Raw genomic sequence first — 111189 nt, 5'->3', positions numbered from 1 at the left:
TCCGTGACCCCGGCGAGCTCCTCCCAGGTCATCGGCGTGGAGACGGGTGCGCCCGGCTGCGGCCGCAGGGAGTACGCCGAGGCGATCGTCCGGTCCCGGCAGTTCTGGTTGAAGTCGACGAAGATCCGCTCGCCGCGCTCCTCCTTCCACCACGCCGTCGTGACGCCGGGGTCGCGCCGCTCGAGCTCTCTGCCGAAGCCGATCGCGGCGTGCCGGACGTCACCGAAGTCCCAGCGCGGCTCGATGCGCACGTAGATGTGGACACCGCGGTTGCCCGACGTCTTGGGGAACCCGACGAGCCCGAGCTCCTCGAGCAGCTCGCGGGCGAGCCCCGCGACACGGACCGCGTCGGCGAAACCGGTGCCGGGCTGCGGGTCGAGGTCGATGCGCAGCTCGTCGGGACGATCGACGTCGGTGCGGCGTACCGGCCAGGGGTGGAAGGTCAGGGTGCCCATGTGCGCGCACCACACCGGCACCGCGATCTCGGTCGGGCAGATCTCGTCGGCGGTGCGTCCCGACGGGAACGTGACCTCCACCGACTCCAGGTAGTCGGGCGCACCCTTGGGCACCCGCTTCTGGTAGAACGCATCCGCCTTCTCACCGGGCCGGCCGGTGGCCAGCTTGATCCCGGGCAGCACGCCGGCCGGCCAGCGCTCGAGCGCGGTCGGGCGGTCACCGAGCGCACGCATCAGTCCGTCGCCGACGGCGGCGAAGTACTCGGCCACCATCAGCTTGGTGACCTCCGGCGTGCGGTCCGTGGCCGGGTAGATCACCCGGTCCGGGCTCGACACGCGAACGGCCCGGTCACCGGCGACGACCTCGGCAGCAGCTGGCTTGGCCATGCCGACCAACCTAGGACACAGCGGTGCGCCCGCACGTCATTGTTTTGTCATCAACGTCACTGGGGTCCGCCGCACGTGCCGACTACGGTTGCCGGCATGGGATACACCGTGGAGAAGTCGGACGCCGAGTGGCGCGAGCAGCTCAGCCGCGAGGAGTACGCCGTGCTCCGCAAGGCCGGCACCGAGCGCGCGTTCACCGGGGAGTACACCGACACCAAGACCACCGGGGTCTACCGGTGCCGGGCGTGCAACGCCGAGCTGTTCCGCTCCGACACGAAGTTCGACTCCCACTGCGGCTGGCCGTCGTTCTTCGCACCGCTCGCCGAGGACCGCGTGGAGTACATCGAGGACCGCTCGTTCGGCAGCGTCCGGACCGAGGTCCGGTGCGCCAACTGCGGCTCGCACCTGGGCCACGTGTTCGAGGGCGAGGGGTACGGCACGCCGACCGACCAGCGCTACTGCATCAACTCGGTCAGCCTGACGCTGGAGCCCGACCAGGGCTGAGGCCTGGTTGACCTGCGTTACGGTCAGCCATGCGCCGGACCCTGCTCGCGGCCGTGGCGCTCCTCCTGCTCCTCGGTGGCTGCGGGAAGAGCGAGGCGCCGCGGAGCCCGAAGCCGAAGACCGAGGTCGCGAGAGTGGCCGTCGGCACCAGCCCGGTCGGGATCGCCGCGACGGCGTCCGGCGACCTCTGGGTGGTGGTCGCCGACGGCGACCTGCTCGTCCGGCTCCGGCCCGGGGACAGCAAGCCGACCGCGCAGGTGCCGGTTCCGGGTACGCCGCTGCGGGTGACCGCCGCTGAGGGCGGTGCCGCGCTCTGGGTCACGGCCTTCCGGGCGGGTGCCGTCGTGCGTGTCGACACCGGCACGATGAAGGTGACCGACCGGATCGCCGTCGGCGCCGGCGCCGAAGGGGTGGCCGAGGCGTTCGGCAGCATCTGGGTGGTCGCCCAGGACGACGGCCTGCTCGTCCAGGTCGACCCGGCGACCCGCAAGGTGGTCCACCAGGTCGACGTCGCTCCCGGCGTACGCCTCGTCGTGCCCGGACCGGACGCCCTGTGGCTCGACGACCACGTGGCCGGCGCCGTCGTCCGGGTCGACCCGAAGACCTTCGCGGTGGTGCGCAGCGACCACGTCTGCGACGGTCCCGAGGACGTCGTCGCGGGCTCCGACACGATCTGGGCGACCTGCAGCGTCAGCCAGGAGCTGGTGGCACTCAGTGCGACGGACCTGCAGGTGACCAAGCGGATCCCGCTCCGCGGCACGCCCGATGCGATCACGGCTGCGCCGGACGGATCGCTCCTCGTCGTGCTCCAGGACGGTCCGACGCTGGTCCGGTTGGACGGGTCGTCCGGCAAGGAGCTCTCCCGCACGCGACTCGCCGGCTACAAGCAGCTCTACGACCGGAGCAACCTCGACCTCGTCGTGACCGGGAAGGACGCCTGGATCACGTCGTTCGTGGGCGGCAGCGTCTTCCGCACGCCCTGGCAGACCTGATCAGGGCAGCGCGTGGATCAGGTCGGTCGCGGTCACCCTGCGGCCGGTGTAGAACGGGGTCTCCTCGCGCACGTGCATCCGGGTCTCGGACCCGCGGAGGTGGCGCATGAGGTCGACGATCCGGTGCAGCTCGTCGGCCTCGAAGGCGAGCATCCACTCGTAGTCGCCGAGCGCGAACGAGGACACCGTGTTGGCCCGGACGTCGGGGTACTCGCGGGCCATCTTGCCGTGCTCGGCGAGGAGGCGACGTCGCTCGGACTCGTCGAGCAGGTACCACTCGTAGGAGCGCACGAACGGGTAGACGCAGACGTAGCTGCGGGTCTCCTCCTCGGCGAGGAACGCCGGGACGTGGCTCTTGTTGAACTCCGCCGGCCGGTGCAGGGCCATCTGCGACCAGACCGGCTCGAGCCGGCGACCGAAGGCCGTGTGCCGGAACCGGTGGTAGGCGTCCTGGAGCTCGTCGGAGGTCTCCGCATGGACCCAGATCATCAGGTCGGCATCCGCCCGCAGGCCGGCGACGTCGTACAGGCCGCGCACGACCACGCCGGCGGTCCCGAGGTTGCCGAAGAGGGCCTCGATCTCGCCCGCCTCGAGCTCACGGTCGGCGTCGACGAGCGGGTCGCGCAGCTTGAAGACCGACCACATCGTGTAGCGGATGGTCGCGTTGATCTCGCGGGCCTGCTTCGCGCTGGTGCTCATGCCGCCATTGTCTCGCGGGCGCTCAGCGCGTGGACGCGGGGGCAGGCAGCACCCGGAGCACCTCGACGGCCGCCCGGTGGCCGGATGCGATGCAGGCCGGGATGCCTATCCCGTCGTACGCCGCCCCGCAGACCGAGATACCCGGGAGGCGGTGCACCTCCTCGCGGATCGTGGCGACGCGGTCGAGGTGCCCGACGGCGTACTGGGGCAGCCCGCCGCCCCAGCGCTGGACTCCGGCGTCGACCGGGCGGACCGACAGCCCGATGGCGTCGGCGAGGTCGTTCAGCACCACGTCGACCAGCTCCTCGTCGGTCTTCTGCAGCTGGTGCTCCTCGCGGTGCCTTCCCAGCGAGCAGCGCATCACCAGCAGATCGCCACCGGCCTCCCGGACCCAGCCCCACTTGGCGAAGGAGTAGGTGGCCGCCTTGACGGCACGACGGTCGACCGGAGGCACCAGGAACCCGGAGCCGGTGACCTCGGGCAGGTCACGGGCCCGGAAGGCCAGGGTCGTGATCGCGACCGACGCGTACTCGATCCGTGCGAGCTCCAGGGCCGCTGCGGGCGCGGCGTCGCTCAGCAGCCGTGCCGCGGGCGCCGCGGGGGACGGCCAGGATGACGGCGTCAGCGTGCAGGAGCCGTGGGTCGCGCGTCGACCCGATCACCAGGGTCCAGCCGCCGCCCTGACGGCGGACCAGGTCTCGCACGGTCGCGTCTGTCTCGACCTGCACTCCCGAGGACTCGACGACCGCGCCCGGGAGCCGGCCGACCCCGCCGACGATGCCGGCGAAGACCGGCGTGTCGCTCGCCGGGCCCTTCATCGCGCGGGCGGCCGCCTTGCTCATCGAGCGGTCGCGGTCGAGGAGGGCGACCACCTGCGGCACGGCGGCGCGTGCCGAGATCTCCCGCGCGTGGCCGGCGTACACACCGCCGAGAAGCGGCTCGACGAGCCGGTCGACCACCTCCTTGCCGAAGCGCTCCTCGACCAGGCCGCCGATGCTCGCGTCGTGGCCCTCGAGGGAGGATGCGGGCAGGACGGCGTCCATCGCCGCGCGAGCCAGCCCCGCCTTGGAGATGACCCGGCTCTCGGCCAGCGCCCTGAGGTCGGTCGGTATCCCCATCAGCGTGCGTGGCATCGGCAGCATCTCGCTGCGCGTCCAGAGGTTCGCCGAGGTCGTGGCCGGGTGCACGAGGTCGTCTGCCAGGCCGGAAGCACGGGTCAGCTCGACGGCTTCCGGCCGGCGGTTGAGCATCGCCTCGGCGCCCACGTCGACGACCACGCCGGCCACCTCGCCGAGGCGCAGCTTGCCGCCGATCTGGGGAGACGACTCCAGGATCACGACCTCGACGTCGGGCCTCTCGGCCCGCACCCGGGCTGCTGCGGCTACGCCGGCGATGCCCCCGCCGACGACGGCGACCGTGGGTCGCGCCGGGCCTTCGTCCGCTGTGCCCGCCTCCGCCGGAGCTTTCTCCACCCGCCCACCATCGCAAACCGGTCCACACCCGGTGCAACCGACCCCTGGACGGCTGCGTCGAAGCACCATGAAGCCTCCGCGCCGCATCGCCCTGGTCCTGCTCACCGTCCCCCTCGTCGCCGCACTGGCCGGCTGCGGGGCGGGCGCCGCCAACGACTCCAAGTCGTCGGCGGGATCGGCCGGGTCGACCGGCGGCAGCGGCACCTCGGACTTCGCCGCCCGTGCGCCGGACACCGCCAACGACAGCGACTCCCTCTCGGCCAAACCGGCGGCCGACACGGCGATCCAGCGGTCGGTGATCGCGACCGGTGCCCTTCGGCTGTCGACCGCACGTCTCAGTGACGCCCGCCAGGACGCGATCAACCTCGCCAACGGCCTCGGGGGGCACGTCGCCGACGAGCAGTCCCAGTCCGACGCGCACGGACGCCTCGACCGGGTCGACCTGTCCCTGCGGGTGCCTGCGGGCTCCTTCGAGAAGGCCCTGGACGAGCTCTCCCAGCTGGGCACGGTGCGACACCGCGATCAGTCCGTCGAGGACGTGACCACCAAGGTCATCGACACCGACGCTCGGGTGAAGGCGCAGCAGGCCAGCGTCGACAGCATCCAGAAGCTGCTGGCCCGGGCGAGCACGATCGCCGAGATCATGTCCATCGAGGGTCAGCTCGCCACCCGGCAGGCCGACCTCGACTCGCTCGTGCAGCAGCAGAAGTGGCTCGCGGACCAGACGTCCCTCTCCACGATCCAGGTGACCCTGGCGCGTCCCGCTGCCCACCACGCATCCGGCGGGCACCCGGCCGGGTTGATCGGCGGCCTGGAGGGCGGCTGGCACGCGCTCGGTCGCACGGCCGTGGTGACCGGCACCGTGATCGGCGCGGTGCTGCCGTTCGCGCTGGTGGTCGCACTCGTCGGCGTGCCGGTCTGGCTCGTGCGGCGTCGGCGGCTCGGCGTACCGGAGCCCGCGCCGGAGACCTGAGCCGGCCGGGTCGCCGGACCCGGTCAGGCCCGAGCGGACCGCTCGTGCACGTGGTCGGTCAGACGGGCGAGCTGGTCGGGATCGGTCGACGGGATGACGCCGTGGCCCAGGTTGAAGATGTGCCCAGGAGCCGCACGGCCGGCCTCGAGCACCCGGTCGGCGCGCTCGAGCATGACCTCGGTCGGGGCGAAGACCAGCGTGGGATCGAGGTTGCCCTGGACGCTGCGGCCACCGACCCGGCGTACGCCCTCGGCGAGGGGGACCCGCCAGTCGACGCCGACGACCTCCGCGCCGGCAGCACCCATGAGGTCGAGGATCTCCCCGGTGCCGACCCCGAAGTGGATCCGCGGCACGCCGCGGCGGCCGATCGCCTCCAGCACCTGGCGCGAGAACGGCAGCACGTGCTCCTCGTAGTCCGCGCGGGTCAGCGCCCCGGCCCACGAGTCGAACAGCTGGACGGCGCTGGCGCCCGCAGCGACCTGGACGTTGAGGTACGCCGCGGAGATCGCCGCGATCTTCCCGAGGAGAGCGCGCCAGACGTCGGGCGCGCCGAACATCAGCGCCTTCGTCTTGGCGTGGTCCTTCGACGGCCCGCCCTCGACGAGGTAGGACGCGACGGTGAACGGCGCGCCGGCGAAGCCGATCAGCGGGGTGGCGCCGAGCTCGGCGACGAGCAGCCGCACCGACTCGGTGATGAACGGGACGTGCTCCGGGGTGAGATCGGGGATCCGGGCGACGTCCTCGAGCGTGCGGACCGGAGAGGCGACGACCGGCCCGACGCCGGGCACGATGTCCAGGTCGACCCCGATCGCCTTGAGCGGCAGCACGATGTCGGAGAAGAAGATCGCCGCGTCCACGCCGTACCGGCGCACGGGCTGGAGGGTGATCTCGGTGACCAGCTCGGGGCGCATGCACGAGTCGAGCATCGTGACGCCCTCGCGGATCTTGAGGTACTCCGGAAGGGACCGGCCGGCCTGCCGCATGAACCACACCGGCGTGTGCGGCACCGGCTCCCCGCGGGCGGCACGCAGGAAGGCGGAGTCCGCGAGCGGACCCGAGAGCGGGCCGGGGTGCTGGTCGGTGAGGTCCGGCATGGGGCGATCTTCGCAGGTCAGGCGGCGAGTCGGGGTGTCGGGACCCCGGGATCCGCTTAACCTGAGGCCATGCCTGCACCTCGGGAACGCCACATCGAGCCGCCGCCGGCGCCGGCGGAGTTCGCGCGTGCCGTCGCCCAGCTGCGGTCGGCGAGGTTTCGGCCCGAGGTGCTCACCGAGGAGATGCCGGCGCCCCAGCGGATCGCGCCGTACGCCTCGGCACTCTCGGCCGACGTCACGTCCGACGGCGTCGACATCGGCACCGGACGCATCGTCGTGCTGCACGACCCCGCCGGCAACGACGCCTGGGACGGCACGTTCCGCTGCGTCGCCTACGCGCGCGCCGACATCGACCCCGAGGTGGCCAGCGACCCGCTCCTGGCCGAGGTCGGCTGGACCTGGCTGGTCGAGGCCCTCGAGGCCCACGGCGCGACGTACGCAGCGCCGTCCGGCACGGTGACCACCGTCTCCTCGGAGAGCTTCGGTGGGATGTCCGCCGAGCCGAGCACCGCGCAGATCGAGATCCGGGCGTCGTGGACGCCGGTCGGCGACCTCACCGCGCACGTGGAGGCGTGGGGCGAGCTGCTGTGCACGGCAGCGGGTCTGCCGCCGGTGCCCGAGGGCGTCGCGACGATGCCGAGCCGGCGAGGACAGCGCGGCACGGACTGATGGCAGCGGACGCACCGGACTCGCCGGCCGGCGACCCTGCGGAGGAGGACGCCCCGGCGGCCGAGCTCCTCGTCCTTCGCGACGGCCTGCCTGAGATCACCGACACGCCCGAGGGCCTCGAGCAGGTCGTCGCGCGAGTGGCGGCCGGCACCGGTCCGGTGGGGCTGGATGCCGAGCGTGCCTCGGGCTACCGGTACTCCGCCCGGGCCTACCTGGTGCAGCTGCGCCGTGAGGGATCCGGCTCGGCGCTGATCGACCCGATCGCGTTCGGTGACCTGACCGCGCTCAACGAGGCCATCGGTGACGCCGAGTGGATCCTGCACGCCGCCAGCCAGGACCTGCCCTGCCTGCGGGAGCTCGGGCTGCGGCCGACCGCGCTCTTCGACACCGAGCTCGCCGCCCGGCTCCTGGGCTACCCGCGGGTCGGCCTGGCCACCCTGGTGGAGACGATCGTCGGCAAGACGATGCGCAAGGAGCACTCGGCCGCCGACTGGTCGAAGCGTCCCCTGCCGCAGCCCTGGCTCGAGTACGCCGCCCTGGACGTCGAGGTGCTCCTCGAGCTCCGCGACGTCCTCGGCCGCGAGCTGGAGGAGACCGGCAAGGCCGAGTGGGCGCGTCAGGAGTTCGAGCACCTCATCGAGCACGTGCCGCCGGCGCGACTGGACCCGTGGCGGCGTACCTCTGGCATCCACAAGGCCCGCAACCGGCGGGCGCTGGCCGCCGTCCGCGAGCTGTGGGCCGAGCGCGACGAGCTGGCGGAGTCACTCGACACCACGCCCGGTCGCCTGATCCCGGACTCCGCCGTGATCGCCGCTGCCAACGCGCTCCCGACCAACGCCAAGGTGCTCCTGGAGACCCAGGGCTTCCACGGCCGTGGCGCACGCCGCTACCTCGAGACCTGGGTGGAGGCGCTCAAGCGCGCCCGCGCGCTCCCCGAGGCCGAGCTCCCGCCGATGGCGAACAGGTCCGACGGACCGCCGCAGGTCCGGTCATGGGCTGATCGCGACCCGGTCGCCGCCGCCAGGCTGAACGCGGCGCGCGCGGCCGTGTCGGCGCTGTCGGAGGAGCGCAACGTCCCGATCGAGAACCTGCTCACCCCCGACTACCTGCGCCGGGTGCTGTGGACCCCACCGAAGGTCGCGGACGACGAGCTCGAAGCGGCCGTGGCAGGCGAGCTCTCGCGCCTGGGTGCCCGCCGGTGGCAGGTGGAGCTGATGGCACCTCTGATCACCGAGGCGATCCTGCACCCCGCCGAGCCCGTCGAGGAGACGGAGCTCGTGGAGACGGAGCCCGTGGAGACCGAGGCGTCACCGGAGCCCTCGGCCGACTGATCAGCCGCCGGAAGGGCTCGGGGAGCCGCTCGTGGAGGAGCTGGGGGACGCGGGCTGGGTCGGCACCGGCGTGAGCAGCGGGGCCGAGGCCGCGTCGATGGCCTTGAGCCGGTCGACCAGCGGGTCGATCACGACGTCGTAGAACAGGCCGTCGAGCAGCTGCGCGGTGCTCGCCTCGACCGACGGCCACGTGGGCACGCGCGGGAGCGAGTGGATGCTGCGCACCGCCGCCGGGAACACCGAGGAGCTGACCGGGTTCTCGGTGGGCTGGAGGAACGCCTCGGAGTTCACCACGTCGATGTTGGTCGGTACGACGTACCCGGTGGACGCCAGGACAGCCATCGCGTCGTCGGAGACGGCGTACGCCAGGAAGTCGGCGGTCTTGTCCGGGTGCTCCGAGCTGCTGCTCAGGCAGAGGCCGTCGCTGTGGCCGCTCGTCGCGCGCACCCCGACGCGTGGCAGCGGCATCACGTCGAAGCTGAGGTCCTCCTGGGCCCGGAGCTCTGGGGTCAGGTCGCGGTAGCCCAGCATCATCGCCAGTGACCCGGTCTTGAACCGTTGCAGCGGCGAGCGTCGCTCCAGCTGCGCCTTGCTGAAGGTGATCTGCGGGTTGCGCACGACCTCGAGCAGCTTCTCCAGGGCCGAGGCGCTCGCGTCGTCGGCGAGCGTGAGCGTGGTGGGCTTCTCGAGGTCGTCGACGACGTGACCCCCTCCCGACCAGATGAACGGCGCCACCTGGTCGAGGTCAGGGGCGATGTACACGCCGCGCACCCGGCCACGTGTCGCCTGGCGCGCCGCCTCGGCGAACTGGTCCAGGTTCCACCCGGTGTCCGCCGTGATCTGGCGCTGGCCCGGTTCCGTGAGCGTCGCGAGGTTCAGCAGCGCGGTGTTGTAGTAGACGACGAGCGGCGAGGCGTCGACCGGCATGCACTGCAGGGCATTGTCGGCGCTGAAGTCCTCGAGCGCATCCCGCTGGTAGCCGTCACCGAAGTCGACGTGCCGCTCCCCCAGCAGCTCGTCGAGCGAGCGCACCGCCTTGTCCTCGACCAGGCCGGGCAGGTCGTCGAGGCTCGCCAGGAAGGCGTCCGGCGCCGTACCGTCCGCGCGCTCCTTGGTGAGAGCGTCCATCGCCTGCTGGCGGGTGTCGTAGGGACGGATGTTGACCACCGTCTCGGGGTGCTCCGCGGAGAAGTCGGCGGCGATCTTCGTGTAGGCGGTGACGACCTGTGGCGGTCCGTACACGGCGAAGGTGAGGAGCGTGGGTCCCTCGGGCGTGGACGTCGTCGGAGCGGTCACCTTCGGCTTGTCGTCCGACGAGCACGCCGCGACCACGAGCAGTGCGCCCACGACAAGGACCGAGGCAACGGCCCGGCGACTGCGGAGCACTGCGTCCTCCCTCACCGCCACGGATCCGAGGCCGCGGCACTCCTTCGCCCACGAATGGGGCACCGTCACGATAGCCGGACACGCCGCGCGCTCCGATGGCCCCCGAGTGTGAGCCTCGTCCCCCTACGGTTGGTGGGTGCTCGCCCCTCTCGCGCCCCGGCTGTCCTCCTGCGTCCTCGCCGCGGCACTGCTCCTCGCCGCCGGCTGCACGGGCTCGGACGACACACCGAGCAGGGCGGAGAGCCCTGACTCCCCTCCCGGGCAGTCGGTCACGGTGGACTCCTCTCCCACGCCCGAGGAGCCCTCGCCCACGACGTCACCCTCGGCAACCGGCGACCTGCCTCTCCTCGACCGGTTGCTGCCGACCGGGCAGGTTCCGGGGCTCAACGCCGAGTGGACGTGGCAGGACGGTGACACCGGGCAGCCGAGCACCGCGCCGTTCGGGCTCTGCGCCAAGACCGCCCCCGGCGCCGACCTGTTGAGCATCGGGGCCACCGACGTGGTGGCACGGACGTACTTTCCTCCCGACGACAGCGACGACAACGCCGCCGAGCAGATCGCCGAGTTCCCGGACACCGCGACGGCACGGCGCGCGTGGGCCGTGCTGGCCAGTTGGCACGAGCGCTGCGGCAAGACGCTCTCGGCCGACAACTCGCTCAAGCTCGGTCGGTTCGCATCCGTCCCGGTCGACGAGGGCACGGCTCGCTGGTACCTGCTGTCGTGGGCTCCGGCCGGCGAGGAGACAGGACGCTTCGAGGCGCTCGGCATGGTGCTCAACGGCACCCGGATCGCCGTGCTGACGATGGACCACAGCGGTCAGGACCACGACTACCCGCCCGGCCAGGACCCGATGATCGGGATGGTCACGGCGGCCAGCGGCTGGCTCCGCTGACCCACGACACCCGCGACCTGCCCTCCGCACTGGGTCGAGGCACCTATCGTGGACGGATGGGTGAGCGACAGCACCACCGGCCGGCGATGCCGGGCGCGTCGAGCTTCGAGGCGATCGAGGCCCCCGAGCGCGACACGGACCCAGCGGTGATCGCGGAGGCCGCCGATCGCGCCGCACTCGCCCTGGTGCGCGGGGCGCGGGACCAGGCCGACGAGGCGCTCGTCTCGCGGGTGGTCCACCTCGCCGACACCGAGGGCCTCGAGACGCTGGCGGACCTGTGGGCCGGCGCGCCGGCGGAGTCCCTGGCCGGGGTCCTCTGGCGGCTCTACGTCCTGCGCAGCTGGGTGTACGCCGACCCGCTGACCGCCGCCCGCGAGTTCGACCGCGGTCGCGCGCTCGCGCCGGTCTCCGAGGCGATCTCGGGTGTCGAGGAGCCACCCGGTCCTGCCGAGGTCCAGGCGCTCGTGGACTCGGTGCTCGGTGGCGTGGTCGTGGGTGACTTCGCCGACACGATCTTCCGGGCAGCGGCCTTCGCCCGGGTCGCTGCCGCCGGCCGGTCCCAGGCCGACCACGCAGACGGGTCGTCGTACGACTCGGACCTGGCGGCCGCCCGGCTGCTGACCCTGGCCGACCAGCTCCAGCGGGCCGGCAGGCTCGAGCTCGAGGGAAAGCTCGCCTGACCCTCCGGATCATGGCCGAGCCGTTAGACTTGCGCCGGCGCCGGACCGCGGCAGCCCCGGGTCCCAAGATCAGCCGCTTCGAGCGGCCACGCGCCGTGAGGCGCTCCCGGTCCGGCGCCACTCAGCCACCACGTGCGAACGCGGACTTCGGTACCGTCCCGGCATGGCGTTCCGTCTCCGGCTGCCGCGCCTGCGCAGGCCCGGCACAGCAGGGCTCGAGCTCGGGTACGACCCGCAGCGCAACGGCCGGCCCGACCCGGGCGAGGTCGTGTGGGCCTGGGTGCCCTTCGAGGAGGACCCGACGCAGGGCAAGGACCGGCCAGTGCTGGTGCTCACCTGCGACGGGCGCACGGTGACGGCACTGCCGCTCACCAGCAAGGACCACGACCGCGACGCAGCGCAGGAGCTGCGTGCCGGGAGGGTCTGGATGGATGTCGGCTCCGGCGACTGGGACCGACTGCGCCGGCCGAGCGAGGTCCGGCTCAACCGGCTGCTCGTCCTCGACGTCGGCGCGGTGCGTCGTGAGGGTGGGGCGCTGCCTCGGGCCACCTTCGACGCAGTGGTCGAGGCCGCCGCGCCCTACCTTCCCCAGCCTCAGAGCTGAGCCATCAGCTTGCGCAGGCGGGTGTCCGAGACGGGCATAGGGGTGCCGAGGTGCTGGGCCCAGAGCGACACCCGGTACTCCTCGATCATCCAGCGCAGCCTCTCGAGAGCCTCGCCCGGCGGTCTCCCGTCAGGCAGTGCGGCCCGGCGCTGGTCCCAGCCCTGCTGGAACTCCTGCACGCGCGCCATCAGCTCCAGGTCGCGGCCGGGCGACTCGTCGAGCCGACGGCGCCGCTCGGCGAGCGCAGCGAGGTAGCGCGGGTAGCTCCGCAGCGCGACGGAGCCCGCCTCCTCGACGAACCCCCGGTGCACGAGCCGGTCGAGGTGCTGGCGCATCTCGTTCATCGACGGCAGCACCGCCAGGTCGACCCGCCCGTGCAGCAACCGGTCCACCTCGCGCCAGTCCGCCAGCACCCGGATCACCTGGTCGAGCACTCCCCCGGCACGCTCGGGCAGCTCGCGGGCCACGCGATCTGCCAGCACGGTGAACGACTGCTGGTCCCAGACCGGACCGACCAGGTCGACCAGCTCGCCCACGGCGGCCAGGACGCAGTCGTCGGCCAGGTCCCTGACCTGGGCGTACGGCGAACCGGCAAGGGCGAGCTTCGCGGCGTTGTCGAGGCCGGCGATCAGGTCGGGCGCCGGCGTCGCGAGCACCAGCAGCCTGCGTACGCCGAGGCGGTGGTGCGCGGCCTGCTCGTCGGCGCTGGGGTGGACCCGCAGCCCGACGGTGGAGCCCTCGTCCACCAGCCCCGGGAAGCCCACGACCTCGTGTCCCGCGCGGACCTGGCGGAACGTCGGCTCGATGGTGCCGAACGACCACGCGGTCTGCCCGGAGCGCACGATGCCGGACTCCTCCGCGGCCGACGCCATCGCCGCCTCGAACGACGGGCGGAGCGGGCGCTTCAGGGCGTCGAGGTCCTTGCCCTCGGCGACCGGTGCGCCGGTGTCGTCCACGACGCGGAAGGTGGGACGCAGGTGCTCGGGCACCTTCGACCAGTCACCAGGCCTCGGGCGGCACGTGCACGCCGGTGACCGCGCGGAGGTGTCGGGCGAGGGCCTCGGTGATGCTCTCCTCGCCCGGGGGGACCGCCGCCAGGAACCCGCGCGCGAAGTTCGGCGCGGGAACGAAGCTGACCCGCAGCTGCTTGGGCAGCGACCGGATCAGCGCGACCACCAGATCCTCGCGAAGTCCGGGGACGTGCCAGCTGAACGATGCGCCGTCGAGGTGGTTGAGGGTTGCGAGCGGGACCTCGACGGTCACTCCGTCGTCGCGCTCACCCGGAGCGAACCGGTAGTCCAGCGGGAGCGCCAGCGAGCCCTCCCGCCAGGTCTCCGGGAAGTCCTGGGCCCGCACCTCGGCCGCCTGCTCGTGCAGCAGCATCGCCGGGTCGAACGTGAGCAGGTCCGGCTCGGTGCGACGCCGCTGCTTCCACCAGGAGTCGAAGTGCGCGCCGGACAAGACCTCGGCGGGAACCACCCGGTCGTAGAACTCGAAGAGCGTCTCCTCGTCGACGACCAGGTCGCGCCGCCGCGCGCGGTGCTCGAGCTCCTCTGCCTCGTCGAGAAGCTGGCGGTTGGTGGTCAGGAAGCGGTGCCGCTGGTGCCACTCGCCCTGGACGAGGGCGTGCCGGATGAAGAGCTCGCGCGCCACCACCGGGTCGATCGCGCCGTAGTTGACGGGCCGGTCGACGACCAGCGGTACGCCGTACAGGGTGACCCGCTCGGCGGCCATCACCGCCGCCCGCTTGGTCGACCAGTGCGGCTCGGACCAGGTGCGCTTGACCAGGTGCGGTGCCGCCTCCTCGGCCCACAGCGGGTCGATCGCGGCGCACTGCCGTCCCCAGAGCTTCGAGGTCTCGACGAGCTCGGCAGCCATCACGAAGTCGGGCTGGCTCTTGAAGAGCCCCGACCCGGGGAAGACGGAGAACCGCGCGCCTCGAGCGCCGAGGTAGTCGCGCCGCTCGCGGTCCCGGAGGCCGATGTGCGAGAGGAGCCCGGTCAGCAGCGAGCGGTGCACCGCGTCCTCGTCAACGCCGGTGTCCGCGGACTTCCCTGACTTCGCAACGGTCAGCCCGACCTGTCGGCAGACCGTGCGCAGCTGGGACTCGAAGTCCTGCCACTCGCGCACCCGCAAGTAGTTGAGGTGCTCCTCGCGGCACATCCGGCGGAAGGCGCTCGATCCGAGCTCGGTCTGCTTCTCCCGGAGGTGTCGCCACAGGTTGAGCCAGGCCATGAAGTCGGAGCGCTGGTCACGGAACCGTGCGTGCAGCTGGTCGGCCCTCGTCTGCTGCTCGACCGGTCGCTCCCGCGGGTCCTGGATCGACAGCGCGGCGGTGATCACCAGCACGTCCCGCAGGCAGCCCAGCCGGTCGGCGGCGAGCAGCATCCGGCCCAGCTGCGGGTCGATCGGGAGGCGGGCGAGCCGGCGGCCGATCCCGGTGAGCCTCGGGCTGCGACCCTTGCCCGCGGCCGGCCCGGTCGAGACCTTCAGCGCGCCCAGCTCCTCGAGGAGGAGCACGCCGGCGCGCACGTTGCGGGCGTCCGGCGGGTCGACGAACGGGAACCGGGCGACGTCGCCGAGCCCGAGCGACGTCATCTGCAGGATCACGCTGGCCAGCGTCGTGCGCAGGATCTCCGGCTCGGTGAACTCAGGGCGAGCCTGGTAGTCCTCCTCGGAGTAGAGGCGGACCGCGATCCCCGCCTCCACCCGTCCGCATCGTCCTGAGCGCTGGTTGGCCGATGCCTGGCTGATCGGCTCGATGGGCAGCCGCTGCACCTTCGTGCGGACCGAGTACCTGCTGATCCGGGCCACACCGGTGTCGATCACCGCGGTGATGCCCGGGACGGTGAGCGAGGTCTCGGCGACGTTCGTCGCGAGCACGACCCGTCGTCGGGCGTGCGGCTCGAAGACCCGGTGCTGCTCGGCGGCCGAGAGCCTCGAGTACAGCGGCACGATGTCGAAGCCCCGCGGACCCTCCGCCCTCCGCCCGAGCGCATCGGCGGTGTCGCGGATCTCCCGCTCTCCGGGCAGGAACACCAGGATGTCGCCCGGTGTGTCGGCACGCAGCTCGTCGACGGCAGCGAGGATCGCCTCGGTCTGGTCGCGGACGAGCACCTCCCCGTCGTCGTCGTCCTCTGGGAGCTGGACGAGCGGCCGGTAGCGCACCTCGACCGGGTAGGTGCGCCCGGAGACCTCGATGATCGGGGCCGGCGTACCGTCCGCCGCGGTGAAGTGCCGGGCGAACTTCTCCGGGTCGATCGTGGCGGAGGTGATCAGCACCTTGAGGTCGGGCCGGCGCGGGAGCAGCTGCTCGAGGTACCCGAGGATGAAGTCGATGTTGAGGCTGCGCTCGTGGGCCTCGTCGATGATGAGCGTGTCGTAGCGCTTCAGCTCCCGGTCGTGCTGCAGCTCGGCGAGCAGGATGCCGTCGGTCATCACCTTGACCCGGCTCCGCTTCGAGGTCTTGTCGGTGAACCGGACCTGGTAGCCGACGACGTCGCCGAGGTCGGTGCCGAGCTCCTCCGCGATCCGCTCGGCAACGCTGCGGGCCGCGATCCGGCGCGGCTGGGTGTGGCCGATCATCGCCCCTTCGCCGCGGCCCAGGGCAAGACAGATCTTGGGGAGCTGGGTGGTCTTTCCCGACCCCGTCTCGCCCGCGACGATCACGACCTGGTGGTCGCGGATCGCGTCGGCGATGTCCTCGCGGCGAGCCGAGACGGGGAGCTCGGCGGGGAACTGGATGCGCACAACCGCACCAGTCTCCCTGACTGCGCCAACGGGCCGCCACCGGAACCGGCGGACGAGCCCTCGGCGCCTACTGCGAGGGCGAGGCGGGAGCCGGCGAGGGCGCCGGTGCGGGCGGCTGCTGGCCGTACGGCGTGACCTGCCCGTCCGGCGGCTGCGGTCCGTCGTTCCACTGCCAACGGGGGCCGCCGTCCCTGAACCGGTGCGGACCGCGCCAGCCCGGCATGCCGGGACCACCCGGCCCCATGCCGATGCGGCCGTGGTCGTTGCCGTCGTCGGCGAGCGCGACGATCGAGGCACCGACGACGCCACCGAGCACGAGAGTGGCCAGTGCAACGGCGAGCATCGCCTGGAACGTCCAGACGCGGTCCCGCCAGCGCGGCTTCATCACCGGTGTGGGCCCGGCCGTCGCTGCGGCCGGGTCGGCTTCCCGGGCCGCTGCCGGATCGGGTGGGAGCACAGGACGCGTCTCCTCGGTCGGCGTCGCGTCGCGATCAGGGGTGCCCGAGACCTCGTCGTTGTCTGCCATGGTCCCAGCGTGCACCGGGAACCTGTCACGAGGCTGTGAACCGGCGAAGTTCGCACGGCGGATCGCTCACAGGCTTTTCACAGCGAACCCATGGCCGCGACCTCAGCCGATGCTCCACGCTGGACCCATGGCAACGGCAGCTGGGCGCGGACCCGAGATGACTCGTCCCGACGGGAGCCCCCTCCGGGTGCTCGTGGTCGACGACGAGCCCAACATCGCCGAGCTGCTGCGGATGGCCCTGCGCTACGAGGGCTGGGACGTCGAGGTGGCGCTCACCGGCAGCCAGGCCGTCAGCACCGCTCGCAAGCAGGGCCCCGACGCGGTCGTCCTGGACATGATGCTGCCCGACTTCGACGGCATGGAGGTGCTCCGCCGGCTGCGCACCGAGCAGCCCGACGTACCGGTCCTGTTCCTCACCGCACGTGACGCCGTCGAGGACCGGGTCGCCGGCCTGACCGCGGGCGGCGACGACTACGTGACCAAGCCGTTCTCCCTGGAGGAGGTGGTCGCCCGGCTGCGCGCCCTGATGCGCCGCGCGGGTGCCCAGCAGACCGCCGAGCACTCGGTGCTCGCCGTCGGCGACCTGATGCTCGACGAGGACAGCCACGAGGTGTCCCGTGCCGGTACGCCGGTCAGCCTCACCGCCACCGAGTTCGAGCTGCTGCGCTACCTGATGCGCAACCCGAAGCGGGTGCTCTCCAAGGCACAGATCCTCGACCGGGTGTGTGGAACTACGACTTCGGCGGCCAGGCCAACGTGGTCGAGCTGTACATCTCCTACCTGCGCAAGAAGATCGACGCCGGTCGTGAGCCGATGATCCACACGATGCGTGGTGCCGGTTACGTCCTGAAGCCGGTCGAAGCGATGGCTCCGTGAAGCTGTCCCTGGACCGGCTCGACCGGCTCGTCCCGCGCACCCTCACCGCCCGGCTGGTGGTCACGGTCGTGGCACTCGTGGCACTGGTCGGCCTCCTGGTCGCGGCGAGCGCGACCATCGCGATGCGCAGCTACCTCTACGACCGGCTGGACAGCCAGGTCGGCGAGGCCGTCAGTGGGCCTCGGCTGGGATTCCCGCCGGATGGTGACGGTCCCGGCACGTCCGGGGCCTTCATCCGCCCCGGTGCCCTGACCGTCACCATCGCAGCCGGGTCCAACACGGCCCAGGCGGGCGTCACCAGCGACGAGGGTGAAGGCGAGGCACTCACGGTCGGGATCGTCCGGCACCTCATCTCCCTCACCGCGGACGGCAAGCCGCACACGACCACCGTGTACGGCCACAAGTACCGCGTCGCGTCCCGCACCGACACCGACGGGCTGCGCATCGTCGGCCTGCCGACCGCGGACATCGACTCGACCATCAACAGCATGCTGCGCTGGTTCGCCCTGCTGACCCTCCTCGGGGTGGGCGTCGCCGGGGTCGGCGGCACCTGGCTGGTCCGCCGGCAGATGCGGCCGCTGTACGCCGTCGCCGAGACCGCCCGTGAGGTCTCCACCCAGGACCTCTCCACCGGTGACACCGCCATCGAGACCCGGGTCCCCGACCGCCTCACCGACGAGCAGTCGGAGGTGGGTCAGGTCGGCTCGGCGCTGAACACGCTCCTGGACCACATCGACGACGCTCTCGCCGCTCGACACAAGAGCGAGCAGCAGGTGCGCCAGTTCGTCGCCGACGCGTCGCACGAGCTGCGAACGCCACTCGCCACGATCCACGGCTACGCCGAGCTGTCCCGGCGTACTCCGGACGACACGAAGGCGCTGCTGCTGGCGTTGAACAAGGTCGAGACCGAGGCCGACCGGATGGGCGACCTCGTCGCCGACCTGCTGCTGCTCGCCCGGCTCGACTCCGGGCGTCCGCTCGCGCGGGAGGACGTCGACGTGACCCGGCTGCTCCTCGAGGCCGTCGCCGACGCCCGCGTCGTCGCGCCGGACCACAAGTGGCAGCTCGCCCTGCCCGACGAGCCGGTCACCGTCGTCGGCGACGACGCACGCCTGCACCAGGTGATCACGAACCTGCTCAGCAACGCGCGCAGCCACACCCCGGCCGGTACGACGGTCACGGTGGCGGCCTCGACGCAGGCCGACGAGGTCCGGATCGACGTCCACGACGACGGCCCCGGCCTGCCCCCGGACCTGGTCGACGAGGCCTTCGACCGGTTCACCCGCGGCGACTCCAGCCGCACCCGCGCATCCGGTGGCGCCGGCCTGGGGCTCTCCCTGGTCAGCGCGATCACCGAGGCGCACAGCGGATCGGCGGCGGTCTCGTCGCGGCCGGGTGACACCACCTTCACGGTCACGCTGCCGCGCGGCTGACGGCTGGCAATTCACTACTTGCGTAGTGAATTGGCCGCTCCCCGTACGCGATTTCGTTCGGGAAGCCCTGGTTTCACTACTTCCGTAGTGAATTTCCTCGCGCTCACAGAGCCCCCACAGACCGACCACAACGCCCGCGCAGCGGAGCCCGAAATGGTCGGGGCATGGACCTGACACAGACCTCGACACCGCGCCCACTGGCCTTCCTGACCTCGCCCTTCGACCTCCGGCGCCGCCGCAGTCCCGTCGACCGGACAACGCGGCCGGCCAGGCCGGCCGCGCAGCCGACGTGGACCCGGCCGGCTCTCGTCGCACTCCTGGTCGCGACCGGATTCCTCTACCTGTGGGGGCTCGGCGAGTCCGGCTGGGGGAACTCCTTCTACTCCGCGGCCGTCCAGGCCGGGTCGGAGTCCTGGAAGGCGTTCTTCTTCGGCAGCTCCGACGCAGCCAACTCGATCACGGTCGACAAGACACCGCTCGCGCTGTGGCCGATGGAGCTCTCGGTGCGGATCTTCGGCCTGTCCAGCTGGAGCATCCTGGTGCCGCAGGCGCTGGAGGGCGTCGCGACGGTCTACCTGCTCTTCCGCATCGTCCGGCGCAGCACGGGGTCCGACGCGGCCGGCCTGCTGGCCGGCATCGCGATGGCGCTGACCCCGGTCGCCGTGCTGATGTTCCGGTTCAACAACCCCGACGCGATGCTGGTCCTGCTGCTGGTCGCCGCCAGCGGCGCCACGCTACGCGCGGTCGAGGACTCCGAGCTCGACACCGGCCGTCCCCTGCGCTGGCTGCTGCTCGCCGGCGCCTTCGTCGGCCTGGCGTTCCTCGCCAAGATGCTGCAGGCGTTCCTGGTGCTCCCCGCGCTCGGGCTCGCCTACCTGCTCTTCGCCCGCACCTCCTTCGGCAAGCGGGTCCTGCACCTGGTCGCCGACTTCGGCGCCATGGTCGTCGCCGGCGGCTGGTGGGTCACGATCGTCGCTCTCTGGCCGGCCGGCAGCCGCCCCTACATCGGCGGCTCGCAGGCCAACTCGATCCTCGAGCTCACCCTGGGCTACAACGGCTTCGGCCGGCTCACCGGCAACGAGACCGGATCGGTGGGCGGAACCGGCCAAGGCGGAAGCATGTGGGGCGCCACCGGCATCGGCCGGATGTTCAACGCGGAGATCGGCGGCCAGATCGCCTGGCTGGTCCCGGCGGCGCTCGTGCTGGGTGCGTCGGCGCTGTGGTTCGGCCGCTCCGACCGCCGGATCCGGGCCGCGCTCGTGCTGTGGGGGGCCATGCTGCTCGTCACCGGGCTCACCTTCAGCTTCATGGCCGGCATCTTCCACGCCTACTACACCGTGGCGCTCGCGCCGCCGGTCGCGGCGCTGGTCGGCCTCGGCGCTCTCGTACTCTGGCGCGAGCGCGACCACGTCGCAGCTCGTGCCATCCTCGCGGCGACGACGCTCGGGACCGCGATCTGGTCCTTCGTCCTGCTCGACCGGTCAGCGGACTTCGCGCCGTGGCTCCGGTACGCCGTGATCCTCGGCGGCGTCGCCGGCGCTCTCCTGCTCGCCGGTGTCCGGCTGCTCCCCGCGCGATTCGCGGCACTCGTCGCAGCACTCGCCGTGGTGACCACGCTGGCGGGTCCGGCGGCGTACGCCGCGCAGACGGCCGCCACCCCGCACACCGGTTCGATCCCGACCGCGGGACCGACCGTCGCCGGCGCCCTGGGCGGACCCGGCGGGATGGGGCGGATGGGCGGGCCGCCGACGACGATGGCCGGTGGGACGACCGGCACCTTCCAGGGCCCGCCGCATGGCGCGGCGCCCGGCAACGGCGGCAACGCAGGCGGGCTCCTCAACGGCAGCACCCCGACCACCGAGCTGACCGCACTGCTGAAGACCGATGCCGACTCCTACACCTGGGTGGCCGCGGCTGTCGGGTCGAACACGGCATCGGGGTACCAGCTCGCGACCGGTGACCCGGTGATGGCGATCGGCGGGTTCAACGGCTCCGACCCGAGCCCGACGCTCGCCGAGTTCGAAGCCGACGTCGCTGCCGGCAGGATCCACTACTTCGTCGCAGGCGGTGGCTTCGGAGGCCCTCGTGGGTCCGGCAGCAACAGCAGCTCGGCGATCGCGTCCTGGGTCGCGGCGAACTTCACCGCGACGACCGTCGGCGGCGTGACGCTCTACGACGTCTCGGGCGGTGCGGCATGACCACGGCCGAGGCGTCGCGGCCCGAGCCGGCGGCGACCGCGGTGTCGGTCTCCGCTCCCGTGCTCGACGTCGTCATCCCGGTGCACAACGAGGAGAAGCAGCTGGCCGCCTCGGTACGCCGGGTGCTCACCGCGCTCGAGGCCCTTCCCTGGACCTTCCGGATCACCATCGCCGACAACGCCTCGACCGACGGCACCGACGTGGTCGCGCGGCGGCTCAGCCACGAGCACCCGGAGGTCAGGGTCGAGCACCTCGCGGAGAAGGGCCGAGGCCGTGCGCTCAAGCAGGCGTGGGGGCGGTCGGACAGCGACGTGCTGGTCTACATGGACGTCGACCTGTCCACCGATCTCGGTGCGCTGCTCCCGCTGGTGGCGCCGCTGATCAGCGGGCACTCCGACCTCGCGATCGGCTCCCGGCTGGCCGGCTCGTCGCGGGTCGACCGCGGGCTCAAGCGGGAGGTCATCTCGCGGAGCTACAACCTGATCCTGCGCCGCGCGCTGCGGGTCGGGTTCAGCGACGCCCAGTGCGGCTTCAAGGCGATCCGTCGCGACGCCGCCCGGGAGCTCCTGCCGCTGGTGCACGACCAGGAGTGGTTCTTCGACACCGAGCTGCTCACCGTCGCCGAGCGCGCAGGGCTCCGGATCCACGAGGTGCCCGTCGACTGGGTGGACGACCCCGACAGCCGGGTGGACATCGTGCGCACGGCGCGCGACGACCTGCGCGGCGTCGTACGGCTCGCGACGAGCCTGGCGCGTGGGCGGCTGCCGCTGCGCGAGGTCGGCGAGCGGCTGGGCCGGGTCTCGGCGGAGGCCGGCACCGGCAGGCTCGGGCTCCAGGTCGCGATGTTCGTGGTCATCGGCGTGCTGTCGACCCTCGCCTACGCCGGCCTCTACCTGGTGCTGCGGCAGACCTCCGGAGCACTTCAGGCGAACCTGCTGGCGCTCCTGGTGACCGCGATCGGCAACACTGCGGCCAACCGCCGGTTCAGCTTCGGCGTCCGCGGCCGCGAGGGCCGGCTCCGGCACCAGGCGCAGGGGCTCGCGATCTTCGCGCTCGGCCTCGGCTTCACCAGCCTCGTCCTGTGGCTGATGCCGCCCACGCACCCGACACTCGAGGTCGTCGTCCTGACGGTCGCGAACCTGCTGGTGACGGCGTTGCGGTTCACCGCCATGAAGCTCTGGATCTTCGTACGTCCGAGCCGCGACGAGCTTGAGCGAGCCTCCGGGTGAGCCCGCGAACCCGGAAGGGCGGGTCGAAACCGGGCCGCTCAGCCGATGACGACGGCCGGCAGCGCACGCGCGAGCCGGTCGAGCAGGTCCTGGCGGGACAGGCCGTGCGGGTCCTCGACCCAGGCGACGACGACATCTTCGACCATCGCCGCCCAGCCGTCGGCGAGCAGCCGCGTCGCGGGGTTGTCGACCACGCCGATCGCGGCCAGCTCGGCCGGCCCGGCGATGTCGAAGATCCGGTCCGTGAGGACGCGCCGTGCCTCCTGGTAGATGGCCCGGAGCTCCTCGTTGGCGCCCCAGGCCGCCCGGATCAGCGAGACGTAGCCGGTGTAGTTCTCCGAGACGTAGTCGACGTAGGCACCGAGCGAGACCGACAGCTGCTCGAGCGGATCTTCGATGTCGCGTGGCGCCGTGATCGCCACGAGGTCCTCGACCGCCCGCCGGACGACCGCGACGTGGAACTCCTGAAGGCTGTGGAAGTAGTGGTAGAGCAGCCCGCGGGAGATCCCGGCCTCGTCGGCGAGCAGCTCGATCGAGATCTCGTCCAGGGTGCGCGTCGCGAGCAGCCTGGTGCCGAGGTCGAGCAGCTGCTCGCGGCGGCTCTCGGGCGACATCCGCACCCGGCCCGTGGTCGTGCTCATGTGGGCCACATTACTGAACGTGCGTCAACGTCGCTATTGACAGTCGTTCAACAACATCTAGGGTAGAGCGCATGGCTACCTCTCTCCCCGAACGTGTCCGGATCCTCGTGGTCGGGGCCGGGTTCGCCGGCCTCGGTGCGGCGATCAAGCTGGACGAGGCCGGGCACCGGGACTTCGCGGTCGTCGACCGGGGCACCAGCGTCGGCGGCACCTGGCGCGACAACACCTACCCCGGCGCGGCCTGCGACGTCCCGAGCCAGCTGTACTCCTTCTCCTTCGCGCCCAATCCCGAGTGGTCGCGGTCGTTCTCGCCGCAGCCGGAGATCCAGGCCTACCTCGAGAACGTCGCCCGGCAGTCGGGCGTGCTCGACAGGTTCCACTTCGGCGTCACCGTGGAGGACGCGGCCTGGGACGAGCAGGACCACGTCTGGCGGGTCGCGACGTCGGCCGGCACCGTGACCGCAGACATCGTGATCAGCGGGTCGGGTGGGCTCTCCGAGCCGAAGCTCCCCGAGATCGAGGGCATCGACGAGTTCGCGGGCGAGGTCTTCCACTCCGCCCGGTGGAACCACGACTACGACCTCACCGGGAAGCGCGTGGCCGTAATCGGCACCGGGGCGTCCGCCATCCAGATCGTGCCGGAGATCGTCGGGAAGGTCGCACAGCTCGACCTCTACCAGCGCACCGCCCCCTGGGTGATCCCCCGCAACGACCGGGCGTACACCGGGGTCGAGCGGTTCGCGTTCCGGCACCTGCCGCTGGTCCAGCGGCTCTACCGCAGCGCGATCTACTGGGGACGCGAGCTCTACGTGCCGGCCTTCACCCTGGAGCCGCGGCTCGCCGCCCCCGCAAGGGCGGCCGCCCTCGCGAACATCCGCAAGGGCATCTCCGACCCCGCTCTCCGCAAGGCGGTCACGCCGCACTACCAGATCGGCTGCAAGCGGATCCTCATCTCGAACACCTACTACCCCGCTCTCGACCGCGACGACGTCGAGCTCGTGACCGACGCGATCGCCGAGATCACCCCGAACGGGATCAGGACCGTCGACGGCGTCGAGCGCGAGATCGACTGCCTGATCGTGGCGACCGGCTTCCACACGACCGACCAGCCGATCGCGCACCACGTCAAGGGCCGCGAGGGTCGCACGCTGGCCGACGTCTGGGCCGAGCACGGGATGTCGTCGTACAAGGGCACCACGACGACCGGGTTCCCCAACTTCTTCCAGATCGTCGGCGCGAACACCGGCCTCGGGCACTCGAGCATGGTGTTCATCATCGAGAGCCAGATCGCCTACATCGTCTCCGCGATCGAGCAGGTCGAGGCCGGCGGGATCGTGGCGGTCGAGCCGAAGCAGGAGGCGCAGGACGCCTGGACCGCCGACGTGCAGCGCCGGATGGCGCGCACCGTGTGGAGCTCCGGCGGGTGCGCGAGCTGGTACCTCGACGAGCACGGCCGCAACACGACGCTCTGGCCGCGCACGACGTTCGCCTTCCGCGGCATGCTGCGCAGGTTCGACCTGGAGAAGTACGACGTGACCACCGCGACCCCCGCGAAGAAGGAGCAACTGGCATGAAGAGTCTTGACGGCAAGGTCGTGGTGATCACCGGGGCCGGTTCCGGCATGGGCCGGGAGATGGCGATCCTGGCAGCGAGCCGTGGAGCACTGGTGGCGGTCTCCGACTGGAACGCCGACGGGCTCGCGGAGACCGTCGACCTGGTGAAGGCCGCAGGTGCGCGTGCGCTGCGCAGCGACGTCCTCGACGTGTCCGACCGCGCGGCGATGGGCGAGTACGCCAGCGCGGTCGTCGAGCAGTTCGGCACTGTCAACATGGTCGTGAACAACGCAGGCGTGACCGTGACCGGTGACTTCGAGGACATGGAGTACACCGACTTCGACTGGATCGTCGGCGTCAATTTCCTCGGGGTCGTCAACGGCACCAAGGAATTCCTCCCGCACCTGATCGCCTCGGGCGACGGTGCGGTGGTCAACATCTCGTCGCTGTTCGGGCTGATCTCGATGCCCGGGCAGACCGCCTACAACGCCACCAAGTACGCCGTTCGCGGCTTCACCGAGGCGCTCCGCGAGGAGATGCTGATCAACAAGCACCCGGTGACGGTGACCTGCATCCACCCCGGTGGCATCAGGACCGGGATCGCCCGCCACGGCCGCAAGACCAGGGGCCAGGATGCCGAGGCCATCGACCGGCTCTTCGAGCAGAAGCTGGCGCGGATGCCCGCGGAGAAGGCGGCCCGGATCATCCTCGACGCCGCAGTGAAGGGCAAGGCGCGCCAGCTCGTCGGGCTCGACGCGCACGTGATCCACCACTTCGCCAAGCTCACCGGCTCCCGCTACCAGGACGTGGTCGCCCGGATCGCCGCCCGGGTGATCCCGGACAAGCGCGCCTGAGCGCGGGCTGCGGGTGAGCCCCGGCTCCCGCCGAGTTCGGGCATTCACCTGATCCATCGTGGGTCCGCTCCTACGATCGGCCCGTGACGGATCCGGCGTTGCCTGCGACCTACCGCTACGTGTCCGACGGCGGGATGGCGGCCGCCCTCGACCGGGACTCCATGGCGCGGGTGAACCGTCCCGTCGTCTGGGCCACGCTGACGGTCGTCGGCTTCGGAGTCGGCTACTACGCCTCCTTTCACGGCAACCGCAACTCGTTGCCGTACTACCGCGGCGAGGTCGTCAGGATCGCCCTCGTCTCGGGACTGGTGGTCGCCGCACTACTGGCTGCAGCCGTACTCGTCGGGCTTGCGCTCGCTCGCCCGATCAACCGAAGGCGCATGCGCCGCTCGTTCCCCACCGGCTCGGTCACGGAGGTCCGGCTCGAGCAGGACGCCCTGGTCATCGCGCGCCCGGCCGCAACGCGCACGATTCCCTACGGTCGCATCCACCGGGTGCGACTGCGGGAGCACACCCAGTGGATCGTCGTACGTGGACGTCCGTCCATCGAGGTCCTGCCTGCCGGTCTCCTTCCGCCCGACGCGATCGGGACCGTCAGAGCGCGGGCGGCCGGTGCCGTGCCGCTGTCGTGGTCCCCGGCGCCCACTGGTTCCGTGCGCCAGGTGGTCGTTCCCGAAGGATGGCCGTCCCACGTCGCAGCGGCGACTCTGAAGGAGATCGCGCGCGGGGCGAGGTTCTACGTGCGGGTCGTACTGGCCGTCCTCGTGTCTGCGCTGATCGCGTACGCCGCCGGTGGGGCCTGGCTGCTGCTCGGACCCTCCCTGACGCTCCTCGCCCTCACCACTGCCTTCGTGCGCACCCGGCGCGCCATGGCCGACGCGATGCCGAGCGGAGCCGTCGCGAGCGTCGAGGTGCTCTCCGATCGGATGGTCTCCCGCACCGTGCGATGGGCCCGCGAGATCCGGTTCGACGAGATCCGCGAGGTCCGCGTCCGAGGAGACGTCGTGTTCCTCGCGATGACCTCGACTCCGCCATTGCTCGCTCTCGCCCGCGAGCTCGTGCCCGACGCTGTCATCGAGCGGCTCCGCGCCGGGTGAGTGTCAGCCTCGGGTCCTCGCCCGACACGTCCGTATCGTTGCGGCGTGGATGCTGACAGACGCGCCGTGCGGGTGCTGACGCGCAAGTGGCCCGACCTGCCGCACTGGGAGTTCGACGCCCTCCGGCTCGGTGCCGACGCGCACGGTTACTGGCTCGGCGTACCGGAGGGGACGTGGCTGTCCCGGCCCGAGCGCGGCTTCCACGCGTGGTGCGACCACGTGGTGCTGGTCCCGTACGACGCGTGGTGGATGGCGACGATCTACGGCGACGATGCCGACAGGCCCGTCGACGTGTACGTCGACATCGCCACGCCGTCCGAGTGGGCCGACGACGAGTCGTGGGTGAGGGCTGTGGACCTCGACCTCGACGTCGTGAAAGGGCCGACCGGTCGAATCTGGGTGGACGACGAGGACGAGTTCGCGGAGCACCAGGTCTCGCTGGGGTATCCCCCCGAGGTGATCGCCGCGGCCCGCGCGAGCTGCGACGAGGTGCTCGCCGCGGTCAGCGGCGGCGCCGGACCGTTCGGCGGTGCGCACCGGGACTGGATCGCGCGCCTCAGCGCGGCTCGACGAGAGGCTTCCGACCGGTGATGCAGTAGACGGGTCCCGCCGGCGGCTGCATGACCGTCCAGCCCTCGTGCGCGCGCAGCACCGATGCCCCGAGCTCCTCGTGCCGGCGGATCTCGGCGTCCCTGTCGTCGGCGGAGAGGTCGAGATGGGCGCGCACCGGTCCGTCCGCCGAGTCGAGGCGCTGCAGCAGGATGTTCAGTGGATGGCCGGCCGGCTTCCGCAGCCGGCGGAACTCCGCAGTGCCGCCGTCGAAGAGCTCCCACCCCGTGAGCTCGGCCCAGAAGGCGCACTCCTGGTCGTAGATCCCGGGCGGGATGTCGAGGCAGACCTGGTCGACCACCGACCGGTTGCCGTCGGGCCAGGTCGCCGGAGCCGGCCTCACCGACTCGGACCCCTCGACCATGCAGTAGGGCAACCCACCCGGCGAGCGGCGTACGTCGAACGGCTGGCCGGGAGCATGCACGTCGAGGTGTATCCCCGGCTCGCCGTCCTCGAGCCGCTGGACGCGCAGGTAGGCGTCGCCCGCAGGTGGCTCCAGGGTGGCGAACTCGTCGCGCTCGCCCCGGTGGCCGGACAGTGCGTAGCCGGTCACCCCCTGCCAGAACGCCACGGCCCGGTCGAGCTCGTCCGGCGTGAAGTCGAGAAACGCCGTCAGCCAGGTCGGGTGCATGCCGAGAACCTACCCAGTGTGGAAGCATCCAGACGTGGCCATCGACTTCGCCGACTCGCCTCGTCCGACCCTCGGCGTGGAGTGGGAGTTCGCGCTCGTCGACAAGCACAGCCGCGACCTCGTCAACGGCGCCTCCGAGCTCTTCGACCTGGTCGCCCAGAGGCACGGCCCCGAACCGAGGCTGCACAAGGAGCTGCTGCGCAACACCGTCGAGCTCACGACGGGGATCTGCACCACCGTCGACGAGGCGATGAACGAGCTCGCCGAGATGATCGAGAAGGTGAGGCCGCTCGCCGACGAGCTCGGTGTCGATCTCTACAGCGCCGGCACGCACCCCTTCGCGGCCTGGTCACACCAGCTGCTCACCGAGGGGCATCGCTACGAGGAGCTGATCGCCCGCACCCAGTGGTGGGGTCGGCAGATGCTTATCTGGGGCGTCCACGTCCACGTCGGAGTACGCCGCGACCAGGTGATCCCGATCGTCAGCTCACTGCTGAACTGGTACCCGCACCTCCAGGCGCTGTCCGCCTCGTCCCCCATCTGGGCGGGCACCGACACCGGTTACGCGAGCAACCGCGCCATGATGTTCCAGCAGCTGCCGACGGCCGGCCTGCCGTTCCAGTTCGAGACCTGGGACGACTTCGAGCGCTACGCCGACGACCTGCTCAGGACCGGGGTCATCGAGCTCATCGACGAGATCCGCTGGGACGTACGGCCGGCTCCCCGGACCGGCACGGTGGAGGTGCGCGTCTGCGACGGTGTCTCGACGCTCTGGGAGATGCGCGCCCTCGTCGCGCTCACCCACTGCCTGGTGGTCGACCTCGCCGACCGGCTCGACCGGGGCGAGACTCTCCCGACGATGCCGCCGTGGCACGTCCAGGAGAACAAGTGGCGAGCAGCGCGCTACGGGCTGGACGCCTGGATCATCCTCGACGCCGACTCCAACGAGCGGCTGCTGCTCGACGACCTGACCGACCTGCTCGATCGGCTGCAGCCGGTCGCCGAGCGGCTCGGCTGCGCGGCCGACCTTGCCCTGGTCAGGGAGATCCCGGCTCGCGGTGCGTCGTACCAGCGGCAGCGGGAGGTGGCCGAGAGGAGCAGCGGCGATCTGGTCGCCGTCGTCGACTCCGTCGTCCGGGAGCTCTGATCCGCCCGGATCAGTCGCCCAGCGACGCCAGCGGCGGGATCTTGTCGGTCGCCGCGAGCGGGTCGAGGCCGGTCACCGCCAGCAGGTCGGCGAGCAGCGAGCGCATCTGGGCGAGGACCACCTCCGCCGACAGGACCGAGGTGCGCGGCAGCTCCGACGACCGGTGACCCAGCTCGACGAGCGGCTCCAGCACCGCGCTCGCCATCCGGTCGGACCCGAGCTCGTCGGCCATCCGGTCGGTGAGCTCCGCGAGCTCGCGCAGGAACCCGGCGTACTCCACCGGGATGGGCTCGCCGCGGTAGTTGGCCACGGCGACCCGGCGGGCGAGGACACGGGTGTTGCGCAGCGCGAAGTCGAGCGGTTCGACCAGGTCGGTGAGCCGGCGCATCCCGCCCCGGTGCCGCCAGCGGAACGGCGAGGACGCGAGCACCGACATGCCCTCGTCGGACGCCGCCCGCAGCTCGGCGACCAGGGCGTCGGTCATCCGCGCGTCCGACAGGGTGGCCAGCGCGCGATCGACGTCCCCGTCCTCGATGCTGTGCGCGGACGCCCTGAGCAGCGCGCCGATCTTGCGGACCACCACCGCGGCCTGCTCCCGGGGACGGCGCAGCGGCGCCCCCGGTACGACGCTCGCGGCCAGCAGCGCCACCGCCCCGCCGATCAGCGCGTCGCTCCAGCGCAGGAACGCCTGCCCGGGATCGGGAAGCAGCGTGCTGACCACGATCCCCTGCACCGCTGCCTGGGTCACGAAGATCGCGCCGGCGTCCAGGAGGAGCGCGGCCGTCATCCCCAGGGCCACGACCAGCGCCACCTGCCAGGCTCCCGATCCGAGCCAGTGCGTCAGCACGTCTCCGAAGAAGACGCCCATGGCCACGCCCAGGGTCACCTCGGCGACCCGCCGCAGCCGTTGGCCGTAGCTCGTGCCGAGGCCGACGACGGCCGCGATGGGTGCGAAGAAGGGGGTCTGGTGGCCGAAGACGTCCGAGGCGACCAGCCACGCGACGCCGGCGGCGACCGCGCACTGACCGACCTGCCACGACTTCGACCGCAGCCGCGCGAGCCTCGCCCGGAGAGAGGTGCGGCCGCGTGCGACGGCGAGGTCGAACGCGGGACTAGGGCTTCGGAAGTGTCGATCCACGTCCGTGCAACATCGTGATCAGCTTGCCGAGCTGCTGCTCGGCCTTCTCGGTGCGCTGGAAGGTCGTCAACGCGAGCAGCGGCTTCATCCGCTGGCGTGCGATCGCGTGGGCGTAGGTGAACTCCTTGAGGCCGTCCGGGCCGTGGATCCGGCCGAAGCCCGAGTCGCCGATGCCACCGAACGGCAACGACGGGACACCGGCGAAGGTGATCACGCCGTTGATCGACGTCATCCCGACCCGGAGCCGCTCGGCGATCTTCATGCCGCGGGCCTTCGAGTACACCGCCGAGCCGAGTGCGTACCGCGAGTCGTTGGTGAGCGCCACCGCCTCGTCCATGTCCTTGACCTTGGCGATGGTCATCGTCGGGCCGAAGGTCTCCTCGGTCCACGCGGAGGAGTCCTTCGGTACGTCGACCAGGATGGTGGGCTGGACGAACCGGTCGCCCACTGCCTCGGGCCCGCCGAGGATGGCCCGGCCTCCCTTCGCGATCGCGTCGTCGATGTGCCGGCGGATGATGTCGAGCTGCCCCGGCATCGTGATCGGTCCGATCTTCGCCTGCGGGTCGTCGGTCGCGTCGAGCTCCGTGGCCGCCGCGACGACCTTGGTCAGGAACTCGTCGTACACGCGCTCGTGCACGTAGACGCGTTCCACCCCCGCACACGTCTGTCCGGCGTTGGCGCACGCGCCCCAGACCGCCCCGTCGACGGCGGCGTCGACGTCTGCGTCCTCGTCGACGATGAGAGCGTCCTTGCCGCCTGCCTCGATCAGCACCGGCGTGAGCGACTCCGACGCAGCCGCCATCACCTTCTTGCCGGTGCCTGTCGAGCCGGTGAACGCCAGCTTGTCGACGCCGGCGCGGCACAGCGCGGCGCCGGTGTCGCCGAGCCCGGTGACGACCTGGAGGACGGGCTGGTCGACGACCTCGGCGAAGGTCTGGGCGAGCCAGACGCCGACGCCGGGGGTGTACTCGCTGGGCTTGAAGACGACGGCGTTGCCGGCGGCGAGCGCGTAGGAGATCGAGCCCATCGGCGTGAACACCGGGTAGTTCCACGGACCGATCACGCCGATCACCCCGAGGGGCCGGTACTCGACGGTGGCCTTCTGGTTGGCCATCACTAGGCCGCTGGGCACCTTGTGCCGCTTGAGCACCTTGCTCGCGTGCTTGGCGGCCCAGGCGAGGTGGTCGATGGCGAGGGCACCCTCGAGCAACGCGTCTCCGTGCGGCTTGCCGGTCTCCTGGTGCACCACCTCGGCCAGCTGGGCGATGCGCCGCGTGATCACGCCCTTCCAGGTGTTCAGCCGGTCCTCGCGCTCGGCGAACGAGAGTGCTCCCCACCACGCGGACGCGACGCGGGCCCGCTCGACCGCGGCGCGGACCTCCGCCTCCCCGTGGATCGGGTAGGTCTCGACGACGTCGCCGGTGCGTGGGTCGAGCGAGTCGAAGGTGGCCGGACGACCCGGCGTGGTGCTGTCGGCCTTGTTCTCAGTGATCGTCATGAGCTCTTCCTGATCTCTTCGGCCGCCTTCTCGGCGATCATGATGGTCGGTGCATTGGTGTTGCCCCGGGTGACGGCGGGCATGACGGAGGCGTCGACGACGCGGAGCCCGCTGACACCGCGGACACGCAACGACGGATCGACGACGGCGTCCTCGCCGGTGCCCATCGCGCACGTCGACACGGGGTGGAACAGGGTCTGGGCGCGGCGTCGTACGTGCTCGACGAGGTCATCGTCCGTCGGGTCGGCCGGCAGCTCCCACGGGCGGTCCAAGAACTGCGCCAGCGGACCCTGCCGGCAGGTGTCCCAGGTCGTCCGCATCCCGGCGACCACGGCGTCCAGGTCGACCTGGTCGTCGAAGTAGGCCGGGTCGATCGCGGGGTGCAGGGCCGGGTCGGCGGAGCGCAGCCGCAGGGTGCCGCGGCTCGCGACCGACACCAGGGTCACGCCGGCCGTGAACATCCGTGACGTCGGCTCGTGGAACCCGTTGTCGTAGAAGCCGGACGGCGCCACGTGCACCTGGATGTCGGGCGCGGCGAGGTCGTCGCGCGAGGCGAGGAAGGCGCCGCCCTCGCCGACGTTCGAGGTCAGCGGACCGCTCCCCCGCGCCATCCAGCGGAGCAGGCCCCGGACGTTGTTGAAGTCGGCCAGGTCGGTGGTCCCGCGGGTGTACCAGATCATCGGGACGACGGGATGGTCCTGCAGGTTGGCGCCGACGCCCGGCAGGTCGACACGCACGTCGATGCCGTGCTCACGGAGGTGGGCGCCCGGACCGATGCCGGAGAGCATCAGCAGCTGCGGGCTGTTGATCGCACCGCCGCAGACGAGCACCTCACGACGCGCGGACACCGTGTGCTCCGAGCCGCCCTGGCGGAACACCACCCCGGTCGCCCGGTCGCCCTCGACAGCGATCCGGGTCGCCATCGCGAACGTCGCGATCGTCAGGTTCTCGCGCTCGCGGGCCGGGCGCAGGTAGGCCTCGTAGGTCGACCAGCGCCGCCCCTTGCGGCAGGTCACCTGGTAGAGCCCAGCCCCTTCCTGCTCGACCCCGTTGAAGTCGTCGTTGCGCTTGAGCCCGTGGCTGACCGCGCTCTCGACGTACGCCGCGGTGAGCGGGTGGGTCCAGCGGCGGTCCTCCACGTGCAGGGGACCGTCGGCGCCGTGGAGCGGCGGGCCGAACCGGCTGTTGTGCTCCGCCCTGACGAAGTAGGGCAGCACGTCGTCGTAGCCCCAGCCGGTGGCGCCGTACTGGTCGCGCCAGGTGTCGTAGTCCGTCCGGTTGCCGCGGATGTAGATCATCGCGTTCATCGCCGAGCAGCCGCCGAGCGCCTTCATCCGCGGCCAGAACGCCCGGCGGTCGTGGAGCTGCTTCTGCCCGGTCGTCGAGTAGCTCCAGTCCCACTTGGTCTTGAACAGCGACGCGAAGGCGGCCGGGATGTTGACCTCGTCGGCGTCGGACTCGCCGCCTGCCTCGAGGAGCAGCACCGTCGTCGCGGGGTCCTCGGTCAGCCGTGCCGCGAGCACCGCCCCGGCACTGCCGGACCCCACCACCACGTAGTCGTACGTCGCGTCGGTCACACCGGCAACCTACTCCGCCGCGCCACCCCGCGGCGGGGGTCTCGCGGCTGATTCCGCGACGTCCGCGCGCGGTGCCTTCCCAACGGTCGGCCGAGACGCAAGGATCGGGGCGTGCCGACTCCCATCGACCCCACCTCGCTGGGCTTCCTGCTCGCGGAGAACCGCAACCAGCCGATGCACGTCGCGGGGCTCCAGCTGTTCGAGAAGCCGGCCGGTGCCGGCGACGACTTCGCCCGGTTGCTCTTCGAGTCGGCCCTCGACGTCGAGGACATCGCCCCGCTGTTCAAGAAGCGGCCGACCTTCTCGCTGGGCACCCTCGGCCAGTGGGTCTGGACCGAGGACAAGGACTTCGACGTCGAGCACCACGTGCGCCACAACGCACTCCCCCAGCCGGGTCGCGTGCGCGAGCTGCTCGAGCTGGTGAGCCGGCTGCACGGGACCATGCTCGCGCGGGAGCGACCGCTCTGGGAGTGCCACATCATCGAGGGCCTCGCCGACGGCCGGGTCGCGATGTACACGAAGATGCACCACGCCCTCGTCGACGGCATCTCCGCGATGCGGCTCATGCAGAGCGTGCTGACCAGTGACCCGGACAAGCGGGACATGCCGCTGCCCTTCGACGCGCGCGCGGCCGCCCGCACCGCGAAGGCGCGCGAGCAGGCGGAGCGCGATCTCGCCTCCGTGCCGATGAGCGCCCTGCGCAGCGCCGTCGGGCTCACCGCGGACGCCGCGGGGCTCCCGGCAGCGTTCATCAAGACCCTGACCAAGGGCATCCGCAACGAGACCTCCGCGCTGTCGCTGCACGCGCCCAAGACGATGTTCAACGTGAACATCACCGGGTCACGGCGCTTCGCCGCGCAGAGCTGGCCGCTCGACCGGATCCGGGCGATCTCGAAGGCCAGCGGCAGCACCCTGAACGACGTCGTGCTCGCCATGTGCAGCGGGGCGGTGCGCACCTACCTCCAGGAGCTCGGCAAGCTGCCCGATGCCTCCCTGGTCTCGATGGTCCCGGTCGCCCTGAAGTCGCGCGGTGCGGACTCCCTCGCCGGCGGCGGCGGCAACGCCGTCGGATCGGTGATGGTGCGTCTCGGCACGGACCTGGCCGACCCCGCGGAACGGCTGGCGTCGGTGCACCGGTCGATGAAGGCCGGCAAGGACGCGCTGGGGTCGATGACGCCGAACCAGATCGTCGCGATGAGCGCGCTCGGGATGGCACCGTCGATCGTGATCCCGATGCTGCGCCTCAACGGCATCGTGCGCCCGCCGTTCAACCTGATCATCTCGAACGTGCCCGGCCCGCGGTCGACGCAGTACCTCAACGGAGCGCGGCTGGACGGCACCTACCCGGTCTCCGTGCCGATGCAGGGCATGGCGCTGAACATCACCTGCAACAGCTACGCCGACGACCTCTGCTTCGGCCTCACCGGGTGCCGTCGTTCGGTGCCGCACCTGCAGCGGCTGCTCGGGCACCTCGACACCGAGCTCGACCTGCTGGAGAACGCGGTCGGCGTCGCCTGATCAGGCCGCAGCGACCACGTCGCCACGACGGGCGGGCACGCGCTCGACCGCGGACTCCGCGGCGATCCGCTGCTCCTCGACCGCGACCGTGTCACTCACCTCGCGGAGCACGTCGGAGAGCGGCACCTCGAGCGCCTCGCACAGCGAGGACAGCAGCTCGGAGGATGCCTCCTTCTGACCGCGCTCGATCTCGGAGATGTAGCCCAGGCTGATCCGGGCCTCGGAGGAGAGCTCACGCAGGGTCATCCCACGGCGCATCCGCTCGCCGCGGAGCACATCGCCGAGCTGGCGGCGAAACAGCACCATCTGCGTTCTCCCTTCCGTCCTGCTAGCGCAACGCTACCCGCACCCCGGTTCTTCCCGGCAGGAACTCCCGCATCCGGACGGTCGCGTGTCCGGGCTCATGCCTGCCGGTAGCGGCCGCGCCGGTGCTCCAGCGGGCTGCGGTCCTCCACCATCACCACCTCGTCGACCACGGTGGTGGCGAGCAGGGACCACCCGACCTCCGTCAGGTGCTCCAGCCGGACGAGCGCGTGGGTGTGGTCGGCGAGCACCGGCCCGTGCTCGGTGTCGGTCCAGGTCCCGAGCCGAAACGCGCCCCCAGGTGCCGGCGCGACACCTCCGAACGCGTCGGCGAGCTCCCGGTCGGCGGACTCGAGCAGCTGGACGACGCCCACGCCCGTGCTGACCAGTCCCTCTGCCAGTGCCGAATCGGGGTCGAGCAGGCCGAGCACGCGCCCGGGTTCGCCGTTCGCCACCATCACCGAGGAGACGGTGAGTCCGGCTCGCTGCGCGCCGGCGCCCGCCGTCCAGAGCGACACCGCCCCGCCGAGCCGGCCGCGGAACCGGCGTACGGGGTCCGACGCGGAGGCGAACGGGTTCGTGTGGTGAATGGTCATGCGGGCGCCGGCAGCAGAGCGGAGCTCAGGAGGCCTTCGAGGCCGGCCCGGAGGGTGAGCCCTCGGACGCCTGGTCAACCTGGTCAGCCTGGTCAACCTGGTCAGGCTCCTCAGGCCCCTCCGTCGTGCCGGATGCCTCCTCCGCGGCGGCCGCCGCGGCCCGCTGGGCGGCCCGTGCTGCCGCCTCGGCCCGCTTGGACTCCTCCTTGGCGCGGGTGGCGTACATGTCGACGTAGTCCTGGCCGGAGAGCCGCATGATCTCGTACATGATCTCGTCGGTCACCGAGCGAAGGATGTAGCGGTCGCTCGCCAGGCCGTCGTACCGCTCGAAGTCCAGCGGCTTCCCGAACCTCACCACCGGTCGCGTGAACGTGCCGAACTTCTTGCCGGGCGGCGCGACGACGTCGGTGCCGACGACAGCGACCGGGATCACCGGCACGCCGGTCTCCAGGGCCAGCCGGGCGACGCCGGTCTTGCCGCGGTAGAGGCGGCCGTCGTGCGACCGGGTGCCCTCGGGGTAGATGCCGAAGAGCTCACCCTCGGCGAGCACGCGCTTGGCCGACGTCAGTGCGCCCTCGGCCGCCGAGGCGCCGGACCGGTCGATCGGCACCTGGCCCGCGCCGGAGAAGAACATCCGCTGGAACCAGCCCTTGATGCCGGGGGTGTTGAAGTACTCGGCCTTCGCCACGAAGGTGACCCGCCGAGGCAGCGTGAGGGGCATGAACAGCCAGTCGGCGTAGGAGAGGTGGTTGCTGGCGAGGATCGCGGGCCCGTCGGACGGGACGTTGTCGGCACCTTCCACCTGCGGGCGGAAGACCATGCGCAACAGCGGGCCGATCGCGATCCACTTCAGGAACCAGTAGAACAACCCAACCTCCTCCGTCCCCCGCACCCTAGCCCCTTCAGGGTGGCCATGAAACGATGAAGTCATCCGTGCCCAGTCCTTGGGCCGCACACTCCGACGCAGTCCCGTCGGCCCCCCTTCGAAGCGAGGTTCCGGTGGCACTGGCACCGCACGCAGACCCGTTCCACAGCGACGGCGTCGCCGACAGCTCGGGCCGTCGGATCGGTGTGCTGCTGAGCCACGGCTTCACCGGCTCGCCCGCCTCGATGGTGCCGTGGGGGCAGTACCTCGCCGAGAAGGGGTACGCCGTCTCGGTGCCGCTCCTGCCCGGTCACGGGACGACGTGGGAGGAGATGAACGGCACCACCTTCGACGACTGGTACTCCTCGCTCGAGGTGGAGTTCGAGAAGCTGCGGGCGAGCAGCGACGTCGTCGTGGTGGGCGGCCTGTCGATGGGCGCCTGCCTGGCTATCTGGCTCGCCGCCAGGCACCCCGAGGACGTCGCCGGCCTGGTCCTGGTGAACCCGGCGGTCGCGAGCACCAACAAGCAGCTGCTGGCCGTGCCGCTGCTCAAGTACGTCGTCAAGGGAATGCCGGCCATCGGCGACGACATCAAGAAGCCGGGGATCTCCGAGTACGCGTACCCGAAGACGCCGCTCAAGGCGCTCCACTCGATGGTTCGCGCCTGGAAGCAGGTCCGCGAGGACCTGCCCCGGGTGACCGCGCCCACGCTGCTGTTCCGGTCGGCCGACGACCACGTCGTCGACCCGTCGTCCGCGCGGATCATCCTGGGATCGATCTCCTCGCGCGACGTCGCCGAGACGGTGCTGCACAACAGCTACCACGTGGCGACGCTGGACAACGACGCCCCGCAGATCTTCGAGGAGTCGGCGGCGTTCATCCGGAGGGTCACCTCCCCTTGACCGGTCACGACGACGAAGGTGCCCGGCGGGCGCGCGAGGACGCCGAGTGGCAGTCGATCGTGGAGAACTACGGCGACCGTCCCGAGGTCGGGGCGAAGGCTCCCGAGCCGGCACCGGAGCCGGTCGTCGACCCCGCCATCTTCGAGATGCCGGCGGCCCTCGGACCACGGGCCTGGGAGCTCGACGACGAGGACGACCGGTTCGTGCCTCCGCCTGCGCCGCCGGTCCCCCGCCCCCACGGCCTGCGCCTGGCGGCCTGGCTCGGCCTCTTCGGCGTACCGGCGGGAGTGCTGCTGTGCATCGTGCTGCACGTCTCGCTGCCCTCGCCGCTCGGCTTCCTGGCGCTCGTGTGGTTCGTCGCGGGCTTCGGCTACCTCGTCGCCACGATGAACGGCCCGGAGGACCCCGGGGGCGGCTGGGACAACGGCGCCGTGGTCTGACTTCCGCCTAACGTCGACGCCGAGGGTCAGCGTCAAGACTCGTCCCAGTCGGTGTCGTCGAGGTCGATCTTCTCCACCGGGGACGCCTTGTCCGGCGGGACCTGCGTCGCGAGGAGTCCGGCAGCGGCGTGCATCAGCGAGCTCGCCGCCACGGCGAGGTGCTGCCTGACCTCCGGGCTCGTCGTCCGGACCGCGTGGATCACCTGGCAGACCGGGCAGTAGCGGCACTCCTCGGAGCCCGTGGCGATGTGCTCGTCGATCGCGTGCGCCGTCTCCGACATCGCGGCCGCGGCACCCGCGGCCGCTCCGGCATAGTCGGTGCCCTGGTCGCGGGCCCAGCCGGAGAGTGCCGCGAAGAGCTTCGCGGCCTCTTCGCCCACGCTGCCGATCGCCTCGCCGGGCCCGCCACCACCGGTTCCGTCGCTCACGGCTGCTGCTCCTCTCGGTCCGCGTGCAGGTGCGTCGTGGCCTGGTCGTCGTGCTCCATGCGGAACCTGACCTGCAGCGAACCCGAGCCCACGCGCGCACCGGTCACCGTGTGCCTGGCCAACGCCGTCGGCAGCGCCAGCAGCCGGCGGTAGGACCCGACGGTCACCACCAGCTCGTCGCCGTGCCGGGCGAGGTCGACGTCCTTCTTCTCCGCGAACGGCAGCGCGATGCGCAGCACCGCTCCGTCGTCGGTGCGGGAGATCGTCATCGGCCCTTCGCCGGCAGGCGTCGCGAGCGGGTCGGCTCCGTCGTACGCCGCCTCGGCGAACGCAGCGAGTGCCATCGTCCCGACGGGCTCACCGGCCTGGTAGTACGACGTCCAGATCGGCAGGTCGACGAAGGACTGGCGCACCTCGGTCAGCACCGACCGCTGCGCCGCGACCCACGACCCGCGCCACTCGTCGGCGCCCTCGGCGGGAAAGACCCTGTTCGCGATCACGCCGTCGACCCGGTAGCCGTAGAGGGAGAGGGTGGTCAGCGAGCGACGTGCCTCGGCCACCACCACCGTCTCCGGTGTGAGCACGAGGCGCACGCTGGCCTCCTTCTCGGTGAGGATGCCCTGCACCTCCTCGAGGTCGCGGTGCAGTCGCTCGACCGCCTCGAAGACGGAGTCCTCGGGCATCGGGACACCGGCAGCCCGGCTCAGCACGGGGCGCAGCGCCTTGACGACCCGCCGCTGGACGCCGAAGACACGGGTCATGTACCAGTTGAGGGCCTCCGGCAGGGCCAGCAGCCGCAGCGTCTCCGCGGTCGGAGCGCAGTCGACGATGATCACGTCCCACTTGCCCGAGAGCGCGTGCGTGCGCAGCTCCAGGAGCGCGAGCACCTCCTCGGCGCCGGGGATGACGGTGAGCTCCTCGGCGGTGATCGGGTCGACCCCGGCCGCGTCCAGCACCGACATCAGGTAGCCCTGGATGTCGCCCCACGACCGCTCGAAGCGGCGCTGGGCGTCGACCTGGTGGACCCAGAGGTTCTCCGCGACCGGCGTCGGCTCGATGCCGATCGGCTCACCGAACGCGTCGGCCAGGGAGTGGGCGGCGTCGGTGGAGAGCACCAGGGTCCGATCACCGCGTGCGGCAGCCAGGGCCGCAGTACCGGCAGCCGAGGTCGTCTTGCCAACCCCGCCCTTGCCCGTGAACAGGACGATCCGGGGCGAGCTCATCGAGGGCTCACCGCAGCGACTCGACGCGCTTCTTCAGCCCTTTGAGCGCGGTGTCGATGATCACCTTCTCCGCCTTCCGACGGAGCATCCCGATCATCGGGATGGCGAGGTCGACCGCGAGGCGGTACGTCACGTGGGTGCCGGCGCCCGAACCCGTGAGCTCGTAGGTGCCGTCCATGCCCCGCATCAGCTTGCCGTCGACCAGGTGCCAGTTGAGAGTGTGCGGACCGGCGTAGTCGTAGACGAGCGTGTACGCGTCCTTGACCCCGGCATCGAGCTCGAAGTGGACCTGCTCGGCACGGCCGTCGGCGGACTTCTGGACGACCTCGACCTTCTTCATCCCCTGGACCCAGGCCGGGTAGTCCTCGAAGTCGACGATCACCGCCATGACCTCGTCAGGGGTCGCATCGATGTCGATGCTCGAGGTCGTCTGTTCCGGCATGTCGACGAGGCTATCGGATCGGATTGGGCCGCTAGTACGGTGCAGGTGACAATTGACGTGCGCGTCACACGCCTCATCACGACCTCACATCCGAGCCGACCTCCCCGGACAAGGAGCAGCGTGCGCGAGTACTCCACCGCCCTGCAGGTCCAGGTGCCCTCCACGGGAAACCTCACCGACGACGTCGTGCACAACGGCACCGCGGACCCCGAGCGCGTCGCGTTCTCGCGCCGAACCAGCGGGGGCTGGATCGCGGTCACCGCCGGGGAGTTCCTCGAGGAGGTGCGCTCGGTGGCCAAGGGCCTCGTCGCGGCGGGCATCGAGGAGGGCGACCGGGTCGGGCTGCTGTCACGGACCCGCTACGAGTGGACGTTGTTCGACTACGCCATCTGGTTCGCCGGCGCCGTGACCGTCCCCATCTACGAGACCTCCAGCGCCGAGCAGATCGAGTGGATCCTCGAGGACTCCGGGGCCCGTGCCGTGGTCGCGGAGAGCGCGGACCACACGGGTCGGCTCAAGGAGGTGCGCGACCGGGTCACCGGCCTGCACCACGTGTGGTCGATCGAGGACAACGCCGTCGCGGTGCTCACCACGCTCGGGCAGGAGATCACCGACGAGGCACTGGAGGCCCGGCGTACGTCGGCCGGGCCGGACTCCCTGGCCACCCTGATCTACACCTCGGGGACGACGGGCAGGCCAAAGGGCTGCATGCTCACCCATGGCAACTTCATGTTCGAGCTGACCACGGCCGTCGACGAGCTGCATCGCCTCTTCGACGCCGAGGGCGCCTCGACGCTCCTCTTCCTGCCGCTGGCGCACGTGTTCGCCAGGATCATCCAGATCGGCTGCATCAAGGCACGAGTGCGGATGGGCCACTCCGCGGACATCAAGCACCTGCTCGACGACCTCGCCGTCTTCAAGCCGACCTTCATCCTCGCGGTGCCGCGCGTGTTCGAGAAGGTCTTCAACACGGCGTCGCAACGGGCCGTCGCGGACGGCAAGGGACGGATCTTCAACCGCGCCGCGGAGACGGCGATCGCGTGGTCGCGTGGGCAGGAGACCGGCAGGACCAGCGTCGTGGTGAAGGCACAGCACGCGCTCTTCGACCGGCTCGTGTACGCCCGGCTCCGTGAGGCGCTCGGCGGGCAGTGCGAGCATGCCGTCTCCGGCGGGGCCCCCCTGGGTGACCGGCTCGGCCACTTCTACCGCGGCATCGGCGTGAACGTGCTCGAGGGCTACGGACTCACCGAGACGACCGCCGCCCTGACGGCGAACCTTCCCGACGCGCAGAAGGTCGGCACCGTGGGCCGGCCGCTCCAGGGGACGACCGTTCGCGTGGCCGACGACGGCGAGCTGCTGTTCAAGGGCGGTCAGGTCTTCAACGGCTACTGGCACAACGACCGGGCCACCGAGGAGGCGATCGACCCGGACGGCTGGTTCCACACCGGCGACGTCGGCGAGGTGGACGACGAGGGCTTCGTGCGGATCACCGGCCGCAAGAAGGAGATCATCGTGACCGCCGGCGGCAAGAACGTCGCGCCGGCCGTGCTCGAGGACCGGCTCCGCGGGCACCTGCTCGTCGACCAGTGCATCGTCGTCGGCGACGGCCGGCCGTTCATCGGCGCGCTCGTGACGCTCGACCGGGACACGCTGCCGACCTGGGCCCAGCACCACGGCAAGTCCGGCGACCTCGACAAGCTCGTGGACGACCCGGACCTGCACGCGGAGATCGAGGCCGCGGTCGAGGACGCCAACAAGGCGGTCTCGAAGGCGGAGTCGATCCGCAAGTTCACCGTCCTCACCGACGAGTGGAGCGAGGAGGGTGGTCAGCTGACCCCCAGCCTCAAGCTGCGTCGCAACGTGGTGATGCGTGACTACGTCGACGAGGTCGAAGCACTTTACTCGCGCTGACGCAAAAGGGACGGAAATACGTCCGAAATTGCCGGAATTCGGTAGGGACCTAGGGCCCGCAGTAGTCAATTCGGGCCATCCCGCGCTTCCACAAGGGTCATGTACGGCGGACCCGAGTGCAGAGGGTCAGGCGATCGGGCAGAGTTTCCCGTGCACCGGCACCGGAGGGGGTGTCGGCCGAAATCATCGCGGTGCTCCCGTGCGCGGCTCCTCCTCTGGGCACCAACCCCGAGGCAGCCACCACTGAGGGCGTCGCCGAAGAAGGGGCCCGCTCATGGATCGCCGGAGAGTTCTGCTGGTCGTGGCGGCCGTCATCGCCGCACTGGGGACGTTGCTCGTGTTCCTCTATGTCCGCGGTGCGGACGACCGCGCCAACCAGAAGTACCACGCCGTCCAGGTCCTCAAGGCGGTGAAGCAGATCGACCCGGGCGAGACCGTCGCCACCGCACAGGCAGCCGGGAAGATCCAGAAGGCGGACGTGTCCGACGGTGACAGGCTGCCGGACGCGCTCAGCGACGTCTCCACCATCAGCGACCAGCTCGCCAAGACCACCATCTACCCGGGTGAGCAGATCGTGGCCAGCAAGTTCGGCCTCACCCCGGTCGCGACGAACGCGCTCGAGGTCCCGGACGGGAAGATCGCCGTCTCGATCAACCTCACGGACACGGCGCGCGTGGCCGGGTTCGTGAACCCCGGTGACAAGGTCGCGATCTTCATGAACTCCGGTGGCGGCGCGGGCCTCGGGTCGTTCACCCGCCTGCTGCTCAGTGAGGTCCAGGTGATTGCCGTGGGCACGACGACGGTCGTCTCGACGACAACGACTGACGCGACCGGAGCGCAGACCACGGAGCAGCTGCCCCGTACCCTGTTCACGTTGGGCGTCAGCCAGCCGGAGGCCCAGAAGATCCTGTTCGCGGCCGGCAACGGGGAGCTCGCCTTCGCCAAGCTCGGGAAGAACTCCAAGCTCGTTCCCGACCCCGGGGCCAACGCCGACAACCTGTTCAAGTGAGCCAGACCGCCCTCTCGAAAGGTCCCTAGATGCCAGTCCTCGTCGAGAACGACGCCGCCTGGGCGAGCGCACTCGCCGCCGGTTTGCCCGCGGGCACGCAGGTCGTGGGCAGCATCGCGCAGCTCGACAACTGGCTGGCCAAGCAGGACGACGAGTACGCCGTGGTGCTCGGCCCGAACACCAACCTCGACGAGGCCGTCGAGCTCGCCGAGCGGCTGCGTTACGAGCACCCGACGACCGGCATCGTGCTGCTGCGCCACGAGCTGTCCTCCGCCGTGTTCCAGAAGGCCATGGGGGCCGGCATCCCCGCCGTCGTCGCCGCCAACGACGTCGACGGGCTGACCGCCGCAGTGAGCCGGACCCGGGTCACCTGGGAGGCGATCCGGGGACCCATGGATGCGAAGGGCGATCGGAACGGCACCGTCATCACCGTGTTCTCGCCGAAGGGTGGCGTAGGGAAGACCACGGTCGCGGTGAACATCGCCGTCGCCCTCAGCGGCACGGGAGCGGCCCGGGTCTGCCTGGTGGACCTCGATCTCGCCTTCGGCGACGTCGCGATCACGCTCCAGCTGATCCCCGAGCACACGATCGCCGAAGCCGTCGGGACCGAGGAGCATCTCGACTTCAGCCTCCTCGAGACGCTCCTGACCCGTCACGAGAACTGCTCGATCCTGGCGGCACCGACCCATCCCGAGGGGAAGGACCGGGTCTCGCCCGCCCTGATCCGCCGGATCCTGCGGGTGCTGCGCCGCCACTTCGACTACATCATCATCGACACCTCCCCCTCGTTCGACGACCAGGTCCTGCACGCCTTCGACGAGACGGACGAGTGCATCCTGGTGGCGACTCTCGACGTGCCGACCGTGAAGAACATGAAGGTGGCGATCGAGACCCTCGACGGGCTCGACCTCGTGCGCGGCCACCGGCACCTGCTTCTCAACCGGGCCGACGACGAGGTCGGGCTTTCCCCGGCGAACGTCGAGACGCTCCTCAAGATGCCGGTCGCGACTGCACTGCCGACGGCGCTCGCGGTGGCTAACGCGACGAACCACGGGCGGCCGATCGTGCTCAGCCGGCCCGAGCACCCGGTCAGCAAGGCGCTCGTTCGCCTCGCGACATCGTTGAGCAATGAGACCAAGAACGGGAAGTCGGCCAACTCGGCCGGGGGGACGCCAATCGAGACCGACAAGCGCCGGGTCTTCGGGCGGCGAAGGAAGTGACTGGGGTGGGACATGAGCGATTTCTCTGACCGGCTCGCCGAGCTGATGCGCGGTGCGGCTGCTTCGGCGGACGAGAGCGAACCAGCGGGTCAGCCCGCGGAAGCAGGTGGCGCCGTGCCCGTGCCGGTCCCGCCGCCACCCCCCGCGCCCGCGGCGGTGGCAGAGCCAGCACCGGTGACACCGCTGTCGGCACCGACTGTCTCCGCGCCCGATGCCTCACAGGCGAGCACCGGGAGTCATCGCGACGCCGTGGCGACCAGCCAGCAGCCGACCGCACAGGTCCGGGTCGCCTCAGGAGTGCCGGCCAAGAGGGGACCCAACAAGGGCCGCTTCGACGACCTCAAGGAGAGCGTCCACGAGGAGCTGCTCGTCCAGCTGGGGCCGAAGCTGTACGACGCGAACCTGAGCCCCTCGGAGCTCGAGTCGATGGTCCGGCAGGCTCTCGCCGACGTGATGGCGGCCAGCGACCGGCCGCTGACCAGCACCGACCGCCAGCGGATCACCCAGGAGATCGCCGACGACATCCTCGGCTACGGCCCGATCGAGCCCTACCTGCGCGACGACACGGTGTCGGAGGTCATGGTCAACGGACCCTTCGACATCTGGCTCGAGCGCAAGGGCCGACTGACCAGGGTGGACGCCAAGTTCAACGACGAGGCGCACCTGCGCCGCACCATCGACAAGATCGTCTCGCGCATCGGTCGTCGCATCGACGAGTCCTCGCCGATGGTCGACGCGCGACTCCCCGACGGCAGCCGCGTGAACGCCGTGGTGCCGCCGCTCGCGGTCGACGGCAGCTCGCTCACGATCCGCAAGTTCTCCCGCGACCCGCTCACGGCGGAGGACCTGATCAACTTCGGCACGATGTCCAGCAAGACCGCCGACTTCCTCGACGCCTGCGTGCGGGGGCGGCTCAACATCGTGGTCTCCGGCGGTACGGGAGCCGGCAAGACGACCACGTTGAACGTGCTCTCCTCGTTCATCCCCGGCGACGAGCGCATCGTCACCATCGAGGATGCCGCCGAGCTGCAGCTCAAGCAGGAGCACGTGGTGCGGCTCGAGTCGAGGCCGTCGAACATCGAGGGCAAGGGCGAGGTCACCATCCGCGACCTCGTCAAGAACTCGCTGCGCATGCGCCCCGACCGGATCGTGGTCGGCGAAGTCCGCGACGCGTCCGCGCTCGACATGCTGCAGGCGATGAACACCGGCCACGACGGCTCCATCTGTACCGTCCACTCCAACGGGCCTCGCGACACGCTCGCCCGCCTCGAGACGCTGGTGCTGATGGCCGGCATGGACCTGCCGATGCGCGCGATCCGCGAGCAGGTCGCCTCGGCCGTCGACGTGATCGTGCACCAGGCACGCCTCAAGGACGGCACCCGCCGCATCACGCACGTGACCGAGGTCGAGCGCATGGAGGGCGACGTGATCACCCTCCAGGACGTCTTCCTGTTCGACAATGCAGCAGGGTTCGACGTCGAGGGTCGCAGCCTCGGCACGCTCAAGGCCACCGGCCTGCGTCCGAAGTTCCTCGACAAGATGGCCTTCGCCAACGTCACGGTGGACCCGCGCATCTTCGCTCCGGAGTCGCTGTGACCACGTGGCTTGGGCGCTCGTCGATCTTGGGCGTTCTCGCGCTCGGTCTTCTCGGCTTCGCGAGTCCGGCTCAAGCTGCCGACGATGCGACGATCGACCACGCCGAGCACTCCAAGGGCCAGGTCCAACTGCTGGTCTCGGTGCCCGGCGACGCGGACGTCGACCTCAGCACCGTTTCGGTGACGTTCGACGGGGTGGAGGTCGACGCAACGGCCCAGACCGCTGCCAACACCAACGAGGTCCAGCGCACCACTGTGCTCGCGATCGACACGAGCAACAGCATGAAGGGCGACCGGATCACGGAGGCGAAGGCCGCGGCCCTCACCTACCTCGACACGGTCCCTGCCAACGTGCAGATCGGCATCGTCACGTTCGACAACGACGTCACGGTGCGCCAGCAGCCCAGCCTGGACCGGAACGCCTCGCGCACCGTGATCAACGGGCTGGCACTGAAGCAGAACACCGCCCTCTACGAAGGCGTGAAGACGGCTATCACGACAACCGGTACGACCGGTCAACGCCAGGTGCTCGTGCTCTCCGACGGCCAGGACAACACCAAGGCAGCGCTCGCTCCGGTCATCGACGCGATCACGAAGGCGAAGGTCAAGGTCGACGTCGTGTCGCTGGAGCAGGGCGCCAACGCGCCCCAGCCGTTGACCGACATGGCGAATGCGAGTGGCGGCACGGTGATCTCGGCCGATGCGAGCGCTCTGTCGACGGCGTTCTCGAGCGAGGCTGACGTCCTCGCACGACAGGTCCTGGTGACAGCGACGGTTCCTGCCGGCCAGAAGGCCACTGACGCCACCGTTGCGGTCAGCCTGGACTCCGGCGGCGAGACGCACACGGGTTCGGCGTACGTGACGGTGGCCTCGGGTGACGCCCCGGCAAAGGGCGGCACCGATCCGTTCGGCACCAAACCAGCGGCATCGACGTCGCCGCTCGATATCCCCAAGGTGGCGGTGTACGCCGCCATCACCGCGATCGGCGTCGGCGTGATCGGCCTGTTCGGAGCGGTGGTCATGGGCGGAGGCAAGGAGAAGAAGCCCGCCCTGGCGCAACAGCTCCAGCTCTACAGCTCGAGCGCGGAGGGGGCACGGATCTCCCGCGCCAAGATCGAGCAGGCCGCCAACGCCAATACCAGTTCCCTCGGCGTGCAGGCACGTCAGGCAGCCGAGAAGGCGCTCGCCAACAACGCGGGTTTCGAAGCCCGGATCGCGACTCGGCTCGAAGGCGCCGGAATGGCGCTCAAGGCGTCGGAGTGGCTGCTGCTGCACATCGGCATCGGCTTCGGCCTCGGCCTGCTCGGACTACTGCTCACCGGGGGGAACCCGCTCGGCCTGGTCATCGGGCTTGTGCTCGGCGCTGTCGGCCCGTGGCTCTACCTGTCGCTGAAGCGGTCTCGCCGACTGAAGGCCTTTGATTCGGGGCTTGCGGACAGCTTGCAACTGATGTCGGGCAGCCTGTCGGCCGGCCTCTCCCTCGCTCAGTCGCTGGACACGATCGTGCGTGAGGGACAGGAACCGATCACCTCGGAGTTCAAGCGAGTCATCGTCGAGAGCCGGCTCGGAGTCGGGCTGGAGGACGCCCTCGAGGGTGTGGCGGAGCGGATGCAGAGCCTCGACTTCAAGTGGGTGGTGATGGCCATCCGGATCCAGCGTGAGGTCGGGGGCAACCTCGCAGAACTGCTGAACACCGTAGCTGCCACGCTCCGCGAGCGAGAGTTCCTCCGCCGGCACGTGAAGGCGTTGTCGGCCGAAGGCCGGCTTTCGTGCTGGATCCTGGGCGGGCTCCCTCCTGTGTTCCTGCTGTACCTGACGCTGGCAAAGCCCACCTACGTCCACCCGCTGTACAGCACCTTGATCGGAGGCATCATGCTCGGCGTGATGACCGTGCTCCTCAGCATCGGGATCTTCTGGATGAGCAAGGTTGCGAAGGTGGACGTCTGATGAGCGGCGCGGTCATGCTCGCGGGGGTCGCACTGATCTTCGTTGCCTTGGTCGTATTCATCGCCGCCGTCGCGCTCTCACCGCGCGGCGAGGTGGGCGTGAACCGGTCGATGGCCGTCCTCGAGGCCCTCACCGCGGCGCCCAAGGAGATGAAGAAGGAGCTGGAGGCGCCCTTCGGGGACCGCGTCCTGACGCCACTCCTGGAGAGGGCGCAGGGCCTCGGCCGGCGATTGACGCCGGCCGACGCCAACGAGCGGATCCACCACAAGCTGGAGCTCGCGGGCAACCCGCCGGGGTGGACGGCAGACCGGGTCAGTGCCGGCAAGGTCGTCGGCTTCTTTGCGGCCGTGATGATCTCGCTGCTGGTGGCGCTTGCGGTCGGGATGCCCCTGCTGCCGACGCTTGGCTTCGTGGTGGGCGCATCGGTTGCCGGCTACATGGCCCCGAACTTCTACCTCTACCAGCGTGCGTACGACCGGGCCGCAGTGATGCAGAAGGCCCTTCCCGACGCGATCGACCTGCTGACGATCTCCGTCGAGTCGGGTCTTGGCTTCGACGCCGCGGTGGCGCAGGTGGCCCGCAACACCGAAGGTCCCCTCGCCGAGGAGTTCGCGCGCATGCTCAAGGAGATGCAGATCGGTCGCGGACGCTCCGAGGCGCTGCGCTCGATGGCCGAGCGGACCAACCTGCCCGACCTGAGAGGCTTCGTCGGCGCGATGGTGCAGGCCGACGCCTTCGGCATCCCGGTCGGTCAGGTGCTGCGCGTCCAGTCGTCCGAGATCAGGGTGAAGAGACGGCAATGGGCAGAGGAGAAGGCACAGAAGGTCCCGGTGAAGATCCTGATCCCGCTGATCTTCTGCATCCTCCCGTGCCTGTTCATCGCGGTGCTCGGCCCGGCCGCCATCACGATCGTGAACAACTTCAGCGGCCGTCTGGGATGAACGATGTCCGCCGGGTAGCCGTGGCGGCCCGGGTGTTTGCTCTCGCGGTCATCTTCTCCACGGCAACAGTCGGTGACGTCAGCACGGACGGTGTCTGGTTCGTGCTCGGCATCGCCGCTTTCGCCGAGGTCCTGTCGGCGTGTCAGGTCCTGCGCGAGGGACCGATTGCCGTCGTCGAGGGTGCGCTCGCGGCAGCAGCAGCCTCGGTCAGCTTTCCGTCGAACGAAGCAGCCCTGCCGTACCTGGCCACAGCGGCACTGATCGCAGGGATCTTCGGAGGCATCCGCTGGTCGGGGATCGTGCTGGCGGCAGAGGCCGCGGCGATCGTGGCGGTCAGCTGGGTGCTCATCGGCAGCTACGACGCCGATCTCGCCGCCGGCGCCGTCACCTGGTTGACCACAGGTCTGGGGCTCGGACTCCTGGGCAGCTTCACCCGGCACAACATCACGCGCTCAGGCGTGGACGCGACCTATCGCAGCGCCCTCGAGCTGATCAAGCAATTGCACGCCCTGTCCGGCCGACTCACCTCGGGCCTCGACCCGGTCGACCTCGCAGACCAGGCGCTCGCCGCCCTGGCCGAGGAGATCGTGGTCCGTCGCGCTGTCGTCGCGGTCCGCGGGATGTCAGGCGACTTCACGCCGTTGCGCTACTCCGACGGGGCCATCCCTTTCGCCGTCGAGGACGCCGACGACCTCCTCTACCGGTGCTGGCAGACGCGGCGCCCGGTCCTCAGCACCTCCCGGATCGCTTTACCACTCCTCGCCGACACCGAACGGGTCGCGGTGGTTCTCGCCGACTGCCCGGCACAACCGGACAAGCGATCCGTCGAGCGGGCAATGGAACGGCTCGACGCACACGCGGTGCGCTTGAACGCGGCGCTGCTGTTCACGAGCGTGCGCGAGTCGGCGACGAGCGAGGAGCGAATGCGGCTCGCTCGCGAGGTGCATGACGGCGTCGCGCAGGACGTCGCATCGCTGGGCTACCTGATCGACAACGTTGCCGTGAGCGCGACGGATCCGGACCAGGTCGCGGACGTGGCCCGGCTCCGCAAGGAGGTCAGCCGCGTCGTCGCCGAGCTGCGGAACTCCGTCTTCGACCTCCGCAACGAGGTCGGGACCACGCAGGGGCTGGGCCAGAGCGTTGCGTCCTTCGCCCGGCACATCGGCTCGCACTCGCACCTCACCGTCCACGTCACCCTGGACGAGTCGACGGTCCGGCTCCGGCCGCGGGTGGAGGCCGAGCTGCTGCGGATCGCCCAAGAGGCGATCAACAACGTGCGAAGGCACTCGGGCGGTCGGAACCTCTGGGTCGACTGCCGGGTCCAACCGCCGCGAGCGCAGATCGCCGTCGTCGACGACGGCGACGGCCTGGGGGTCGGCCGCGAGGACTCCCACGGCCTCAAGATCATGCGGGAGCGCGCGGACAGGATCGGCGCCGAGCTCGTCATCGAGTCGCCCGCGCACGAGGGACGAGGCACCCGAGTGTGCGTCCGGCTCGACTGATCCAAACCCCACGTCAGCCGACGGCAGCCAGTACTCTGCCAAGACAGGAAGGGAGCCCCCATGACCACCTCAGTGGTTCTGGTCGACGACCATGAGCTCATCCGGAACGGCCTTGCCGGGGCATTCACCCGGGACGACTCGTTCACGGTGGTGGGTCAGGCGGGGACCGTCGCGGAAGGTCTTGCAATCGTCGAGGAGGCACTGCCCGACGTGGTCGTGGTGGACCTCCAGCTGCCGGACGGTTCCGGGCTCAACCTGGTCCGGGCCGTCCGGAAGGAGCGCAAGGGTGTGGGCCTGGTGGTGCTCACGATGTATGCCGGCGACGAGCAGATCTTCGCCGCGATGGACGCCGGTGCGTCGGCTTTTGTCGGCAAGGACGCTCCCAGCACCGAGGTCGTCGCCGCCGCTCGCCACGCTGCGGTCTCGCCGCTCAGCTTCACCTGCGCAGGCCTTCCAGAAGCGATGATGCGGCGCATGTCGTCGGCGAACCCTCGACTCTCTGATCGCGAGCGCCAGGTGCTCGATCTGCTCGCGGACGGCCTCGGCGTCTCCTCGATCGCCGGCAAGCTGTACATCAGCGAGTCCACCGCCAAGACCCACATCGCCAAGGTGTACGAGAAGCTCGGGGCCGCCAACCGCGCGCAGGCGCTGGTCGCCGCGATGCGGATGGGGCTCATCGACACCTCCGCTCCGCCGCACTGACCAGGGCGCCTAGTCCGAATGGACTACGTGATTCGGGACGGATAGCCGATTTCTGCAATGTCGGACAAATGGGACAGTGATGTGTCCGGTCATCCTTGCCGGCATCCACATCGAGTTCCCGAGGGGAAGGAACCCCAATGCTTCAGTACTTCCGCAACATCACCGCCAAGCGCGACGAGGACGGCGCGTCCGCTGTCGAGTACGGCCTCCTGGTGGCGGCGATTGCCGCCCTCATCGTCATCGTCGTCTTTGCCCTCGGCGGCATCATCAAGGACGTCTTCCGCAACACGTGCGACCAGATCGACTCGCACTCGACGACGACCACCACCTGCGCCTCCTGACGATCGCTCGGCACGGGCCCTCGGGCCCGTGGCCGAAGTCTTATGACCACCTCGGAAGCTTGGGGGGACCCATGAAGTACGACCTCGCCCGCGCCTTGAGGCGCAGAGGAAACGAGGACGGCGCATCAGCCGTCGAGTACGGCCTGCTCGTCGCCGCCATTGCGGCTCTGATCGTCATCGTGGTGTTCGCCCTGGGCGGCATCGTCAGGGATGTCTTCAGGAACACCTGCGACGACATCGATGCGAGGGCAACGACCACGACCACCTGCTCTTCGTAGTCACTGGTCCACTTCTTTGGCTGTGGGTCCGCAACGGGCCCACAGCCAAAGACATGCCTGGCCGCGGCTCCTCACTGGTCCGCGCACGCGTCATCGAGCTGCGACTGATCTGGCCATTCCCACCCGCTGCAACGCGGTCGGGTGCGAGCCGAACCAGAACTGGCTCCACGCCGGCGGCGTCGGGTCCGACAAGGACCTCAGCGCCAGCTGCTTCTGCATCTCGATGAACGTCCTGGGGTCACCGGTGGCCTCGAGCGACGTACGGTCCGCACGCGCCTCGATGGCCCGGCTTATCGTGTTCTGCACCGGGCTCGCGAGCAGCGATCCAACCACGGAGAGCGCGAGCAGCAGTGGCACGACCCGCGGGTCGGCCAGACCGGCCACGTCGGCTCGCCGCAGCACCGCTCGGCGGGTGATGACGACTCCCAGCAGGCCGACGCTGAACGCCGCGCCCAGCGCCCCGAGGACCGTCCCGGTCAGCACGTCGTCATGCTTCGCGTGGCCCAGCTCGTGCGCGACCACCGCCTCGACCTGGCCCCGCGGCAACCCGCTCAGCAGCGTGTCGTAGACGACCAGCCGGCGGGTGCTGCCGAACCCGGAGACGTAGGCGTTCAGCGTCGTCGTACGCCGTGACGCGTCGGCCACGAGCACGTCGTCGAGGTGCACGTGCTCGCGCGCAGCGAGCGCGAGGATGTCCGAACGCAGCGGTCCGGCCTTCATCGGCGTGAAGTGGTTGAACAGCGGTTCGACCAGGACCGGGTAGACGAACGACCCCACCATGGCGAGCGAGGCGGCGGCGAGCGCTCCCCACAGCGGCCAGGTGCGCGGCGCGAGACGAGCCAGGCCGACCACGACGAGCAGCGCGACGGTCGTGAACACCCACGTGACTCCCAGCCCGATGGCCCGGTCCGCGAGCCAGCCGGCCCAGTCCTGGTGGCTGAGACCCTCTGACAGCTGCACACGTTGCGCGCTCCAGGCCAGCGGCAGCGCGGCCAGGGCGCCGACGACCGTGACGACGAGGCACCCGAGCACGACCTTCGCCCACCACCAGCCGGGGAGACGGGCCACCAGGGCACTGCCGAGCCGCGTGAACCCGAGCATCCCGGCGACCAGGACGCTCACGAGGAGGTTGCCCCACGCCGCGCGCCGCAGCAGGCCGGAGACGTGCTCGCCGCGTGCGATCTCCCGGGCCGAGAAGACGTCGGTCGCCGACACCGCGTGCACGTGGCCGCCGGGCAGCCAGTGCCAGGGGACCACGAGAGCGGCGACGACCACGAACGCGACCCCTGTCGAGACGGCCACGGCAAGGCTCAGCCTCAGGCTGGGGCGCGCTTCGGTCACGAGCTCACCCGTCCAGTCCCCCGATGAGGTGACGGAGGTCGGCGCGCCACTTGGTCACGAACTGGGCCTCGTTCGTCCCCAGGATCTTCTGGAACGCCGCCGAGAGAGGCTCCCCGGCGCTCACCTTCTCGTAGAACGTGACGAGCTTGCCCTCGCCGTACTCCATCGCCATGAAACGGGTGGCCAGCCAGGCCTCCTCGTACGTCGCACCGAGACCGCTTGCGGTCGGGTCGAGCTCGGACGCCGTCGGCAGGTGGTCGGGGGGACCGTCCTTCCGCATTCGCGCCAGGATCTGCGAGGCCGCGGTGCGGACCGGGATGCCTGCGTGGGCCAGGGCGACGTAGTCGGCAAACCCCTCCAGCAGCCAGGTCGGTACGTCGGCAAAGGTGGCGCTCGTGGCCACGTGGGTGGTCTCGTGACTGACGACGACCTGGGCGCCGCGCGGGCCCAGACCGTCGAACACCTGGGGATTGAGGAAGACGTGGACCGGTGAGCCCGGCACCAACGAGCCGTCGACCGTGGTCGTGACTGCTGCGATGTTGGCGTACTGCGCCTGAGGTGCCGCCAGCGCCTGGTCGAGCTGCTCCTCACTCGCAGGCCCTTCGATCACCAGCTTCCCGTGCCAGCCGGGCAGCACCTTGCCGACGTCGGCGAGAGCCTGCCGGGCGAGGGCGAGGTAGCGCTCGCCCTGTGTGCCCGTGGTGATCACCAGTGCGCGAGGGTCGGCCGACGTGGTCACCGGTGCCGGTGGTCCACAACGGTGTCCGCGCGTCTCCCCCGCCGACGCCGGCGATCAGCGCGCGGCCGGACCCGGTCACGAACACGAAGCGGGTCTCGAGCCGGGTCGGTTGCGCATCCCAGCCGTCGACCCGGTAGGCGAGCTCGACGGTGCCGGCCCATGCCCTGCCGCCGTACCGCTGCCGCTCCGAGGCGCTCAGGGCGCTCTCGTCGTCGACGAACCGCATCGACAGGTCCACGAGCCGGAGCTTCGCGGCGTTGGCGGCCATGGCCTCGAGGGTCGGACGTCCGCTCGAGCTGCCGAGCGCTTCGGCCGCATCCTGGTCACGCGACTCCAGGGCGTGCACCAGCCTGGTCAGGGTGAGCTGGGCGGAGACCTCACGAGCGTCGGTCGAGTCACCGGCCGGACGCGGGGGCGTGACGGTCTCGTCGTGCGAGCAGCCGGAGAGCGCGATCGTGGCAGAGAGGACGAGTGCCAGCCAGCCGGCGCCGAGCGTGCGATGTCGTCGACCGCCGCGTGCTCCCACGGTGGTCGAGCCTAGTCGACGGCTCAGCCCGGGCGGACGGCGCCGGAGTACGGCATCGAGTGCAGCGCCGAGACCCGGACACCCGAGCTCGGGTTCAGCGCGTTCACGATCAGTCCGTTGCCGATGTACATGCCGACGTGGCTCACCGGGCTGTAGTAGAAGACCAGGTCACCGGGTTGCAGCTCGCTCTCGGACACGCGTGTTCCCGAGCCCTGCTGGGCGCTCGAGGAGTGCGGCAGGCCGACGCCGGCCATGCCCCAGGCCCGCATCGTCAGTCCGGAGCAGTCGTAGGCGTTCGGGCCTGCGGCGCCGTACACATAGGCCTTGCCGACCTGGGCCATCGCGAACCGCACGGCTGCTGCGGCACGACCCGAGGCGGCGACGTCGGGGATGTCGCCGGTCCAGCCGCCGGAGAGGATCTTGGCCCGCGCCTCTGCCTCGAGATGGTCGAGGAGGTCCTGCGCCTTGGCAGCCTTCTCGTCGATGTCGGCCTTCTCCGCGGCCATCTTCTTCTGCAGTGCGGAGAGCCGGTCGGCCTCGGCCTTGACCGCAGCCTTGCGCAGCTTGAGGCGGTCGAGCTGGGTGCTGAACTCCTTCATCACCTCGCCGCGCTGGTTGTTGTAGGCAGAGACCGCGTTGAGGTTCGCGAGGAACGCGTCGGGGTTCCGCGAGAGCACGACCTGCGACGTGGTGGAGAGCGCGTCGCCCTGGTACTGGTCGACGACCATCGAGGCGACCTGCTCGCGCATCGCGTCGACGACCTGCTGCTGGCGCGCGAGGTCGGAGTTGAGCGCCCCGAGCTTGGTCCTGGTCTGGTCGAGCTTCACCTGGGCGTCGTTGTAGCGCTCCGAGGCCTGCTCGGCGAGATGGTCGTACTTCTCGACCTGCTTCTTCACCGTCGCGAGGTCGGGCTTCGCCGTCGCCGAGGGCGTGGCGAAGCCGATGCCCACGACGACGAGGGCGGTCACGAGAGTGGTCAGGGTGGCTGCGATCGCGGGGATGCGCTTCCGGCCGTTCTGCACGAGCGGACGGTCTCCTCTTTGTCTGACGCCTACCAGGTGAGCTGACGGATTCGGACGCAAAGATCGCCCTACCAGCGCCCCTCGGTCAGATCGGTGACCTCGGTGCGCCGGATTCACCCCAAGGAACGTGGTTCCCCGGCTCCGGTTTCGCGCTCCCCCGAGAAGCACGACTCCAGACTCGGCGCGGTCCCTGAGCTACCGTCGGTAGCTGGTGCAGGGACCTTGTGAGCCATGACGATAAACGAACGGTAACGACGTGCCAAACCGCGCCCCGCGGGAGATGGTTGTGTCTTTCACCACTTGGGACACAGCGGCCCCATTGGTCACTCCAGCATCAGGCGGACTCCACCTCCGGGCCTGCCAGAGGCGTGACCATCCGCAGCGGCGGGACCAGTCCGGAGCTGGCCAGGACCTCGAACGCCTGCTGCTCCTCCGCGTCGAAGCTGAGCTCCGGCGGTGGTCCCAGCAGCACGGTCACCACGCAGTCGTGACACGCCAGCCCACGGACGAGACAGGTGTCGCAGTCGACGCGCACGCTCATCGCTTCACTCTCCTTCACGCCCGTCGGTGGGCTCGAGAACCACCGTGACAGCGACCACCGACAAGACCGCGCCGAGCCCGGTCCGACCTCAGCCCAGCAGCCGCACCAGGGATCGCGCCGCGACGACCCGGACCCCCGCCTGCCGGGTGACGTCGCGGACGATCTCCTGGTCGCTGGTGACCACCCCTACGGGCCTCCCCGGCGGCTCGGCGGCGACGAGGTCCCGGATGACGTCGTCCGCGAGGACGCCGCGAGGACTGAACAGCACGCGCACTCCGCGCGGGTGCTGCACAAGCGGGCGGGTCTCCGCGTTCGTCCCGTCGAAGACGACCGTGATCTCCGCCCCGGACTGTGCGGACAACGGTCCCAGCGCCTTCAGCAGGCGCGTCCGTTGTGCCTCCAGGCTCGTCGCGTCCCACTCCAGCCTCGTCACGTTGTAGCCGTCGATGATCAGGTGGATCCGCGGCAGGGCGAGGAGCTCGCGCACGAGCGCCGGGTCGTCGACCGGGCGTGACGCCGTACCGGTCGAGGGCCGCGCCCCGGCCTCAGCCAGGTGCGCCTCCACGTGGTCCGCCGGTGAGCCGGTCGCGACCGGAAGTGCGAGCTCCTGGCGCAGCCCCTGTGCGGCCTGCAGCAGGGTGTCCATCAGGAGCCGTGCCCGCAGCGTGCCCTCGTCCCGCGTGGTGCGAGCGGTCCGCTGGGCGCGAGCGAGCTCACCCTCTCGTGTGGTGACCAGCGACTTGAGCCGCCGGATCTCACCCTCGGCGGCCGCGACCTCGGCCTCCAGGCGAGTCGTGCGCTCCGTGGCCTCGGCGGTCGACCGCTCGGCATCACTCCGGGAGGCGCGCGCCTGGGCACGCGCTTCGCCGAGCTTTCGGCGGAGGTCCGCGATCTCGCTCTTGGCGGCGCCCAGCTCCGCCTTGGCCGTGCGCCTGATCTCCCCCTGCGTCGCGAGGGCGGCGTCGAGGCGACTCCGAAGTGCTGCGATCTCCGTGGACTCCTCCTCGGGCTGCTGGCCCCGTGCGTTCTCCTGCGCGGCCGCGTCGAGCAACACCTGCCAGCCGTCCGGTCGCACGAGAAATGCCAGCGCCGCGCTGTCGACCGAGCCGGCACCCTCAGCGAGCTGCGAGGCGACGTCGGCGTGCCGCGCCTGGGCCTGTACGGCGATTCGCTCGCGGAACGTGTCGTCGCTCGCCAGCTGGTCGAGGATCTGCTGCCCGGCGATCCGTGCACGACGCGCCGGCGCGAACGTCGCCGCCCGTTTGAGCGGACCCGGGACGTGGTCGGCCGGGAGCACTCCGAGAGCGTCGGCCGCGTAGGTGATCACCCGGGCGCGGACCCGCTCGGGCAGCGCCTCGGGTGCGCCCGTCATGAGCCCGGGGATCCCTGGACGTCCGCGCCCGCACGGTCGACGAGCTCGATGGCGTCGGCGCGACCGCACCAGCGGCACGTCACCGACTCGACCAGCTCCTCGTGGACCACCGTCTCCTCGACGACGTGGTCACCGCCGAGGTCGAAGTGCCAGAACTCCGTCGTACGCCGCGTCCGGGCCACGTCGAACCGGGTCAGGTTGCCGCAGCCGGCGCACCGCCAACGCTGGTGGGCGGCCGGAAGCGTGAGGTCCACGATCTCTCCTCCGGGTAGCTCGCCCGCACCGCTGGCGGATACGAGCAGCCTATTGCGCGCGTCGAACCGGAATCTGTCGGCGCGGCTTCCTACCGTCAGGGACATGAGCTCCGCCCCGCTGGTCGCGCCCCCGACGCCGGGCTCCTCGGCGACGTCGCGCTGGGCCAGCCAGATGAGCTTCGACGAGCTCGGCCGGCCGCTGCGCGACCTGACCTTCTGCGTCGTGGACCTCGAGACGACCGGCGCGGCCGTGTCCCAGGGCTCGATGATCACCGAGATCGGCGCCGTGAAGGTGCGAGGTGGCGAGATCGTCGGCGAGTTCCAGACGCTGGTCAACCCCCATGCCTCGATCCCCCCGTTCATCGCCGTGCTCACCGGCATCACCAACTCGATGGTGGCGGCCGCGCCGTCGATCGAGGTCGTCCTCCCCTCGTTCCTCGAGTTCGCGCGCGGCACCGTCCTGGTGGCGCACAACGCCCCCTTCGACGTGGGTTTCCTCCAGCACTTCGCGCGACAGCTCGGACACTCGTGGCCGGCGTTCGAGGTCGTCGACACCGCACGCCTGGCGCGCCGCGTGGTGACCCGCGACGACGCCCCCAACTGCAAGCTGAGCTCCCTGGCGATCGCCTTCGGATCGGCCACGACGCCCAACCACCGCGCGCTCGCAGATGCGCGGGCCACCGTCGACGTGCTCCACGGACTGTTCGAGCGCCTCGGCACCCAGGGCGTCCACACGCTCGAGGAGCTGCAGACGTTCACGTCCCGGGTCACCTCCGCGCAGCGCCGCAAGCGCCACCTCGCCGAGCACCTGCCGCACGCACCGGGCGTCTACCTGTTCCGCGACGACCGCGACCGGGTCCTCTACATCGGCACCTCGCGCGACCTGCGCTCGCGCGTCCGCTCGTACTTCACCGCCTCGGAGACCCGCTCGCGGATGGGCGAGATGGTCGGCCTGTCGACCAAGGTCGAGGGCATCGAGTGCGCGACACCCCTCGAGGCGGAGGTGCGTGAGCTGCGGCTGATCGCCCAGCACAAGCCGCGCTACAACCGGCGCAGCCGCCACCCGGAAAAGGTCCACTGGCTCAAGCTCACCAACGAGCCCTGGCCGCGGCTGTCCCTCGTCCGGCGGGTGATCGACGACGACGCGGACTATCTCGGCCCGTTCGCGTCCCGGAAACGTGCGGAGAAGTCGCTGGCGGCTCTCCACGAGGCGTTCCCGGTCCGCCAGTGCAGTGGCCGGCTCCCGCTGCTGCCCTCACGGAGCCCGTGCGTCCTCGCGGAGATGGACCGCTGCCTCTCCCCCTGCGACGGCAGCGTCGACCTGGACACCTACGCGCTGATGGTCTCCGACCTGCGCGACAACCTCCTCCGGCGGGCGGACGCGGTCGTCGAGGCGATCGCCGCCAAGATGGACGCGCTGGCCGCGGAGCAGCGCTATGAGGACGCCGGGGTGCATCGCGACCGGCTCGCGGCCTTCGTCCGGGCGGCCTCCCGCACGCAGCGCCTGAGCGCGCTCACCCGTTGCGCCGAGGTGGTTGCCGCGAGGCGTGAGGACGACGGACGCTGGGCCGTCCACGTGGTCCGTCACGGTCGGCTGGCAGGCGCCGGCGTCATCCCCGTCGATGCGAACGCTCGCGACTACGTCGACCAGCTCCGGCTCATGTCGGAGGCAGTCTCACCCGGACTGGGGCCGACCCCCGCGGCGACCGCCGAGGAGACCGAGAAGATCCTGCGGTGGCTCGAGAGCCCGGCGATCCGGCTGGTCCACGTCGACGGCGAGTGGACCTGTCCGGTGCGGGGGGCGTCGAGGCACCTCGCTGCCCACGACGCCGTGGAGCAGTCACGGCTCAGCCTCGTGCCCTTCGACGAGCGGCGCTCACTGCCGACCGTCCACCAGCCCGCGCGATAAGTTGCGTCCATGATCACCGCCATCGTCTTCGTGAAGGCCGACGTCGCCCGGATCCCGGAGGTCGCGGAGGCGATCGCAGCACTCGAGGGTGTGAGCGAGGTCTACTCGGTGACCGGTCAGGTCGACCTCATCGCGATGGTCCGGGTTCGGGACCACGATGCCGTGGCGGACGTGGTCGCCGACCAGTTGAACAAAGTGCCCGGCGTACTGGAGACGGAGACGCACATCGCCTTCCGCGCCTACTCGCAGCACGACCTCGAGTCGGCGTTCTCACTCGGGCTGGACTAGGTACTTGACCGAGCGATTCACGATCCTTCTGCCTACTAGGCAGCGAGCCGACACGCTCGAATCAGCCCTCCGTACCTGCATCAGCCAAGACCTGTCCGACCTCGACATCCTTGTCAGTGACAACGCGAGCACTGACGAGACGCGAGGAGTTGTAGCTGGGTTCGACGATTCACGGATCCGTTACATCAATCCAGGACGCAGACTAGGCATGTCAGAACATTGGGAGTTCGCGCTCAGCCACGTCGCGAACGGATACTTCACAATCATCGGAGATGACGACGGAGTCATGCCGGGGGGCATCGCTCGAGCACGAACTTTGATGGAAGAGGAGGGTGCTGACGCGCTGATCTGGCCCCTCACCGCGTACTACTGGCCCCGTTACGCAGACCCGGCGCTGGCCGATCATGTTTCCGTCCGCGTGCCGACGAAGGAACACGTTGGATTCATCGACGCGAAACAGACTTTGGAGAAGGTGGCACACTTCCGGCTCCCCCATTACTGGCTACCGTCGCCCTACTGGGGAGCAGTGCACACTCGAACAATCGAGCGGTCTCGGGCGAAGGATGGTCGCTTCTTCCGTTCAATCACCCCAGACCTATATGCAGGCACTGCGATCGCATCGACATCCCAGTGTTATCTACGCACCAACCGTCCGTTGACCTTGAGTGGGTCGTCGCACCACAGCAACGGCGCGAGTGCGCTTGCCTCCGCAAGACAAGGTCAGCGAGCAGACGCACGTGAGCAATACATCAGCGAGAACTCCATCCCGTTTCACCCAGACCTCAAGTTCGCAGGCAGCATTCCAATTGTTCTCACCGAGGCGCTCCTACAAACGCGAGACTCGTTGGAACGGGACGTACCAGTGCCGGACCTGGAAACATTGGTTCGAGCGGCGCTCCGCCACCCAGAACTGGTGTTCAACCCTCGTGCTCGGGCCGACGTTGAACAGACGTTGCGGGCGATCGGTGACCTTCGTTCCGATAGCTCTCGTGTCGAAGACCTTATTAGGCACGAAGGCCGATTCTCCGCGGTGCAGTTCTTGTGGGCGGGTCTGGCAAACGTTCTGACTGGCAATCCGGTCCATGCCTGTCCCCCGGAAGTTCAAAACATCGACGACGCGACGAAGTTCGTAGACTCTTTGCTCCACGAAGGCGACCGCCTTGGAGTAGTGCGTATCAACACGAGGGGGCGGCTGGCGAAGGTGCTCGCAGCAGGCCGAGTCGCCCGCGGACGTCTTACCTAGGTTCTACGAGTGTTTGCTACTCGCTCCGCAGACAGCAAACGTGGAACAACGCACATGCCCACAGGCACCGTGCACACGACGCTGGCGATGAGAGTGCCCCAACCCGGGCCCGAGATTCCAATCTGTCTCGTGAGCAAGAGAGAGATTGGGAAGTTCATCGCAGCCATGGCGATCGCCGCAAAGGCGTGAAGTCGAACGCGCCCAGTCGCGTTCATCAGCAGGTAAGCGGGTGAAGTGACGAAGCTGATCACGCTTGCTGCCGCAAGGGCTAGCAGCAAGGCTCTGTGCGGTCGCAGCTCGGAGGAGAACACGGCGGCGATGAGATCCGGTCCCACCAGGACCACAACTGCCCCGGCAACAAGCGATGTCAGGGCGCCAAAGGCCGTGGACATGATGAGCCGAGACCTGATCCAACCGAGGTCACCGCGGGCGAAGGCTTCACCGAACGCCGGCCACAGCTGGAGCAATGCCGGCGTCAACGACGCACTTATCAGGCCGAACACTCGGACGGCCAACGCGAACTCGCCCGCGTCCGCAGCGCCGAGGATGCTCGCGACGATCAGCGCGTCAACTTGGAAGCTGGCCGCCGTGGCCAGCATGATGACGAAGTACCAGCCGCTGACCTTCCGAAGCACCTCCCACTCGGCACGGCTGACGTGCTTGGCGTGCGGTCGGAGCTGGGGGGCGAGCCACCACACTGCGGCGAACCCGGACGCGATCCCGGCCAGAGCCGGTGCTCCCAGCGCCACCAGCACGTACATGAACAACGGCCAGCCGGCTTGGGTACTGACCACGAGTCCGACGGCCGCCAGAACCGCACCTCCGAGCAGCCAGAGGTTCGCCAGCCCCCCTCGGTCGATCCCGTAGAGGATCCGCTGGCCGATCGCCGCCGGGACCGAAAGGCCGGCCGCGAGTGCAGTCGCCAGGACCGCATGGACGACCGCGGCATTCGACACAGCCCCAGCGCCCAACAGCGTCTGCCACGGCACAACCAGCAACGACAGAACGAGCAGCAGCCCGGTGACCAGGCCGGCGGTCGTCGCAGCCACGATCGCGGTGGAGACGGCACGGACCGCCCCTCCCTCGTCCCCTACGCCGCGGAGCTCGGCCAGCCTGGTCGTCAGTGCGCCGCCGATTCCGAAATCAGCCAGGGCGAAGAGGACTGCGAGACCGGTCAGGGTGGCGAAGATGCCGAATTCTGCAGCGGACAGCTCACGTGTCACGAACGGCAGCGAGACAAGCGTGGCGATTGCGATCGACATCTGGAGGCCGGCCCCACCCACGAGCGTGCGCAGAATCGCCCGGTCTCTGGCACGCGCGCGCGTCGGCTGGTTCAACGAGCTCTCTTTCGATCGATGGTCCACGCGGCTGACCGCTCGACTCCTTCGCGAACGTCGGCGGATGCGGCACCAGACAGGCTAGCCTCAAGGGCGGATACGGGGCCCGTTACAACAGGAGTGCGCGTGAAGATCGTGATCCTTGCGGGAGGCAGGGGTACCAGGCTCTCCGAGGAGACGCACGCCATCCCGAAGCCGATGGTCGCAATCGGCGGTCGGCCGATCATCTGGCACATCATGAACCACTATGCCTCCTACGGCTTCAACGACTTCGTGGTCGCTTGCGGGTACAAGGGTGAGGTCCTGAAGGACTTCTTCCGGAGCTACCAGGCCCGGGAGTCCGACTTCACCGTCGACCTCTCCGACGGCAGCCTGTCGGTCTTGTCGAAGCCGGAGACCGATTGGCGGGTCACGCTGGTCGACACAGGGCTCGACACCAGGACCGGCGGGCGCGTCAAGCGACTCGCGCGCCACCTCGACGGGACATTCCTGCTGACCTATGGCGATGGCCTGTCCGACGTACCCGTCGACCGGGTGATCGATCACCATCGGTCTCTCGGCGCCCTGGCGACCGTGACAGCGGTGCACCCCATCCCGCGCTGGGGCGCGCTGACGATTGCCGACGACCGGGTCACCGGGTTCACGGAGAAGCCGGCAGATCCGAGCAGCTGGGTCAACGGCGGGTACTTCGTCATGGAGCCGGGCGTCCTCGACCTCATCGACGGCGACGAGTGCGGCCTGGAGCAGGAGCCGATGCAGAAGCTGGCATCGGACGGCCAGCTCGCGGCGTACCAGCACGACGGTTTCTGGATGGCGATGGACACTGCCCGCGACCGCGACGAGCTCAACTCGCTCTGGGACGATGGCTCCGCTCCATGGATCGGGCGATGAGGTGGCCGCTGCTACACGGATCCCCTCCCGCGAGTTCTGGCGCGACCGACGCGTGCTGGTCACCGGCCACACAGGCTTCAAGGGCAGCTGGCTCACCAGGTGGCTCGTCTCGCTCGGTGCTGAAGTCGCAGGAGTCGCCCTGCCCGAGCTTCCCAGCACACCGGCGCTCTGGAGCGAGCTCGGCCTCTCCGTGGCGAGCGACATCCGTGCCGACATCGCAGGGGCGGACTGGCAGGGTCCAGCAGCCGAGTTCGACCCGCAGATCGTCGTCCACCTTGCCGCGCAGCCGCTGGTCAGCGCGGGTTACGCCGACCCGCTCGGCACCTTTGAGACGAACGTGGTCGGTACCGCGAAGCTCCTCGCCGAGACCCCTCGGCTGACGTCGCTCGACGCAGTCCTGGTGGCCACCACCGACAAGGTCTACGACACGGCCTCAGCCCCGCCGTACGTCGAGTCGATGCCGCTGGGCGGCAAGGACCCGTACGCCGCGAGCAAGGCTGCCGCCGAGCTGGTGGTCGGTTCGTGGCCCCGGGGTGAGGTTCCCGTCGTCACCGCGCGCGCCGGCAACGTGATCGGCGGCGGCGACTGGGCGACCGACCGGCTCGTTCCCGACCTGGTCCGCGCCTGGTCGGACGGCGGATCGCCGGAGCTGCGTCGGCCGGACGCGGTACGTCCCTGGCAGCACGTCCTCGAGCCGCTGTGCGGCTACCTGGTGTACCTCGAGGAGCTCGTGGCAGGCACCGAGCTCCCCCGCGCGCTCAATTTCGGCCCGAGCTCGCTCCAGACCGTTCCCGTTCGCGAGGTCGCCGCCCGCGCCGCCGAGGTCTGGGGTCGCGCCACCGGGGAGGAGCCGCCGCCCTACGGGTTCGCTCCTGTCTCACCGATGAAGGAGACGCAGTTCCTGGAGATCGACTCGACGCTCGCCGCGAGCTCGCTGGGCTGGCGCAGCGTCCTCGACTGGCGAGCCGCGGTCGACCTGACGATCGAGTGGTACGCGAGGCGAGCCGCTGGCGCGTCGGCAGACGAGCTGGTGCGCGACCAGCTGCGCGAGTTCTCCAGCGTGGTCTCATCGTGACCGCCGAGCAGCTCAGCCGGCGCGGGACCGAGACGTGCCGGGCGTGCGGGGCCGCCGACCTGCACTCGGTCCTGGATCTCGGAGAGCAGCCGCTCGCGAACCGGCTGCTGCGCAACCCCGAGGAGGCCGACCCGACGTACCCGCTCCACCTGAGGATCTGTGGCACCTGCGCGCTCGGGCAGGTCGGTGAGTTCGTGACGCCGGAAGAGATCTTCAACGACTACCCGTACCTGTCCTCGATGAGCTCCTACTGGCTTGAGCACCTGGCCGGTTACGCCCGCCAGATGCGCGTGGAGCTGTCCCTGACTGGGCACGACCTCGTCGTCGAAGTGGCGAGCAACGATGGTGCACTGCTGAAGGGCTTTCGTGATGCCGGGCTCAGGGTTCTGGGCATCGAACCGGCCGCCAACGTCGCTGCGATTGCCGAAGCGGGCGGGGTGCCGACCGAGTGCGCCTTCTTCGGACGGGAGACCGCCGAGCGGATCCGCAACGACCACGGCACACCTCGTCTTGTTGCCGCCAACAACGTGATGGCCCACGTCCCCGACCTGGACGACTTCGTCGGCGGTCTGGCTGCCTTGAGCGGTCCGCACACGGTGATCACGATCGAGAACCCGGGATTCACGAGCCTGCTGCTCCAGCGCCAGTTCGACACGATCTACCACGAGCACTTCAGCTACCTGTCGGCCACTGCCGTCTCCGCGCTGGCCGAACGGCACGGCCTCACTCTCGTGCGGGTCGAGCAGCTGCCGACCCACGGAGGCTCACTTCGCTACTGGCTGGCGCCACGAGACGCGATGCCCACGGATCCGTCCGTCCAGGTTGCGGTCGAGGCAGAGACAGCGGAGGGACTGCGCGATCCGAGCCTGTGGAATGCCTTCCGGAGCGACTGCCTCCGCACGATCGACGAACTGCGCGCATGGCTCGACGACCGTGCGGTCGACGGTTCCGTCGTGGCCGGTTACGGCGCAGCTGCGAAGGGCAACACCCTGCTGAACGCGGCGGGCGCTGGACCCGACGACCTGGTCGCCGTCACCGACCAGAGCCCCGAGAAGCAGGGCCGCTACCTCCCGGGGTCCAGGATTCCGGTCGTCCCGCCGTCCAAGCTCGCCGACTTCGCGCCCACAGACGTGTTGATCCTGCCGTGGAACATCGCGTCGGAGCTGCGCGCACTCATTCGAGACCACGTTCCTGAGGCCCGGATCTGGATCGCCATCCCGGACATCCACGAGGTCGACGCATGAGCTCAGAGCCGAGGCCCTTGTCGTTCCGGGGCGCGTTCGTACTCTCCGGGGTGCGGCACGAGGACAGCCGCGGCGACTTCAAGCGTGTGCTCGACCTGGACCTGCTGCCCGGCGCAGGCCGTGACCCAGCAAGCACGTATCTCGCAACGGCGCTGAACCGCCGCCGCGGGACGATCCGGGGTCTGCACTACCAGGAACCGCCCTACGAGGAGGCGAAGACGGTGTGGTGCACGAGCGGGGCGATCTTCGACGTCCTGGTCGACCTGCGACCCGACGAACCGACCTTCGGCCAGTGGATCTCGGTCGACCTGCATGCCGACGACGTCACCGCCCTGCACGTCCCTCCAGGGATCGCCCACGGCTACCAGACGATCGAGGACGAAACCGTCGTCAGCTACCTGATCAGCGGGACGTACGAGCCCCGCAGCGCGCGCACGATCAGCTGGAGCGACAAGACCCTCGCCATCGACTGGCCGCTGCAGGTCAGCGAGATCTCCGAGCAGGACGAAGGGGCACCGCCGTGGCCGACGAGATGAGCCCCCTCTCCCGGTCGGCCCCCATTCTCATCTGGGGGGGCTCCGGTCACGCCCGCGTGCTCAGGGAGGCCCTGGGCGCTCGAGCGAAGGACGTCGTCGCAGTGGTCGACCGCCGGGATATCCCTCCTCCGTTCCCCGGTATCGAGCTGGTCTGCGGAGATGCTCGAATCGATGGCTGGCTGAATGCCGTCGGCGATCTCGAGAAGTTTGAATTCCTCGTGGCCGTCGGGGGCGGGCACGGGCCGGTGCGGGTCCAGATCCACAACCGTCTGACCACCCTGGGCATGATGCCGCTGTCCATCGTCCACCGCACAGCGTTCGTCGCCAGCGGAGCGAAGTGCCAGCCGGGTTCTCAGGTTCTCGCCCAGGCGGCAGTGTGCGAAGGCGCAGAGATCGGCAGTCAAACCATCGTCAACACCGGTGCCAGTGTCGACCACGAGTGTGTGGTCGGCCCTGGCGTGCACATCGCCCCAGGAGCGCACCTTGCCGGCCTGGTCCGGGTGGACGAAGGGGCGTTCATCGGGACAGGGGCAACGGTCGTGCCGCGCGTCCACATCGGCGCGGGCGCTGTTGTCGGGGCAGGCTCCGTTGTGTTGCGCGACGTCCCCCCCGGAACGACCGTCGTCGGAAACCCAGCACATTCGAGGAGCGAAGAATGACCACCAATTTCCAGAGGCTGACTCACGAGTGGTTCATCGAGAGCGTCCGTGAGAAGTACTCGTACAACTTCACCTGGATGGGGCGCCCGGTCATCCAGTACCCCCAAGACCTGGTGGCGCTCCAAGAACTCATCTGGAAGATCCGCCCCGAGGTCGTCGTCGAGACCGGCATCGCCCACGGCGGTTCCCTGGTGTTCAGCGCCTCCATGCTCGAGCTGGTAGGCGGAGCGGGACGAGTCATCGGAATCGACATCGACATCCGGGAGCACAATCGAGCGGCTCTGGACGAGCACCAGATGCGCACCAGGATCGACCTCATTGAAGGGTCTTCGATCGATCGCGGGATCGTGAACCAGGTGCGGACTGCCGTGGGCAACGCGAAACCGGTCCTGGTCATCCTCGACTCGATGCACACCCACGAGCACGTCCTCGAGGAGCTGCGGGCCTACTCGTCCATGGTCGGTGCAGGAAGCTATCTCGTCGTCCTGGACACGATCGTGAACAACCTTCCCGCGGAGCTGTACCCGGACCGTCCTTGGTCTCCCACCGACAACCCGTTGACAGCCGTCGAGGCCTTCCTGGAGGAGAACGATCGCTTCGAGATCGACTCCGAGCTGGAGAACCGGCTCGCGATCACGACGGCGCCCAGCGGGTTCCTCCGCTGCGTCAAGGATTGACCTCCGTGGACCGTATCCCGGTGGCCGGCCCCTCGATCACCGAGAAGGAGATCGCGTACGTGACCGCTGCCGTGACGGACGCCTGGTACGCACACGCAGGCGGGCCGATCGCGCAGTTCGAGTCCGACTTCGCGTCGTTCACGGGTCGGAGCCATGCCGCGGCGTTGCCCTCCTGCACGGCCGGGATCCACCTGGCACTCGCCGCCCTCGGCATTGGGCCAGGTGACGAGGTCGTTGTCCCGGACCTCACCTGGATCGCCAGCTCCGCCCCGATTTCCTACGTCGGTGCGACACCGGTCTTCGCAGACGTCGATGCCGAGACGCTGTGCCTCACTGCAGAGACGATCGAGGCTTGCCTCTCGCCGCGGACACGGGCAGTCATCGTGGTCGATCTCTACGGTGCGATGCCAGACATGAGCGCCATCCAGGACCTGGCGGACCGAGAAGGCTTCGTCGTGATCGAGGACGCTGCCGAAGCGATCGGTTCCACATACCAGGGCGGGCCTGCCGGCAGCTTCGGCCAGCTGAGTGTGTTCAGCTTCCACGGGTCGAAGACGCTCACCACCGGGGAAGGCGGAATGCTGGTCACCGACGATCACGCGTTGATCGAAAGGGTCAACGTCCTACGTGACCACGGGCGCGCTGTGGGCGACCGGGCGTTCAACAATCACGAGGTCGCGTTCAAGTACAAGATGACCGCCCTCCAGGCGGCCCTGGGGTTGGCCCAGCTTGAGCGGATCGATGAGCTGACGGCCAAGAAGCGTGCCCTGCACGAGTGGTACCGGACCCGGCTCGAAGGGCGGTCGGACCTCTCGGTGTACGCGAGCAGGAACCCTGGCGTCGTGTGGTGGATGACAAGCGTTCAGATCGACCCAGCGGCCGGCTGGGACAAGGACCGGCTTCAGGAACGGCTGGCAAATGTCGGCGTCGACACCCGGCCCTTGTTCCGACCCCTGAGCAGCCTGGCTGCTTATGCAGACGAGGAACAGGCGTCGATCGCGCAGGCCCGGAACCACGTCGCGTACCGGGTCAGTCCGTACGGACTCAACCTCCCGTCGGCTCTCTCGCTCACCGAGACCGACGTAGATCGCGTCTGTACCGAGCTGATCGGCGCTCTCGACTCCTGATGCGGCTCACGCCTGGGCGGCGGCGGCCCGATAGCTCGCGACGTGAGCCTCGGCGCACGCTTCCCAGGTGAATCGACTGACATGAGCGCGCCCCCTGGCAGCAAGCTCGGTGCCGTCGTCGATCGCCGACAAGATCCCTTGGGCGATCGACATTGGGTCCAGGGGGTCAAACAGCACCGCAGCGTCACCACATATCTCGGGCACCGACCCTGCATCGGCAGCTGCCACAGGGCAGCCGGCCGCCATGGCCTCCAGCGGGGGGAACCCGAACCCCTCATAGAGGCTCGGAAAGGCCAAGCACGCAGCCGATGAGTAGAGCTCCCGCAGCACCGAACTGTCAACCTGGCCGAGGTGCTCGGACCAGGAGGGCAACGCGCCCAGACGGTCCGTGTTCTGGCCGGTGAGAACCAGGCGCATGGCGGGATGCCGCTCCCGGACGATCTCCATGGCAGCCAGCAGGCGCTGGTGGTTCTTGTGCGGCCAGGCCGCGGCGGGATAGAAGACGAAGTCCAGCCTGGTGCCCTCTCCCCGCTTGAACCACTCGGGCGCGACGCCGAGGTGTGCGACGTCGATCCGGTCAGGTCCGACGGCCAGTTGATCGACGATGCGCTCGCGGCAGAAGTCGCTGATGGTGATCACCCGATCGGCACGGCGGGCGGTCGCGTCGTAGGCGAGCCGCCGATACACGCGCTCGGATCTCGTGAACATCCCAGGCAGGTCACGATGCTGGACGTCGAGCAGGGTGACGACCCATGGAGTGTTGTGCACGCGCGGAACCGGCACGATCAGGGGATGGTGCACGACGTCCGCTGAGCGCATGGCCTCGCGCAGGTCACCGGATGCAGTCCACCCCTTCGCGATCGTCGTGAGGCGGCCGCGCACACTCGGCTCGCTCTTGATCCTGTGCGCGACGACCTCGCGAGCCCCGACGAAGTTGCCGGCCGAGACGGGCGGGACAATCACAGTGAGCTCGACGTCCGACTGCCGGCCCAGGGCGTCGACAAGCCCGCGCACGTAGGTTTCACTGCCCCCCATGTGGCCGGGGACAAGGGTCAGGAGAGGCATTGTCACCCGCAGGGGTGCCGTCACCAGGTGCTCCGGACCACGAGCACGAACCTAGCGTGCAACGCTCGCCGCGCGTGCATCGCTGAAGACCGCGCCATGACTAGTCATTTCTGACCACACCCGCCAGCCAGTCGGCCAATACTCTCCTCGACCACCGCACCTATGTCCGAATTGGGACTATCCTCGGACCAGCCGTTTGCCATCGTTGGGGGGAAGCATGGACGCGAGAGCTGCGTGCGTGATCGTTCCGGCGTACAACGAAGCCGCGGTGATTGCGGTCACGGTCTCGGACCTCCGGACGAGTTTCGCGCACGTCATCGTGATCGACGATGGCAGCAGCGACAACACAGCTGACGTCGCCCGCGCGGCCGGCGCCACCGTGATCAGGCACGCGATCAACCGTGGTCAGGGTGCCGCGCTGCAGACCGGCTTCGACTACTTCCTGCAGCGCTCTGACGCCGACCTGTGCGTCACCTTCGACGGAGACGGGCAGCATCTGGTCGAAGACGCCGTCGCCATGGTCGAGCGCGCCCAGGAACGATCCCTCGACGTCGTGCTCGCCTCCCGCTTCCTGGGCAGGACCGAGGACATGCCCCGCTCCCGTCGGCTACTGCTCCGGGCCGCGATCCGATTCACACGTGCGACCACCGGACTGAAGCTCACGGACACCCACAACGGCCTACGGGTGCTGAGTCGTTCCGCCCTCGGCAAGATCCGGCTGCAGCAGGATCGGATGGCCTACGCCTCCGAGTTGGAGTCGTTGGTCGCACGACACCAGCTGGTCTGGGAGGAAGTGCCGACCACCGTCATCTACAGCGACCATTCGCGTGCCAAGGGCCAGACGAACAGCAACGCCGTCAACATCGTCTTCGACCTTGCCGTCGATCGGATCCGCGCCCCGCGATGATCATCAAGATCCTGTTGATCGCTGCAGCGATCGCCTTCGGATTCGTGCTGCTCCGCGACACCAGCACCAGCCGGCACCTGGCGCTGATCCGGATCACCGGCATCCTCGTCGTCGGCGGCGGCATCTTCGCCGTGCTCTTTCCGCTGAAGGTCACCTATGTAGCCAACAAGGTCGGCGTCGCGCGGGGTACCGACCTGGTGCTCTACGTCCTGGTGATGGTCTTCCTGTTCACCTCGGTGTCGCTGTACCAGCGGCTGCACACAGTCGAGTCGCAGATCAGCGAGTTGACCCGGCACCTGGCGCTGATGAGCCCCCGGGGCCCGGAGAACGAGGCTGACGAGTGACCGCCAGGAGGACCTTCACCACGGCGTTCGTCGGCATCCTCCTCATCCAAGCCGCCTGGATCGCGGCCATGCCCGCGTTCCGGGGACCCGACGAGTTCGACCACGTCTATCGGGCTGAGGGTGTCTCACACGGGGCGATCGTGGTCCGTGACGGCGTTCCGACAGCACGGGGAGGCCTGACTCCGGTACGCCGCTCGGTGATCGATGCCGCCTCGGGCGTCTGCGCGAGCCTTCCCTACACGCTGGTCCACAATTGCGAGGCCTACGGTCCCTATGACGGGGAGTGGGGTGAGGTCGGCTCGGGCGCCAATTCGTACAACCCGGCCTACTACGTCGTGGCCGGCAACGTCGGTCGCTTCTTCGACGGGGTGGCTGTCGACTACGTCATCCGGGCCGTGACCGCGATCATCTGTGCGCTGTTGCTCGCCTGGGCTGCAGCGCTGTGGATGCGCGACGGTCCGTCGCGCTGGCGCACTCTCGCCTTCGCCGTCGCGCTGACCCCGGTGCTGACCTACAGCACCGCGATTGCGGCGCCGAACGGTGTCTCCTACGCGGCCGCGGTCCTTCTCTGGACGGCGGGCCTCACCTTCTTGAGCGGGGCCCGCGAGGACGCTCCTCGCGGCTGTCTCGCCGCGGTGGTGACTGCCGCGATCGTGCTCTGCAACACCCACACAACCGGACCGATGTGGACCGTGGTCATCCTGCTGACCTGGCTCCTCCTCAAGCCGGCCGCGGTGTGGCAGACCCTCCGCGACGCACGCAACTGGCCGGCGGTCGCTCTGATCGGGCTCGGCGGCGTGGCCTCGGTGCTGTGGACGATCAGCTCCGGCGCGAACCTGCCAAGCTCGTCCGGCACGGTCCCGGGCACCCCGGAGATCGGCCAGCTGGCCAGCAACGAGTTTCTCTGGTTGGTACAGACGATCGCCGCCTTCCCGCTGCGCAACGAGCTGGCGCCCCCTGCCGTGTACATCCTCTGGGTCATCGGGTTCACGATGCTGCTGGTGCATGGGCTGCGCTCCGGTGGGCGGGCCGGACTGATCGTGGTCTGGCTGATCGTCGCCACCTTCGCCATCCAGACCGGCCTCACCTACGTCGGCTTCCAGACCGACGGCTACGCCTGGCAGGGCCGCTACGGCTTGCCTCTGACCGTGGCGCTCGCCCTGATCCCGGCCTACCTCGACAGCGGGCGAAGGCAACCGTTCCGTCCGCTCTACCACTGTGCGCTCTTCGCGCTCCCGATCGCCACGGCCATCTCGATCTGGCACGTCGCGCACAACGAGCGCAACTTCCTGCAGCGCCCCTGGACCGACTACCTCCAGCTGGGACCGACTCTGGCTGGCCTCCTCGCGGCTTGCGGCACGCTCATCCTGATCAAGGCACTCGCAGGCTCGCACGTCCCGGCGGTCAACGTGGCCGAACAGCCGAGGGTCGCCGAGGTCACCGGAAGCGCGCGATGACCGTTCTGATGGTCGTCCCGACTCTCGGTGAGCGACCGGCGATGCTTCGCAAGTCCCTCGAGTCGATCGCGACGCAGGGAGTCGACGTCGACATCGTCGCCGTCGCGCCGCCGGGCAAGGGCGTCGAGGAGCTGGTCACCGAATTCGGCGGACGGTTCGTGCCGGACCCGGGCCAGGGTGGCCAGTCGGGCGCCATCAACGCCGGGATCGCCGCTGCAGCCGAGGGCACGGAGTACTTCGCCTGGCTCGGCGACGACGACCTGCTCGCTCCCGGCTCGCTGGCCGCGACGACTGCGGCGCTCGCCGCCAGGTCCGACGCAACGCTGGCCTACGGCTGGTGCGACTACATCGACCTCGAGGGCCGCGTGGTCTTCCGCAGCAACGCCGGGCGGATCGCGGACTGGATCCTGCGCTTCGGCCCGAACCTGATTCCCCAGCCGGGCTCGCTTGCGCGGTTCAGCCACGTGCGCGAGCTGGGCGGGGTGAGTGTCGAGGCGACCCAGACCATGGATCTGGACCTGTGGTTGCGGCTCCGGAAGCGTGGTCCCTTCGTCGCGCTCAACCAGACCCTGGCGAGCTTCCGCTGGCATGCGGACTCGCTCACGGTCCGTGACGAGAAGTTCTCGATGAACCAGTCCGACGAGACCCGGATGCGGCACATGACGCCACTGGGCGCACGTCTCTACAGGACTGTCTTCCGCTGGCCAGGCTGGTGGGCCCTGTGGCTCGCCAAGCGCCGGGTCCGCTTCAACACCGCCCGCGCCGCCCGAGCCGGACGATGACCCGCAGCTGAACGAGCACGTCGCCTCGGCTGACCACTAGCCTCGAAGCATGTCTTGGCTGAACGCACTCGGGTGGGCGGGATCAGCGCTCCTGATCTACTCCGTGATGCAGGCGCGGGTCCTGCGCTTCCGGGTCCTCAATCTGGTCGCTTCCGCGATCCTGGCGGGCTTCAACGCGGCGCTCGGAATCTGGCCGATGGTCGCGATGAACGCGGTGCTGTGCCTGATCAATCTCTGGTACATCCGCATCCTCGTCGGCACCCGCCACGACGAGGCCGCCTATCAGGTGCTCGAGGTCGGCCCTCGGGACGCCTACCTGCGCCACGTCCTGCAGGTGCACGGGGCCGACATCCTGCGGCACCAGCCCGACTTCGACTGGGACGGCGCGGTGCCGGGCAGTGTCGCGTTCCTGGTGCAGAAGGCCGACGAGACGGTCGGGGTCGTCCTGGTCCGCGATGCCGGTGACGGTGTCGCGCGGATCGTCCTCGACTACGTGACGCCGCGATACCGCGACTTCTCCCCCGGCGAGTTCGTGTGGCGGCGCAGCAACGTCCTGCGTGAGCGCGGATTCTCCTCTGTGCTCACGCCCGAGCGGATGGTCGGGCCGTACTACGCGCGCCTCGGGTTCGCGCCGCGGGAGAACGGCGCGTTCGAGCTTCAGCTCTGAGCAGCCGCGACCCAGCGATCGAGCGTCTGCTGCGCGGCGCCGGACTCGATTGCGTCGGTCGCGCGCCGCAGCCCGGCATCGAGACGGTCCTCGACCGAACCCGCTTCGTCTGCGTGCACGGCGAGGGCGGCACCCGCGTTGAGCACGACGGCGTCGCGCACGGGACCCTTCTCGCCGGCGAGGAGCCGGTGCACCACCTCCGCGTTGTACGCCGCGTCGCGACCGCGCAGTCCTTCGGCCGAGCCGACCGGGATGCCGAACCGCGTCGGATCGACCGTGGTCTCCACGACCTCGCCCTCGTGCACCAGCCAGAGCCGTGACGTGGTCGTGGTGGTCAGCTCGTCGAGGCCGTCGTCTCCGCGGAAGACCCAGGCGTCCACGCCTCGCCTTGCGAACACACCGGCCAGCACCGGCGCCATGCGCGCGTCCGCGCAGCCGATCGCCTGGGCCGCCGGCCTGGCCGGGTTGGCGATCGGCCCGAGGAAGTTGAACGTGGTGCCGATGCCGAGCTCGCTGCGTGCGACCGCGGCGTGCCGCAGCGCCGGGTGAAAAGCCGCCGCGAAGCAGAACGTGATCCCTGCCTCGACGGCGATCCGGGCGACGTCGTCGGCGGGCAGGTCGAGCCGGATCCCGAGCAGCTCGAGCACGTCGGCGCTGCCTGCCTTGCTGGAGGCGGAGCGGTTCCCGTGCTTGACGACCCTCACCCCGGCGCCGGCGGCCACGATCGCCGCCATCGTGGAGATGTTCACCGAGAACGAGCGGTCCCCGCCGGTGCCGACGACGTCCAGGGTCCGACCCTCGACCGAGATCGGCGTCGCGTGGGCGTACATGGCGTCGACGAGTCCCTGCATCTCCTCGACGGTCTCGCCCTTGGAGCGCAGCGCCACGGCGAAGCCCGCGATCTGAACCGGCGTTGCTGCGCCGGCGAGGATCTCCCCCATCGCCCACGCCGTCTGCTCGGCGCCCAGGTCCTCGCGCCGCACGAGGCCCGACAGCAGGTCGGGCCAGGTGTGGGTCATGCCTTGGCGGGGACCCGCGAGCGCAGCAGCCGCGTGACGGCCTCGCCGAGCTCGATCGGGTCCAGCGGGTGCGACACGGCGGCGTCCGCGCGCGACCAGGTCGCGAGCCAGTTGTCCTGCGGTCGGCCGACGAGCACCAGCGCCGGAGGAGCCTGGTAGATCTCGTCCTTCATCTGCCGCGCGATGCCCATCCCGCCGGCGGGAGTCGCCTCGCCGTCGAGGATCGCCAGGTCGATCCCGCCCGCGTCGAGCAGCTGCCAGACGACCGGCTCCGTGGCCACCTCGAGGTACTCGAGCTCGGGGAGGTCCGGGTGCACCCTCCTGCCGAGCCCAAGGATCACCTGCTGCCGGACGTCGGAGTCGTCGCTGTAGACGAGAACGCGGAGCTTTGCGGCTTTGTCGGTCACGGGTTGATGCTACTCAACTAGGCTCGTCGATCATGGCATCGGCATCTGCATCGGACGACGACGACGTTGCGAGCACCGCAACCGATGAGTACGCCCAACGGCTCTCGAGCACGCCGCTCTGGAAGCGCGCGCTCGGCACCCAGGCTCCGTACCGCTGGAACCTCCGGCGACAGGACCTGGGACGCACCCTGGACGTCGGATGCGGAGTCGGCCGCAACCTGGCGTGGCTCGACCCGGGGTCCGTGGGTGTCGACCACAACGCGAGCGCAGTCACGATTGCCCGGTCACGCGGTCTGACAGCGCTGACGGTCGAGGAATGGCAGGACAGCCCACATCGGGTCCCGGAGTCCTTCGACGGACTGCTCTTCGCACACGTCATCGAGCACGTGGCGAGCGACTCGGCTGCCGGTCTGGTCGATGACTACCTTCCGTACCTGCGCCCCGGCGGGACCGTGTTCTTCATCTGCCCCCAGGAACGCGGATTCGCCAGTGACCCCACGCACGTGTCGTGGACCACGGGTCCCATGCTGATGGATCTCGCATCAGACCTGGGGTTGGTCGCCGAGCAGTGGCGCAGCTTCCCGCTCCCACGGGTCGCGGGCAGGTGGTTCACCTACAACGAGTTCTGCGTGCGCGCACGCAAGCACTAGGACGCTCGACCGCGCTCGCGCTCGCGCTCGCCGAGCCGCTCGAGCCGGTCCAGCCGGCGGTCCTCCCGACGGGCCTCCTGCATCGAGGCCCGCACCCACTGGACGAACAGCACCACGAAGAACATCAGCCCGATCAGGTCGCCGGACGCCCACAGGATGCCGCCGGCCAGGTGCTGGTCGTCGGCAGGGTCGGGCAGCCAGGCCATCACCCGGTGCAGGTCCGGGTACCAGTCGCCGCCGATCAGCCGTGACTGGTCCATGATCGTGACGCCCAGGAACGCGTGGAACGGCAGCGTCAGGAAGATCACCAGCAGCCGGAACGGGTGCGACAACCTTCCGGGAATCGGGTCGATGCCGAGGAGCGGCCAGAAGAACAGCGAGCCGACGAGCACCAGGTGCACGTGCATGATCTCGTGCTGGTACGCCGAGTGCAGGGTGGCGTCGTACCAGCCGGTGAAGTAGAGCGCCCACGGGCTCACGACGTACAGCGCGAGCGTCAGCGGCGCGAAGGTGAGCACCTTCGCGAGCCGGGAGTGCAGCAGCGCGAGCAGCCAGCCACGTGGGCGCCGGCCGAGCGTCCGCAGCGCCAGCGTGACCGGCGCGCCGAGCGCCAGGAAGAGCGGCACCACCATCGACAGGATCATGTGCTGCACCATGTGCGCGCTCAGCAGCGTGTCGTCGTACGCCGCCAGCCCGGACTGGGTCGCGAAGTAGAACGCCCCGCACCCGCCCAGCACGAACGCCAGCGTGCGCCCGAGCGGCCACCGGTCTCCGCGCGAGCGCAGCATCCAGACCCCGAGCAGGTAGAGGCCGGCCACCCACACCGTCCCGACGAACAGGTAGGGGTCCATCCCCCACTCGGTGAGCACCCTGGAAACGCCGAATTCGGGCAGCCGCTCGACGCCGGGGACCACGGAGGCGGAGATCAGCACGCCGTCAGCGTAGAAGGGTCGGGGAACCGGCCGACACGCAGGCTCGTTGGCTCCTGTGAGCGCTGCCGGCGGACCGGCGTCGTGTGATTCGGGAAACATCTGATCCAAAAGCGGGGGGCGTGGTGCCAGCGCGCCCCCGTATCGACATAATGGCCGCGTGGCGACAGCAACAGCGATTCCGGCATCCCGGCTGCACGGGCACCACGACCGTCCCAGCATGGTCAGCGTGGGCACGATCATCTGGCTCTCCAGCGAGCTGATGTTCTTCGCGACCCTGTTCGCGGCCTACTACACGATCCGGGCGGTCAGCCCCGAGCTGTGGGCCCAGAGCACCGAGAAGCTGAACGTCCCGTTCGCCTCGGTGAACACCACGATCCTGGTGCTCTCGTCGTTCACCTGCCAGATGGGCGTGTTCGCCGCCGAGGCCGGCCGGGTCGGTCGCAGCGGCACCCTCGCGAACGTCAAGGCCTGGGGCCTGCGCGAGTGGTTCGTGCTCACCTTCGTGATGGGCGCGATCTTCGTCGGCGGCCAGGCCTTCGAGTACACCCAGCTCGTCCACGAGGGCGTCACCATCCCGGCGTCGGCGTACGGCACCATGTTCTACCTCACCACGGGCTTCCACGGCCTGCACGTGACCGGCGGCCTGATCGCCTTCCTCTTCGTGCTCGGCCGCACCTTCGTCGCCCGTCGCTTCACCCACGAGCAGGCCGTCACTGCGATCGTCGTGTCCTACTACTGGCACTTCGTCGACGTCGTCTGGATCGGCCTGTTCGCGACCATCTACCTCATCAAGTAGCCCGGAACCGATAGGACTGTTGTGCGACTGATCACGCGCAAGATCTCAGCTCGGCTCTCGACCCGGCGGCGCAGCCGGTACGCCGCGCCGGCCGTGCTGCTGGCTGCCCTGCTCGCGTCCGGCGGCCTCTACTACACCCTGGCTCCGGCGCAGGCGAGCAAGACCGACGACGCCTCGACCATCGCGAAGGGCCGGTCGCTGTTCCAGGTCGGCTGCTCCTCGTGCCACGGCCAGAACGCCGAGGGCATCGTGACCTCCAAGGGCAACCAGTACGGTCCGCCGCTCGTCGGCGTCGGTGCGGCTGCGGTCGACTTCCAGGTCGGCACCGGCCGGATGCCGCTCGCCCAGCCCGGCGCGCAGGCCGCCCGCAAGAAGGCGGTCTACAACCAGGACGAGATCGACGCGCTCGCCGCGTACGTCGCCTCCCTCGGGCCTGGCCCGTCGGTCCCCGACATCTCCCAGTCCGACGTCGCCAGCGCCGACATCGTCAAGGGCGGCCAGTTCTTCCGCACGAACTGCACGGCCTGCCACAACTTCGCCGGCAGCGGCGGCGCCCTGCCCGGTGGGAAGTACGCCCCGAACCTGCGTGGGGTCTCGGCCAAGCACATCTACGAGGCACTGCTCACCGGGCCCCAGCAGATGCCGGTGTTCTCCGACGGGGTGCTCTCGCCGCAGGACAAGGTGGACATCATCGCGTACCTGAAGAAGAACGAGGAGACGCCGAGCTACGGCGGGTTCACGCTCGGCTCGATCGGCCCGGTCTCCGAGGGCATGTTCGCCTGGCTCGTCGGGATCGGCAGCCTCGTCGGCGTCGGCATCTGGCTCACCTCCGGCAACACCCGAGTTAAGAAGACCCGGAAGGGGGACGCGTGAGCGACGAGCAGGGGGGCCACGGCCTCGACACGGTCGAGGACGAGCCGATCGCCAACCCCGGACTTCCCGAGCACCTGCCGCGTCCCACGGACGTCGACGAGGCCGCCGAGAAGCGCGCCGAGCGCCAGGTCGCCACGCTGTTCGGCCTCTCGGCGGTGTTCGCGGTCCTGTTCTGCGTCGCGTACTTCGCTCTCGACGTGGGCAAGAATCCCGATGTCTTCCTCGGCATGGGAGCGTCGACGGTCGCGCTCGGCGCCTGCATCGGCCTGTGCATGCTGTGCCTGGGCTCCGGCCTGATCCAGTGGTCGCGCAAGCTGATGAGCGACCACGAGATCGTCGAGATGCGCCACCCCGCGAGCTCGAGCGAGGAGGAGCGGGCCGACGCGATCGCCGCCTTCCAGCAGGGTGTCGAGGACTCCGGCATCGCCCGTCGTCCGCTGCTGCGCAACTCGCTCCTCGGTGCGCTCGGCGCCCTCGGCCTGCCGGCCATCGTCGCGCTGCGCGACCTCGGCCCGCTGCCGGGCGACAAGCTGGCCCACACGGTGTGGAAGGCGGGCATGCGCGTCGTCCAGGACGTCGACGGCGCCCGGATCCGCCCGAGCGAGATGCAGGTCGGACAATTGGTCAACGCCGAGCCCGAGGTGTTCTTCGAGAAGGACGCCGACGGTGAGCCGATGTACGAGGGAGTCGAGCTCCAGCAGGCCAAGGCCAAGGCAGCAGTCATCGTGGTCCGGATGGACCCCGACGACATCAAGCCGTGGAAGGGCCGCGAGAACTGGGGTGTTGACGGCATCCTCTGCTTCTCCAAGATCTGCACGCACGTCGGCTGCCCGATCTCGCTCTGGGAGCAGCAGACGCACCACCTCCTGTGCCCCTGCCACCAGTCGACCTTCGACCTCGCCGACAACGGCAAGGTGATCTTCGGCCCCGCGGGGAGGCACCTGCCTCAGCTTCCGCTGATGGTCGACTCCGAGGGCTACCTGGTCGCCCGTGAGGGCTTCACGGAGCCGGTCGGTCCGAGCTACTGGGAACGTGGGTGACCCCGATGAGCACGACTTCCTCCACCAACGGGACCAAGGCCGCCACGCCGGCGAAGCCCAGCAAGGCAGCGGGGCCCGCGACCTGGGCCGACGAACGACTCGGGCTCGCGAAGACCAACAAGCTCATGCCGCTGCGCAAGGTCTTCCCCGACCACTGGTCCTTCATGCTCGGCGAGATCGCGCTGTGGAGCTTCGTGATCCTCCTGCTCACCGGCGTGTTCCTGACGCTGTGGTTCAAGCCCAGCATGGGCGAGGTCACCTACCAGGGCTCCTACGACCAGCTCCGCGGCATCCCGATGTCCGAGGCATACGCCTCGACGCTGAACATCAGCTTCGACGTGCGTGCCGGCCTGCTCATGCGCCAGATGCACCACTGGGCCGCCATGCTGTTCATCGCGGCGATGCTCGTGCACATGATGCGCACCTTCGTCACCGGTGCGTTCCGCAAGCCGCGTGAGCTGAACTGGCTGATCGGCGGGATGCTGCTCCTGCTGGGCATCCTCGAGGGCTTCGCCGGCTACTCGCTGCCCGACGACCTGCTCTCCGGCACCGGCCTGCGGATCGCCGACGGCCTGGTCAAGGCGACACCGGTGCTCGGCTCGTACATGTCGTTCTTCATGTTCGGCGGCGAGTTCCCAGGAGACGTGATCATCCCGCGGCTCTACATAGCCCACGTGCTGCTGATACCCGGACTGCTCCTGGCGCTGATCGGCGCCCACATGCTGCTGCTCGTCTACCACAAGCACACGCAGTGGCCCGGCCCCGGTCGGACCGAGGACAACGTGGTCGGCGAGCCGCTGCTGCCGATCTACACGGCGAAGGCCGGCGGCTTCTTCTTCATGGTCTTCGGCGTCGTGGCGCTCATGGGCGGCCTGATGACGATCAACCCCGTCTGGCGCTTCGGGCCCTACAACCCGGCCGAGGTGACCGCGGGCTCACAGCCCGACTGGTACATGGGCATCGCCGAGGGGCTGCTGCGCATCATGCCCGGCTGGGAGACGCACATCTTCGGGATCACCCTGAGCTGGAACGTCTTCCTGCCCGGCCAGATCGGCCCGATCGCGCTCTTCGCCATCGTGCTGGCCTACCCGTTCCTCGAGCAGTGGATCACCGGCGACAAGCGTGAGCACCACCTGCTGCAGCGCCCGCGCAACGCTCCCACGCGTACGGCGTTCCTGGCGGCGATGGTCACCCTCTACGGGCTGCTCTGGGCGGCCGGCGGCAACGACATCCTGGCCACGACGTTCCACCAGAACCTCAACTTCATCACGTACTTCATGCGGGTCGCGATCTTCGTGCTCCCCGTGATCGCGTTCATGATCGCTCGCCGTTGGTGCATCTCGCTGCAGCGCCACGACAACGAGACGCTCCTGCACGGCTACGAGTCGGGCGTCATCATGCGGTCCCCCGAGGGCGAGTACACCGAGCGGCACCTGCCGCTCAGCCCCGAGCGGGCGTACGCGCTCACCGCGCGCGACCGGGACGAGATCTACGCCGGTGCCAACGGCACCGACGCGAACGGTGTCCCGGCGCCGAAGGAGCGCGTCGACCGGCTCCGCGCGACCCTGTCGAGGGCCTGGTTCGCGAACAACGTGCAGAAGCCGACCCGTGAGGAGCTCGAGGAGGGTCACCACCACACCGAGGACGAGCTCGAGCACGAGCACGTCCTGGGGCTCGATCAGGCGGCCGACGGCCACCAGTACGACGGTCGTCACGACGTCGCCGGCGACGACCTGACGCACAAGCACTGACGCATCCCGTCCGAGGGGCCCAGGAGTACTCCTGGGCCCCTCGGCGCGTCCGGACCGGATCTGGTGAGAAAGTCGGGACGGTGGTGCAACCGACGGTGCCGGCCAGGCGTATACCCGGCGAAAGCTCACCACCGCTCCGGGGAAGGGCGACATGAACGAGGCTGAGTTCGACGAGTTCTACACCTCGTCCTTCGCCCGCGTCACCGGCCAGCTGCACGCCATGATCGGTGACCGCGACGAGGCACAGGAGTGCGTCCAGGAGGCGTTCGTCCGTGCCTGGACGCACCGACGCAAGCTCTCCCGCGCCGAGCACCCGGAAGCCTGGGTCCGGACGACGGCGTACCGGCTGGCCGTGGGTCGCTGGCGACGCCGCCGGCTGGCCCAGCGTCCCGCCGACAGGGCGCTGTCCCCCGCGACCCACTCCGAGGCCGTGGACGAGTCCCGGGTGGCGCTGCTCACGGCTCTGCGCCGGCTCCCGGAGAACCAGCGCCAGGCGCTCGTCCTGCACCACCTGTGCGACCTCCCGGTCCAGGCGGTCGCACACGAGGTCGGCGTACCGGAGGGGACGATCAAGGCACGCCTCTCCCGGGGTCGCGCGGCCCTCGCCACCCTGCTCGCGCCCACCGACGTCACCGACCCGGGAGCCCACCATGCCTGAGCCCACTTTCGACCCGATCCGGGAGCTGGAGAGCTTCGACTCCGGAGGCCTGGGCATGACTCCTCTCGCACCGTCGCAGGTACGCCGTCTCGGTGACCGTCGTCGCAGCCGCCGCAACGCCGGCCTGGTGGCCGCCTCCGTGGTCGCGGTGCTCGCTGCGGCGAGCCCGGTCGCGCTGCTGGCGAACCGCGGCAGCGACGACCACGGGCCCGCCCCGGCCGTGTCGACCCCGCCGAGCCCGACCACCTCCGCGACGACCTCCCCGACCGCGGAGCCGCCGAAGGTGATCACCTACCCCGGCTCGGGCATCGAGGTCGTCACCGCGGCGGACGCCGAGAAGCTCACCGGGACCACTGCCGCCTTCCGGTCGTTCATCACGAGCCAGGCGGCTGCGGACGGCGCGTCCTGCACTGCCACGCAGCACGGGGTCACCGTCCAGAAGTACAGCTCGGCCGGGTACGCGATCGGCGGGCGCACCTGCGGCGGGTACGTCGCGCTCTGGGTCGACCGCGACGGCACCTGGCAGGAGGGCATGGGGACCCAGGACGTCTGGGACTGCGACACTCTCGGCTACCTGCAGGTGCCCACATCCTTCGCCGGCGAGTGCGCCGACGAGGCCGGCGACTTCGGACCGCGCGAGGTCAGCGGCCTCCGGCTGGGAATGACCGAGGCCCAGATCGTGTCAGCCGGGGGCGCGGTCGACCCCGGCCCGTCCGACCAGTGCCGGAGCGTGCGGCTGCCCTACGTGTCACCGGTCGCGAACTCCACGGACGGCTACTACTCGCCGACGCACCACCTCGTGGGGATCTCAGCCCGCCCCGGCATGAAGACTCCCGAGCGGATCGGCCTCGGGTCCTCCGTGACTGCGGTCAGGGCGGCATACCCGTCCGTCACCCACGGGACCGACCTGTGGGTGGTCCCGCTGGCCGGTGACAGCGAGTACGAGTTCGTGATCGACGAGCAGGGCATCGTGACCGAGATGACGCTCTCGGCCCACAACCAGGACTGCTTCGGCTGATCTCACCCACTGGTCTTACCACTTGACCACCTGACCTGGTGGGCGGACGCTGGTGGCATGGTCCTCAAGCCGATCACCCGCCGCCTCGTGCCCGATGACGTCTTCGACCAGCTCCTGGGCGAGGTGGTCGACGGCTCGCTGGGGCCCGGTGACGCGCTGCCCAGCGAGCGCAGGCTGGCCGAGCTCCTCGGCGTGTCCCGTCCCGCCGTGCGCGAGGCGCTCCAGCGCATGTCCGCGACGCGCCTGGTCGAGGTGCGGCACGGCGGAGCCACGACCGTGCGCGACTTCCAGCGGCATGCGGGACTCGACCTGCTCCCCCGGCTGCTGGTCCGCGACGGCGAGCTCGACCCGGACACCGCCCGGAGCATCGTCGAAGCGCGCCTGGCGATCGCGCCGCACGTGGCGGAGCTGGCCGCCCGACGCGGCCGCCGCGCCTCGACGGAGGCGCGCGCAGGCGTCACCGTAGCTGTCGCGGCCCTCACGGCCGCGGACGGGCCGGTCGGCCGCCAGCACGCCGCGCTGGCCTTCTGGGACGCCGTCGTCGACCTGGCCGACTCCATCACGTTCCGGTTGATGTTCAACAGCCTGCGGACGGCGTACGAGCCGGCGATCGAGCCGCTGGCGCCCTTGCTCGACGCCGAGGTCAGCAACCTGGCCGGCTACCGCGCGATCGAGGAAGCCGTCCTGACCGGCGACGGCGACGGGGCGAAGCTGGCGGCGGATGCCCTGCTCCGCCCGGCCACCGAAGCACTCACCGCATTCCTCGAGGACTTCGAGGACGACGAAGAAGGAGAAGGCTCATGAGCAAGGTCGACCCGGAGGTCGAGGCGCTGGCGCAGCAGCGACTGGCCACGGAGGAGTCCCGGCTGACCGGGCCACGCCGCGCGCAGGTCAGCCTCGGCACGACGTGGCGCGAGTTCTGGCTGCACCCGAGCCCGTGGATGATCACCGCCACGCTGGTCGGTGCGCTGGTCTGGCGGATCGACGTCGGCGACTGGCGGCTCTCCGACCTGTGGGCCCCAGCGGCACTCGTGGCGTTCTTCCCGGTGCTGGAGTGGGTCATCCACGTCTTCATCCTGCACTGGCGGCCCCGCAAGGTCGCGGGCGTCCGGATCGACTCCGAGCTCGCCCGCGACCACCGTCGCCACCACGCCGACCCGCGCGACATCCCACTGGTCTTCATCCCGTGGCGCTCCCTGATCGCGGTCATCGCCGGCGAGGTCGCGATCGGCCTCTTCGCGTTCCCGCACCTGGGCCAGGGTCTGACCTGGATCCTCGCCGTCGCGGTCACCGGCCTGGGCTACGAGTGGACCCACTACCTGATCCACAGCGACTACCGGCCCAAGACGCGCCTCTACAAGGCGGTGTGGCGCAACCACCGGCTGCACCACTACAAGAACGAGCACTACTGGTTCACGGTCACCACGACCGCGACGGCCGATCGGATCTTCCGCACCTATCCCGATCCGGCGACGGTGAAGACGTCGAAGACCGCAAAGAACCTGCACGGCTCGAGCACCGGCTGACTCAGCTGAGCGCCGATCCCTTGGAGTACTCCTGGAAGGGCACGTTCCAGTCGCCGATGCCGTTGGTGAGCGTCATCGGCTTGTCGCTGCCGGAGTACTCGACGACGTCACCGATCAGCGTCTGGCCGTAGAGCCACTCCGCGTTCGCGGTGCTCATGCCGGTGCAGCCGTGGCTGACGTTCGCACGGCCCTGTGAGCCGACCGACCAGGGGGCGGCGTGGACGAACTCGCCGGAGTAGGTGACCCGCATGGCGAACTCGACGCCGGCGATGTTGTAGCCGTCAGGCCCGTTCGGGTCGATCCCGACGGTCTCGGAGTTCATCCGCTTCTTGCGGTACTTCTCCACGATCACCTTCACACCCGAGCGGGTCGTGTACTTCGGCTGCTCGCCGGTCGTGATCGGGATCGTCCGGATCAGCTGGCCGTCGCGGAACACCCGCATCTGGTCGGTGGCGATGTTGACCTTGCTGATCATCGAGCGGCCCACGGTGAAGGTGCTGGTGCGGCTCTGCTGGCCGTAGATGCCGTTGCCCGCGGGCACGGAGTCGATGTCGGCGTCGACGGTGACCTTGGTGCCGGCCTGCCAGTACTGCTCGGGCCGCCAGTGGACCTCCGTGTCGGAGACCCAGTGGAACGCGCCGGCCTGTGCGGGGACCGACGTGACGTGCAGGTGCTTCTCGATCGTCGCCTTGTTCTCGATCGGCACGTCGAAGCGGATGATCGCAGGCATCCCGACGCCGACCGTGGCACCGGGGAGCGGGAAGAAGCTGGGGAACGCCTGCTGGTCGAGGCTGAGGGCCTGGGTGGTGAAGTGCGAGCGGTAGACCGCCTGCTTGCCGTCCTCGTCGACCGCGACGCCGCGCACCCGGTAGGTCTCGCCGGGCTGCAGCCTGCCGGTGCTCTGCCAGGTGACCTTGTCGGTGGACAGGGAACCCTCGAGCGGACCGGACTTGCCGGCGACGCTGACCGTGCTGAGCGACCCGTGGGAGACGTCGAGCCGCAGCGTGCGGTTGAGCTTCACCCCGGTGGCGTTCGCCGGGATGGTCGAGGTGATCTCCGCGTCGGACGTCGGCGTCGCCGAGGCCGACGGTCCGTCGGCCTTCTTGTCGCCGGTGATCGCCTCGGGGGCGCTGGAGCATGCCGAGACGATCGACATCAGGAGGACTGCCGCAGCAGCGACAGCCCAGGTTCGTCGCGACCGCATGGAACTCCTCGACAACATCAGCCTCCGGGACACCACCAGCCTAACAAGCGCGCGGGGGTGCTCCGGACCACGAGGTCCGTGTCAAGGCTCACCCGCCGGGCGGCCAGGGTCAGTGGGCGTGCTCGCCGCGGTAGTACTCGAAGACCCAGCCGATCAGCGCTGTCGCGCCCAGGGTGGCGCCGATGATCACCAGCCACCAGCCGATCACGACGCCGAGCACGATGGTCGCCATCGTGAGGGCGCACCACAGCGGCCACCAGCTGTACGGCGGGAAGAAGCCGAGCTCACCGGCACCGTCGGCGACCTCGGCGTCCTTGTGGTCCTCCGGCCGCACCAGGCCGGCCTGGGACATCTGGCGAGCGTGGAAGCCGAGGTAGATGCTGACCAGCGTGGTCAGCAGGGTGGTCATCACCAGCGCAGAGGTGCCGGTGGGGTCGCCGGTGATGAACCAGTACGACGGCGTCACGAGCGCGAAGAACGCCGTGCAGATCACGAAGATCCAGGTCTCCGACTTCATCAGGCGTCCTTCCCGTCACTGCCCTCGGGACCTGCACCGACGACGGCCAGGTCGTCGGAGTACTCCAGCGCGGCGATCTCCGGGTGGTGCAGGTCGAACGCCGGCGACTCCGAGCGGATCCGCGGGATCGACACGAAGTTGTGGCGCGGCGGTGGGCAGCTGGTCGCCCACTCCAGGGACCGTCCCCAGCCCCAGGGGTCGTCGACGGTCACCTTCGGGCCCCGGGACGACTTGTAGACGTTCCACAGGAACGGGAACGTCGATGACGCCAGCAGGAAGGCCCCGACGGTCGAGATCTGGTTGAGCGTGGTGAACCCGTCGCCCGGTCCGTAGTCGGCGTACCGGCGCGGCATGCCCTCGACGCCGAGCCAGTGCTGGACCAGGAAGGTGGTGTGGAAGCCGACGAACAGCAGCCAGAAGTGGATCTTGCCGAGCCGCTCGTCGAGCATCCGCCCGGTCATCTTCGGCCACCAGAAGTAGAAGCCGGCGAACATCGCGAAGACCACCGTGCCGAAGACCACGTAGTGGAAGTGCGCCACCACGAAGTACGAGTCCGACACGTGGAAGTCCAGCGGCGGCGAGGCCAGGATGATGCCGGTCAGGCCACCGAACAGGAACGTGACCAGGAAGCCCACGCTCCAGAGCATGGGTGTGTCCAGGGACACCGACCCGCCCCACATCGTGCCTATCCAGTTGAAGAACTTCACGCCGGTCGGTACGGCGATCAGGAACGTCATGCCGGAGAAGAAGGGCAGGTTCACGCCGCCGGTCACGAACATGTGGTGCGCCCACACGGCGACCGAGAGCATGGCGATGCCCAGCGTCGCGGCGACCAGCCCGACGTAGCCGAAGATCGGCTTCCGGCTGAAGACCGGCAGGATCTCGCTGATGATGCCGAAGAAGGGCAAGGCGATGATGTAGACCTCCGGATGCCCGAAGAACCAGAAGAGGTGCTGCCACATCAGGGGCCCGCCGTGCGAGGGGTCGAAGACGTGCGCGCCGAGCAGGCGGTCGGCCTCCAGCGCCAGCAGGAGGGCGCCGAACACCGGGAAGACCATGAGCACCAGCAGGCTGGTGATCATGGTGTTCCACACGAAGATCGGCATCCGGAACATCGTCATGCCGGGTGCCCGCATGCAGATGATCGTGGTGAGGAAGTTGACCGCACCCAGGATCGTGCCCAGACCGGCCAGGTAGAGGCCCATGATACCGAGGTCGCCGCCGACTCCCGGCGAGCGCACGGCGTCGGAGAGCGGGACGTACATGAACCAGCCGAAGTCGGCCGCACCGGAGGGGGTCAGGAAGCCGGAGGCGGCGATGAGGCCGCCGAAGAGGTACATCCAGTAGCTGAGCATGTTCAGGCGCGGGAACGCGACGTCCGGCGCACCGATCTGCAGCGGCATCACCACGTTGCCGAAGCCGAAGAACAGCGGCGTCGCGAACAGCAGCAGCATGATCAGGCCGTGCATGGTGAAGAGCTGGTTGTAGGTCTCGTCGTTGACGATCTGCTGGCCCGGGAACGCGAGCTCGGAGCGGATCAGGAGGGCCAGCACACCACCGAACAGGAAGAACCCGAACGACGTGGTGAGGTACATCTTGCCGATCAGCTTGTGGTCGGTCGTCGTCAGGATCCGGACGACCTGCTGCCCGAGCGTGCGGCTGGGAACGACCCGGGGTGCGTCGGAGACGGCGGTCATTCGTTGGCTCCGTTCTGCTCGAGGCCGGCTTGGGTGTTCATCTCGCTCCCGCCGACGGCCGGCCCGGTGTTGCCCGCGGTGCCCAGGTCACGCAGGTGGGCGTCGTACGCCGACTGGTCGACGACCTTGACCTTGAACAGCATCCGCGAGTGGTAGACGCCGCAGAGCTCGGCGCAGCGGCCTTCGTAGGTGCCGAGGCGGGTCGGGGTGAAGGTGTAGTGGTTGTCGCGGCCCGGGAAGACGTCCATCTTGAACAGGAACGCGGGCACCCAGAACGAGTGGATCACGTCGGCGGAGTAGAGGTGGACCTCGACGGTCTCGTCCTTGACCAGCCACAGCGTCGGCGGGTCGGCGGGTGTGCCGGTGTCGTAGACCACCGGGCTGCCGACGGCCTTGCCCTTGAAGTCGTCGGCGTTCGCGTCGTAGTTGTAGTTGAAGGTCCAGGACCACTGCTGGCCGACGACGGTGATGACGTTGTCCGGGTCCTTCACGTCCTTCAGGACGCGGTCCTGCTCCTGGACGGTGAAGTAGAAGAAGACGATCACCATCATGATCGGGGCGATCGTGTAGAAGATCTCGATCGGCAGGTTGTAGCGCGTCTGCACCGGGACCTCGTCCTCGCTGCGCCGGCGGAACCGGAACACGGCGTACAGGATCAGTCCCCAGGTCACGATGCCGGTCGCCATCGCCGCGATCCAGGCTCCCTGCCACAGGTGCAGCATGCCGGGACCCTCGGCGCTCGCCGGGTCCGGCATCGCGATCCGCTTCCACTCGTCCTTCGTGCCCACCGAGCATCCGCTGAGAAGCAGGACGCCGGCACCAGCTGCGGCAACGAACACAAGGCTCCGAGCGCGCTTGGGGAGTTGCAGACCCACGAACGAGCCCTCTCTCTTGACCGAACATCTTGAGCCGAACAAGCCGCACCCTACTACTGAGAAGGTGGCCCCAGTGCCCGAGGTCGCGGTGTTGACACATGTGCTTCGCGCCACCTCCGTGCGCCGTCCGGCGGCGGGCTAGGTTTCTCGCTGTGAGCACCCCGTCGGGCCCCGATCGCGCGGTCTACCTGGACACCGCGTCGAGCGAGCCGCTGCACGCCGCGGCACGTGCCGTGCTCGAACAGGCGCTCGACCTCGGGTACGCCGATCCGCGTCGCCTGCACGGCGCCGCGCGCACCGCCCGGCTGCTGCTCGACAACGCCCGTGAGGCCACCGCCGAGGCTCTGGGCATGCGCCCCGACGAGGTGGCCTTCACCCCGAGCGGCACCCATGCCGTGCACCTCGGGGTGCTCGGGCTGCTCGCCGGGCACAGCCGTCGGGGCGACCGGCTGGTGGCGTCCGCGGTCGAGCACTCCGCAGTGCTGCACGCGGGCCGGTGGCACGCGGCCCGGGGCGGCACGTTCGAGACGGTGCCGGTCGACCGGGACGGCCGGGTGCTGCCGATCGAGATGGACGCGACGGTGGTGTGCCTCCAGTCGGCGAACCACGAGGTCGGGACGATCCAGCCGGTCGCGGAGGTCGCGGAGTCCACCGGCGCCCCGGTCTTCATGGACGCAGGCGCCTCCGCGGGCCGGCTGCCGCTGCCGGAGGGCTGGTCCGTTGCGGCCGCATCGGCGCACAAGTGGGGCGGCCCCGCGGGGATCGGTGTCCTGCTGGTCCGCAAGGGCTCCCGGTGGCGCAACCCGTTCCCGGCGGACTCGATCGACCAGTTCCCCCTGGAGGGCGAGAACGTCCCGGCGGCCCTGGCCGCCGCCGCAGCCCTCCAGGCGGTCGTGGCCGAGCGAGACGAGGTCAACGCACGACAGGCCGCGCTCGTCGACCGGCTCCGCGCGGGCGCGGCGCGGATCCCCGACACCGAGGTCGTCGGCGACCCCGTCGACCGGCTCCCGCACCTGGTGACCTTCTCCTTCCTCTACGTCGACGGCGAGGCCATCGTCACCGAGCTTGACCGCCGCGGCTTCGCGGTGGCCAGCGGCTCGGCCTGCACGGCCAGCACCCTGGAACCGAGCCACGTCCTCGCGGCGATGGGGGCGCTGACCCACGGCAACGTCCGCGTCTCCCTGTCGCGGGACACCTCCGAGGAGGACGTGGACCGGCTGCTCGCCGCCCTGCCCGAGGTCGTCGCCGGCATCCGCAGGGACGCCGGACTTTGACCGACGACGCCCCCGCGCTCGAGCTGGACTGCCGGGGCATGCTCTGCCCCCGCCCGATCATCGAGCTGGCCCGCCGGATCGGCGACGTCCCGGTCGGCGCGGTCGTCGCGGTCGTGGCCGACGACGCGGCCGCGGCCCACGACGTCCCGGCGTGGTGCCGGATGCGGGAGCAGGAGTACGTCGGCGCGGACACTGCCGACGACGGGGTGGCCCGCTACCTGGTCCGGCGTACGACCTGAGTCACTTGAGGTGGGCGCCGACCTCGGCGGAGGCCTCGCTGCCGTAGGACTCCTCGACCCGCGCGACGAACTGCTCCGGCGTGAAGGAGTACTCCTGGGTGCCGACCGTCTCGACGACGTACGCCGCCAGGGTGCAGCCGACCTGGGCGGCGCGCTCGTGCGACAGCCCCCAGTCGACGGCAGCCAGGAACCCGGCGCGGAAGGCGTCGCCGACGCCGGTCGGCTCGAGGGCCTGCACCCCCTTGACGGCGGAGACCTCGATCGGCGCCTCGTCGCGGGTGACGATCCGGACGCCGTCCTTGCCGAGGGTGACCACCTGGGTGCCGACCCGGGCGAGGATGTCGTCGCTGCTCCAGCCGGTCTTCGACTCGATCAGGTGGGACTCGTACTCGTTGCTGAACAGGATCGCGGCGCCCTCGATCAGCTGCCGGATGAGGTCACCCTCCCCGAATGCGAGCTGCTGGCTCGGGTCGGCGATGAACCGGTAGCCCCGCTGCCGGCACTCGTCGGTGTGCCGGAGCATCCCGTCGGGGTCGTCCGCGCCGATCAGCACGTAGTCGGGGTCGCCGACCCGCGCGACGATCGGCCCCAGCTCGATCAGCCGTGCCTCGCTCATCGCGCCGGGGTAGAACGACGCGAACTGCGCCATCGTCGTGTCGGTGGTGCACACGAACCGCGCGGTGTGCTTCGACTCCGAGATGTGCACCGAGTCGCAGTCGACCCCGTGCCGTTCGAGCCAGGAACGGTAGTCCGCGAAGTCCTCACCCGCTGCGCCGACGAGCGTGGGGTTCAGCCCGAGCTGGCCGAGGCCGAAGCAGATGTTCGGGGCCACGCCGCCGCGGCGGATCTCGAGGTCCTCGACGAGGAAGCTCACCGAGAGCTTGTCGAGCTGCTCGACGACCAGGGAGTCGGCGAACTTGCCCTGGAAGGTCATCAGGTGGTCGGTGGCGATGGAACCGGCGATCAGCAGCGACATGGGTCCTCGAAGGGTGCGGGAAGCGAGTCCGGGCGAGTGCAGGAAGAGTGTCTCAGGTGCGGGCGGAGCCTACCGTCCGGTACGAGTAGGAGTACCCGGAAGTAGCCAATACCGTCGGTCCATGACCTACCAGCGGCTGGCGTACGACGACCAGGACTCCACCGTGAAGATGCGCCTCGACTGCACCGCCTGCGCCTCGGAGATGGGGCTCGCGGTGCCGGCCCTGTCGCCCGACCTCCTCGGGCAGGTGCCGCCGATCACCTACGACGAGTTCCCGCGCGAGATCCGCAAGCCGGTCATCACCGTGAGCGACGCGGCCGCCCACCTCGCGTCGCGCCTGCACCTCCACCTGGACTGAGGCGCGCACCACCGGAATTGGCAAGAGGCGGTGTCCCGGAAGACCGGGACACCGCCTCTTCGCAGTCCGGGATCAGTGGAAGCTGTCTCCGCACGCGCACGAGCCGGTGGCGTTCGGGTTGTCGATCGTGAAGCCCTGCTTCTCGATGCTGTCGACGAAGTCGATCGTGGCGCCGTGGAGGTACGGCACGCTCATCCGGTCGACCACGACCGAGACACCGTCGAAGTCGCTGACGACGTCACCGTCGAGGGTGCGCTCGTCGAAGAACAGCTGGTAGCGCAGGCCGGAGCAGCCGCCGGGCTGCACGGCGATGCGGAGCGCGAGGTCGTCGCGGCCCTCCTGCTCGAGGAGGCTCTTGACCTTGGCGGCCGCAACGGGGCTGACGTTGATGCTGTCGGCGCGGTGCTCGGTGGTCGCCGTGGTGGTCTCGACCTGCTCGGTCATGGGGAACTCCCGGGGTTGGCTCGCGGTGGTCCTGCCGGACCTCTTCACTGGGTCAATCGTCGCACACCGGCGGTTATTCCCGGGCATCCTGGACCATCAGCCGGCTCATCTTCCCCAGGTGCGCGCGACCCGTTCGGCGAGATCGGCCAGCGCGCCGCCGGGGTCGGCGAAGGCACGCTCCTCCCCCACCCGGTCGACCAGCGAGTACGCCGCCTCGATGCCGAGCGCCCGCATCTCCCGCGACCCGACGAGCACCTGTCCCGCGAGCGCGATGCACGGGACCAGCGCCGAGGCCGCAACCTCGGCGACCCCGTAGGGCACCTTGCCGGAACGTGAGGAGAAGTCGAAGGCGCCTTCCCCGGTGACGACGAGGTCGGCGCCACGGAGGAGGCCACCGAGGTCGACGGCGTCGGTGACCACCTCGACCCCCGGTCTGCGGAGTGCACCGAGGAGGAGCAGCGCGTAGCCGATGCCACCGGCCGCGCCGGCACCCTTCTGGGTGGCGACCTTGCGGTCGGCGAGCTCGGCGAACCGCTGCAGCCGGGCGTCGACGGTGAGCAGCTGCTCGTCGGTGAGGCCCTTCTGCGGGCCGTAGGTCTTGGTCGCCCCGACCAGCCCGAGCAGCTGGTTGTCGACGTCGGAGGCGAGCACCAGCTCGACTCCCTCGGTGATCCTGCGGGCCGGCGCGAGGTCGACCGACTCCAGTCCCGCGAGTCCGTCGGGCCCCCCGTCGAGGACGCCGCCGGCCGCGGTGGCGCCGAGGCCGGCGAGCAGCCCGGCTCCTCCGTCGTTCGTGGCGCTGCCGCCTGCTCCGACGACGACCGTCGTGGCGCCGTCCTGGATCGCGGCGAGGACCAGCTGCCCGAGGCCACGGCTCGTCGCGACGGTGGGCCGGCGGGCGACGGGTGCGGTGAGGTGAAGGCCGACGACCTGCGCGCTCTCCACGTAGGCGGTCGAGCCCACGCGCAGGATGGTCGCGGGCACCGGTACGCCGTACGGGTCCGTCGTGGTGACGGCGAGCAGGTCCCCGCCGAGCGCGGCGTGCAGCACGTCGACGAAACCGGGGCCTCCGTCGGACATCGGCACCTCGTCGATCCGGGCGTCCGGCACCCGGCGTCGCCAGCCGGCGGCGATCGCCGCGGCCGCCTCGACCGCACTCAGCGTGCCGGCGAACTTGTCCGGCGCGACCACCACTCGCATCCCGTGGACGATACTCAGGGCCGTGGACGCGCTGATCCGGCAGATGGGGCCAGACGACGTGGACCAGGCCGAGCGCCTCTCCGACGAGGCGTTCTCCCCGATGGCCGAGCCCGGCATGTCGACCAACCGCACACCGGAGCAGCAGGAGCAGTGGCGCGTGCGGGCAGCGCACCTGGTCGGCACCGACCCGGCCGGTTGCTGGGTGGCCGAGCAGGACGGGCAGATGGTCGGGTTCGCGACGTCCTTCCGCCGCGACCTGATCTGGTTCCTCGCGACGTACGCCGTCCGACCCGACCTGCAGGGGGCCGGACTGGGTCGCGCGCTCCTCGACGCCTCGCTGACCCATGCGCGCGGCTGCCTGCGGGGAATGCTCTCCTCGAGCCGGGACCCGCGGGCGTTTCGCCGCTACCGGCTCGCCGGCTTCACCCTGCACCCGCAGATGTACCTGGTCGGCGGCGTCGACCGGACCGCGATCCCGGTCGTCGAGCACGTCCGCGAGGGCGACGAGTCGGACTTCGCGCTGCTCGACTCGCTGGACCGGCAGCGTCGCGACGCGGCCCACGGCCCCGACCACGCGATCCTCCTCTCCCAGAACCGCCTGGTCGTGGTCGACCGGCCGAGCGGTGCCGGGTACGCCTACATCGCCGCCGACGGGAAGCCGGCCGTGGTGTGCGCCTCGGACCGCCGGACCGCCTCCGAGCTCCTCTGGGAGGCGGTCGCGTCGGCCCCACCAGACGCGACGCTGACGGTGCCGCACCTCACCGCGGCGAACGAGTGGGCGATCGACGTCGGCCTGGCGGCGGGGCTGGCGGTGCACACGGCCGGCTACCTCGCGGTCCGCGGGATGAAGCCGCCCGCGCCGTACCTCCACCACGGGGCACTGCTGTGACCGGAACCGTGGAAGGTGGAATAGAGCGTCCCGGCGCGGACTTGTGACGACAGGGACGGTCACCGTGCGGGCCGTCGCACCATGGGAGGATCTGGGCCATGACGACCGTCGACCTGCCGCTGCTGCCGCTGGGGCGCGGGAAGGACCTCTCCGCCGAGCGCGGCGTCGAGTGCCCCGGTGACCTGCCGTCCGCGTCCGACCCCGACCTGGTTGCCCGCGCCCGCGCTGCGAAGGCGAAGCTCGGCGACAAGGTCTTCGTGCTGGGGCACCACTACCAGCGCGACGAGGTCATCCAGTTCGCCGACGTGACCGGCGACTCCTTCAAGCTGGCCCGCGACGCCGCGGGGCGCCCGGATGCCGAGTACATCGTGTTCTGCGGCGTGCACTTCATGGCGGAGTCCGCCGACATCCTCACCTCGCCGGACCAGAAGGTGGTCCTGCCCGACCTTGCCGCCGGTTGCTCGATGGCCGACATGGCCCGGCTCGCGCAGGTCGAGGACGCGTGGGACACGCTGGCCGACGCCGGGGTGGCCGACCAGGTGGTGCCGATCACCTACATGAACTCCTCGGCGGACATCAAGGCGTTCTGCGGCAAGCACGGCGGCGCGGTCTGCACGTCGTCCAACGCCGACGTCGCGCTGGAGTGGGCGTTCGCGCAGAAGGGGCCGGACGCGAAGGTGCTGTTCTTCCCCGACCAGCACCTGGGCCGCAACACCGCCGTGCTCAAGCTCGGGCTGTCACTCGAGGACTGCGTCGTCTGGAACCCCCTCCTCCCCCACGGCGGCCTGACCGACGAGCAGCTGCGCGACGCGAAGATGATCCTGTGGAAGGGGCACTGCTCCGTGCACGGCCGGTTCTCCGCCGATGTCGTCGACGAGCTGCGCGCGACGGTTCCCGGCGTGCAGATCCTCGTGCACCCGGAGTGCGCGCACGACGTGGTGCTCAAGGCGGACCTGGTGGGGTCGACCGAGTTCATCATCAACACCATCGAGGCCGCCGAGCCCGGCACGAGCTGGGCGATCGGCACGGAGCTGAACCTCGTCAAGCGGCTCGCGAAGGCGCACCCGGACAAGAACATCGTGTTCCTCGACAAGACCGTCTGCTACTGCTCGACGATGAACCGGATCGACCTGCCCCACCTGGTGTGGGCGCTGGAGTCCCTCGTCGAGGGCACGGTCGTGAACCGCATCGAGGTGGATCCCGAGACCGAGCGGCACGCGCTGGTCGCTCTCCAGCGCATGCTCGACCTCCCCGGCAAGAGCGCCCGCGACTGAACTCACGGGTTCGCCGGACGCGCGGCCGTTCGGGTGACAGGCTGGCCGGGTCCAGCCGACCCACCCGGAGAGAACGGTCATGCGCACCTCAGCGATCATCACCACAGTCGTGCTCAGTGCGAGCCTCGTCGCGGGCTGCGGGAGCAGCAGCGGCGACAAGACCAGCAGCGGCAGCAGCGGTGACAAGGGCAGCAGCAGCTCGGGCGACTACTGCAAGCAGCTCAAGGCAGCCAAGGCGGACTTCGACACGTTCAACTCCGGCACGCCGGACTTCTCGAAGTTCGACGACGCCATCGGGACCTTCCACAAGCTCGCAGACAACGCGCCCTCCGACGTCGCAGCCGACTGGAAGACGCTCGACGAGGCGCTGTCGTCGATGGAGAAGGCGCTCTCGGACGCGGGCCTGAAGATCTCGGACCTCAGCGCGATCACCTCGGGCAAGCTGCCGGACGGCATGACACCCGCCCAGCTCCAGGAGCTCGGACCCAAGCTCCAGGCGGCGTTCGCGGGCCTGGACACCGACGCGGCCCAGAAGGCCGGCGACGCGATCGAGAAGAACGCGAAGTCCAAGTGCGGGGTCGACCTGAGCAAGTGACCCCGGGGCAGCGCTACTGGATCGCGCCGACGGGGGTACCGACCGGCGGGTGAGCCCGTCGTTCGTCAGAGCCGGCCAGGAGTTCCGCCGGGACATGAAGTACCTGTCCGACCGGATCACCCGGGACGGTGAGCGCTGGCCCGTCGAGGCGGGCCGATACCGCCTGATCGCCGCACGGGCGTGCCCCTGGGCCAACCGGGCGATCATCGTGCGCGGCCTCCTCGGCCTCGAGGACGTCATCTCGATGGGCCTGTGCGGGCCGGTGCACGACGAGGACTCGTGGACCTTCGACCTCGATGCCGACGGGGTCGACCCGGTGCTCGGCTACAAGAGACTCAAGGACGCCTATCTCGCCCGCGACCCGGACTACTCCCGGGGCATCACCGTGCCGGCGATCGTCGACATCCCGACCGGACAGGTGGTCACGAACGACTTCGCGATGATCACGCACGACCTCTTCTTCGAGTGGCGTGAGTTCCATCGTCCGGGTGCACCCGACCTCTGGCCCGAGCGCATCCGCGAGGAGATGGAGGAGGTGATGGAGCGGGTCTTCCAGGAGGTCAACAACGGCGTGTACCGATGCGGCTTCGCGGGATCACAGCGCACCTACGACAAGGCCTTCGACCGGCTCTTCAGTGCGCTCGACTGGCTCGAGGAGCGGCTGTCGAGGCGCCGGTACCTCATGGGCGACACGATCACCGAGGCCGACGTACGGCTCTTCACCACGCTGGCCCGGTTCGACGCCGTCTACCACGGCCACTTCAAGTGCAACCGCAACAAGCTCTCCGAGATGGGGGTGCTCGGCGGCTACGCCCGGGACCTGTTCCAGACGCCGGGATTCGGCGACACGATCGTCTTCGAGCAGATCAAGCAGCACTACTACGTCGTCCACGAGGACCTCAACCCGTCGGGCATCGTGCCGAAGGGTCCGCTCGAGCGCTGGTGGTTCCAGCCGCACGACCGCGACCGGCTCTAGCCGGGGATCAACCCGTCGTCGGAGAGCATCTCCCGGACCTCCTCGAGCGTGGCGTCAGCCGGCGGCAGGATCAGGTCGGAGTCCGCGAGCGACTCGTCGGGCAGCGGAGCACCGACCTGGCGCACGCCGTCGAGGAGCTCGGCGAGCCGCGCCGCGAACGCCGCCTCGTCGCCCGCGTCGATCGCCGCCTCGACGGCGGCGTCGAGCTCGTTGAGCCGGTCGAGCTCCGCGTCGCCGACCTCGAACTGCCCCTCGCCGAGGATGCGGGCGATCATGCCTGCTCCTCCTTCTCGGCCTGCGCGACAGGAGTCGCCGGCTCCGCGGCCTCGACTGCGGCCGGCGCCGAGCTGTCGATCGCGGGCGGGGTGGTCGCTCCCTTGAGGGCGGCCAGCTCGGCCTCGACGTCGGACTGCGAGCTCATCTGCTCCAGCTCGCGGGTGATGTCGTCGCCCTGGCTGATCGCGCTCGCGTCGTCGAGCGCACCGGTGGCGATCAGCTCGTCGATCGCTCCGGCTCGGGCCTGCATCTGCTGGGTCTTGTCCTCGGCCCGTTGGATCGCCATCCCGACGTCGCCCATCTCCTCGGAGATGCCGGAGAACGCCTCGTTGATCCGGGTCTGCGCCTCGGCGGCCGTGTACGTCGCCTTGATCGTCTCCTTGCGGGTCCGGAACGCCTCGACCTTCGCCTGCAGCCGCTGGGAGGCGAGGGTCAGCTTCTCCTCCTCGCCCTGGAGCTGGGCATGCTGGGCAGTGAGCTCGTTGACCTGGTTCTGCAGGCCCGACTTGCGGGTGAGCGCCTCGCGGGCGAGGTCCTCACGCCCCATCGTCAGCGCCTTCTGGGCCTGCTCGGTGAGCTTCGCCGACTGGGACTGGAGCTGGTTCATCTGCAGCTCGACCCGCTTGCGGCTGGTGGCCACGTCGGCGACGCCGCGGCGTACCTTCGCCAGCATCTCCACCTGGCGCTGGTAGCTGTAGTCGAGGGTCTCTCGGGGGTCCTCGGCACGATCGAGCGCCTTGTTGGCCTTCGCCCGGAAGATCATGCTGATGCGCTTCATCATGCTCATGAGGTGTCTCGCCCCTTCTCGTCAACCGCGTGGCCGCCCGTCGGGACGGCTCACCTCAACCTACCCAACGCACGGTCGGGCGACGAGAGGTTCGCAGGTAGTCTGCAGGCGACCAGACCGCCCATCGCGTCCAAGCCGAGGCCCCGTTGTTCCGTCGTACCGAGAAGCCCGTCGAGACCCTGCCCCCCACCCATGCCGAGGGCAGCGGCAAGGGCCGGCCCACGCCGAGCCGCAAGGAGGCGGAGGCTGCGGCGCGCGAGCGGGCGCGTGCCGGCGGCGACAAGAAGGCGGCCCAGAAGCTGCTGCGCGAGCGCCGGGGCGAGTCCAACCGCAGGATGCGCGAAGGGATGAAGGCGGGTGACGAGAAGTACCTGCCCGCGCGCGACCAGGGGCCGGTACGCCGCTTCGTCCGCGACTGGGTCGACTCGCGGCTCTCGGTGGCGGAGTTCCTGCTGCCCCTGTTGCTGCTGATCATGGGCCTGCAGGCCGCTGGCTCGAGCAAGCTGCAGTCACTCAGCTCCTCGCTGTGGGCGGTCACGATCGTGCTGCTGGCCGTCGACACCTTGTGGATCCGGTTCCGGTTGCGGCGCGTGCTCCGCGCGCGCTTCCCCGACGAGAACCTGAAGGGAACGACCTTCTACGCGCTGGTGCGGATGCTCCAGCTCCGGTTCATGCGGCTCCCGAAGCCCCACGTGCGGCTCGGCGGCAAGCCGCGCTGAGGGTTCACGCGCTCAGCGGCATCGGGCCGTAGACCTCACGGTCGCCCTCGAAGAGCGTCACTGCCGCGACACCGGTCTCGGCGAGGTCGGCCCAGAACTCCCCGATCCACGACTCGGCGTCCGCGCGGGTCGGGAACTCCTGGCGCCCCTCCTCGGGCTCGACCACAGCGCCGTCGGCGTCGAGCTGCTGCCACCACCACGGGACCGATGCCGTGAACGAGGACGGGAACGCGGAGGGTTCCGGAGCGTGCGTCATCATCAGGACTCCCGCACTCCGGGCTGGACGAACGGCGGCTTGGTGACCACGAAGACCTCCTGCCGGCCCCGGACGTCGACACTGACCTCGGCGCCGTCCTCGACCTGCGAGCTGATCAGCGCGAGAGCGACGCCCTTCTTCAGCGTCGGCGAGAACGTGCCTGAGGTGATCTCACCGATCGGCAGGTCGCGAGTCAGCCGCACGCTCATGTGTGGTCTCGGGATGCCGCGGCCCTGCGCCACCAGCCCGCGCAGGATGACCCGCGGGCCCTGCTCGCGCTCTTCCTGGAGCTTGTCCTTGCCCCAGAAGGCATCCTTCTTCCAGCCGATGGCCCAGCCGAGCCGCGCCTGCACCGGCGTGATCTCGATGCTGATGTCCTGGCCGTGCAGGGGGTAGCCCATCTCGGTGCGCAGCGTGTCGCGCGCGCCGAGCCCGCAGGCCTGGATGTCGTACGCCGCCCCGGCCTCGAGGATGGCGTCCCACAGCGCTCCGGCGACCTCGTTCGGGGCGATCAGCTCGTAGCCGCGCTCACCGGTGTAGCCGGTCCGGCAGACCACGACGTCGACCCCGTCGAAGGGCGCCTCGGTGAACGCCATGTACTCGAGGGGTGCAGCGTCGTCCCCGACCGGCAGTCCGACCGCCCGGAGCACCTCGTCGGACCTGGTGCCCTGCACGGCGAGCACCGCGTGGCTCTCGTGGTGGTCGGCGATCGAGATGCCCTCGGGCGCGGCGGCCTGGAGGCGGCGGCGGACCTCGGCGGTGTTGGCGGCGTTCGGCACCAGCAGCAGGTGGTCGTCGTCCTTGAGGTAGACGATCAGGTCGTCGACGACACCGCCGGTGGCGTCGTCGCAGCACAGCACAGGGTGTACTGCGCCTTCCCCTTCTCGATCCGCTCGAGGTCGTTGGTCAGGCAGCTGTTGACGAACTCCTGCGCTCCGTCCCCGCGGACCACGAGCTTGCCGAGGTGGCTCACGTCGAAGATCCCCACCGCCGTCCGGACGGCCGTGTGCTCCTTGACGACACCGGCGTACTCGAGCGGCATCTCCCACCCGCCGAACTCCGAGAACTTCGCCCCCAGGGCGACGTGCCGGTCGTGCAGGGCTGAGTGCTTGAGGGCCATGGCCGAAAGTTACCGCAGCGATCGGCCGGCGCCGACGCCACAGCGGCCCGTCTAGGGTGAACGCCGTGACGACGTACACCCTGCGCAAGGGAGCGCCCGACCGGACGCGCACCGACCTGGTCGTGATCGGGGTGGTCAGCGGCAAGGGCGACGCACTCGTCGCGGCGCCCGGAGGCGAGGCCGTTGCGGCGGCGTACGGGCGCAAGTTCACCCCGTTGCTCGCCTCGATGGGGTTCCGCGGCCGCTTCGGTGAGGTCGTCAAGGTCCCCACCAACGGAGTGCTCAACGCCGCGCAGCTGCTGGTCGTCGGTCTCGGGCCCCGGGACGACGTCACCACCGAGAAGGTGCGCCGGGCTGCGGGCGTCGCCGCGCGCAACCTCGGCAACGCCGCGTCGGTCGCGCTCGCCCTGCCGGCGATCGACGCGGCCCACGTCCGCGCGGCGGCCGACGGCTTCCGGTCCGGGCTCTACCGCTTCGACACCTACAAGTCCTCAGCAGCCAAGGGACGCAGGAGCGGGACCGTCGCCGACGTCATCGTGCTCAGCGAGACGGCGCGACAGGCGGACGTCGTGGCCGCGCTCGCCACCTCCGGTGTCGTGGCCGCGCAGACGCAAGAAGCGCGCGACTGGGTGAACACCCCGTCGAACGACCTGGTCCCCCGGGCCTTCGCCGACCAGATCGAGCGCGCGACGTCCGGCACCGCGGTCGGCTTCGAGCGCCTCGACGCTGATGAGCTGGAGCGCCTCGGCTGCGGCGGGATCCTCGGGGTGGGGGCAGGCTCGACGAGCCCGCCGTGCCTGGTGAAGCTGACCTGGCAGCCACCGGAGCCGGTCGCCTCCGTGGCACTGGTCGGCAAGGGGATCACCTACGACTCGGGTGGGCTGACCATCAAGACCGGTTCGTCGATGTCGACCCAGAAGATGGACATGGCCGGCGCCGCCGACGTGGTCGCGGCCACTCTCGCCGCCGCGGCGCTCGAGCTGCCGGTCACCGTGACGGCCTACCTCCCGCTCGCCGAGAACATGATCAGCGGCTCCGCGCTCCGGCCCGGAGACGTGCTGACCACCCTGTCGGGCAAGACGGTCGAGGTCATGAACACGGATGCGGAGGGCCGCCTCGTGCTCGCCGACGCCCTCACCATGGCCGTGCGCGGCGAGCCCGACGTGATCGTCGACGTCGCAACGCTCACCGGTCCCTGCGTGGTCGCGCTCGGCGACCGGATCGCCGGCCTCTTCGGTGACGACGAGAGCGTCGCTGCGTTCCAGGAGGCCGCGGGTGCCACCGGCGAGCTGTTCTGGCACCTGCCGATCCCCGACGAGCAGCGGCACACCGTGCGGACCGAGAGCAGGATCGCGGACCTGCTGCAGCACGACTGGGTCCGGTGGGGCTCGACGCTCTATGCCGCCGCCTTCCTCGAGCAGTTCGTCGAGGGTCGCCCGTGGGTGCACCTGGACATCGCCGGGCCGGCGTACAACAACGGCGCGCCGTGGGGGCACGTGCCGAGCGGCGGCACGGGGTTCTCGGTCGCGACGCTGGTGGAGTTCCTCGAGCGAACCGCCCTCACACGCTCGGCGGCGGAGAGCTGAACGGGTTCGGCGTCGGCTGACCCTTCGCCAGCTTCTGGCGGCGGTTCCAGTCACGCATCCGCTGCGGGATCCCGACCACCGCGGCGTCGTACGACGGGACGCCGAGGCGGTTCGCGAAGTCGTGGGCCCACTCGACCGACGGCACCCGCCTCCTGGTCCACTCGCCGTCGTGGGCGACGAGGAGCAGCGTCACCTCACTGACGGTCGTGCGCGGCTCGACGAATCCCTCGACGCCGCGACGGCTCCCCACCCAGGTGCGCAGGTGGTCGGCGTCGGCAGAGGCTGCCGCGCGCACGGTCGAGCCGGTCGGGCCGCCACGGCTCAACCCGCGACCCCGACGGAACCGGTCTCGTAAACCCATGCCGCCAATTGTGCGGCATCACCGGTCATCGGCGTGCACATCTCGACGTGTCGACCTCACTGTGGCTTGCGCCCGGAGAAGTGCAAGGATGGCCCGAGTCAAAGACGACGAGCGGAGCACAGGTGGCAGACCAGTTCGACGTGGTGGTCCTCGGGGCGGGGTCGGGCGGCTACGCGTGTGCGCTGCGTGCCGCGCAGCTCGGCCTGAGCGTCGCGCTGGTCGAGAAGGGCAAGGTCGGCGGGACCTGCCTGCACGCCGGGTGCATCCCCACCAAGGCTCTCCTGCACGCCGCGGAGGTCGCCGACGCGACCCGCGAGTCCGAGCAGTTCGGTGTCCGGGCGACTCTCGACGGCATCGACATGGCCGGCGTCAACGCCTACAAGGACGGGGTCGTCGCCCGGCTCTACAAGGGGCTCGCCGGCCTGATCAAGGGACGTGGCATCACCGTCGTCGAGGGCGAGGGGCGGCTGGTCGCGCCCGACACCGTCGAGGTCGGTGGTGCTCGCTACACCGGCACCCACGTCGTGCTGGCGAGCGGGTCCTACTCCCGGACGCTCCCGGGCCTGGAGATCGACGGCGAGCGCGTGATCACCTCGGAGCAGGCGCTGACGCTGGACCGGGTGCCCTCGGCCGTCGTGGTGCTCGGAGGCGGCGTGATCGGCTGTGAGTTCGCCAGCGTCTGGCGGTCGTTCGGTGCCGAGGTGACCATCGTCGAGGCGCTGCCGCGGCTGGTGGACGCCGAGGACGAGGCGTCCTCGAAGCAGCTCGAGCGGGCGTTCCGCAAGCGGGGCATCCGCGCCCTCACCGGGACGCCGTTCAAGGCCGTCGAGCACACCGAGTCGGGCGTCCGGGTGCACGTCGAGAGCGGTGAGCCGATCGAGGCCGACCTGCTCCTGGTCGCCGTCGGACGCGGCCCCGCCACGGACGGTCTCGGCTTCGAGGACCAAGGGCTCGGCATGGACCGCGGCTTCGTGCTCGCCGACGAGCGCTGCCGCACGAACCTGCCCGGGGTGTTCGCGGTCGGCGACATCGTCCCGGGCCTCCAGCTCGCCCACCGCGGCTTCGCCCAGGGCATCTTCGTGGCCGAAGAGATCGCCGGCCTGGCGCCCGCCCCGATCGCCGAAGCGGGCATCCCCCGGGTCACCTACAGCGACCCCGAGATCGCATCGGTCGGGCTCACCGAGACGCAGGCGCGTGAGCAGCTCGGCGACGACCGGGTGGAGACGCTCGTCTACGACCTCGGGGGCAACGGCAAGAGCCAGATCCTCAAGACCCAGGGCAGCGTCAAGCTCGTGCGCGAGAAGGACGGCCCCGTCGTCGGCGTACACCTCGTCGGCGCGCGGGTCGGCGAGCTGATCGGCGAGGCCCAGCTGATCTACAACTGGGACGCGTTCCCCGAGGACGTCGCGCCCCTCGTCCACGCGCACCCCACCCAGAACGAAGCACTCGGCGAGGCTCATCTGGCGCTCGCCGGCAAGCCACTCCACGCACACTCTTGACCGAAAGGTTGCCCATGTCGACTCCTGTCACCCTTCCCGCACTCGGCGAATCCGTCACCGAGGGCACCGTCACCCGCTGGCTCAAGCAGGTGGGTGACACCGTCGCGGTCGACGAGCCGCTGCTGGAGGTCTCGACCGACAAGGTCGACACGGAGATCCCCTCGCCGGTGGCGGGCACGCTGCTGGAGATCAGCGCACAGGAGGACGAGACCGTCGAGGTCGGCGCCCAGCTGTGCGTGATCGGCGAGGCGGGCGAAGGCGGCGGCGCACCGGCACAGGAGGCACCTGCACAGGAGGCACCCGCGCAGGAGGCACCTGCACAGGAGGCACCCGCGCAGGAGGCACCCGCGCAGGAGGCACCCGCGCAGGAGGCGCCGGCGGAAGAGGCACCCGCGGAGGAGCCGGCGCCCCAGGCTCCGGCAGCGCAGCAGGAGGAGCAGCCGGCTGCGCAGTCCGCCCCGTCAGGAGGAGGTACGCCGGTCACGCTGCCGGCGCTCGGCGAGTCGGTCACCGAGGGCACCGTGACCCGATGGCTGAAGTCGGTCGGCGACGAGGTGGCGGTCGACGAGCCGCTGCTGGAGGTCTCGACGGACAAGGTGGACACCGAGATCCCGTCGCCGGTCGCCGGCACCTTGCTCGAGATCAAGGTCAACGAGGACGAGACCGTCGAGGTCGGCGCCGAGCTGGCGCTGATCGGTGCGGCCGGCTCTGCTCCCGCAGCGGCACCGGCCCCGCAGGCTCCCGCCGAGGAGGCCCGGCAGGAGCCACCGCAAGAACCAGCGCCCGAAGCAGCGCAGCAGCCCCTGGAAGGCACCCCTGCCCAGGAGACGACCGCGCAGACCCAGCAGCCGGCGCCGGCCGAGCAGCCATCGGCCCCGGAGCCTCCGGCCCCTGCGGCTCCGGCCCCTGCCGCTCCGGCCCCTGCCGCTCCCCCGGCGTCCGCACCGGCTCCGTCCGGCGACAGCGGCGGCTACGTCACGCCGCTGGTCCGGAAGATGGCCTCCGAGCACGGCGTCGACCTCTCCGGCATCACCGGCAGCGGTGTCGGCGGCCGGATCCGCAAGCAGGACGTCCTCGAGGCTGCCGAGGCGAACAAGTCGGCAGCGCCTGCCGCCGCGTCGGCTCCTTCGGCGCCGGCGTCGACGCCCAGCGCACCCGCCTCGTCGACGCCGAGCCCGCTGCGTGGCAAGACCGAGCCGCTGAGCCGGCTGCGCAAGGTGATCGCGGCCCGGATGGTGGAGTCGCTGCACATCTCCGCCCAGCTCACCCAGGTCATGGAGGTCGACATGACCCGCGTGGCCCGGTTGCGCGACCGCGCCAAGGCGGACTTCCAGGTGCGTGAGGGAGTCAAGCTCACCTACCTGCCGTTCTTCGCCAAGGCGGCGATCGACGCGCTCAAGCAGCACCCGAAGCTCAACGCCAACATCGACACCGAGGCCGGCGAGGTCACCTACTTCGACCGCGAGAACATCGCGTTCGCCGTCGACACCGAGCGGGGCCTGCTGACCCCGGTCGTCAAGGACGCCGGCGACCTGTCCATCGCCGGCCTGGCCAAGAAGATCGCCGACGTCGCCGAGCGCACCCGCACCAACAAGATCACGCCCGACGACCTCACCGGTGGCACCTTCACGATCACCAACCTCGGCACCTTCGGGGCCTTGTTCGACACCCCGATCATCAACCAGCCGCAGGTCGCGATCCTCGGACCGGGTGCGGTCGTGAAGCGACCCGTGGTGATCGACGACCCGGACCTCGGGGAGACGATCGCAGTGCGCTACATGGTCAACGTCGCGCTCACCTACGACCACAGGCTGGTCGACGGCGCCGACGCAGGGCGGTTCCTCTCCGACGTCAAGGCGCGTCTCGAGGCCGCGCAGTTCGAGGTCTGAGGGTGGCCGGGCTCGTCGAGGCAGGCGCCGATCGGCTCTGGGTCGAGGACAGCGGCGGCGACGGCGTACCGATCGTGCTGCTGCACCCGGGCATCGTCGACTCGACGATCTGGGACGCGACCCTGCCCCTGCTCGACGGGCACCGTGTGGTGCGGTTCGACCGCCGCGGCTTCGGCCGGTCACCGCTCGCGACCGAGGAGTTCCAGGCCGTGCGCGACCTGGTCACCGTGCTGGACCACCTCGGCGCCGAGCGGGCACACCTCGTGGGCAACAGCATGGGCGGCGAGACCTCGCTGGCCCTGGCCGTCACCGACCCGACCCGGGTCGCGTCGATGACGCTGCTCTGCCCCGGCATCGGCGGCTACCCCTGGCCGGACCCGTCGCCCGAGGAGCAGGACCTCTACCGGCGCTACCAGGCGGCGAAGGAGGCCCGTGACGTCGGGACCCTCGTCGAGATCGGGCTAGGCGAGTGGTGTCGCTCGGGCGCCGACGACTACCTGAGCGACCAGCTACGCAGCTCGACCGAGGCCGACTTCGTCCAGGGTCACCTCGAGCAGGACAACCCCGAGCAGTGGGACCTGCTGCCGAAGGTCACCGTCCCGACCACGGTGATCGCCGGCGCGCTCGACCCGCCCGACTCGCTCCAGGCGTCGGTCGACCTGGCCGACCGCATCCCGGGCGCGGAGCTGGTCCGCCTCGACGTCGACCACCTGCCGCAGTACCGCGACCCGGAGGCAGTCGCCGCGGCCGTGGTGAGGAGCGTCGGCCGCGCCTGACCGGGTTTCGACAGGCTCAACCACCGGTGGTCGAGTCCTCACAAATTGATCATGTGACCCGCGATGCCCTCGACGGCCTCCTTGACCGCCTCGGACAGCGTCGGGTGGGCGAAGACGTTGCGGGCGACCTCGTCGGCGGTGAGGTCCCACTTCTGCGCCAGCGTCAGGATCGGGAGCAGCTCGGTGACGTCCGGACCGATCAGGTGGGCGCCGATGATCTCGTTGTACTTGGCGTCGGCAACGACCTTCACGAAGCCGACCGCGTCACCGAGGCCCTTGGCCTTGGCGTTGGCGGAGAACGGGAACTTGGCGACCTTGACGTCGTAGCCCTTCTCCCTGGCCTGCTCCTCGGAGTAGCCGAACGAGGCGATCTGCGGCTGGCAGTACGTCGCCCGCGGGATGAAGTCGTAGTCCACAGGCATCGTCTCGGCGCCACCGATCGTCTCGGCAACGACGATGCCCTGGGCCTCCGCGGTGTGGGCGAGCATCAGCTTGCCGGTGACGTCACCGATCGCGTAGACGCCGTCGACGTTGGTGCGGCCGTACTCGTCGATCGCGATTGCCCCGCGCTCGGTGGTGGCCACGCCGGTCGTCTCGAGGCCGTAGCCCTCCAGCCGCGGCGCGAAGCCGAAGGCCGCCAGCATCTTGTCGGCCTCGATGACCTGCTCGTCGCCACCGGCCGCGGGCGCGACGGTCACGCGTACGCCGGTCCCGGTGTCCTCGACGCCCTTGACGGCGGTGGACAGCAGGACGTTCACGCCGAGCTTCTTGTAGTGCTTGAGGAGCTCCTTGGAGACCTCCGCGTCCTCGGTCGGGACCATCCGGTCGAGGAACTCGACGATGGTGACGTCGACGCCGAAGTTCTTCATGATGTAGGCGAACTCGACGCCGATCGCGCCCGAGCCGCCGATCACGAGGGAACGCGGCAGCTGGTCGTCGAGGATCTGCTCCTCGTAGGTGACCACGTTCGCCGAAAGCTGCACGCCGGGCACCAGGCGCACCGTGGCCCCGGTCGCGATGATGACGTTCTCCGCGGTGATCTCGCGCGTCGAGCCGTCCTCCTGCTTGACCGAGATCGTCTTGGGACCCGTGAAGGTGCCCCAGCCGTTGATCTCCTCGATCTTGTTCTTCTTCATCAGGAAGTGGACGCCCTTGACGACGCCCTCGGACACCTCGCGGCTGCGCGCGTGGGTCGGCTCGAAGGACATCGACGCGTCGCCGGTGATCCCGAACTTGTCCTTCTCGTGGGTGAGGATGTGCGCCAGCTCGGCGTTCCTGAGCAGTGCCTTCGACGGGATGCAGCCGACGTTGAGGCACACGCCGCCCCAGTACTTCAGCTCCACCACCGCAGTCTTCAGGCCCAGCTGAGAGGCGCGGATGGCGGCGACGTAGCCGCCAGGGCCGGCACCGACGACGACCACATCGAAATCGCTCACGCCCCGAAGGCTACCGCCGGTGAGGGCGCCACCCACGGCCCGGTCACGTGACCCTCGTCATGGCCGCCGGCCGTGGCAGGCTGGTCCGATGCGGTACCTGATCGCGGGCGCGTCGGGCTTCCTCGGGAGCACCCTGCGCACGCACCTCGTCGAGCGGGGCCACGACGTCACCGCGCTGGTACGACGCGCACCCGGCACCGGTGAAGCCCGGTGGGATCCCTACTCCGCCGACCTCGACCCGGCGCTCGTCGAGCACGCCGACGTCGTCGTCAACCTCGCAGGATCGCCGACCCTGGGCAACCCGCACTCGCGGAAGTGGGCCGAGCGGCTGCGCACGAGCCGGGTCGTCACCACGCAGGTGCTCGCCGACGCCATCGCCGCGAGCCGGTCGCGGCCGGCCTTCCTGGCCGGCAACGGGATCTCCTTCTACGGCGACCACGGTGAGCAGCCGGTCACCGAGGACACGACCTCGCGCGGCGACGCCTTCCTCACCGCCGTCACGATCGCCTGGCAGGCGGCCGCCCGGCCGGCGGTCGACGCCGGCTCGCGGGTGTGCGTGCTGCGCACCTCTCCGGTGATGGACCGGCGCAACGCCCCGCTTCGCCAGCAGCTGCTCCAGTTCCGGGCGGGGCTGGGAGGCCGGCTCGGCGCCGGCCGTCAGTACATGCCGATGATCTCGCTGCGCGACTGGGTCGCCGCCGTCGCGTTCCTCGGCGAGCGCAACGACGTCAGCGGGCCGGTGAACCTCTGCTGCCCGGAGGTCCCGACGAACGCGACGTTCACCCGGCAGCTCGCGCAGGTCACCCACCGCCCTGCGTTCCTGACTGCGCCCTCGCTGGTGCTGCGCCTGGCAGCCGGCCGGATGGCGCCGGAGCTGCTCGGCTCGATCCGCGCGGTCCCGAAGGTGCTGGACGACGCCGGCTTCGCCTTCAGGGACAGCGGCGTGTCCGAGATCCTGGCGTCAGCGACCGCCTGAGGGCACCCGGACCGAGACGCTGTCCATCAACCAGCGGCCGTGCTCGCGGCGCAGCACGAGCCGGCGCGTCGTCGGTGCGTCCGTGGGCAGCCGGCGGGCCACGGTGTGGTCGTCGGCACGAACGGCGGTCGCCAGCGCCACCCGGTCGGTCACCTCCAGCTCGAGGCGCCTGGGCCGCGCGACCAGGACCCGGGCCCGGAGCAGCTGCATCCTCAGGTCCGGGACCAGCAGCCCCCGCCCGGCGTACCGACCGAGCAACCGGACGTCGGCGAGGCCGGCAGCGGAGCCCGTCGTGTAGAGCCGCGCGAGCGCCGCGGGGTCACCGCCGGCCCAGGCCGCCGCCCGGCGCTCGTCCCACGCATGCAGGACGCCCACGGCGGACCGCTCCGCCGCGGCCGTCACCGCTGTCCGGGGTCGCGCGGGAGCCGACGGGGCTCCGGAGGTCGACGACAGCGTGGCCAACGCCACGACGCCACAGGTGACGCCGAGGACGAGCGCGACGACCGCGACCGGTATCCGCACAGGCATGAGACCAGCGTGACGCACTCGGCCGGTGCCCCGCTGTGGCCGTCCACAGCCGCATCGGGCCGCCGGATACCCTCGTGTCGTGACCACGCTCGAACACCGTCGCCTCGGCCTGGTGGACTACCGGAGTGCGTGGGACCTCCAGCGCGAGGTCCATGCCGGCGTCGTGGACGGAGGGCCGGGAACGGTTCTCCTCCTGGAGCATCCGCCGGTGTTCACCTGCGGCAAGCGCACCGACCCGCACGAGCGCCCCCTCGACCCGGGAGGCGCCGACGTCATCGACGTCGACCGCGGCGGCAAGATCACCTTCCACGGCCCCGGGCAGCTGGTCGGCTACCCGATCGTCCGGCTCCCCGACCACGTCCGTGTCGTCGACTACGTCCGCCGGATCGAGGAGGCGCTGATCGGGGTCTGCGCGGAGCTGGGCGTGGCCACCGCACGCGTCCCCGGGCGCAGTGGCGTCTGGCTCTCCGCCGGCCCGACGGGGCGAGGCAGCGAGATCCGCCCCGAGCGGAAGATCGCCGCCCTGGGCATCCGGGTGAGCCGCGGCGTCACCATGCACGGCTTCGCGCTGAACTGCGACGTGGACCTCGACTGGTACAACCGGTTCGTGCCGTGCGGCATCGCCGACGCCGGTGTCACCTCCCTGAGCGCGGAGCTCGGACGCGACGTGACGATCGCGGAGGTGCTCCCCCTCGTCGAGCGCCACCTCGACGAGCTGCTCGCCTGGGCGCCGTACGACGCCACCCCGGACTACCAGCCCCGACCCGAGCCGCCACGGGCGTCGGTCGGCGCGCGTGTCCCGGTGCTCAATCCGCTGGCCTGACGACGATCTGCGACATGCTGGACGCCCGGATGCGGAAAGGGGCTGTCGACGCCGATGAGTGACCTCGTCGTGGAGACTCGCGGCCTGCGCAAGGTCTTTCGTGAGGGCAGGCACCGGGTCGTGGCCGTCGACGGCCTCGACCTCGCGGTCGAGAGCGGTGGCGTGCACGGCTTCCTGGGTCCCAACGGATCGGGGAAGACCACGACGATCCGGATGCTGCTCGGCCTGGCGCGGCCCGACGGCGGCGAGATCAAGGTGCTCGGGCAGCCGCTGCCCGATCAGCTCGCCGGCGTGCTCGAGCGGGTCGGCGCGGTCGTGGAGCAGCCGCAGTTCTCCCCCGACCTCTCCGGCCGTCGCAACCTGCAGCTCCTCGCCCGGTCCGTCGGGCTGTCCAAGGCACGCGTGGACGAGGTCATCGAGCAGGTCGACCTCACCGGCCAGGCTCGCCGTCGCTACCGCGGCTACTCCTACGGGATGCGGCAGCGGCTCGCGCTGGCCGCCGCGCTGCTGAAGGAGCCCGACCTGCTGATCCTGGACGAGCCGACCAACGGGCTCGACCCCGCCGGCATCAGCGACATGCGGCAGCTGATTGCCGACCTCTCGGCCTCCGGCGTCACCGTGCTCCTCAGCTCGCACGTGCTCGCCGAGGTGCAGCAGCTGTGCACCTCGGTCTCGATCATCGGCGACGGCAGGCTGCTCGCCTCGGGCAAGGTCGCAGACCTGCTCGGCGAGAGCACGGCGCACACCCGGGTCGGCGTCCGCGACGCCGACCAGGCGACCCTTCTCCTCACCGCCGCCGGGTACGCGGTGACCCGCGACGGCGACGACCTGCTCGTCCAGGGGCACGAGCACCCCGACGAGATCACCCGGGCGCTCGCGGCCCATGACCTCTACGTCACCGAGCTGTCGGCGGTGCGCCCCGACCTGGAGTCGTTCTTCCTGGTCCTCACCGGACACCAGCCCCCGCCGGTGGCCGGGCCGATCGACGGACCCGTGGCCGTCCCGTCGATCGACGGGGACCACCGATGACCGACCTCGTCCGCGTCGAGCTGGCCCGCTACCGCTCGAGGCGGGTCATCGCGCTGCTCGTGCTCCTCGCCGCTCTGCTGGCGGCGCTGGTGGCTGCGAAGTCCGCCTGGGACAGTCGGCCGATCACCAAGCAGGAGGCCGAGACGGCGCAGGTGAACGCCGATCTGGCGGCACAGCGCTCGGACGTCAAGGCCGACCTCGACAAGTGCCTGGCTGATCCGGAGCGTTACCTGGGCACCGGCTCGACCGCCCAGACCTGCCGCGACAACCTCACCGCCTCGCCCTCGAGCTATCTGCCGCGCAAGCCGCTGGACCTGACCGGCACGCTCAAGGGCAACGGGTTGGGAGTCTCCCTCGCAGTGGCCGGCCTCCTGGTCATCGCGGCGAGCGCCTTCGCCGGGTCGGACTGGGCATCGGGATCGATCGTCAACCAGCTGCTCTTCGTGCCGGGCCGCGGCCGGCTCTGGGCGGCCAAGGCGGTGGCGGTGTCCGTCGCGAGCGCCGTCGTGGCCCTGGTGACCATCGGTGGCTTCTGGCTGGCGATGTACCTCGTCGCGGTCGACCGCGACGTCCCCCACGGCTCGGACGTCATGTCCGACGTCGGCTGGCACCTGCTGCGCGCGGTCCTCTTCGCCGTCGGCGCCTCCCTCGGGGCGTTCTCGCTGACGATGCTGTTCCGGCACTCGGTCGCGACTCTCGCACTCCTGTTCGCCTACAGCGTGGGCGGCGAGATCCTGGCGGTGCTCGTGCCGATCGACGACGTCGGCCGCTGGACGCTCGGCAACAACGTGTTCGGCTGGCTCGAGACGCGGATGCAGTTCTTCGACCCGTCGGCGGGCTGCGCCCGGCGCGGCGACTGCGAGGGCTTCCAGCACATCG

The 111189-nt window shown here is 70.1% G+C and carries 115 protein-coding genes, 1 pseudogene and 1 riboswitch (2 of these 117 only partly in view); of the genes and pseudogenes, 70 read left to right on the top strand and 46 right to left on the bottom strand.

Translation table 11 applies throughout. The features are described from left to right. Window positions 1-842 carry the 5' portion of a DNA polymerase domain-containing protein gene (locus ACVW00_RS09060; protein WP_457110573.1) on the bottom strand. 241 nt of this gene lie to the left of the window's left edge, so 842 of the gene's 1083 nt are visible here — the first part of the coding sequence; it begins with the start codon at window positions 840-842; the stop codon falls past the left edge of the window. Window positions 843-938: 96 nt separating this feature from the next. Between ACVW00_RS09060 and msrB the strand changes: the two genes are divergently transcribed. Together msrB and ACVW00_RS09050 are read left to right on the top strand one after the other, a co-directional pair. Continuing rightward, complete coding sequence (gene msrB, locus ACVW00_RS09055) at window positions 939-1346, top strand: peptide-methionine (R)-S-oxide reductase MsrB (RefSeq protein WP_457110572.1); 408 nt, start codon at window positions 939-941, stop codon at window positions 1344-1346. Window positions 1347-1375: 29 nt separating this feature from the next. Next, window positions 1376-2338 carry a Vgb family protein gene (locus ACVW00_RS09050; RefSeq protein WP_457110571.1) on the top strand — a complete coding sequence of 321 codons (963 nt, stop codon included), beginning with the start codon at window positions 1376-1378 and terminating at the stop codon, window positions 2336-2338. Here the strand turns inward: ACVW00_RS09050 and hemQ are convergent, their stop codons facing one another. Genes hemQ through hemG form a run of 3 tightly spaced genes read right to left on the bottom strand, consistent with a single transcriptional unit; the run spans window position 2339 to window position 4509 of the window. Beyond that, window positions 2339-3037, bottom strand: a complete 699-nt coding sequence (gene hemQ / locus ACVW00_RS09045) for a hydrogen peroxide-dependent heme synthase (protein ID WP_457110570.1) — start codon at window positions 3035-3037, stop codon at window positions 2339-2341. A 22-nt stretch (window positions 3038-3059) separates the two neighbouring features. Then, window positions 3060-3542, bottom strand: coding sequence for a protoporphyrinogen/coproporphyrinogen oxidase (locus ACVW00_RS09040; RefSeq protein ID WP_457113090.1), 483 nt, complete (start codon window positions 3540-3542; stop codon window positions 3060-3062). After that, entirely contained in the window at window positions 3523-4509 is a 987-nt protein-coding gene (gene hemG / locus ACVW00_RS09035) for a protoporphyrinogen oxidase (RefSeq protein ID WP_457110569.1), read from the bottom strand. The genes ACVW00_RS09040 and hemG overlap by 20 nt, the downstream gene beginning before the upstream one ends. Before the next feature lie 67 nt (window positions 4510-4576). On the opposite strand from hemG, the gene ACVW00_RS09030 reads away from it, so the two are divergent. Beyond that, window positions 4577-5482, top strand: coding sequence for a DUF4349 domain-containing protein (locus ACVW00_RS09030; RefSeq protein WP_457110568.1), 906 nt, complete (start codon window positions 4577-4579; stop codon window positions 5480-5482). Between the two features lie 23 nt (window positions 5483-5505). On the opposite strand, the gene hemE is transcribed toward ACVW00_RS09030, so the two are convergent. Further along, window positions 5506-6576: a uroporphyrinogen decarboxylase gene (hemE, locus tag ACVW00_RS09025; RefSeq protein ID WP_457110567.1), complete on the bottom strand. Its 1071-nt coding sequence runs from the start codon at window positions 6574-6576 to the stop codon at window positions 5506-5508. A 69-nt stretch (window positions 6577-6645) separates the two neighbouring features. Here hemE and ACVW00_RS09020 point away from each other — a divergent pair, with 69 nt between their 5' ends. Together ACVW00_RS09020 and ACVW00_RS09015 are read left to right on the top strand one after the other, a co-directional pair. Beyond that, window positions 6646-7245 (top strand): DUF3000 domain-containing protein, encoded by a 600-nt coding sequence (locus tag ACVW00_RS09020; protein ID WP_457110566.1) that lies wholly within the window; start codon window positions 6646-6648, stop codon window positions 7243-7245. Then, the gene (locus tag ACVW00_RS09015) at window positions 7245-8576 is read left to right on the top strand and encodes a ribonuclease D (protein WP_457110565.1); all 1332 of its coding nucleotides are present in this window, start codon (window positions 7245-7247) and stop codon (window positions 8574-8576) included. Before ACVW00_RS09020 ends, ACVW00_RS09015 begins: the two co-directional genes overlap by 1 nt. Here the strand turns inward: ACVW00_RS09015 and ACVW00_RS09010 are convergent, their stop codons facing one another. Beyond that, the gene (locus ACVW00_RS09010) at window positions 8577-9977 is read right to left on the bottom strand and encodes an extracellular solute-binding protein (protein ID WP_457110564.1); all 1401 of its coding nucleotides are present in this window, start codon (window positions 9975-9977) and stop codon (window positions 8577-8579) included. 121 nt (window positions 9978-10098) lie between these two features. On the opposite strand from ACVW00_RS09010, the gene ACVW00_RS09005 reads away from it, so the two are divergent. The 3 genes from ACVW00_RS09005 (at window position 10099) to ACVW00_RS08995 (ending at window position 12138) form a co-directional block, all read left to right on the top strand. Then, a complete protein-coding gene (locus tag ACVW00_RS09005) occupies window positions 10099-10854 on the top strand; it encodes a hypothetical protein (protein WP_457110563.1) in 756 nt (251 codons plus the stop codon). Between the two features lie 56 nt (window positions 10855-10910). Continuing rightward, window positions 10911-11534 carry a hypothetical protein gene (locus ACVW00_RS09000; RefSeq protein ID WP_457110562.1) on the top strand — a complete coding sequence of 208 codons (624 nt, stop codon included), beginning with the start codon at window positions 10911-10913 and terminating at the stop codon, window positions 11532-11534. Between the two features lie 163 nt (window positions 11535-11697). Next, window positions 11698-12138, top strand: a complete 441-nt coding sequence (locus tag ACVW00_RS08995; RefSeq protein WP_457110561.1) for a type II toxin-antitoxin system PemK/MazF family toxin — start codon at window positions 11698-11700, stop codon at window positions 12136-12138. Here the strand turns inward: ACVW00_RS08995 and ACVW00_RS08990 are convergent. The 3 genes from ACVW00_RS08990 to ACVW00_RS08980 form a co-directional block, all read right to left on the bottom strand. Next, entirely contained in the window at window positions 12129-13094 is a 966-nt protein-coding gene (locus ACVW00_RS08990; protein WP_457110560.1) for a DUF3418 domain-containing protein, read from the bottom strand. The genes ACVW00_RS08995 and ACVW00_RS08990 overlap by 10 nt on opposite strands. Before the next feature lie 43 nt (window positions 13095-13137). Continuing rightward, window positions 13138-15888, bottom strand: coding sequence for an ATP-dependent RNA helicase HrpA (hrpA, locus tag ACVW00_RS08985; protein WP_457110559.1), 2751 nt, complete (start codon window positions 15886-15888; stop codon window positions 13138-13140). A 67-nt stretch (window positions 15889-15955) separates the two neighbouring features. Then, window positions 15956-16414, bottom strand: a complete 459-nt coding sequence (locus ACVW00_RS08980) for a hypothetical protein (RefSeq protein WP_457110558.1) — start codon at window positions 16412-16414, stop codon at window positions 15956-15958. Window positions 16415-16541: 127 nt separating this feature from the next. Between ACVW00_RS08980 and ACVW00_RS08975 the strand changes: the two are divergent. The 4 genes and pseudogenes from ACVW00_RS08975 to ACVW00_RS08960 all read left to right on the top strand — a co-directional run bounded on the left by ACVW00_RS08975 (window position 16542) and on the right by ACVW00_RS08960 (window position 22150). Next, a pseudogene (locus ACVW00_RS08975) lies at window positions 16542-17290 on the top strand (response regulator transcription factor). Further along, on the top strand, window positions 17287-18723 hold the full coding sequence (locus ACVW00_RS08970) for a sensor histidine kinase (RefSeq protein ID WP_457110557.1): 1437 nt from the start codon (window positions 17287-17289) through the stop codon (window positions 18721-18723). Before ACVW00_RS08975 ends, ACVW00_RS08970 begins: the two are co-directional and overlap by 4 nt. A gap of 164 nt (window positions 18724-18887) precedes the next feature. Then, window positions 18888-20921 carry a glycosyltransferase family 39 protein gene (locus ACVW00_RS08965; RefSeq protein ID WP_457110556.1) on the top strand — a complete coding sequence of 678 codons (2034 nt, stop codon included), beginning with the start codon at window positions 18888-18890 and terminating at the stop codon, window positions 20919-20921. Continuing rightward, window positions 20918-22150, top strand: coding sequence for a glycosyltransferase (locus ACVW00_RS08960; RefSeq protein WP_457110555.1), 1233 nt, complete (start codon window positions 20918-20920; stop codon window positions 22148-22150). Before ACVW00_RS08965 ends, ACVW00_RS08960 begins: the two co-directional genes overlap by 4 nt. Window positions 22151-22188: 38 nt before the next feature. On the opposite strand, the gene ACVW00_RS08955 is transcribed toward ACVW00_RS08960, so the two are convergent. Then, window positions 22189-22791, bottom strand: coding sequence for a TetR/AcrR family transcriptional regulator (locus ACVW00_RS08955; RefSeq protein ID WP_457110554.1), 603 nt, complete (start codon window positions 22789-22791; stop codon window positions 22189-22191). 71 nt (window positions 22792-22862) lie between these two features. On the opposite strand from ACVW00_RS08955, the gene ACVW00_RS08950 reads away from it, so the two are divergent. The 4 genes from ACVW00_RS08950 to ACVW00_RS08935 all read left to right on the top strand — a co-directional run bounded on the left by ACVW00_RS08950 (window position 22863) and on the right by ACVW00_RS08935 (window position 26886). After that, window positions 22863-24365, top strand: coding sequence for a flavin-containing monooxygenase (locus ACVW00_RS08950; protein ID WP_457110553.1), 1503 nt, complete (start codon window positions 22863-22865; stop codon window positions 24363-24365). Continuing rightward, window positions 24362-25198, top strand: coding sequence for an SDR family NAD(P)-dependent oxidoreductase (locus ACVW00_RS08945; RefSeq protein ID WP_457110552.1), 837 nt, complete (start codon window positions 24362-24364; stop codon window positions 25196-25198). The genes ACVW00_RS08950 and ACVW00_RS08945 overlap by 4 nt, the downstream gene beginning before the upstream one ends. An 83-nt stretch (window positions 25199-25281) precedes the next feature. After that, window positions 25282-26295, top strand: coding sequence for a hypothetical protein (locus ACVW00_RS08940; protein WP_457110551.1), 1014 nt, complete (start codon window positions 25282-25284; stop codon window positions 26293-26295). A gap of 45 nt (window positions 26296-26340) precedes the next feature. Beyond that, window positions 26341-26886: a DUF402 domain-containing protein gene (locus ACVW00_RS08935; RefSeq protein WP_457110550.1), complete on the top strand. Its 546-nt coding sequence runs from the start codon at window positions 26341-26343 to the stop codon at window positions 26884-26886. Here the strand turns inward: ACVW00_RS08935 and ACVW00_RS08930 are convergent. Continuing rightward, window positions 26852-27535: a VOC family protein gene (locus tag ACVW00_RS08930; protein WP_457110549.1), complete on the bottom strand. Its 684-nt coding sequence runs from the start codon at window positions 27533-27535 to the stop codon at window positions 26852-26854. The genes ACVW00_RS08935 and ACVW00_RS08930 overlap by 35 nt on opposite strands. A gap of 34 nt (window positions 27536-27569) precedes the next feature. On the opposite strand from ACVW00_RS08930, the gene ACVW00_RS08925 reads away from it, so the two are divergent. Next, on the top strand, window positions 27570-28682 hold the full coding sequence (locus tag ACVW00_RS08925) for a glutamate--cysteine ligase (RefSeq protein WP_457110548.1): 1113 nt from the start codon (window positions 27570-27572) through the stop codon (window positions 28680-28682). 10 nt (window positions 28683-28692) lie between these two features. Here ACVW00_RS08925 and ACVW00_RS08920 read toward each other — a convergent pair whose 3' ends face one another. The 3 genes from ACVW00_RS08920 to ACVW00_RS08910 are packed head-to-tail and all read right to left on the bottom strand — an operon-like array spanning window position 28693 to window position 32895. Then, the gene (locus ACVW00_RS08920; protein ID WP_457110547.1) at window positions 28693-29820 is read right to left on the bottom strand and encodes an FUSC family protein; all 1128 of its coding nucleotides are present in this window, start codon (window positions 29818-29820) and stop codon (window positions 28693-28695) included. Beyond that, a complete protein-coding gene (locus ACVW00_RS08915; RefSeq protein WP_457110546.1) occupies window positions 29795-31318 on the bottom strand; it encodes an aldehyde dehydrogenase family protein in 1524 nt (507 codons plus the stop codon). Before ACVW00_RS08915 ends, ACVW00_RS08920 begins: the two co-directional genes overlap by 26 nt. Next, window positions 31315-32895, bottom strand: coding sequence for a GMC family oxidoreductase (locus tag ACVW00_RS08910; protein ID WP_457110545.1), 1581 nt, complete (start codon window positions 32893-32895; stop codon window positions 31315-31317). Before ACVW00_RS08910 ends, ACVW00_RS08915 begins: the two co-directional genes overlap by 4 nt. A 111-nt stretch (window positions 32896-33006) precedes the next feature. Here ACVW00_RS08910 and ACVW00_RS08905 point away from each other — a divergent pair, with 111 nt between their 5' ends. Next, on the top strand, window positions 33007-34413 hold the full coding sequence (locus tag ACVW00_RS08905) for a WS/DGAT/MGAT family O-acyltransferase (protein WP_457110544.1): 1407 nt from the start codon (window positions 33007-33009) through the stop codon (window positions 34411-34413). On the opposite strand, the gene ACVW00_RS08900 is transcribed toward ACVW00_RS08905, so the two are convergent. The 3 genes from ACVW00_RS08900 to ACVW00_RS08890 form a co-directional block, all read right to left on the bottom strand. Further along, window positions 34414-34719: a helix-turn-helix domain-containing protein gene (locus ACVW00_RS08900; protein ID WP_457110543.1), complete on the bottom strand. Its 306-nt coding sequence runs from the start codon at window positions 34717-34719 to the stop codon at window positions 34414-34416. A 95-nt stretch (window positions 34720-34814) separates the two neighbouring features. Beyond that, complete coding sequence (locus ACVW00_RS08895) at window positions 34815-35312, bottom strand: flavin reductase family protein (RefSeq protein ID WP_457110542.1); 498 nt, start codon at window positions 35310-35312, stop codon at window positions 34815-34817. Between the two features lie 25 nt (window positions 35313-35337). Continuing rightward, a complete protein-coding gene (locus ACVW00_RS08890) occupies window positions 35338-36180 on the bottom strand; it encodes a lysophospholipid acyltransferase family protein (RefSeq protein ID WP_457110541.1) in 843 nt (280 codons plus the stop codon). A 131-nt stretch (window positions 36181-36311) separates the two neighbouring features. Here ACVW00_RS08890 and ACVW00_RS08885 point away from each other — a divergent pair, with 131 nt between their 5' ends. Next, window positions 36312-37079 carry an alpha/beta hydrolase gene (locus ACVW00_RS08885; protein WP_457110540.1) on the top strand — a complete coding sequence of 256 codons (768 nt, stop codon included), beginning with the start codon at window positions 36312-36314 and terminating at the stop codon, window positions 37077-37079. Next, the gene (locus tag ACVW00_RS08880) at window positions 37076-37519 is read left to right on the top strand and encodes a hypothetical protein (protein ID WP_457110539.1); all 444 of its coding nucleotides are present in this window, start codon (window positions 37076-37078) and stop codon (window positions 37517-37519) included. The genes ACVW00_RS08885 and ACVW00_RS08880 overlap by 4 nt, the downstream gene beginning before the upstream one ends. 32 nt (window positions 37520-37551) lie before the next feature. Here ACVW00_RS08880 and ACVW00_RS08875 read toward each other — a convergent pair whose 3' ends face one another. From ACVW00_RS08875 to ACVW00_RS08865, 3 genes are read right to left on the bottom strand one after another with little or no spacing between them, the layout of a single operon-like run. Further along, window positions 37552-37947: a hypothetical protein gene (locus ACVW00_RS08875; protein WP_457110538.1), complete on the bottom strand. Its 396-nt coding sequence runs from the start codon at window positions 37945-37947 to the stop codon at window positions 37552-37554. After that, window positions 37944-39170: an ArsA family ATPase gene (locus ACVW00_RS08870; protein ID WP_457110537.1), complete on the bottom strand. Its 1227-nt coding sequence runs from the start codon at window positions 39168-39170 to the stop codon at window positions 37944-37946. The genes ACVW00_RS08875 and ACVW00_RS08870 overlap by 4 nt, the downstream gene beginning before the upstream one ends. A 7-nt stretch (window positions 39171-39177) precedes the next feature. Further along, window positions 39178-39612 carry an SRPBCC family protein gene (locus tag ACVW00_RS08865; protein ID WP_457110536.1) on the bottom strand — a complete coding sequence of 145 codons (435 nt, stop codon included), beginning with the start codon at window positions 39610-39612 and terminating at the stop codon, window positions 39178-39180. Window positions 39613-39732: 120 nt separating this feature from the next. Between ACVW00_RS08865 and ACVW00_RS08860 the strand changes: the two genes are divergently transcribed. From ACVW00_RS08860 to ACVW00_RS08815, 10 genes are all read left to right on the top strand, one after another. Further along, on the top strand, window positions 39733-41523 hold the full coding sequence (locus ACVW00_RS08860; protein WP_457110535.1) for an AMP-dependent synthetase/ligase: 1791 nt from the start codon (window positions 39733-39735) through the stop codon (window positions 41521-41523). Between the two features lie 274 nt (window positions 41524-41797). Further along, window positions 41798-42532 (top strand): Flp pilus assembly protein CpaB, encoded by a 735-nt coding sequence (gene cpaB / locus ACVW00_RS08855; protein WP_457110534.1) that lies wholly within the window; start codon window positions 41798-41800, stop codon window positions 42530-42532. Between the two features lie 29 nt (window positions 42533-42561). After that, the gene (locus ACVW00_RS08850; protein WP_457110533.1) at window positions 42562-43752 is read left to right on the top strand and encodes a P-loop NTPase; all 1191 of its coding nucleotides are present in this window, start codon (window positions 42562-42564) and stop codon (window positions 43750-43752) included. Window positions 43753-43764: 12 nt separating this feature from the next. Then, entirely contained in the window at window positions 43765-45348 is a 1584-nt protein-coding gene (locus ACVW00_RS08845) for a CpaF family protein (protein ID WP_457110532.1), read from the top strand. Next, window positions 45345-47294 (top strand): type II secretion system F family protein, encoded by a 1950-nt coding sequence (locus ACVW00_RS08840; protein WP_457110531.1) that lies wholly within the window; start codon window positions 45345-45347, stop codon window positions 47292-47294. The genes ACVW00_RS08845 and ACVW00_RS08840 overlap by 4 nt, the downstream gene beginning before the upstream one ends. Next, complete coding sequence (locus ACVW00_RS08835; protein ID WP_457110530.1) at window positions 47294-48235, top strand: type II secretion system F family protein; 942 nt, start codon at window positions 47294-47296, stop codon at window positions 48233-48235. The genes ACVW00_RS08840 and ACVW00_RS08835 overlap by 1 nt, the downstream gene beginning before the upstream one ends. Further along, window positions 48232-49737: a sensor histidine kinase gene (locus tag ACVW00_RS08830; RefSeq protein WP_457110529.1), complete on the top strand. Its 1506-nt coding sequence runs from the start codon at window positions 48232-48234 to the stop codon at window positions 49735-49737. Before ACVW00_RS08835 ends, ACVW00_RS08830 begins: the two co-directional genes overlap by 4 nt. A 60-nt stretch (window positions 49738-49797) precedes the next feature. Then, window positions 49798-50439, top strand: coding sequence for a response regulator transcription factor (locus ACVW00_RS08825; RefSeq protein WP_457110528.1), 642 nt, complete (start codon window positions 49798-49800; stop codon window positions 50437-50439). A 137-nt stretch (window positions 50440-50576) separates the two neighbouring features. Continuing rightward, window positions 50577-50780 carry a Flp family type IVb pilin gene (locus tag ACVW00_RS08820; protein WP_457110527.1) on the top strand — a complete coding sequence of 68 codons (204 nt, stop codon included), beginning with the start codon at window positions 50577-50579 and terminating at the stop codon, window positions 50778-50780. 71 nt (window positions 50781-50851) lie between these two features. Continuing rightward, on the top strand, window positions 50852-51058 hold the full coding sequence (locus tag ACVW00_RS08815) for a Flp family type IVb pilin (protein WP_457110526.1): 207 nt from the start codon (window positions 50852-50854) through the stop codon (window positions 51056-51058). Window positions 51059-51148: 90 nt separating this feature from the next. Here ACVW00_RS08815 and ACVW00_RS08810 read toward each other — a convergent pair whose 3' ends face one another. From ACVW00_RS08810 to ACVW00_RS08785, 6 genes are all read right to left on the bottom strand, one after another. Then, a complete protein-coding gene (locus tag ACVW00_RS08810) occupies window positions 51149-52399 on the bottom strand; it encodes a M48 family metallopeptidase (RefSeq protein WP_457110525.1) in 1251 nt (416 codons plus the stop codon). Between the two features lie 4 nt (window positions 52400-52403). Beyond that, the gene (locus tag ACVW00_RS08805; protein ID WP_457110524.1) at window positions 52404-53108 is read right to left on the bottom strand and encodes a hypothetical protein; all 705 of its coding nucleotides are present in this window, start codon (window positions 53106-53108) and stop codon (window positions 52404-52406) included. A gap of 579 nt (window positions 53109-53687) precedes the next feature. After that, the gene (locus tag ACVW00_RS08800) at window positions 53688-54686 is read right to left on the bottom strand and encodes an NlpC/P60 family protein (RefSeq protein ID WP_457110523.1); all 999 of its coding nucleotides are present in this window, start codon (window positions 54684-54686) and stop codon (window positions 53688-53690) included. A gap of 11 nt (window positions 54687-54697) precedes the next feature. Further along, window positions 54698-54880, bottom strand: a riboswitch (cyclic di-AMP (ydaO/yuaA leader). 140 nt (window positions 54881-55020) lie between these two features. Beyond that, entirely contained in the window at window positions 55021-55227 is a 207-nt protein-coding gene (locus ACVW00_RS08795) for a hypothetical protein (protein WP_457110522.1), read from the bottom strand. Window positions 55228-55315: 88 nt separating this feature from the next. Continuing rightward, a complete protein-coding gene (locus tag ACVW00_RS08790; protein WP_457110521.1) occupies window positions 55316-56599 on the bottom strand; it encodes an NYN domain-containing protein in 1284 nt (427 codons plus the stop codon). After that, window positions 56596-56853 (bottom strand): hypothetical protein, encoded by a 258-nt coding sequence (locus ACVW00_RS08785; RefSeq protein WP_457110520.1) that lies wholly within the window; start codon window positions 56851-56853, stop codon window positions 56596-56598. The genes ACVW00_RS08790 and ACVW00_RS08785 overlap by 4 nt, the downstream gene beginning before the upstream one ends. Before the next feature lie 103 nt (window positions 56854-56956). On the opposite strand from ACVW00_RS08785, the gene ACVW00_RS08780 reads away from it, so the two are divergent. The 3 genes from ACVW00_RS08780 to ACVW00_RS08770 are packed head-to-tail and all read left to right on the top strand — an operon-like array spanning window position 56957 to window position 60293. Beyond that, window positions 56957-58762 (top strand): DEDD exonuclease domain-containing protein, encoded by a 1806-nt coding sequence (locus tag ACVW00_RS08780; protein ID WP_457110519.1) that lies wholly within the window; start codon window positions 56957-56959, stop codon window positions 58760-58762. Window positions 58763-58771: 9 nt separating this feature from the next. After that, window positions 58772-59050, top strand: coding sequence for an Lrp/AsnC family transcriptional regulator (locus ACVW00_RS08775; RefSeq protein ID WP_457110518.1), 279 nt, complete (start codon window positions 58772-58774; stop codon window positions 59048-59050). 4 nt (window positions 59051-59054) lie between these two features. Beyond that, complete coding sequence (locus ACVW00_RS08770; RefSeq protein WP_457110517.1) at window positions 59055-60293, top strand: glycosyltransferase family 2 protein; 1239 nt, start codon at window positions 59055-59057, stop codon at window positions 60291-60293. On the opposite strand, the gene ACVW00_RS08765 is transcribed toward ACVW00_RS08770, so the two are convergent. Continuing rightward, window positions 60290-61630, bottom strand: coding sequence for a lipopolysaccharide biosynthesis protein (locus tag ACVW00_RS08765; protein WP_457110516.1), 1341 nt, complete (start codon window positions 61628-61630; stop codon window positions 60290-60292). The genes ACVW00_RS08770 and ACVW00_RS08765 overlap by 4 nt on opposite strands. Before the next feature lie 126 nt (window positions 61631-61756). Here ACVW00_RS08765 and rfbF point away from each other — a divergent pair, with 126 nt between their 5' ends. From rfbF to ACVW00_RS08730, 7 genes are read left to right on the top strand one after another with little or no spacing between them, the layout of a single operon-like run. Further along, complete coding sequence (gene rfbF, locus ACVW00_RS08760) at window positions 61757-62521, top strand: glucose-1-phosphate cytidylyltransferase (RefSeq protein WP_457110515.1); 765 nt, start codon at window positions 61757-61759, stop codon at window positions 62519-62521. A 1-nt stretch (window position 62522) separates the two neighbouring features. Beyond that, complete coding sequence (gene rfbG, locus ACVW00_RS08755) at window positions 62523-63596, top strand: CDP-glucose 4,6-dehydratase (protein WP_457110514.1); 1074 nt, start codon at window positions 62523-62525, stop codon at window positions 63594-63596. After that, the gene (locus tag ACVW00_RS08750; protein ID WP_457110513.1) at window positions 63593-64840 is read left to right on the top strand and encodes a class I SAM-dependent methyltransferase; all 1248 of its coding nucleotides are present in this window, start codon (window positions 63593-63595) and stop codon (window positions 64838-64840) included. The genes rfbG and ACVW00_RS08750 overlap by 4 nt, the downstream gene beginning before the upstream one ends. Continuing rightward, window positions 64837-65376 carry a dTDP-4-dehydrorhamnose 3,5-epimerase family protein gene (locus tag ACVW00_RS08745; protein WP_457110512.1) on the top strand — a complete coding sequence of 180 codons (540 nt, stop codon included), beginning with the start codon at window positions 64837-64839 and terminating at the stop codon, window positions 65374-65376. Before ACVW00_RS08750 ends, ACVW00_RS08745 begins: the two co-directional genes overlap by 4 nt. Beyond that, window positions 65361-66035 carry an acetyltransferase gene (locus ACVW00_RS08740; protein WP_457110511.1) on the top strand — a complete coding sequence of 225 codons (675 nt, stop codon included), beginning with the start codon at window positions 65361-65363 and terminating at the stop codon, window positions 66033-66035. The genes ACVW00_RS08745 and ACVW00_RS08740 overlap by 16 nt, the downstream gene beginning before the upstream one ends. After that, window positions 66032-66712, top strand: coding sequence for a cephalosporin hydroxylase family protein (locus ACVW00_RS08735; protein ID WP_457110510.1), 681 nt, complete (start codon window positions 66032-66034; stop codon window positions 66710-66712). The genes ACVW00_RS08740 and ACVW00_RS08735 overlap by 4 nt, the downstream gene beginning before the upstream one ends. Before the next feature lie 5 nt (window positions 66713-66717). Continuing rightward, window positions 66718-67839 (top strand): DegT/DnrJ/EryC1/StrS family aminotransferase, encoded by a 1122-nt coding sequence (locus ACVW00_RS08730; RefSeq protein ID WP_457110509.1) that lies wholly within the window; start codon window positions 66718-66720, stop codon window positions 67837-67839. A 6-nt stretch (window positions 67840-67845) separates the two neighbouring features. Here the strand turns inward: ACVW00_RS08730 and ACVW00_RS08725 are convergent, their stop codons facing one another. Further along, window positions 67846-68928, bottom strand: a complete 1083-nt coding sequence (locus ACVW00_RS08725; RefSeq protein ID WP_457110508.1) for a glycosyltransferase family 4 protein — start codon at window positions 68926-68928, stop codon at window positions 67846-67848. Window positions 68929-69121: 193 nt separating this feature from the next. On the opposite strand from ACVW00_RS08725, the gene ACVW00_RS08720 reads away from it, so the two are divergent. The 5 genes from ACVW00_RS08720 to ACVW00_RS08700 are packed head-to-tail and all read left to right on the top strand — an operon-like array spanning window position 69122 to window position 73061. Next, the gene (locus tag ACVW00_RS08720) at window positions 69122-69811 is read left to right on the top strand and encodes a glycosyltransferase family 2 protein (protein ID WP_457110507.1); all 690 of its coding nucleotides are present in this window, start codon (window positions 69122-69124) and stop codon (window positions 69809-69811) included. Further along, window positions 69808-70155, top strand: a complete 348-nt coding sequence (locus ACVW00_RS08715) for a DUF2304 family protein (protein WP_457110506.1) — start codon at window positions 69808-69810, stop codon at window positions 70153-70155. Before ACVW00_RS08720 ends, ACVW00_RS08715 begins: the two co-directional genes overlap by 4 nt. Then, a complete protein-coding gene (locus ACVW00_RS08710) occupies window positions 70152-71612 on the top strand; it encodes a DUF2142 domain-containing protein (protein ID WP_457110505.1) in 1461 nt (486 codons plus the stop codon). The genes ACVW00_RS08715 and ACVW00_RS08710 overlap by 4 nt, the downstream gene beginning before the upstream one ends. Continuing rightward, entirely contained in the window at window positions 71609-72394 is a 786-nt protein-coding gene (locus ACVW00_RS08705; RefSeq protein WP_457110504.1) for a glycosyltransferase, read from the top strand. Before ACVW00_RS08710 ends, ACVW00_RS08705 begins: the two co-directional genes overlap by 4 nt. A 49-nt stretch (window positions 72395-72443) precedes the next feature. After that, complete coding sequence (locus ACVW00_RS08700) at window positions 72444-73061, top strand: hypothetical protein (RefSeq protein WP_457110503.1); 618 nt, start codon at window positions 72444-72446, stop codon at window positions 73059-73061. Here ACVW00_RS08700 and trpD read toward each other — a convergent pair. Next, on the bottom strand, window positions 73052-74080 hold the full coding sequence (trpD, locus tag ACVW00_RS08695) for an anthranilate phosphoribosyltransferase (RefSeq protein WP_457110502.1): 1029 nt from the start codon (window positions 74078-74080) through the stop codon (window positions 73052-73054). The two genes, ACVW00_RS08700 and trpD, sit on opposite strands and share 10 nt — an antisense overlap. After that, window positions 74077-74487: an Rv3143 family two-component system response regulator gene (locus tag ACVW00_RS08690; RefSeq protein WP_457110501.1), complete on the bottom strand. Its 411-nt coding sequence runs from the start codon at window positions 74485-74487 to the stop codon at window positions 74077-74079. Before ACVW00_RS08690 ends, trpD begins: the two co-directional genes overlap by 4 nt. Before the next feature lie 32 nt (window positions 74488-74519). Between ACVW00_RS08690 and ACVW00_RS08685 the strand changes: the two genes are divergently transcribed. Next, window positions 74520-75137, top strand: a complete 618-nt coding sequence (locus ACVW00_RS08685; protein WP_457110500.1) for a class I SAM-dependent methyltransferase — start codon at window positions 74520-74522, stop codon at window positions 75135-75137. On the opposite strand, the gene ACVW00_RS08680 is transcribed toward ACVW00_RS08685, so the two are convergent. Continuing rightward, window positions 75134-76069: a cytochrome c oxidase assembly protein gene (locus ACVW00_RS08680; protein ID WP_457110499.1), complete on the bottom strand. Its 936-nt coding sequence runs from the start codon at window positions 76067-76069 to the stop codon at window positions 75134-75136. The two genes, ACVW00_RS08685 and ACVW00_RS08680, sit on opposite strands and share 4 nt — an antisense overlap. Before the next feature lie 157 nt (window positions 76070-76226). On the opposite strand from ACVW00_RS08680, the gene ctaE reads away from it, so the two are divergent. From ctaE to ACVW00_RS08640, 8 genes are all read left to right on the top strand, one after another. Then, complete coding sequence (gene ctaE, locus ACVW00_RS08675; RefSeq protein ID WP_457110498.1) at window positions 76227-76865, top strand: aa3-type cytochrome oxidase subunit III; 639 nt, start codon at window positions 76227-76229, stop codon at window positions 76863-76865. A 21-nt stretch (window positions 76866-76886) separates the two neighbouring features. Further along, window positions 76887-77738: a cytochrome bc1 complex diheme cytochrome c subunit gene (gene qcrC / locus ACVW00_RS08670; protein ID WP_457110497.1), complete on the top strand. Its 852-nt coding sequence runs from the start codon at window positions 76887-76889 to the stop codon at window positions 77736-77738. Continuing rightward, a complete protein-coding gene (qcrA, locus tag ACVW00_RS08665; protein WP_457110496.1) occupies window positions 77735-78778 on the top strand; it encodes a cytochrome bc1 complex Rieske iron-sulfur subunit in 1044 nt (347 codons plus the stop codon). Before qcrC ends, qcrA begins: the two co-directional genes overlap by 4 nt. 5 nt (window positions 78779-78783) lie before the next feature. Beyond that, the gene (gene qcrB / locus ACVW00_RS08660) at window positions 78784-80529 is read left to right on the top strand and encodes a cytochrome bc1 complex cytochrome b subunit (protein ID WP_457110495.1); all 1746 of its coding nucleotides are present in this window, start codon (window positions 78784-78786) and stop codon (window positions 80527-80529) included. 151 nt (window positions 80530-80680) lie between these two features. Then, complete coding sequence (locus ACVW00_RS08655) at window positions 80681-81187, top strand: SigE family RNA polymerase sigma factor (protein ID WP_457110494.1); 507 nt, start codon at window positions 80681-80683, stop codon at window positions 81185-81187. Continuing rightward, window positions 81180-82205, top strand: a complete 1026-nt coding sequence (locus tag ACVW00_RS08650; RefSeq protein ID WP_457110493.1) for a hypothetical protein — start codon at window positions 81180-81182, stop codon at window positions 82203-82205. The genes ACVW00_RS08655 and ACVW00_RS08650 overlap by 8 nt, the downstream gene beginning before the upstream one ends. A 57-nt stretch (window positions 82206-82262) precedes the next feature. Further along, complete coding sequence (locus ACVW00_RS08645) at window positions 82263-83009, top strand: FadR/GntR family transcriptional regulator (protein ID WP_457110492.1); 747 nt, start codon at window positions 82263-82265, stop codon at window positions 83007-83009. Then, entirely contained in the window at window positions 83006-83731 is a 726-nt protein-coding gene (locus ACVW00_RS08640) for a sterol desaturase family protein (protein WP_457110491.1), read from the top strand. Before ACVW00_RS08645 ends, ACVW00_RS08640 begins: the two co-directional genes overlap by 4 nt. Window position 83732: 1 nt before the next feature. Here the strand turns inward: ACVW00_RS08640 and ACVW00_RS08635 are convergent, their stop codons facing one another. The 4 genes from ACVW00_RS08635 to ctaC all read right to left on the bottom strand — a co-directional run bounded on the left by ACVW00_RS08635 (window position 83733) and on the right by ctaC (window position 87988). Beyond that, window positions 83733-84935 carry a L,D-transpeptidase gene (locus ACVW00_RS08635; protein WP_457110490.1) on the bottom strand — a complete coding sequence of 401 codons (1203 nt, stop codon included), beginning with the start codon at window positions 84933-84935 and terminating at the stop codon, window positions 83733-83735. Window positions 84936-85044: 109 nt separating this feature from the next. Further along, on the bottom strand, window positions 85045-85452 hold the full coding sequence (locus ACVW00_RS08630) for a cytochrome c oxidase subunit 4 (RefSeq protein WP_457110489.1): 408 nt from the start codon (window positions 85450-85452) through the stop codon (window positions 85045-85047). Beyond that, on the bottom strand, window positions 85452-87149 hold the full coding sequence (gene ctaD / locus ACVW00_RS08625; protein ID WP_457110488.1) for an aa3-type cytochrome oxidase subunit I: 1698 nt from the start codon (window positions 87147-87149) through the stop codon (window positions 85452-85454). Before ctaD ends, ACVW00_RS08630 begins: the two co-directional genes overlap by 1 nt. Beyond that, window positions 87146-87988 carry an aa3-type cytochrome oxidase subunit II gene (gene ctaC / locus ACVW00_RS08620; protein ID WP_457113089.1) on the bottom strand — a complete coding sequence of 281 codons (843 nt, stop codon included), beginning with the start codon at window positions 87986-87988 and terminating at the stop codon, window positions 87146-87148. Before ctaC ends, ctaD begins: the two co-directional genes overlap by 4 nt. 188 nt (window positions 87989-88176) lie before the next feature. On the opposite strand from ctaC, the gene ACVW00_RS08615 reads away from it, so the two are divergent. Further along, window positions 88177-89298 (top strand): cysteine desulfurase family protein, encoded by a 1122-nt coding sequence (locus ACVW00_RS08615; protein WP_457110487.1) that lies wholly within the window; start codon window positions 88177-88179, stop codon window positions 89296-89298. Further along, on the top strand, window positions 89295-89537 hold the full coding sequence (locus tag ACVW00_RS08610) for a sulfurtransferase TusA family protein (protein ID WP_457110486.1): 243 nt from the start codon (window positions 89295-89297) through the stop codon (window positions 89535-89537). Before ACVW00_RS08615 ends, ACVW00_RS08610 begins: the two co-directional genes overlap by 4 nt. Before the next feature lies 1 nt (window position 89538). On the opposite strand, the gene ACVW00_RS08605 is transcribed toward ACVW00_RS08610, so the two are convergent. Further along, entirely contained in the window at window positions 89539-90513 is a 975-nt protein-coding gene (locus tag ACVW00_RS08605) for a carbohydrate kinase family protein (protein ID WP_457110485.1), read from the bottom strand. Window positions 90514-90634: 121 nt separating this feature from the next. On the opposite strand from ACVW00_RS08605, the gene ACVW00_RS08600 reads away from it, so the two are divergent. Beyond that, window positions 90635-90871, top strand: a complete 237-nt coding sequence (locus ACVW00_RS08600; protein WP_457110484.1) for a hypothetical protein — start codon at window positions 90635-90637, stop codon at window positions 90869-90871. A gap of 72 nt (window positions 90872-90943) precedes the next feature. On the opposite strand, the gene erpA is transcribed toward ACVW00_RS08600, so the two are convergent. Together erpA and ACVW00_RS08590 are read right to left on the bottom strand one after the other, a co-directional pair. Further along, window positions 90944-91315 carry an iron-sulfur cluster insertion protein ErpA gene (gene erpA, locus ACVW00_RS08595; RefSeq protein ID WP_457110483.1) on the bottom strand — a complete coding sequence of 124 codons (372 nt, stop codon included), beginning with the start codon at window positions 91313-91315 and terminating at the stop codon, window positions 90944-90946. A 105-nt stretch (window positions 91316-91420) separates the two neighbouring features. After that, window positions 91421-92515: a glycerate kinase family protein gene (locus ACVW00_RS08590; protein ID WP_457110482.1), complete on the bottom strand. Its 1095-nt coding sequence runs from the start codon at window positions 92513-92515 to the stop codon at window positions 91421-91423. A 22-nt stretch (window positions 92516-92537) separates the two neighbouring features. Here ACVW00_RS08590 and ACVW00_RS08585 point away from each other — a divergent pair, with 22 nt between their 5' ends. The 4 genes from ACVW00_RS08585 to ACVW00_RS08570 all read left to right on the top strand — a co-directional run bounded on the left by ACVW00_RS08585 (window position 92538) and on the right by ACVW00_RS08570 (window position 96249). Continuing rightward, the gene (locus ACVW00_RS08585; RefSeq protein WP_457110481.1) at window positions 92538-93404 is read left to right on the top strand and encodes a GNAT family N-acetyltransferase; all 867 of its coding nucleotides are present in this window, start codon (window positions 92538-92540) and stop codon (window positions 93402-93404) included. Between the two features lie 98 nt (window positions 93405-93502). Next, window positions 93503-94678: a quinolinate synthase NadA gene (nadA, locus tag ACVW00_RS08580; RefSeq protein ID WP_457110480.1), complete on the top strand. Its 1176-nt coding sequence runs from the start codon at window positions 93503-93505 to the stop codon at window positions 94676-94678. Window positions 94679-94757: 79 nt separating this feature from the next. Continuing rightward, complete coding sequence (locus tag ACVW00_RS08575) at window positions 94758-95273, top strand: hypothetical protein (protein ID WP_457110479.1); 516 nt, start codon at window positions 94758-94760, stop codon at window positions 95271-95273. A 94-nt stretch (window positions 95274-95367) separates the two neighbouring features. Beyond that, complete coding sequence (locus ACVW00_RS08570; protein ID WP_457113088.1) at window positions 95368-96249, top strand: glutathione S-transferase C-terminal domain-containing protein; 882 nt, start codon at window positions 95368-95370, stop codon at window positions 96247-96249. Here ACVW00_RS08570 and pspAA read toward each other — a convergent pair. Then, window positions 96246-96524: a PspA-associated protein PspAA gene (gene pspAA, locus ACVW00_RS08565; RefSeq protein ID WP_457110478.1), complete on the bottom strand. Its 279-nt coding sequence runs from the start codon at window positions 96522-96524 to the stop codon at window positions 96246-96248. The genes ACVW00_RS08570 and pspAA overlap by 4 nt on opposite strands. Continuing rightward, entirely contained in the window at window positions 96521-97312 is a 792-nt protein-coding gene (locus ACVW00_RS08560; protein WP_457110477.1) for a PspA/IM30 family protein, read from the bottom strand. Before ACVW00_RS08560 ends, pspAA begins: the two co-directional genes overlap by 4 nt. Before the next feature lie 146 nt (window positions 97313-97458). Between ACVW00_RS08560 and ACVW00_RS08555 the strand changes: the two genes are divergently transcribed. Beyond that, window positions 97459-98031 (top strand): DUF3043 domain-containing protein, encoded by a 573-nt coding sequence (locus ACVW00_RS08555; protein WP_457110476.1) that lies wholly within the window; start codon window positions 97459-97461, stop codon window positions 98029-98031. Between the two features lie 4 nt (window positions 98032-98035). Here ACVW00_RS08555 and ACVW00_RS08550 read toward each other — a convergent pair whose 3' ends face one another. From ACVW00_RS08550 to ACVW00_RS08540, 3 genes are read right to left on the bottom strand one after another with little or no spacing between them, the layout of a single operon-like run. Beyond that, complete coding sequence (locus ACVW00_RS08550; RefSeq protein WP_457110475.1) at window positions 98036-98290, bottom strand: hypothetical protein; 255 nt, start codon at window positions 98288-98290, stop codon at window positions 98036-98038. After that, a complete protein-coding gene (locus ACVW00_RS08545) occupies window positions 98290-99147 on the bottom strand; it encodes a glycine cleavage T C-terminal barrel domain-containing protein (protein ID WP_457110474.1) in 858 nt (285 codons plus the stop codon). Before ACVW00_RS08545 ends, ACVW00_RS08550 begins: the two co-directional genes overlap by 1 nt. Beyond that, on the bottom strand, window positions 99102-99407 hold the full coding sequence (locus ACVW00_RS08540; protein WP_457110473.1) for a hypothetical protein: 306 nt from the start codon (window positions 99405-99407) through the stop codon (window positions 99102-99104). The genes ACVW00_RS08545 and ACVW00_RS08540 overlap by 46 nt, the downstream gene beginning before the upstream one ends. Before the next feature lie 65 nt (window positions 99408-99472). Here ACVW00_RS08540 and ACVW00_RS08535 point away from each other — a divergent pair, with 65 nt between their 5' ends. After that, window positions 99473-100993, top strand: a complete 1521-nt coding sequence (locus tag ACVW00_RS08535) for a leucyl aminopeptidase (protein WP_457110472.1) — start codon at window positions 99473-99475, stop codon at window positions 100991-100993. Here ACVW00_RS08535 and ACVW00_RS08530 read toward each other — a convergent pair. Beyond that, a complete protein-coding gene (locus tag ACVW00_RS08530) occupies window positions 100968-101354 on the bottom strand; it encodes a hypothetical protein (RefSeq protein ID WP_457110471.1) in 387 nt (128 codons plus the stop codon). The genes ACVW00_RS08535 and ACVW00_RS08530 overlap by 26 nt on opposite strands. Window positions 101355-101476: 122 nt before the next feature. Here ACVW00_RS08530 and lpdA (ACVW00_RS08525) point away from each other — a divergent pair, with 122 nt between their 5' ends. Genes lpdA (ACVW00_RS08525) through ACVW00_RS08515 form a run of 3 tightly spaced genes read left to right on the top strand, consistent with a single transcriptional unit; the run spans window position 101477 to window position 105518 of the window. Then, window positions 101477-102853: a dihydrolipoyl dehydrogenase gene (gene lpdA, locus ACVW00_RS08525; protein WP_457110470.1), complete on the top strand. Its 1377-nt coding sequence runs from the start codon at window positions 101477-101479 to the stop codon at window positions 102851-102853. Between the two features lie 14 nt (window positions 102854-102867). Further along, window positions 102868-104742, top strand: coding sequence for a 2-oxoglutarate dehydrogenase, E2 component, dihydrolipoamide succinyltransferase (sucB, locus tag ACVW00_RS08520; RefSeq protein ID WP_457110469.1), 1875 nt, complete (start codon window positions 102868-102870; stop codon window positions 104740-104742). A 2-nt stretch (window positions 104743-104744) separates the two neighbouring features. Then, complete coding sequence (locus ACVW00_RS08515; protein WP_457110468.1) at window positions 104745-105518, top strand: alpha/beta fold hydrolase; 774 nt, start codon at window positions 104745-104747, stop codon at window positions 105516-105518. Between the two features lie 38 nt (window positions 105519-105556). Here ACVW00_RS08515 and lpdA (ACVW00_RS08510) read toward each other — a convergent pair whose 3' ends face one another. Then, entirely contained in the window at window positions 105557-106954 is a 1398-nt protein-coding gene (gene lpdA / locus ACVW00_RS08510) for a dihydrolipoyl dehydrogenase (RefSeq protein ID WP_457110467.1), read from the bottom strand. Window positions 106955-107042: 88 nt separating this feature from the next. Between lpdA (ACVW00_RS08510) and ACVW00_RS08505 the strand changes: the two genes are divergently transcribed. Beyond that, window positions 107043-107930: a TIGR01777 family oxidoreductase gene (locus tag ACVW00_RS08505; protein WP_457110466.1), complete on the top strand. Its 888-nt coding sequence runs from the start codon at window positions 107043-107045 to the stop codon at window positions 107928-107930. Here the strand turns inward: ACVW00_RS08505 and ACVW00_RS08500 are convergent. Beyond that, window positions 107916-108458 carry a hypothetical protein gene (locus ACVW00_RS08500; protein ID WP_457110465.1) on the bottom strand — a complete coding sequence of 181 codons (543 nt, stop codon included), beginning with the start codon at window positions 108456-108458 and terminating at the stop codon, window positions 107916-107918. The genes ACVW00_RS08505 and ACVW00_RS08500 overlap by 15 nt on opposite strands. Window positions 108459-108537: 79 nt before the next feature. On the opposite strand from ACVW00_RS08500, the gene lipB reads away from it, so the two are divergent. The 3 genes in view from lipB to ACVW00_RS08485 are tightly spaced (at most 54 nt apart) and all read left to right on the top strand, a layout consistent with a single transcriptional unit that may run on beyond the window. Then, window positions 108538-109281 (top strand): lipoyl(octanoyl) transferase LipB, encoded by a 744-nt coding sequence (lipB, locus tag ACVW00_RS08495; RefSeq protein WP_457110464.1) that lies wholly within the window; start codon window positions 108538-108540, stop codon window positions 109279-109281. 54 nt (window positions 109282-109335) lie between these two features. After that, a complete protein-coding gene (locus ACVW00_RS08490) occupies window positions 109336-110310 on the top strand; it encodes an ABC transporter ATP-binding protein (protein ID WP_457110463.1) in 975 nt (324 codons plus the stop codon). After that, window positions 110307-111189, top strand: partial view of a hypothetical protein gene (locus ACVW00_RS08485; protein ID WP_457110462.1) — the 5' portion only. 98 nt of this gene lie beyond the right edge of the window; only the first 883 of its 981 coding nucleotides appear in the window; it begins with the start codon at window positions 110307-110309; the stop codon falls past the right edge of the window. The genes ACVW00_RS08490 and ACVW00_RS08485 overlap by 4 nt, the downstream gene beginning before the upstream one ends.

Source organism: Marmoricola sp. URHA0025 HA25 (assembly GCF_054059435.1).
This window is presented reverse-complemented; position numbering and strand designations above follow the sequence as displayed.

Excerpts from the sequence above, each read along its gene's own strand:
- msrB (WP_457110572.1), top strand. The coding sequence starts at position 939 with ATGGGATACACCGTGGAGAAGTCGGACGCCGAGTGGCGCGAGCAGCTC.
- ACVW00_RS09050 (WP_457110571.1), top strand. The coding sequence starts at position 1,376 with ATGCGCCGGACCCTGCTCGCGGCCGTGGCGCTCCTCCTGCTCCTCGGT.
- hemQ (WP_457110570.1), bottom strand. The coding sequence starts at position 3,037 with ATGAGCACCAGCGCGAAGCAGGCCCGCGAGATCAACGCGACCATCCGC.
- ACVW00_RS09030 (WP_457110568.1), top strand. The coding sequence starts at position 4,577 with ATGAAGCCTCCGCGCCGCATCGCCCTGGTCCTGCTCACCGTCCCCCTC.
- hemE (WP_457110567.1), bottom strand. The coding sequence starts at position 6,576 with ATGCCGGACCTCACCGACCAGCACCCCGGCCCGCTCTCGGGTCCGCTC.
- ACVW00_RS09020 (WP_457110566.1), top strand. The coding sequence starts at position 6,646 with ATGCCTGCACCTCGGGAACGCCACATCGAGCCGCCGCCGGCGCCGGCG.
- ACVW00_RS09015 (WP_457110565.1), top strand. The coding sequence starts at position 7,245 with ATGGCAGCGGACGCACCGGACTCGCCGGCCGGCGACCCTGCGGAGGAG.
- ACVW00_RS09000 (WP_457110562.1), top strand. The coding sequence starts at position 10,911 with ATGGGTGAGCGACAGCACCACCGGCCGGCGATGCCGGGCGCGTCGAGC.
- ACVW00_RS08995 (WP_457110561.1), top strand. The coding sequence starts at position 11,698 with ATGGCGTTCCGTCTCCGGCTGCCGCGCCTGCGCAGGCCCGGCACAGCA.
- ACVW00_RS08980 (WP_457110558.1), bottom strand. The coding sequence starts at position 16,414 with ATGGCAGACAACGACGAGGTCTCGGGCACCCCTGATCGCGACGCGACG.
- ACVW00_RS08965 (WP_457110556.1), top strand. The coding sequence starts at position 18,888 with ATGGACCTGACACAGACCTCGACACCGCGCCCACTGGCCTTCCTGACC.
- ACVW00_RS08960 (WP_457110555.1), top strand. The coding sequence starts at position 20,918 with ATGACCACGGCCGAGGCGTCGCGGCCCGAGCCGGCGGCGACCGCGGTG.
- ACVW00_RS08955 (WP_457110554.1), bottom strand. The coding sequence starts at position 22,791 with ATGAGCACGACCACGGGCCGGGTGCGGATGTCGCCCGAGAGCCGCCGC.
- ACVW00_RS08950 (WP_457110553.1), top strand. The coding sequence starts at position 22,863 with ATGGCTACCTCTCTCCCCGAACGTGTCCGGATCCTCGTGGTCGGGGCC.
- ACVW00_RS08945 (WP_457110552.1), top strand. The coding sequence starts at position 24,362 with ATGAAGAGTCTTGACGGCAAGGTCGTGGTGATCACCGGGGCCGGTTCC.
- ACVW00_RS08930 (WP_457110549.1), bottom strand. The coding sequence starts at position 27,535 with ATGCACCCGACCTGGCTGACGGCGTTTCTCGACTTCACGCCGGACGAG.
- ACVW00_RS08915 (WP_457110546.1), bottom strand. The coding sequence starts at position 31,318 with ATGACGATCACTGAGAACAAGGCCGACAGCACCACGCCGGGTCGTCCG.
- ACVW00_RS08900 (WP_457110543.1), bottom strand. The coding sequence starts at position 34,719 with ATGGTGCTGTTTCGCCGCCAGCTCGGCGATGTGCTCCGCGGCGAGCGG.
- ACVW00_RS08895 (WP_457110542.1), bottom strand. The coding sequence starts at position 35,312 with ATGACCATTCACCACACGAACCCGTTCGCCTCCGCGTCGGACCCCGTA.
- ACVW00_RS08870 (WP_457110537.1), bottom strand. The coding sequence starts at position 39,170 with ATGAGCTCGCCCCGGATCGTCCTGTTCACGGGCAAGGGCGGGGTTGGC.
- ACVW00_RS08865 (WP_457110536.1), bottom strand. The coding sequence starts at position 39,612 with ATGCCGGAACAGACGACCTCGAGCATCGACATCGATGCGACCCCTGAC.
- cpaB (WP_457110534.1), top strand. The coding sequence starts at position 41,798 with ATGGATCGCCGGAGAGTTCTGCTGGTCGTGGCGGCCGTCATCGCCGCA.
- ACVW00_RS08850 (WP_457110533.1), top strand. The coding sequence starts at position 42,562 with ATGCCAGTCCTCGTCGAGAACGACGCCGCCTGGGCGAGCGCACTCGCC.
- ACVW00_RS08845 (WP_457110532.1), top strand. The coding sequence starts at position 43,765 with ATGAGCGATTTCTCTGACCGGCTCGCCGAGCTGATGCGCGGTGCGGCT.
- ACVW00_RS08835 (WP_457110530.1), top strand. The coding sequence starts at position 47,294 with ATGAGCGGCGCGGTCATGCTCGCGGGGGTCGCACTGATCTTCGTTGCC.
- ACVW00_RS08830 (WP_457110529.1), top strand. The coding sequence starts at position 48,232 with ATGAACGATGTCCGCCGGGTAGCCGTGGCGGCCCGGGTGTTTGCTCTC.
- ACVW00_RS08825 (WP_457110528.1), top strand. The coding sequence starts at position 49,798 with ATGACCACCTCAGTGGTTCTGGTCGACGACCATGAGCTCATCCGGAAC.
- ACVW00_RS08820 (WP_457110527.1), top strand. The coding sequence starts at position 50,577 with ATGCTTCAGTACTTCCGCAACATCACCGCCAAGCGCGACGAGGACGGC.
- ACVW00_RS08815 (WP_457110526.1), top strand. The coding sequence starts at position 50,852 with ATGAAGTACGACCTCGCCCGCGCCTTGAGGCGCAGAGGAAACGAGGAC.
- ACVW00_RS08795 (WP_457110522.1), bottom strand. The coding sequence starts at position 55,227 with ATGAGCGTGCGCGTCGACTGCGACACCTGTCTCGTCCGTGGGCTGGCG.
- ACVW00_RS08790 (WP_457110521.1), bottom strand. The coding sequence starts at position 56,599 with ATGACGGGCGCACCCGAGGCGCTGCCCGAGCGGGTCCGCGCCCGGGTG.
- ACVW00_RS08780 (WP_457110519.1), top strand. The coding sequence starts at position 56,957 with ATGAGCTCCGCCCCGCTGGTCGCGCCCCCGACGCCGGGCTCCTCGGCG.
- ACVW00_RS08775 (WP_457110518.1), top strand. The coding sequence starts at position 58,772 with ATGATCACCGCCATCGTCTTCGTGAAGGCCGACGTCGCCCGGATCCCG.
- ACVW00_RS08745 (WP_457110512.1), top strand. The coding sequence starts at position 64,837 with ATGAGCTCAGAGCCGAGGCCCTTGTCGTTCCGGGGCGCGTTCGTACTC.
- ACVW00_RS08735 (WP_457110510.1), top strand. The coding sequence starts at position 66,032 with ATGACCACCAATTTCCAGAGGCTGACTCACGAGTGGTTCATCGAGAGC.
- ACVW00_RS08720 (WP_457110507.1), top strand. The coding sequence starts at position 69,122 with ATGGACGCGAGAGCTGCGTGCGTGATCGTTCCGGCGTACAACGAAGCC.
- ACVW00_RS08715 (WP_457110506.1), top strand. The coding sequence starts at position 69,808 with ATGATCATCAAGATCCTGTTGATCGCTGCAGCGATCGCCTTCGGATTC.
- ACVW00_RS08705 (WP_457110504.1), top strand. The coding sequence starts at position 71,609 with ATGACCGTTCTGATGGTCGTCCCGACTCTCGGTGAGCGACCGGCGATG.
- ACVW00_RS08700 (WP_457110503.1), top strand. The coding sequence starts at position 72,444 with ATGTCTTGGCTGAACGCACTCGGGTGGGCGGGATCAGCGCTCCTGATC.
- trpD (WP_457110502.1), bottom strand. The coding sequence starts at position 74,080 with ATGACCCACACCTGGCCCGACCTGCTGTCGGGCCTCGTGCGGCGCGAG.
- ACVW00_RS08685 (WP_457110500.1), top strand. The coding sequence starts at position 74,520 with ATGGCATCGGCATCTGCATCGGACGACGACGACGTTGCGAGCACCGCA.
- qcrB (WP_457110495.1), top strand. The coding sequence starts at position 78,784 with ATGAGCACGACTTCCTCCACCAACGGGACCAAGGCCGCCACGCCGGCG.
- ACVW00_RS08655 (WP_457110494.1), top strand. The coding sequence starts at position 80,681 with ATGAACGAGGCTGAGTTCGACGAGTTCTACACCTCGTCCTTCGCCCGC.
- ACVW00_RS08650 (WP_457110493.1), top strand. The coding sequence starts at position 81,180 with ATGCCTGAGCCCACTTTCGACCCGATCCGGGAGCTGGAGAGCTTCGAC.
- ACVW00_RS08645 (WP_457110492.1), top strand. The coding sequence starts at position 82,263 with ATGGTCCTCAAGCCGATCACCCGCCGCCTCGTGCCCGATGACGTCTTC.
- ACVW00_RS08640 (WP_457110491.1), top strand. The coding sequence starts at position 83,006 with ATGAGCAAGGTCGACCCGGAGGTCGAGGCGCTGGCGCAGCAGCGACTG.
- ACVW00_RS08635 (WP_457110490.1), bottom strand. The coding sequence starts at position 84,935 with ATGCGGTCGCGACGAACCTGGGCTGTCGCTGCTGCGGCAGTCCTCCTG.
- ACVW00_RS08630 (WP_457110489.1), bottom strand. The coding sequence starts at position 85,452 with ATGAAGTCGGAGACCTGGATCTTCGTGATCTGCACGGCGTTCTTCGCG.
- ctaD (WP_457110488.1), bottom strand. The coding sequence starts at position 87,149 with ATGACCGCCGTCTCCGACGCACCCCGGGTCGTTCCCAGCCGCACGCTC.
- ACVW00_RS08605 (WP_457110485.1), bottom strand. The coding sequence starts at position 90,513 with ATGTCGCTGCTGATCGCCGGTTCCATCGCCACCGACCACCTGATGACC.
- ACVW00_RS08600 (WP_457110484.1), top strand. The coding sequence starts at position 90,635 with ATGACCTACCAGCGGCTGGCGTACGACGACCAGGACTCCACCGTGAAG.
- erpA (WP_457110483.1), bottom strand. The coding sequence starts at position 91,315 with ATGACCGAGCAGGTCGAGACCACCACGGCGACCACCGAGCACCGCGCC.
- ACVW00_RS08590 (WP_457110482.1), bottom strand. The coding sequence starts at position 92,515 with ATGCGAGTGGTGGTCGCGCCGGACAAGTTCGCCGGCACGCTGAGTGCG.
- nadA (WP_457110480.1), top strand. The coding sequence starts at position 93,503 with ATGACGACCGTCGACCTGCCGCTGCTGCCGCTGGGGCGCGGGAAGGAC.
- ACVW00_RS08575 (WP_457110479.1), top strand. The coding sequence starts at position 94,758 with ATGCGCACCTCAGCGATCATCACCACAGTCGTGCTCAGTGCGAGCCTC.
- ACVW00_RS08570 (WP_457113088.1), top strand. The coding sequence starts at position 95,368 with ATGAAGTACCTGTCCGACCGGATCACCCGGGACGGTGAGCGCTGGCCC.
- pspAA (WP_457110478.1), bottom strand. The coding sequence starts at position 96,524 with ATGATCGCCCGCATCCTCGGCGAGGGGCAGTTCGAGGTCGGCGACGCG.
- ACVW00_RS08560 (WP_457110477.1), bottom strand. The coding sequence starts at position 97,312 with ATGAGCATGATGAAGCGCATCAGCATGATCTTCCGGGCGAAGGCCAAC.
- ACVW00_RS08550 (WP_457110475.1), bottom strand. The coding sequence starts at position 98,290 with ATGATGACGCACGCTCCGGAACCCTCCGCGTTCCCGTCCTCGTTCACG.
- ACVW00_RS08540 (WP_457110473.1), bottom strand. The coding sequence starts at position 99,407 with ATGGCCCTCAAGCACTCAGCCCTGCACGACCGGCACGTCGCCCTGGGG.
- ACVW00_RS08530 (WP_457110471.1), bottom strand. The coding sequence starts at position 101,354 with ATGGGTTTACGAGACCGGTTCCGTCGGGGTCGCGGGTTGAGCCGTGGC.
- sucB (WP_457110469.1), top strand. The coding sequence starts at position 102,868 with ATGTCGACTCCTGTCACCCTTCCCGCACTCGGCGAATCCGTCACCGAG.
- ACVW00_RS08505 (WP_457110466.1), top strand. The coding sequence starts at position 107,043 with ATGCGGTACCTGATCGCGGGCGCGTCGGGCTTCCTCGGGAGCACCCTG.
- ACVW00_RS08500 (WP_457110465.1), bottom strand. The coding sequence starts at position 108,458 with ATGCCTGTGCGGATACCGGTCGCGGTCGTCGCGCTCGTCCTCGGCGTC.
- ACVW00_RS08490 (WP_457110463.1), top strand. The coding sequence starts at position 109,336 with ATGAGTGACCTCGTCGTGGAGACTCGCGGCCTGCGCAAGGTCTTTCGT.